The 115,343-nt window shown below is 65.0% G+C and carries 101 protein-coding genes and 4 tRNA genes (2 of these 105 running past the window's edge); 33 read left to right on the top strand and 72 right to left on the bottom strand.

What is annotated here, in order from left to right; translation table 11 throughout:
* From AC51GR_RS03230 to AC51GR_RS03220, 3 genes are all read right to left on the bottom strand, one after another.
* Positions 1-585 carry the 5' portion of an LLM class flavin-dependent oxidoreductase gene (locus AC51GR_RS03230; RefSeq protein ID WP_496323184.1) on the bottom strand. It extends 474 nt beyond the left edge of the window, so only the first 585 of its 1,059 coding nucleotides appear in the window; it begins with the start codon at positions 583-585; its stop codon lies off the left edge, out of view.
* A 94-nt stretch (positions 586-679) separates the two neighbouring features.
* On the bottom strand, positions 680-2,869 hold the full coding sequence (locus AC51GR_RS03225; RefSeq protein ID WP_496323183.1) for a cytochrome P450/oxidoreductase: 2,190 nt from the start codon (positions 2,867-2,869) through the stop codon (positions 680-682).
* Between the two features lie 73 nt (positions 2,870-2,942).
* Positions 2,943-4,394, bottom strand: coding sequence for an aldehyde dehydrogenase family protein (locus tag AC51GR_RS03220; RefSeq protein WP_496323182.1), 1,452 nt, complete (start codon positions 4,392-4,394; stop codon positions 2,943-2,945).
* 59 nt (positions 4,395-4,453) lie between these two features.
* On the opposite strand from AC51GR_RS03220, the gene AC51GR_RS03215 reads away from it, so the two are divergent.
* Complete coding sequence (locus tag AC51GR_RS03215) at positions 4,454-5,569, top strand: NAD(P)-dependent alcohol dehydrogenase (protein WP_496323181.1); 1,116 nt, start codon at positions 4,454-4,456, stop codon at positions 5,567-5,569.
* Positions 5,570-5,646: 77 nt separating this feature from the next.
* Here the strand turns inward: AC51GR_RS03215 and AC51GR_RS03210 are convergent, their stop codons facing one another.
* The 4 genes from AC51GR_RS03210 to AC51GR_RS03195 form a co-directional block, all read right to left on the bottom strand.
* Positions 5,647-6,729, bottom strand: coding sequence for a TauD/TfdA family dioxygenase (locus AC51GR_RS03210; protein WP_496323180.1), 1,083 nt, complete (start codon positions 6,727-6,729; stop codon positions 5,647-5,649).
* Positions 6,730-6,900: 171 nt separating this feature from the next.
* Positions 6,901-7,959 (bottom strand): phosphotransferase, encoded by a 1,059-nt coding sequence (locus AC51GR_RS03205; RefSeq protein WP_496323179.1) that lies wholly within the window; start codon positions 7,957-7,959, stop codon positions 6,901-6,903.
* Positions 7,956-9,050, bottom strand: coding sequence for a TIGR03857 family LLM class F420-dependent oxidoreductase (locus AC51GR_RS03200; RefSeq protein WP_496323178.1), 1,095 nt, complete (start codon positions 9,048-9,050; stop codon positions 7,956-7,958). Before AC51GR_RS03200 ends, AC51GR_RS03205 begins: the two co-directional genes overlap by 4 nt.
* Before the next feature lie 108 nt (positions 9,051-9,158).
* On the bottom strand, positions 9,159-10,025 hold the full coding sequence (locus AC51GR_RS03195; RefSeq protein WP_496323177.1) for an LLM class F420-dependent oxidoreductase: 867 nt from the start codon (positions 10,023-10,025) through the stop codon (positions 9,159-9,161).
* Positions 10,026-10,303: 278 nt separating this feature from the next.
* On the opposite strand from AC51GR_RS03195, the gene AC51GR_RS03190 reads away from it, so the two are divergent.
* On the top strand, positions 10,304-11,569 hold the full coding sequence (locus AC51GR_RS03190) for a lipase family protein (protein ID WP_496323176.1): 1,266 nt from the start codon (positions 10,304-10,306) through the stop codon (positions 11,567-11,569).
* Positions 11,570-11,614: 45 nt separating this feature from the next.
* Here the strand turns inward: AC51GR_RS03190 and AC51GR_RS03185 are convergent, their stop codons facing one another.
* Positions 11,615-12,037 (bottom strand): winged helix-turn-helix transcriptional regulator, encoded by a 423-nt coding sequence (locus AC51GR_RS03185; RefSeq protein ID WP_496323175.1) that lies wholly within the window; start codon positions 12,035-12,037, stop codon positions 11,615-11,617.
* A 134-nt stretch (positions 12,038-12,171) separates the two neighbouring features.
* Between AC51GR_RS03185 and AC51GR_RS03180 the strand changes: the two genes are divergently transcribed.
* Positions 12,172-13,047, top strand: coding sequence for an aldo/keto reductase family oxidoreductase (locus AC51GR_RS03180; protein ID WP_496323174.1), 876 nt, complete (start codon positions 12,172-12,174; stop codon positions 13,045-13,047).
* Positions 13,048-13,078: 31 nt separating this feature from the next.
* Here AC51GR_RS03180 and AC51GR_RS03175 read toward each other — a convergent pair whose 3' ends face one another.
* The 4 genes from AC51GR_RS03175 to AC51GR_RS03160 all read right to left on the bottom strand — a co-directional run bounded on the left by AC51GR_RS03175 (position 13,079) and on the right by AC51GR_RS03160 (position 18,038).
* Positions 13,079-14,209, bottom strand: coding sequence for a prenyltransferase (locus tag AC51GR_RS03175; RefSeq protein WP_496323173.1), 1,131 nt, complete (start codon positions 14,207-14,209; stop codon positions 13,079-13,081).
* A gap of 3 nt (positions 14,210-14,212) precedes the next feature.
* Positions 14,213-14,926 (bottom strand): class I SAM-dependent methyltransferase, encoded by a 714-nt coding sequence (locus AC51GR_RS03170; RefSeq protein WP_496323172.1) that lies wholly within the window; start codon positions 14,924-14,926, stop codon positions 14,213-14,215.
* A gap of 9 nt (positions 14,927-14,935) precedes the next feature.
* A complete protein-coding gene (locus AC51GR_RS03165; RefSeq protein WP_496323171.1) occupies positions 14,936-16,198 on the bottom strand; it encodes a glycosyltransferase family 4 protein in 1,263 nt (420 codons plus the stop codon).
* Between the two features lie 121 nt (positions 16,199-16,319).
* The gene (locus tag AC51GR_RS03160) at positions 16,320-18,038 is read right to left on the bottom strand and encodes an FAD-dependent oxidoreductase (protein WP_496323170.1); all 1,719 of its coding nucleotides are present in this window, start codon (positions 18,036-18,038) and stop codon (positions 16,320-16,322) included.
* Between the two features lie 285 nt (positions 18,039-18,323).
* Here AC51GR_RS03160 and AC51GR_RS03155 point away from each other — a divergent pair, with 285 nt between their 5' ends.
* Positions 18,324-19,133 carry an acyl-[acyl-carrier-protein] thioesterase gene (locus tag AC51GR_RS03155; RefSeq protein ID WP_496323169.1) on the top strand — a complete coding sequence of 270 codons (810 nt, stop codon included), beginning with the start codon at positions 18,324-18,326 and terminating at the stop codon, positions 19,131-19,133.
* A gap of 11 nt (positions 19,134-19,144) precedes the next feature.
* Here AC51GR_RS03155 and AC51GR_RS03150 read toward each other — a convergent pair whose 3' ends face one another.
* The 6 genes from AC51GR_RS03150 to AC51GR_RS03125 all read right to left on the bottom strand — a co-directional run bounded on the left by AC51GR_RS03150 (position 19,145) and on the right by AC51GR_RS03125 (position 22,652).
* Positions 19,145-19,699, bottom strand: a complete 555-nt coding sequence (locus AC51GR_RS03150; RefSeq protein ID WP_496323168.1) for a DUF3558 domain-containing protein — start codon at positions 19,697-19,699, stop codon at positions 19,145-19,147.
* Positions 19,696-20,259 (bottom strand): DUF3558 domain-containing protein, encoded by a 564-nt coding sequence (locus tag AC51GR_RS03145; protein WP_496323348.1) that lies wholly within the window; start codon positions 20,257-20,259, stop codon positions 19,696-19,698. Before AC51GR_RS03145 ends, AC51GR_RS03150 begins: the two co-directional genes overlap by 4 nt.
* Before the next feature lie 42 nt (positions 20,260-20,301).
* The gene (locus tag AC51GR_RS03140; protein ID WP_496323167.1) at positions 20,302-20,688 is read right to left on the bottom strand and encodes an RNA-binding S4 domain-containing protein; all 387 of its coding nucleotides are present in this window, start codon (positions 20,686-20,688) and stop codon (positions 20,302-20,304) included.
* Positions 20,688-20,885, bottom strand: coding sequence for a hypothetical protein (locus AC51GR_RS03135; RefSeq protein WP_496323166.1), 198 nt, complete (start codon positions 20,883-20,885; stop codon positions 20,688-20,690). The genes AC51GR_RS03140 and AC51GR_RS03135 overlap by 1 nt, the downstream gene beginning before the upstream one ends.
* Before the next feature lie 94 nt (positions 20,886-20,979).
* Entirely contained in the window at positions 20,980-21,726 is a 747-nt protein-coding gene (locus AC51GR_RS03130) for a DUF4873 domain-containing protein (RefSeq protein WP_496323165.1), read from the bottom strand.
* Positions 21,723-22,652: an AurF N-oxygenase family protein gene (locus tag AC51GR_RS03125; RefSeq protein ID WP_496323164.1), complete on the bottom strand. Its 930-nt coding sequence runs from the start codon at positions 22,650-22,652 to the stop codon at positions 21,723-21,725. The genes AC51GR_RS03130 and AC51GR_RS03125 overlap by 4 nt, the downstream gene beginning before the upstream one ends.
* 151 nt (positions 22,653-22,803) lie before the next feature.
* On the opposite strand from AC51GR_RS03125, the gene AC51GR_RS03120 reads away from it, so the two are divergent.
* Positions 22,804-23,307: a MarR family transcriptional regulator gene (locus AC51GR_RS03120; protein WP_495514828.1), complete on the top strand. Its 504-nt coding sequence runs from the start codon at positions 22,804-22,806 to the stop codon at positions 23,305-23,307.
* Between the two features lie 164 nt (positions 23,308-23,471).
* Here AC51GR_RS03120 and mmsB read toward each other — a convergent pair whose 3' ends face one another.
* From mmsB to AC51GR_RS03095, 5 genes are all read right to left on the bottom strand, one after another.
* Complete coding sequence (mmsB, locus tag AC51GR_RS03115) at positions 23,472-24,341, bottom strand: 3-hydroxyisobutyrate dehydrogenase (RefSeq protein WP_496323163.1); 870 nt, start codon at positions 24,339-24,341, stop codon at positions 23,472-23,474.
* Complete coding sequence (locus AC51GR_RS03110) at positions 24,338-25,519, bottom strand: acyl-CoA dehydrogenase family protein (RefSeq protein WP_496323162.1); 1,182 nt, start codon at positions 25,517-25,519, stop codon at positions 24,338-24,340. The genes mmsB and AC51GR_RS03110 overlap by 4 nt, the downstream gene beginning before the upstream one ends.
* A gap of 9 nt (positions 25,520-25,528) precedes the next feature.
* Positions 25,529-27,049 carry a CoA-acylating methylmalonate-semialdehyde dehydrogenase gene (locus tag AC51GR_RS03105; RefSeq protein ID WP_496323161.1) on the bottom strand — a complete coding sequence of 507 codons (1,521 nt, stop codon included), beginning with the start codon at positions 27,047-27,049 and terminating at the stop codon, positions 25,529-25,531.
* Between the two features lie 97 nt (positions 27,050-27,146).
* The gene (locus AC51GR_RS03100) at positions 27,147-27,308 is read right to left on the bottom strand and encodes a DUF5302 domain-containing protein (RefSeq protein ID WP_496323160.1); all 162 of its coding nucleotides are present in this window, start codon (positions 27,306-27,308) and stop codon (positions 27,147-27,149) included.
* A gap of 80 nt (positions 27,309-27,388) precedes the next feature.
* The gene (locus tag AC51GR_RS03095) at positions 27,389-27,805 is read right to left on the bottom strand and encodes a toxin-antitoxin system YwqK family antitoxin (protein WP_496323159.1); all 417 of its coding nucleotides are present in this window, start codon (positions 27,803-27,805) and stop codon (positions 27,389-27,391) included.
* Positions 27,806-27,954: 149 nt separating this feature from the next.
* Here AC51GR_RS03095 and AC51GR_RS03090 point away from each other — a divergent pair, with 149 nt between their 5' ends.
* Together AC51GR_RS03090 and AC51GR_RS03085 are read left to right on the top strand one after the other, a co-directional pair.
* Positions 27,955-28,404 carry a flavodoxin domain-containing protein gene (locus AC51GR_RS03090; protein WP_496323158.1) on the top strand — a complete coding sequence of 150 codons (450 nt, stop codon included), beginning with the start codon at positions 27,955-27,957 and terminating at the stop codon, positions 28,402-28,404.
* Positions 28,405-28,485: 81 nt separating this feature from the next.
* On the top strand, positions 28,486-29,856 hold the full coding sequence (locus tag AC51GR_RS03085; RefSeq protein ID WP_496323157.1) for an FAD-binding oxidoreductase: 1,371 nt from the start codon (positions 28,486-28,488) through the stop codon (positions 29,854-29,856).
* A 109-nt stretch (positions 29,857-29,965) separates the two neighbouring features.
* Here AC51GR_RS03085 and AC51GR_RS03080 read toward each other — a convergent pair whose 3' ends face one another.
* Together AC51GR_RS03080 and AC51GR_RS03075 are read right to left on the bottom strand one after the other, a co-directional pair.
* Positions 29,966-31,333: a dihydrolipoyl dehydrogenase family protein gene (locus tag AC51GR_RS03080; protein ID WP_496323156.1), complete on the bottom strand. Its 1,368-nt coding sequence runs from the start codon at positions 31,331-31,333 to the stop codon at positions 29,966-29,968.
* A 49-nt stretch (positions 31,334-31,382) separates the two neighbouring features.
* On the bottom strand, positions 31,383-32,258 hold the full coding sequence (locus AC51GR_RS03075; RefSeq protein WP_496323155.1) for a DMT family transporter: 876 nt from the start codon (positions 32,256-32,258) through the stop codon (positions 31,383-31,385).
* A 173-nt stretch (positions 32,259-32,431) separates the two neighbouring features.
* On the opposite strand from AC51GR_RS03075, the gene AC51GR_RS03070 reads away from it, so the two are divergent.
* From AC51GR_RS03070 to AC51GR_RS03060, 3 genes are all read left to right on the top strand, one after another.
* On the top strand, positions 32,432-34,813 hold the full coding sequence (locus AC51GR_RS03070; protein ID WP_496323154.1) for a phosphoketolase family protein: 2,382 nt from the start codon (positions 32,432-32,434) through the stop codon (positions 34,811-34,813).
* A gap of 164 nt (positions 34,814-34,977) precedes the next feature.
* On the top strand, positions 34,978-35,292 hold the full coding sequence (locus tag AC51GR_RS03065; protein WP_496323153.1) for a hypothetical protein: 315 nt from the start codon (positions 34,978-34,980) through the stop codon (positions 35,290-35,292).
* 63 nt (positions 35,293-35,355) lie between these two features.
* Positions 35,356-35,820 (top strand): SixA phosphatase family protein, encoded by a 465-nt coding sequence (locus tag AC51GR_RS03060; protein ID WP_496323347.1) that lies wholly within the window; start codon positions 35,356-35,358, stop codon positions 35,818-35,820.
* Positions 35,821-35,839: 19 nt separating this feature from the next.
* Here AC51GR_RS03060 and AC51GR_RS03055 read toward each other — a convergent pair whose 3' ends face one another.
* Positions 35,840-37,459 carry an acyl-CoA dehydrogenase family protein gene (locus AC51GR_RS03055; protein WP_496323152.1) on the bottom strand — a complete coding sequence of 540 codons (1,620 nt, stop codon included), beginning with the start codon at positions 37,457-37,459 and terminating at the stop codon, positions 35,840-35,842.
* Positions 37,460-37,607: 148 nt separating this feature from the next.
* On the opposite strand from AC51GR_RS03055, the gene AC51GR_RS03050 reads away from it, so the two are divergent.
* Entirely contained in the window at positions 37,608-38,351 is a 744-nt protein-coding gene (locus AC51GR_RS03050) for a type 1 glutamine amidotransferase (RefSeq protein WP_496323151.1), read from the top strand.
* On the opposite strand, the gene AC51GR_RS03045 is transcribed toward AC51GR_RS03050, so the two are convergent.
* The 4 genes from AC51GR_RS03045 to AC51GR_RS03030 form a co-directional block, all read right to left on the bottom strand.
* The gene (locus AC51GR_RS03045; protein ID WP_496323150.1) at positions 38,336-39,292 is read right to left on the bottom strand and encodes an esterase/lipase family protein; all 957 of its coding nucleotides are present in this window, start codon (positions 39,290-39,292) and stop codon (positions 38,336-38,338) included. The genes AC51GR_RS03050 and AC51GR_RS03045 overlap by 16 nt on opposite strands.
* 45 nt (positions 39,293-39,337) lie before the next feature.
* Positions 39,338-40,414, bottom strand: a complete 1,077-nt coding sequence (locus AC51GR_RS03040) for a DNA polymerase IV (protein ID WP_496323149.1) — start codon at positions 40,412-40,414, stop codon at positions 39,338-39,340.
* 74 nt (positions 40,415-40,488) lie between these two features.
* The gene (locus tag AC51GR_RS03035; RefSeq protein WP_496323148.1) at positions 40,489-40,938 is read right to left on the bottom strand and encodes a nuclear transport factor 2 family protein; all 450 of its coding nucleotides are present in this window, start codon (positions 40,936-40,938) and stop codon (positions 40,489-40,491) included.
* Positions 40,928-42,697 (bottom strand): N-acyl-D-amino-acid deacylase family protein, encoded by a 1,770-nt coding sequence (locus AC51GR_RS03030; RefSeq protein ID WP_496323147.1) that lies wholly within the window; start codon positions 42,695-42,697, stop codon positions 40,928-40,930. The genes AC51GR_RS03035 and AC51GR_RS03030 overlap by 11 nt, the downstream gene beginning before the upstream one ends.
* Positions 42,698-42,839: 142 nt before the next feature.
* On the opposite strand from AC51GR_RS03030, the gene AC51GR_RS03025 reads away from it, so the two are divergent.
* Positions 42,840-43,214 carry a VOC family protein gene (locus AC51GR_RS03025; RefSeq protein ID WP_496323146.1) on the top strand — a complete coding sequence of 125 codons (375 nt, stop codon included), beginning with the start codon at positions 42,840-42,842 and terminating at the stop codon, positions 43,212-43,214.
* 96 nt (positions 43,215-43,310) lie between these two features.
* Here the strand turns inward: AC51GR_RS03025 and AC51GR_RS03020 are convergent, their stop codons facing one another.
* From AC51GR_RS03020 to rplJ, 16 genes are all read right to left on the bottom strand, one after another.
* The gene (locus tag AC51GR_RS03020; protein ID WP_496323145.1) at positions 43,311-44,270 is read right to left on the bottom strand and encodes a hypothetical protein; all 960 of its coding nucleotides are present in this window, start codon (positions 44,268-44,270) and stop codon (positions 43,311-43,313) included.
* A gap of 226 nt (positions 44,271-44,496) precedes the next feature.
* Positions 44,497-48,453 carry a DNA-directed RNA polymerase subunit beta' gene (locus AC51GR_RS03015; RefSeq protein WP_496323144.1) on the bottom strand — a complete coding sequence of 1,319 codons (3,957 nt, stop codon included), beginning with the start codon at positions 48,451-48,453 and terminating at the stop codon, positions 44,497-44,499.
* Between the two features lie 40 nt (positions 48,454-48,493).
* Positions 48,494-52,000, bottom strand: a complete 3,507-nt coding sequence (rpoB, locus tag AC51GR_RS03010) for a DNA-directed RNA polymerase subunit beta (RefSeq protein ID WP_496323143.1) — start codon at positions 51,998-52,000, stop codon at positions 48,494-48,496.
* 236 nt (positions 52,001-52,236) lie between these two features.
* Positions 52,237-52,953 carry a hypothetical protein gene (locus AC51GR_RS03005; protein WP_496323142.1) on the bottom strand — a complete coding sequence of 239 codons (717 nt, stop codon included), beginning with the start codon at positions 52,951-52,953 and terminating at the stop codon, positions 52,237-52,239.
* Complete coding sequence (locus AC51GR_RS03000; RefSeq protein ID WP_496323141.1) at positions 52,953-53,570, bottom strand: hypothetical protein; 618 nt, start codon at positions 53,568-53,570, stop codon at positions 52,953-52,955. Before AC51GR_RS03000 ends, AC51GR_RS03005 begins: the two co-directional genes overlap by 1 nt.
* 46 nt (positions 53,571-53,616) lie before the next feature.
* On the bottom strand, positions 53,617-54,858 hold the full coding sequence (locus tag AC51GR_RS02995; protein ID WP_496323140.1) for an MCE family protein: 1,242 nt from the start codon (positions 54,856-54,858) through the stop codon (positions 53,617-53,619).
* Positions 54,855-56,144, bottom strand: coding sequence for an MCE family protein (locus tag AC51GR_RS02990; protein WP_496323139.1), 1,290 nt, complete (start codon positions 56,142-56,144; stop codon positions 54,855-54,857). Before AC51GR_RS02990 ends, AC51GR_RS02995 begins: the two co-directional genes overlap by 4 nt.
* Positions 56,144-57,403, bottom strand: coding sequence for an MCE family protein (locus tag AC51GR_RS02985; RefSeq protein WP_496323346.1), 1,260 nt, complete (start codon positions 57,401-57,403; stop codon positions 56,144-56,146). Before AC51GR_RS02985 ends, AC51GR_RS02990 begins: the two co-directional genes overlap by 1 nt.
* On the bottom strand, positions 57,403-58,437 hold the full coding sequence (locus AC51GR_RS02980; RefSeq protein WP_496323138.1) for an MCE family protein: 1,035 nt from the start codon (positions 58,435-58,437) through the stop codon (positions 57,403-57,405). The genes AC51GR_RS02985 and AC51GR_RS02980 overlap by 1 nt, the downstream gene beginning before the upstream one ends.
* Before the next feature lie 52 nt (positions 58,438-58,489).
* Positions 58,490-59,560, bottom strand: coding sequence for an MCE family protein (locus tag AC51GR_RS02975; protein ID WP_496323137.1), 1,071 nt, complete (start codon positions 59,558-59,560; stop codon positions 58,490-58,492).
* Positions 59,557-60,924, bottom strand: a complete 1,368-nt coding sequence (locus AC51GR_RS02970) for an MCE family protein (protein WP_496323136.1) — start codon at positions 60,922-60,924, stop codon at positions 59,557-59,559. Before AC51GR_RS02970 ends, AC51GR_RS02975 begins: the two co-directional genes overlap by 4 nt.
* Positions 60,925-60,928: 4 nt before the next feature.
* Positions 60,929-61,798, bottom strand: coding sequence for an MlaE family ABC transporter permease (locus AC51GR_RS02965; RefSeq protein ID WP_496323345.1), 870 nt, complete (start codon positions 61,796-61,798; stop codon positions 60,929-60,931).
* Positions 61,795-62,601, bottom strand: coding sequence for an MlaE family ABC transporter permease (locus AC51GR_RS02960; protein WP_496323135.1), 807 nt, complete (start codon positions 62,599-62,601; stop codon positions 61,795-61,797). Before AC51GR_RS02960 ends, AC51GR_RS02965 begins: the two co-directional genes overlap by 4 nt.
* A complete protein-coding gene (locus AC51GR_RS02955; RefSeq protein WP_496323134.1) occupies positions 62,602-63,768 on the bottom strand; it encodes an ABC transporter ATP-binding protein in 1,167 nt (388 codons plus the stop codon).
* Between the two features lie 321 nt (positions 63,769-64,089).
* Entirely contained in the window at positions 64,090-64,473 is a 384-nt protein-coding gene (gene rplL / locus AC51GR_RS02950) for a 50S ribosomal protein L7/L12 (protein WP_496323344.1), read from the bottom strand.
* A gap of 66 nt (positions 64,474-64,539) precedes the next feature.
* A complete protein-coding gene (gene rplJ, locus AC51GR_RS02945; RefSeq protein WP_496323133.1) occupies positions 64,540-65,079 on the bottom strand; it encodes a 50S ribosomal protein L10 in 540 nt (179 codons plus the stop codon).
* A gap of 536 nt (positions 65,080-65,615) precedes the next feature.
* On the opposite strand from rplJ, the gene AC51GR_RS02940 reads away from it, so the two are divergent.
* On the top strand, positions 65,616-67,544 hold the full coding sequence (locus tag AC51GR_RS02940; protein ID WP_496323132.1) for a CocE/NonD family hydrolase: 1,929 nt from the start codon (positions 65,616-65,618) through the stop codon (positions 67,542-67,544).
* Positions 67,545-67,701: 157 nt separating this feature from the next.
* On the opposite strand, the gene AC51GR_RS02935 is transcribed toward AC51GR_RS02940, so the two are convergent.
* Complete coding sequence (locus AC51GR_RS02935; protein WP_496323131.1) at positions 67,702-68,217, bottom strand: TIGR04338 family metallohydrolase; 516 nt, start codon at positions 68,215-68,217, stop codon at positions 67,702-67,704.
* 10 nt (positions 68,218-68,227) lie between these two features.
* Positions 68,228-69,049, bottom strand: a complete 822-nt coding sequence (locus AC51GR_RS02930; protein ID WP_496323130.1) for a DUF2786 domain-containing protein — start codon at positions 69,047-69,049, stop codon at positions 68,228-68,230.
* Between the two features lie 132 nt (positions 69,050-69,181).
* Between AC51GR_RS02930 and AC51GR_RS02925 the strand changes: the two genes are divergently transcribed.
* From AC51GR_RS02925 to AC51GR_RS02910, 4 genes are all read left to right on the top strand, one after another.
* Positions 69,182-69,757: a TetR/AcrR family transcriptional regulator gene (locus tag AC51GR_RS02925; protein ID WP_496323129.1), complete on the top strand. Its 576-nt coding sequence runs from the start codon at positions 69,182-69,184 to the stop codon at positions 69,755-69,757.
* Positions 69,758-69,769: 12 nt separating this feature from the next.
* Positions 69,770-70,315: a dihydrofolate reductase family protein gene (locus AC51GR_RS02920; protein ID WP_496323128.1), complete on the top strand. Its 546-nt coding sequence runs from the start codon at positions 69,770-69,772 to the stop codon at positions 70,313-70,315.
* On the top strand, positions 70,312-70,926 hold the full coding sequence (locus AC51GR_RS02915) for a flavin reductase family protein (RefSeq protein ID WP_496323127.1): 615 nt from the start codon (positions 70,312-70,314) through the stop codon (positions 70,924-70,926). Before AC51GR_RS02920 ends, AC51GR_RS02915 begins: the two co-directional genes overlap by 4 nt.
* A gap of 105 nt (positions 70,927-71,031) precedes the next feature.
* Positions 71,032-72,030: an LLM class flavin-dependent oxidoreductase gene (locus AC51GR_RS02910; RefSeq protein ID WP_496323126.1), complete on the top strand. Its 999-nt coding sequence runs from the start codon at positions 71,032-71,034 to the stop codon at positions 72,028-72,030.
* Positions 72,031-72,098: 68 nt separating this feature from the next.
* Here the strand turns inward: AC51GR_RS02910 and rplA are convergent, their stop codons facing one another.
* The 10 genes from rplA to AC51GR_RS02860 all read right to left on the bottom strand — a co-directional run bounded on the left by rplA (position 72,099) and on the right by AC51GR_RS02860 (position 77,220).
* Positions 72,099-72,812: a 50S ribosomal protein L1 gene (gene rplA, locus AC51GR_RS02905; protein WP_496323125.1), complete on the bottom strand. Its 714-nt coding sequence runs from the start codon at positions 72,810-72,812 to the stop codon at positions 72,099-72,101.
* Positions 72,813-72,925: 113 nt separating this feature from the next.
* Positions 72,926-73,360 carry a 50S ribosomal protein L11 gene (gene rplK, locus AC51GR_RS02900; protein ID WP_482135627.1) on the bottom strand — a complete coding sequence of 145 codons (435 nt, stop codon included), beginning with the start codon at positions 73,358-73,360 and terminating at the stop codon, positions 72,926-72,928.
* 104 nt (positions 73,361-73,464) lie between these two features.
* On the bottom strand, positions 73,465-74,304 hold the full coding sequence (gene nusG / locus AC51GR_RS02895; protein ID WP_496323124.1) for a transcription termination/antitermination protein NusG: 840 nt from the start codon (positions 74,302-74,304) through the stop codon (positions 73,465-73,467).
* A 43-nt stretch (positions 74,305-74,347) separates the two neighbouring features.
* The gene (gene secE, locus AC51GR_RS02890) at positions 74,348-74,833 is read right to left on the bottom strand and encodes a preprotein translocase subunit SecE (RefSeq protein WP_496323123.1); all 486 of its coding nucleotides are present in this window, start codon (positions 74,831-74,833) and stop codon (positions 74,348-74,350) included.
* Positions 74,834-74,941: 108 nt separating this feature from the next.
* Positions 74,942-75,014: transfer RNA gene (locus tag AC51GR_RS02885), tRNA-Trp, on the bottom strand.
* Positions 75,015-75,228: 214 nt separating this feature from the next.
* Complete coding sequence (locus AC51GR_RS02880; protein WP_496323122.1) at positions 75,229-76,311, bottom strand: fused (3R)-hydroxyacyl-ACP dehydratase subunits HadA/HadB; 1,083 nt, start codon at positions 76,309-76,311, stop codon at positions 75,229-75,231.
* A 158-nt stretch (positions 76,312-76,469) separates the two neighbouring features.
* The gene (gene rpmG / locus AC51GR_RS02875; RefSeq protein WP_028463290.1) at positions 76,470-76,637 is read right to left on the bottom strand and encodes a 50S ribosomal protein L33; all 168 of its coding nucleotides are present in this window, start codon (positions 76,635-76,637) and stop codon (positions 76,470-76,472) included.
* A gap of 127 nt (positions 76,638-76,764) precedes the next feature.
* Positions 76,765-76,841, bottom strand: a tRNA-Met gene (locus AC51GR_RS02870).
* Positions 76,842-76,907: 66 nt separating this feature from the next.
* Positions 76,908-76,980: transfer RNA gene (locus AC51GR_RS02865), tRNA-Thr, on the bottom strand.
* Positions 76,981-77,139: 159 nt separating this feature from the next.
* A tRNA-Tyr gene (locus AC51GR_RS02860) sits at positions 77,140-77,220 on the bottom strand.
* 161 nt (positions 77,221-77,381) lie between these two features.
* On the opposite strand from AC51GR_RS02860, the gene AC51GR_RS02855 reads away from it, so the two are divergent.
* Together AC51GR_RS02855 and AC51GR_RS02850 are read left to right on the top strand one after the other, a co-directional pair.
* A complete protein-coding gene (locus AC51GR_RS02855) occupies positions 77,382-77,873 on the top strand; it encodes a YajQ family cyclic di-GMP-binding protein (RefSeq protein ID WP_496323121.1) in 492 nt (163 codons plus the stop codon).
* Between the two features lie 130 nt (positions 77,874-78,003).
* Positions 78,004-78,903: an LLM class flavin-dependent oxidoreductase gene (locus AC51GR_RS02850; protein WP_496323343.1), complete on the top strand. Its 900-nt coding sequence runs from the start codon at positions 78,004-78,006 to the stop codon at positions 78,901-78,903.
* Between the two features lie 65 nt (positions 78,904-78,968).
* Here AC51GR_RS02850 and htpX read toward each other — a convergent pair whose 3' ends face one another.
* Both htpX and AC51GR_RS02840 read right to left on the bottom strand, forming a co-directional pair.
* Positions 78,969-79,826, bottom strand: a complete 858-nt coding sequence (htpX, locus tag AC51GR_RS02845) for a zinc metalloprotease HtpX (RefSeq protein ID WP_496323120.1) — start codon at positions 79,824-79,826, stop codon at positions 78,969-78,971.
* Between the two features lie 136 nt (positions 79,827-79,962).
* Positions 79,963-80,973, bottom strand: coding sequence for a polyprenyl synthetase family protein (locus AC51GR_RS02840; protein WP_496323119.1), 1,011 nt, complete (start codon positions 80,971-80,973; stop codon positions 79,963-79,965).
* A gap of 53 nt (positions 80,974-81,026) precedes the next feature.
* On the opposite strand from AC51GR_RS02840, the gene AC51GR_RS02835 reads away from it, so the two are divergent.
* Positions 81,027-82,280, top strand: coding sequence for a geranylgeranyl reductase family protein (locus AC51GR_RS02835; protein WP_496323118.1), 1,254 nt, complete (start codon positions 81,027-81,029; stop codon positions 82,278-82,280).
* A gap of 78 nt (positions 82,281-82,358) precedes the next feature.
* On the opposite strand, the gene AC51GR_RS02830 is transcribed toward AC51GR_RS02835, so the two are convergent.
* The 4 genes from AC51GR_RS02830 to menD form a co-directional block, all read right to left on the bottom strand.
* Positions 82,359-85,697, bottom strand: coding sequence for a DEAD/DEAH box helicase (locus AC51GR_RS02830; protein WP_496323117.1), 3,339 nt, complete (start codon positions 85,695-85,697; stop codon positions 82,359-82,361).
* 98 nt (positions 85,698-85,795) lie between these two features.
* Positions 85,796-86,485: a demethylmenaquinone methyltransferase gene (locus AC51GR_RS02825; RefSeq protein WP_496323116.1), complete on the bottom strand. Its 690-nt coding sequence runs from the start codon at positions 86,483-86,485 to the stop codon at positions 85,796-85,798.
* 124 nt (positions 86,486-86,609) lie between these two features.
* Complete coding sequence (locus tag AC51GR_RS02820) at positions 86,610-87,080, bottom strand: hypothetical protein (protein WP_496323115.1); 471 nt, start codon at positions 87,078-87,080, stop codon at positions 86,610-86,612.
* Positions 87,081-87,275: 195 nt separating this feature from the next.
* Positions 87,276-88,913: a 2-succinyl-5-enolpyruvyl-6-hydroxy-3-cyclohexene-1-carboxylic-acid synthase gene (menD, locus tag AC51GR_RS02815; protein WP_496323114.1), complete on the bottom strand. Its 1,638-nt coding sequence runs from the start codon at positions 88,911-88,913 to the stop codon at positions 87,276-87,278.
* A 133-nt stretch (positions 88,914-89,046) separates the two neighbouring features.
* Here menD and AC51GR_RS02810 point away from each other — a divergent pair, with 133 nt between their 5' ends.
* The 3 genes from AC51GR_RS02810 (at position 89,047) to AC51GR_RS02800 (ending at position 93,486) form a co-directional block, all read left to right on the top strand.
* Complete coding sequence (locus tag AC51GR_RS02810) at positions 89,047-89,796, top strand: beta-phosphoglucomutase family hydrolase (RefSeq protein ID WP_496323113.1); 750 nt, start codon at positions 89,047-89,049, stop codon at positions 89,794-89,796.
* Positions 89,793-92,144, top strand: coding sequence for a glycoside hydrolase family 65 protein (locus AC51GR_RS02805; RefSeq protein WP_496323112.1), 2,352 nt, complete (start codon positions 89,793-89,795; stop codon positions 92,142-92,144). Before AC51GR_RS02810 ends, AC51GR_RS02805 begins: the two co-directional genes overlap by 4 nt.
* A 91-nt stretch (positions 92,145-92,235) precedes the next feature.
* A complete protein-coding gene (locus AC51GR_RS02800) occupies positions 92,236-93,486 on the top strand; it encodes a saccharopine dehydrogenase family protein (RefSeq protein ID WP_496323111.1) in 1,251 nt (416 codons plus the stop codon).
* Between the two features lie 7 nt (positions 93,487-93,493).
* On the opposite strand, the gene AC51GR_RS02795 is transcribed toward AC51GR_RS02800, so the two are convergent.
* Positions 93,494-95,605 carry an Rv1355c family protein gene (locus AC51GR_RS02795; protein ID WP_496323110.1) on the bottom strand — a complete coding sequence of 704 codons (2,112 nt, stop codon included), beginning with the start codon at positions 95,603-95,605 and terminating at the stop codon, positions 93,494-93,496.
* 359 nt (positions 95,606-95,964) lie between these two features.
* On the opposite strand from AC51GR_RS02795, the gene AC51GR_RS02790 reads away from it, so the two are divergent.
* Positions 95,965-96,720 (top strand): hypothetical protein, encoded by a 756-nt coding sequence (locus AC51GR_RS02790; protein WP_496323109.1) that lies wholly within the window; start codon positions 95,965-95,967, stop codon positions 96,718-96,720.
* Here AC51GR_RS02790 and AC51GR_RS02785 read toward each other — a convergent pair.
* Positions 96,681-97,742 carry a GGDEF domain-containing protein gene (locus tag AC51GR_RS02785; RefSeq protein ID WP_496323108.1) on the bottom strand — a complete coding sequence of 354 codons (1,062 nt, stop codon included), beginning with the start codon at positions 97,740-97,742 and terminating at the stop codon, positions 96,681-96,683. The two genes, AC51GR_RS02790 and AC51GR_RS02785, sit on opposite strands and share 40 nt — an antisense overlap.
* Positions 97,743-98,144: 402 nt before the next feature.
* On the opposite strand from AC51GR_RS02785, the gene AC51GR_RS02780 reads away from it, so the two are divergent.
* Both AC51GR_RS02780 and AC51GR_RS02775 read left to right on the top strand, forming a co-directional pair.
* Positions 98,145-99,398, top strand: coding sequence for an EAL domain-containing protein (locus AC51GR_RS02780; RefSeq protein ID WP_496323107.1), 1,254 nt, complete (start codon positions 98,145-98,147; stop codon positions 99,396-99,398).
* Between the two features lie 28 nt (positions 99,399-99,426).
* Positions 99,427-101,049 (top strand): NosD domain-containing protein, encoded by a 1,623-nt coding sequence (locus AC51GR_RS02775; protein WP_496323106.1) that lies wholly within the window; start codon positions 99,427-99,429, stop codon positions 101,047-101,049.
* On the opposite strand, the gene AC51GR_RS02770 is transcribed toward AC51GR_RS02775, so the two are convergent.
* Both AC51GR_RS02770 and AC51GR_RS02765 read right to left on the bottom strand, forming a co-directional pair.
* Positions 101,046-102,530: a Wzz/FepE/Etk N-terminal domain-containing protein gene (locus tag AC51GR_RS02770; protein ID WP_496323105.1), complete on the bottom strand. Its 1,485-nt coding sequence runs from the start codon at positions 102,528-102,530 to the stop codon at positions 101,046-101,048. The two genes, AC51GR_RS02775 and AC51GR_RS02770, sit on opposite strands and share 4 nt — an antisense overlap.
* Complete coding sequence (locus AC51GR_RS02765; protein ID WP_496323104.1) at positions 102,527-103,675, bottom strand: hypothetical protein; 1,149 nt, start codon at positions 103,673-103,675, stop codon at positions 102,527-102,529. The genes AC51GR_RS02770 and AC51GR_RS02765 overlap by 4 nt, the downstream gene beginning before the upstream one ends.
* A gap of 74 nt (positions 103,676-103,749) precedes the next feature.
* Between AC51GR_RS02765 and AC51GR_RS02760 the strand changes: the two genes are divergently transcribed.
* The 7 genes from AC51GR_RS02760 (at position 103,750) to AC51GR_RS02730 (ending at position 112,042) form a co-directional block, all read left to right on the top strand.
* Positions 103,750-104,925 (top strand): NAD-dependent epimerase/dehydratase family protein, encoded by a 1,176-nt coding sequence (locus AC51GR_RS02760; protein ID WP_496323103.1) that lies wholly within the window; start codon positions 103,750-103,752, stop codon positions 104,923-104,925.
* Positions 104,926-104,948: 23 nt separating this feature from the next.
* Positions 104,949-106,106 (top strand): DegT/DnrJ/EryC1/StrS family aminotransferase, encoded by a 1,158-nt coding sequence (locus tag AC51GR_RS02755; RefSeq protein ID WP_496323102.1) that lies wholly within the window; start codon positions 104,949-104,951, stop codon positions 106,104-106,106.
* Positions 106,103-106,876, top strand: coding sequence for a glucose-1-phosphate cytidylyltransferase (gene rfbF / locus AC51GR_RS02750; protein WP_496323101.1), 774 nt, complete (start codon positions 106,103-106,105; stop codon positions 106,874-106,876). The genes AC51GR_RS02755 and rfbF overlap by 4 nt, the downstream gene beginning before the upstream one ends.
* Positions 106,876-107,979 carry a glycosyltransferase gene (locus AC51GR_RS02745; RefSeq protein WP_496323100.1) on the top strand — a complete coding sequence of 368 codons (1,104 nt, stop codon included), beginning with the start codon at positions 106,876-106,878 and terminating at the stop codon, positions 107,977-107,979. Before rfbF ends, AC51GR_RS02745 begins: the two co-directional genes overlap by 1 nt.
* A 51-nt stretch (positions 107,980-108,030) precedes the next feature.
* Complete coding sequence (locus AC51GR_RS02740) at positions 108,031-109,134, top strand: glycosyltransferase (protein WP_496323342.1); 1,104 nt, start codon at positions 108,031-108,033, stop codon at positions 109,132-109,134.
* A complete protein-coding gene (locus AC51GR_RS02735) occupies positions 109,131-110,504 on the top strand; it encodes an exopolysaccharide biosynthesis polyprenyl glycosylphosphotransferase (protein WP_496323099.1) in 1,374 nt (457 codons plus the stop codon). The genes AC51GR_RS02740 and AC51GR_RS02735 overlap by 4 nt, the downstream gene beginning before the upstream one ends.
* Before the next feature lie 80 nt (positions 110,505-110,584).
* Positions 110,585-112,042: a hypothetical protein gene (locus tag AC51GR_RS02730; RefSeq protein ID WP_496323098.1), complete on the top strand. Its 1,458-nt coding sequence runs from the start codon at positions 110,585-110,587 to the stop codon at positions 112,040-112,042.
* A gap of 10 nt (positions 112,043-112,052) precedes the next feature.
* On the opposite strand, the gene AC51GR_RS02725 is transcribed toward AC51GR_RS02730, so the two are convergent.
* The 4 genes from AC51GR_RS02725 to AC51GR_RS02710 form a co-directional block, all read right to left on the bottom strand.
* A complete protein-coding gene (locus AC51GR_RS02725) occupies positions 112,053-113,015 on the bottom strand; it encodes a GGDEF domain-containing protein (RefSeq protein WP_496323097.1) in 963 nt (320 codons plus the stop codon).
* Positions 113,016-113,401: 386 nt separating this feature from the next.
* Entirely contained in the window at positions 113,402-114,289 is an 888-nt protein-coding gene (locus AC51GR_RS02720) for an ABC transporter permease (protein ID WP_496323096.1), read from the bottom strand.
* Positions 114,289-115,233, bottom strand: a complete 945-nt coding sequence (locus AC51GR_RS02715) for an ATP-binding cassette domain-containing protein (protein ID WP_496323095.1) — start codon at positions 115,231-115,233, stop codon at positions 114,289-114,291. Before AC51GR_RS02715 ends, AC51GR_RS02720 begins: the two co-directional genes overlap by 1 nt.
* On the bottom strand, positions 115,214-115,343 hold the 3' portion of the coding sequence (locus tag AC51GR_RS02710) for a DUF4012 domain-containing protein (RefSeq protein WP_496323094.1). 1,658 nt of this gene lie beyond the right edge of the window; the window shows 130 of its 1,788 coding nt (coding positions 1,659-1,788); the start codon falls outside the window, past its right edge; its stop codon occupies positions 115,214-115,216. Before AC51GR_RS02710 ends, AC51GR_RS02715 begins: the two co-directional genes overlap by 20 nt.

Here is a 115,343-nt window from a genome sequence, read left to right as displayed (position 1 = left end):
TGATCGCCCAGCCGAGATCAGCGTGGGTGTCGTCGCCGGGTGGGGCCGCGACGAGCAGGCGTTCATGTCGAAGAACTCACCGTGATGGGTGACTTCATCCTGGCTCCACAACGCCAGCAACACCTGCACCCATTCTTCCGAATAGCGGTAGCGCGCCGCGTGATCGAGCTCTTCGGGCCACATACCCATCTGTGCGAACTCCGCCGAGAAGGAGCCGACCACGATGTTCATGCCACAACGGCCACCGCTGATCTGGTCGAGTGTGGTGAACATCTTCGCCACGAGCGCCGGATTGAACAGAATCGTGTGCACCGTCGACCAGATCTTGACCCGCTCGGTGGCCTCGGCCAGACCCGACATCATTGTCATCGACTCGAGGGTCCTGCCCCAATGATCGGTCCGGCCACCGTATCCGCGCCATTTTCCCTGCGACATGATGAAGTCGAAGCCCAGCCGGTCGGCAGCGACGGCGACCTCGCGGTTGTAGTCGTAGGTGGCCTCGATGCGTGGCGCGGTGTCGGAGACGATCCAGCCGCCGTTGCTGATGGGCAGAAATATGCCGTACTCGTGTTGATTCACGTTCATTCAGACTTTCTCTACTGAAGTTTGTGGGGACCTTCGTCTCTGCGGCACCGGACGATGCGTGCCTGCCGGCTATCTCATATCTGTCATGCGGAACTCACACGTCCAGAATCAGACCCTCACCGCACGCGCGTCCGACACAGACGATCATCGACCGGTTTGCGGCTTGTTCTTCTTCCGTCAACACCGAATCCCGGTGCAATGGCTTCCCCGCGAGCACCCGTGTCTCGCAGGCACCGCAGTACCCTTCCTCGCAGTCGCGGGAGATGCCCGGGACCACCTCGGAAATGGCGTCTAGCAGCGTTCGGCCGACGGGTACGGACAAGGTTGTCCCGCTACGCGCCAGCGTCACCGAGAACTCCCGGTCCGGGACACCCGACGCCGCCCCGAGCGAGCTCTCCGGAACCGTGCCGAAGTGTTCTCTCCGGAATCTCTTCGACGAACCCGCGCCGCGACAGGCATCTTCGACTGCGGCGGTCATCGAATACGGCCCACAGCAATAGATCAGCGCATCATCGCCGATCGCGCTCACCCAGGACGCGATGTCCGGGCGGGGACTTTCGGCTGTGTCCACGACCGTCAGTGACCCGCCGAGCAGATTACGCAATTCGTCGCCGTAGGCCATCGAGCTGCGGCCGCGGCCACAGTAGAGCATCGTGACCCGGGCTTGCCGGGCCAACGCATGTTTCACCATCGGCAGCATCGGTGTCACACCGATGCCACCGGCGATGAAGAGATACTCCGGCGCGTCCTGGAGCCGGAACTTGTTGCGCGGCAGTGCAATGGTCAAGGTCGATCCGGCGCCGAGCTGATGGACCTCGGCGGAACCGCCACGCCCCGACTCCTCCAACAGCACCGCGATCCGGTAGCCGGCCCGGTCCTGGGGGTCACCACACAGCGAGTAGTGTCTGCGCGCACCTGAGGGCAGGCTCACCGGCAGATGGGCACCGGGTGTCCACTCCGGTAGTCGCCGCCCTCCGGGATGCCGCAGTGTCAGTTCGAGCACCCGGTCGGCGATGAACCGGACGGACTCCACCCGAACCGGTCCGACCGTGAACGTACCGCCCGGATCGACGTGGCCGGGTGTGAAGGTCGCCGGGACCCGATCCCAGCCCGCCTGATTTCCGAGCGTCGGATACGGCACCACCGCGTCCTCGTCGATCTCGTAGTCGGGCAGCCGGGTCAGTACCTGCGTGATCATCTCGGTGAACATCGCCCGGGCCAAATGCGCTCCGGGACAGCGATGGCTGCCGATCCCGAACGACAGGTGCCTGCGCGCATCGCGATCGAGTCGCACCGACTCGGGTTCGTCGAAGACCTCCGGATCGTGGTTGGCCGCCACCCAGGGCAGCAGCACCCGCTGACCTGCCTGCACCGGACAGCCCCCGACGGTGGTGTCGGTGACCGCGGTCCTGGCCATCGCCTGGGAGGGTGCGAAGACCCGGAGGAACTCCTCCGTCGCGTTCTCCAGCAGCTCCGGCTGCGAGATCAGCCGATCGCGCTCAGCGGGATTCCTGGCGAGCCAGACGAGCGTTGATCCGGTCAACGACGTGGTGGTGTCCACACCACCGGCGACCAGCAGATAGGTCACCGAGACCAGTTCGTCGTCGGTGAACGGCCGCCCCTCCGGATGCACCGCCTGCACCAGCGTGGTCAGGACATCGTCGGCCGGTTGCGCGCGCCGCGCCGCGAGCAGTTCCCGTACCCGGCGCTCGAGGTAACCCAGTCCGGCGACCCCACGCATGCTGCGTTCGCTGCCGGCCGGAGCCGCGAAGATGTCGTGCACCGGACCGGCGAGCAGTTCGAAGTCCGCTTCGGGAAATCCCACCCAGGTCAGGGTGACCGCGGTCGGCAGCGGATTCGTGAGATCGGTGACCAGGTCACATGATCCGGACTCGATGAATCTGTCGATCACCCGCGTCGTCAGCTCGGCGATCATCGGCTCGAGTGCATGCACCGCGTCCGGCGTGAGCAGTGGGTTGATCAGATCTCGGTAAGGCTGGGACGCCGGTGGATCGAGTTCGATGGGGTACTGCACCAGACCGCCGCCGCGGGGGATGACGAAGGAGACCCCGTCACCGGGGTTCTGACGCTGCGACGAGTACTCCTCGTCGTCCCGGGCGATCGCCGCGATGTCGGACCACCGCGTGGTGTACCAGTAACCCTCATGTGCATCCGTCCACCCGACCGGGCAGCGGTCTCGCCGATCCCGGTAGTACGCAACGGGATCGGAGTTGCACTCGTCGGAGTGGTGGTCGAATGACGTGTTGCCAAGCTGTGCGGTCATGATGTGACTTTCAGGCGTAGAAACCTCATGCGCGGTGTTTCCCGGCCGCGCCACCGGGGGGTCAGGACGGGGATCAAGCCGGCAACAACCGGATCGCAACACCCTTCTCCCGGGTGTACTCCCGCATCGCGTGATACCCACCCCCGCTGCTGAAACCGCTGTCCTTGCTCATGTTGAACGGGAATCCGATGACCCCGGAATCGGCGAACTGGTTCACCGACACCTGACCGGACTGCACGGACGCGGCCATCCGCAGCGCACGGGAGACGTCGTTGGTCCAGATCGAGGCCAGCAGACCGAAATTCGTATCATTCGCGATCGACAGCGCCTCGGCGTCAGAAGAGAAGGTCTGCAGCGCCAGGACCGGGCCGAAGACCTCTTCACGAATGATCCGCGACGACGACTCGGCGTTGTCGATGACCGTCGGTTCGATGAACCACCCGGCACTCCCGAGGCCCGCCGGCCGACCGCCGCCGGTGAGGATCTTTCCGCCCTCCGCAGGCGCCCCGTCGAGAAATCCCTGAACACGTTCGTACTGAGCATGATTGACCAACGGACCCATATCGAGATTCGCGTCCCAGGCACCGACCCGCACGCCGCGCATCAACTCCACAACCCTTTCGCGTACCTCGTCGATGATCTCGGTGCTGACCACCAAGCGGGAGCCGGCGTAACAGTTCTGGCCGGCGTTCTCGGTGATCGAGCCGACGATGGCGGGCAGCGCCACATCCAGATCGGCATCGGCGAACACGACGTTGGGTGATTTGCCACCCAGTTCGAGCTTCACCGGCGTCAACGACTCCGCGGCGGCGTGCATCACCGAACGACCCGTCGCGGTCGAGCCGACAAACGAGATGTGGTCGATGCCCCGGTGGGCGGTGAGTGCTGCGCCGGCGTCGGAAAGTCCGGTGACCACATTGAAGACACCGGTGGGCACCCCGGCCCGTTCCGCCAGCGCCGCCATGGCCAGGATGACCCGCGGCGCCTCCTCAGAGGGCTTGAGAACCACGGTGTTACCCGCGGCGAGTGCCGGCGCGACGTTGGCGGCGGCCAACACCGCCGGGACGTTCCACGGAGTGATGACCGCACACACGCCCAGCGGCTGCAGCAAGGTGTACCCGTGGAAGTCGGGTGTGCGAGTCGGCAGCGTTGCCCCGGTGAGTTTGTCTGCCGCACCGGCGAAATAGTCCACGATCGAGGTCGCGATGGAAATGTTCATCCCGCCACCCCACAGCGGCTTGCCGACGTCTCGGGATTCGAGCGCGGCAAGGGCGTCCGCGTTCTCCTCCAGTGCGCGTGCCCATCTCGCCAGAGCGGCACCGCGGTCCGAGGCGGACGTCGCCGCCCAGCCAGGTGCGGCCGCGCGGGCTGCGGCAACCGCCACGTCGACCGTCTCGGCGTCTGCGCGCGCCACGGAGAAGAAGGCCGTCTCCGTCGACGGGTCGATCAGCTCGATTGTGTTGCCGCCGCCCGGGACCCAGCCACCGGCGATGAAATGAGAGGCTTCGGGTACGTCGATTACCATAGGCGAATACTCCGCAGCTTGATCGCGCAAGTCAAGACGGTATCTCTTATTCTAAGACAATGAAACCTGATGTTTACGCCGTTACCGCTGCTGTGGTCCGCCGGCAGGGCGGCCCCTTCGAACTCGAAGAACTCACCATCCGAGGTCCCGCCGAAGGCGAGGTGCTCGTCCGGGTCTCGAGTTCGGGCATCTGCGGCACCGACCTGGAGTTTGCCACGATGATGAGCACTCCGGTGGTCCTGGGTCACGAGGGGGCCGGAACCGTCGAGGCCATCGGCACCGGTGTCACCGATCTCGCCGTGGGCGACAAGGTCACGATGACGTTCGCCCGCTGCGATGGCTGCAGGCCGTGCCGAACCGGCGCTCCGGCCTACTGTGAGCACTTCTGGACCCACAACTTCATCGGCTCACGACCTGACGGCACAACGGCGTTGTCCTACACCGGCAGCGCGTACCCGCACTCACCGGTCGGCGGGCACTTCCTCGGACAGTCCTCCTTCGCCACCCGGGTCATCGCGCGCCGGAGCAGCGTCGTCCGGGTCCCCGACCACACCGATCTGCACACGTCCGGTCCCTTCGGATGCGGATTCCAGACCGGCGCCGGCGCTGTGATGAACGTGCTTCGCCCCCAGCCCGATTCGACCATTGCCGTGTTCGGGGTCGGCGGGGTCGGGGCGGCAGCGGTGATGGCGGCGGCCATCGAGAAGTGCGGAGCGATCGTGGCCGTCGACGTCAGCGACGCGAGACTCGCGCAGGCCACCCGGATCGGCGCCACGCATACCGTCCGCAGCGACGATCCCGATCTGTTGACGGTGCTCGACGAGATCGCCCCTGGCGGTTTCGATTACACGGTTGAGGCCACCGGCCGGGCCGACGTCGTCCGCACCGCGGTATCGGCTCTGGCGCCACTGGGACGTTGCGGTGTTGTCGGCGTCGGCCCGAGCCCCGAGATGTCCTTCGAGTGGCGATCAATTCTCGCCGGGCGTAGCGTCACCGGCATCACGGCGGGCAACAGCGTGCCCGAAACATTCCTGCCGCGACTCCTCGAACTCCACCACGACGGGCTCTTCCCGGTCGACCAACTGATGACCGAGTTCGCGTTCGCCGACATCGACAAAGCGATCGACGCCGTCCGTCAGGGTTCCGTCGGCAAGGCCGTGCTCATCATGGAATGACCCGCGAAACACGAAAGTGCCCATCCGGACATCCGGATGGGCACCCTTCGGTGGCGAGATCACGGTTCTCGACGTGGTCAGGCACCCCGATCAAGGTCGGGGACAACGGCTTCGGCGATGTGCTTCACGCGGCTCGCCACCTCGGTGTCGGCTCCTTCGCGCTGCTCATCACGACCTTGCACAACATTCTTGCCGAATCCCGGGACCAGCGGACGACCGACGTCACGCTTGAGCCATAGCCGCAGCAGATGACGTCGGCGTTCCGGTTCGGGATGGTCCTCGAACGAAGTACGGGAATGCAGCGCAGCGTAATTGAGCAGCCATTGCACGTCGCCGGGCTGAAAGTCCATGTCGATCGCCAGACCCGGTTCCTGCGTGATCTCGTCGTACAGCTTGAGCAGTTCGATCTGGGCCGGGGTCAACCGCGGCACCTCAGGGTAGTCCTGCGCGGTGAAGATGATCGAACTGCCGGCATAAGTGGAGAAGACCCCGTCGACATGGCTCACGATCGGGCTCACGTAGAACTTCGCCGGCGCGTCAGGATCCTGTCGGCGCCAGTCCCAGTACCAGTCCTCGAACAGCAGCGGCGCCAGATCTGGCCTGCGCTCGAGGATCTCGTTGTAGATCGTGGCGCCACTGACCAGGCTGCTCGCGCCACCGGACTTCGAACCGCGCAGACACATCAACGCAACGACGTCCGAACTGTCCGAGTGGAAGGGCAGTCGGTCACGCACCCGCGATGGCAGCGCAGTGGGATCCGACCACGTCTTGTCCGAGGTCGCGATCACATGGTCGATCAGATTGCCGGACTCGTTCTGCTTCATGGGCAACCCAAGGTGCAGGCCCATCACGAAGAAGATCGCCCCGGCGACCGCGTCTCCGTACTCATCGGTACGCAGACCCCGCACCAGAACAAAACCACGACCCGAGTCCATCGCGGTGCCGAAGACCTCGATCGCCCTGGCGCACACCGGTAACGGATACTGCAGCGCCGTCACGGTGCGAAGATCCGGATCGTCGGCGACGAACGCCCGGCCGACCTCTTCGAGCTCGATCCGCTCGGCATCGGAGAGCCGGTAGATCCATTCATCGGTCTTCATGAGCTCGTCGCCGCGCCAGGCACTCGGGCCGGTGATCGGCGCCAGAATTCGAGTTGTCATCTGTGATCCTTCGGATTGATGTCAGCCGGAGCGGCGCCCGCGCGACATTGCGGAACGTCATCTCGCACTATGCGATAGTGCCAAGGTGTCGAAGGGCTGTCAATCGGGCATCGCAGCGTTAACCGCGGCGTTCCTCGGAGGTAACACACCGAGCTCGCCGCCCGCTCGGATTCAGTGGGCCGCGCGCGCGGACGTCAGGGTGTCGAGATCTCGAATCGCCGCACACGACCGCGAGACCATCGCCGCGAACATGGCGTCGCCGCGGTCGGTCCGGGTGCCGTAGGCGCATCCGAACACCGAGATCAGCGGGCCCTGGATCATCGCGAATCGATAGTCATCCCAGCAATCGTCGATGCCGTACTCCGTTACGCCGTGGTCGGTCAGCGCCCGGTGGTAGCTCGCGACGAGGCCGGATTCGTGTTCGCGTCGAAGATCCGGCGTCAGGCTGGTGCCGATGAAATAGGCCAGATCGCGCGCGGGCAGGGCCAGACTCAGGGTCTGCCAATCGATGGCGACCACACCCCGGCCGCCACCGGGAGGGAAGAGCAGGTTGTCGAGCCGGTAGTCGCCATGGACAAGCGCGAACCGCTGCGCCCGGCCGCACGCCCACACCTGCGCCACCTCAACACAATCCCGCAGCGTCGAACGGTCATCGACCGAGATCATCTCGCCCAGTGCGTCGATGAAGATGTCGGTGGCCGGACCGTACAGTTCGGCGAGCAGCTTTGTGTCGTCGGGTCCGTTGACCGAGAGCCCGTCGACGTCGAGCAGCGTGGGATCACACCACCGCGGGCCATGGAGCCCGGCGAGGTTGACCACCGCGTCACGGGCCTGGGCCACCGAACATCCCGCGAGCTGATCACCCTGCTGCGACGGGCTCATGTCCTCGAGCAACAGGGTGAAATCTGCGCCGCTGTCGGAGATCGCCGCGTAGTGACAGTGCGGACTCCTCACAGCGACGGTCGATGCGAGGTCGGTGTAGAAGCGGGCCTCGGACCGGTAGACGCCGGACAGCATCTCCCGGGTCGCCGGATCCGCGGCGGGCAGCTTCGCAAGAAGTCGCTGCGGCACAGCCGTTCCGCTCAGTTCCAGCCGGTAACAGGTCCCGATCTGACCGGTCCCGACAGGCGTGGCCGCGACGGCCTCGACGTTCGCCCCGAGTATGGCCGAGAGCCACTCGGTGGTCAGCTCATCGGGTGAGGTGACGATGGGCGCGGTCACCCCGGTCATGAGGCTGCCCGTCCGGGATTGGCCGGCAGCGCATCAAACCGGCCGGCCGGACGGACCGAGCGCCAGGCGTCGACCACCGGGCCGAGCTCGGTCGGCGTGGCGCCGTGCATGATGACTCCGTCGGCACCGCAATCGAATTGATCCGCGATCCGGGCTGCACACCGGGCGGCACTGCCGGTCGCGGACGCGGCGAGCCAGTGCTCCGGGAGCAGTTCGGCCACCCGATTCAGATCGTCGACGGTCCCGACCGCATCGAAGGCCCCGGCGAAGCTCTGCACGAACTCGTCGCCCCGGAATCGGTCGAGATCGGCTTGATCCCAACCGTTCATCTCGACCAGCACCTGGCCGTAACCCTGCAGGTACGTCGCCATCCGGCCGACGAGTTTGCGTAGTCGCAGTTCCTCCGGGATGGAATCCTCGACCGTCGCCAGCACCGACCAGATCCGCACCGATGCCGGGTCGCGCCCCGATTCGGCAGCCGCCTTCCGGATCGTCTGCACCGCGTTGTGCAACGTCTCGTCGCTGAAAAAGGTATGCAACACAACGCCATCGGCGATTCGGCCGGCCAGCTTGAGGGTTTTCTCCCCGATCGCCACCATCATGATCGGGATGTCCTCGTCGAAGGACGCATCCTGCATGAGGAACGGGTACTTGCCCGCCGGACCGTCGTGACCGGCCACCGCACCACCAGACCAGAGTGTGCGGTAGATCCCGACCACGTCCTCCAACTGCGCCGAGGTCACCCGGGGCAGGCCCATCACGTCGAAGAGCATGTCGAAACCGCGCCCCAGACCCAGCGCATATCGGCCACCGGTCAACCGATGCAGGGTGGTCGCCATCGTCGCGGTGACCAGCGGATGGCGGGTGTTGTGATTGGTTGCCGCCGAGGCGATTCCGATCTTCTCACTGACCGCCCCCGCGGCTCCGGCCATGACGGCGGCGTCCTTGGTGTTGAACCGCTCGGAGAGGAAGATCGACCCGATGCCCAGCCGTTCGGCGAGCTCGACCTCGCCGAGCAGATCACGAGGACTGTTCGCGTGCCCGGCCAGTCCATAACAACCGAGTTCCGGAAGATCGACGTGAGCATCCATCTGCAGCGTCCTTGATGTTGTGTGAATTCCCCTGGGCTACGGCTACTTTGGCACGCTCGACGGTGATATGGGCACGTTCGGCGGTATTTAGGGCACGGTCGGCGGTATTCAGGGCACGGTCGAGGGCTGGACCAGGCCCAGCTTGCCTGCGAGCTTCGCCAAGTAGGCACCCGCCTTCTCCACATTGTCGTCGGGCACGCCGTACAGGACGGTGGTGACGCCGAGTTCGCGCCACTGGTCGAGTTTCTCGGCCACCGGCTTGAAGTCGAGGACCACGATCTGCGGCGCACCCTCGCGACCGGCGTCGGCCCAGATCTGTTGCAGCAGCCTCACCGAACCCTCGATGTCCTGCTCCCCCGGCGTGGTGATCCAGCCGTCCGCAGTGCGGGCGATCCACTTGAAGTTCTTCTCGTTGCCCGAGGCGCCCACGAGCACCGGCGGACCGGGCTGCTGGACGGTCTTGGGCCAGGCCCACGAGGGCCCGAAGTTGACGAACTCCCCGCTGTACTCGGCTTCCTCCTGCGACCAGAGCGCGCGCATCGCCTCGATGTACTCGCGCAGCATCGTCCGCCGACGCTTGGGCGGCACGTGGTGATCACCGAGTTCGTCGAGGTTCCAACCGAAGCCGACGCCGAGGGTCACCCGGCCGCCGGAGAGATGATCGAGGGTGGCGATGCTCTTGGCGAGCGTCAGCGGGTCGGACTGCACGGGCAGGGCCACGGCGGTACCGAGCCGGACCCGCGAGGTCACCGCGGCCGCGCCGCTCAGCGACACCCAGGGGTCGAGCGTGCGCATGTAGCGGTCGTCGGGCAGGGACGAGTCACCGGTCTGCGGATGTGCCGCGTCGCGCCGGGTGGGGATGTGGCTGTGCTCGGGAACGAAGTACGCATCGAACCCCGCCTCCTCGATGAGCGGCGCGAGCACCGATGGCGCAAGGCCTCGATCGCTCGTGAACTGGACGATCCCGAAGTCCATGGTTGCAGCCTTTCCGCGGAGAATCCGACGTACCGAAGCGATGTGGACGAGTGACTGGACACCAGTCCGGCGAACTTCAGAAATATAACACGTTCCAGATTTGCCGGGCGCCGTTCGCGGCGGCCGGCAAACCAACAGTTAGCAAGACTTAGTACATCCGTGTGCCCGCCACCACACCCCACTCTGATAACGTCCCGACTCACAGAAGTTACCGGCGGGTAATGCCGCCGACAGAACGCCGATGGGGGCGATGAATGCGGATATCACGGTTGATATCGATGGTTGCGATTGCAGGATTGGTGCAGGTCGCGGGGGCGACCGCGGTGGCCGAGGCCGAACCTGACATCTTCGGCGGGTTCTACACGCCGCCTGCCGACATCACCGCTGACGCCGGGACCGTGCTCAAGACCCAGTCGATGCCGCTCTACGCCTCGATTCCCGGCCGCAGCGGCTCGTGGCCGGGCGAGGGACAGCGGATCATGTACACCTCCGCGCTGCAGGACGGGACCCCCACCGCGGTCACCGGCAGCTTCGTCGAACCCGCAGCCCCCTGGCGGGGCGAAGGCGACCGGCCGACGATCGTCATCGGTCCGGGCACCGTCGGCCAGGGCGACCAATGCGCACCCTCCCGGAACTTCTCCACCGCCCTGCGCGTGACGGACGATCCTCTCTCCGCGTCGATCAACTACGAGGTGATCGCCGCCGACCGCTGGCTGGCCGAGGGTGCCCGGGTCTTCATGACCGACTACATCGGGCTCGGCACACCCGGGGTGCACACCTATGTCAACCGGGCCGAGGGAGCACACGCGATACTCGACGGCGCCCGGGCCGCGCTCTCACTGGGCGATGACCCGGACGCCCCCGTCGCCTTCTGGGGCTACTCGCAGGGCGGCGGCGCGGCCGCATCGGCTGCCGAACTCCAACCGGTCTACGCGCCGGAGCTGAACGTCAAGGGAACCTTCGCCGGCGCACCGCCCGCGGACCTGCTCGATGTCCTGCCCGCAATCGACGACAACCTCATCGCCGGGGCGATCGGCTACGCGCTGAACGGGTTCGTCGAACGCAACTCGGAGCTTGCCGAGATCGTCGACGGTCGGGTCACCTCGCACGGCCGGGGTGTCCTGAAGCAGATCTCCACCGAGTGCATCGGTGACAGCATCCTGAATCATCCGTTCCTGTCGACCTCGGACCTGACGAAGGACGGCCGGTCGATGCTCGACAACCTGAAGGAGATCCCGGCGGCCCTGGCGATTCTCGAGGACCAGGAGATCGGCAAACTCAAGCCGACCTCCCCGGTGCTGGTGACCAACGGCCTCGACGACGACGTCATCCCCTACGCACAGGCCCGGCGGATGGCCCGGAGCTGGTGCGATCAGGGCGCAACGGTGGAGTTCCGCAGCAACGGGATCCCACCGATCCTGTCCGGCACCGCGGCCAACCACGCACTGCCGATGATCACCGACGGCGTACTGCCCGGCGGCGGCGTCGACTACCTGCTCGACCGGTTTGCCGGAAAGCCCTTGTCTGGCTGCCAGTTCAACTGAGTCCGGCTGCCAGTTCAACTGATCGAGTACGCGCTGGACGGGCCGTCAGGCCGTGCGGGCGTCGTATGCCGCGCGGTTCTCGTCCACCTCGTCCATGTGCGTCTCGGCCCAGTTCTTCAGGCCGCGCATCAGGTGACGCAGTGACAGACCGAGATCGGTGAGTTCGTAGGAGACCGTGACGGGGACGGTGGCGGTGACGGTCCGCGTGATGAAGCCGTCGCGCTCCAGCGAACGCAGTGTCTGCGTGAGCATCTTCTGACTGACGCCGGCCAGCGCCCGGGACAGTTCCGAGAAACGCATCGGACGGGGGTCGTCGGAACCGTTGCCGCCGCCGAGGGCACACAGGATCAGGGTGACCCATTTGTCGGAGAGCCGATCGAGCAGTTTGCGGCTGGGACACACATCCAGGAATGCGTCGTATTCGAGCTTGGCCTGTGCTCGTTGCTGTGCCGCCGTCGTCGTGGTCATCGTCTCCTCCATCTCACCCCCAGGTAACCAAGGCACTTGAAAGTGCCCACTTCCCAAGGGGAAGCTACCGGACGATCGTGAAGTAGGGGCGCCGGCCGGCGCCAACGCGCGATCGACCCGAAAGATGCAGACATATGAGCACGCTGTCCCCAACACTGCCCGGTGGCACCTGGACGCTCGGCGATCTGACCGTCACCCGCTTCGGCTACGGCGCAATGCAACTCGCCGGCCCGTGGGTCATGGGCCCGCCCGCCGATCCCGACGGCGCGATCGCCGTCCTGCGCGAGGTCGTCGGTCTGGGGATCACCCATATCGACACCAGTGACGCCTACGGTCCGCGGATCACCAACCAACTGATCCGCGAAGCACTGCACCCCTACCCGGACTCGCTGCACGTCGTGACGAAAGTCGGTGCGCAGCGCGACGATCAGGGTGGCTGGCCGACGGCACGAGAGCCGGAGCAGCTGCGTCGTCAGGTCGAGGAGAACCTCGAATCGCTCGGCCTGCAGACCCTGGATCTGGTGAACCTCCGACTCGGCACCGCCGAGGGGCCGGCGGCGGGCCCGGTCGGTGAAGCGTTCACGACGCTCGTCGACCTGCAGCGCGACGGCCTCATCCGTCACCTCGGTTTGAGCAACGTCACCGCCGAGCAGGTTGCCGAAGCACAGGGCATCGGACCGATCGTCTGCGTACAGAACATGTACAACCTCGCCCACCGCCGGGACGACGAGCTGATCGACCGGCTCGCCGCGCAGCGCATCGCCTACGTACCGTTCTTCCCGCTCGGTGGGTTCAGCCCGCTCCAGTCATCCGCGCTCTCCGCCGTGGCCACCCGGCTCGAAGCGAGTCCGATGTCGGTTGCCCTGGCCTGGCTGCTGGACAGATCACCGAACATCCTGCTGATCCCCGGCACGTCGTCGATCGCGCACCTACGCGAGAACATCGTCGGTGCCGGGCTCACACTGTCCGATGACGACCTCGCCGAGCTGGACACCATCGGATGCCGATGACCGCACCGCGCCGCGGACAGCCGAACCCGCATCATGCAGTGGCGCAACCACACCCGCCCGAACCGGTCACACCGATGCGGGCCGCCACCTGATCGGCGTCGCGGAAGATCCCGTTGCCGGGGGTGGTCCGGCTCAGTGCATCGGCCGCGAGCACCACCGCAGCCGAGGTCCAGCAGCTCTTCTCCACCGGCCAGCGTTTGCCGTCGGCGAACACCAGCCCGGTCCAGTACGAGCCGTCGGGATCACGCAGATGTTGCATGTCACCCAACAGCAGGGTGGCATCGGCGGTGTCGCCCAACGCATCCAGCGCGAGTACCAGTTCACAGGTCTCGGCACCGGTCACCCACGGCCGATGATCGACACAGCGGATACCCAGGTCGGTGACCACGAAGTCGTGCCACCGCGCCGCGATCAGTTCCTGTCCGGCGCGACCACGGATCGCACCACCGAGCACCGGGTAATACCAGTCCATCGAGTATTCGGGCTTGGGCTCGAACAGTTCCGGATGGCTCCGCAGCGCATGGCCCAGGGCCAGCAGTGCGGTCTCCCAGTCATCGACCGGCCGGCACAGTTCGTTGCCGATCATGATCGCGCAACCGAGTGACTGATGGATACTGGCGTTGCCGGTGATCAGCGCGCTGTGGTACATCCCCTCGTGGGCACCGGTCTGCGTCGGTAACGGATGGGTTGCACCCCAATAGAATTCGCCGCCGGGTGCCTGGAAGGCGGCCACCAGGTCGATGGCCGCCGACACCGTCGGCCACATCCGCTCCAGGAAGCGGACGTCCCCGGTGATCAGGTAGTGATGCCAGACGCCGACGGCTATGTACGCGCAGAAATTGCTGTCGGTGTTGGCGTCGGTCACCTCCCCCGCCACCAGCCGGATCGGCCAGGAACCGTCTTCCCGCTGCAACCGCCGGGACCACTCGTAGGCCGCCTCCGCCTCGGGGATCAATCCGGTGGCGGACAGCGCCATCGCCGACTCGATGTGGTCCCACGGGTCTGTCTGTCCACCGGGGAACCACGGCAGCGCACCCGTCGGTTCCTGCATCGCGGCGATGGCCCGGCCCGTCGCCAGCCATTCGTCGACGGTCAGGATTCCGGCGAGGTTCGGCAGGTGGTCGAGGTCCGGCGCGTCCGTCAGGTTCGGCAGGTCGGCCATGGATCAGGCCGGCTTCTGTAGGTACAGGATCACGCTCTTGCCGATCACCGGGTTCAGGATCTGCTCCCCCACCCGGGTCAGCTTCGGCGCGCTCATCATGTCCCACACCAGGAGCTTGTGGTAGGCCTTCACCAGCGGGTTGTCGTTCTTCTCCACGCCCACTGCACATTTGAGCCACCAGTACGGCGCGTGCAGTGCGTGGGCATGGCCTGTTCCGGTCACCTCGAGTCCGGCATCACGCAGTTTGCCGGCGAGTTCGGATGCCTTGTAGATCCGGATGTGCCCGCCCTCGTTGGCGTGGTATTCGTCGGAGAACGCCCAGCAGACCTTCTCCGGCCAGTACCGCGGGACCGTCACCGCGGCCAGACCACCGGGCTTGAGGATGCGCGCCATCTCTGCGATGGCGTCCGTGTCGTCCGGGATGTGTTCGAGGATCTCCGACATCAGGACCACATCGAACTCGCCGTCGGCGTACGGAAGCCGCAGTGCGTCACCGACTTCGGCGCGCGCCTTGGACGAGGCCGGAACCTGGCCCTCGGCGATCATGGCGTCGAACATCTCCGCGACCGCGGCCATGTCGCTCTCCGACTGATCGAAGGCGATCACGTCGGCACCACGCCGGAACATCTCGAACGAGTGCCGTCCCTGCCCGGCCCCGATGTCGATCGCCTTGCAACCCGCTCCGACCCCGAGTCGATCAAAATCAACGGTTAACATCGCTGCCCCCTAGTGCCCGAACGTTTCTGACTGGTTGAACTCATCGATCGCCTGCTGATAATTCTGAGCGGTCTTGGCGGCAACGGCCGACCAACTGTACCGGTCCTCGACCCGGGCGCGACCACCGGCGCCGAGACGATCCCGTAGTTCCTTGTTGCCGAGCAGCGACCCCAAAGCGGTTGCCAAAGCGCCCGAATCCATCGGCGGCACCAAGATCGCCGCCTCTTCCGCCTCCCCGACCACCTCGGGGATCGCACCGGCGCGGGTGGCCACCAACGGGGTCCCGCAGCTCATCGCCTCGACCGCGGGCAACGAGAATCCCTCGTACAGGGACGGCACGCAGGCGACTTCGGCCGAGGCGAGCAACGCCGCGAGCTCGTCGTCGTCCAGGCCCGAGACGACCTCGACCGAATCACGGATCGCGAGCTCGTCGATCCGGGTGTCCGACGGTCCACCGGGGACCAGCTTGGAGACCAGCTTGAGCTCGACGTGTCGTTCGGCGCGCAGCTTCGCGACCGCTTCGAGCAGGTAGGACACGCCCTTGAGCGGGGCGTCGGCACTGGCGACACACACGATGCGGCCGGGCACGCGCTGCGCCCCGGGCCGGAATTGCTCGGTGTCGACCCCGAGCGGGATCGTCGTCAGCCGGCCTTCGGGGATGCCGAAGGCCTTGCGGATGTCGACCTCGCTGCTGCGGGACACCGTGAGCAGGCGCGGAATCCGGCGGGCCACGCGGCCCTGCATCGCCAGGAAGCCGTGCCAGCGTCGCGCGGTGATCTTGCGCCACCCCTTCGCCGCCTTCACCGCGAGCTCCCGGTCCCGGGTGATCGGGTGGTGAATGGTCGCCAGGACCGGCAATCCGTCGCGCTCGATCTGCAACAGCCCGTAGCCCAGACACTGGTTGTCGTGGACGACGTCGAAATCGTCGGTCCGACGTCGCAGGAGCCGGGCGGCACGCAAACTGAAGGTCAGTGGCTCGGGGAATCCCGCGGTCCACATCGTCAGCACCTCGAGGGCGTCGATCCAGCTCTTGATCTCCCACGGCCACGGTGTCCGGAACGGATTGACGTCGTTGTAGAGATCCAGGCTGGGCACCTTCGTGAGCGTGACGCCCGCGGCGATCGCCTTGTCGTCCAGGTCGGGGTACGGCTGGCCCGAGAAGACCTCGACCTGATGTCCGAGCAGGGCGAGTTCCCGTGACAGATGACGCACGTACACGCCCTGTCCACCACAATGAGGCTTACTTCGGTAAGACAGCAGTGCTACGCGCATTGTGACCTTTCGTGCCGGGCCTGGTGGCCGTAACCGTATCCGTCGGAGAACGTGCCCTGCTGGTTCGACAGAACACTGCCGGGGCCGGCCGGATTCATCCGGCCGGCCCCGCATCGGTTGCCTAGGCCTTGGCGGCAGCCTCCATGGCCTCGATGCTGACGAGCTTGATCCGTCGTCGTCCTGCTTCTTTGCCCGCGGTGCGTTCGGCGAGATCGATCTTCTTCCAGCCGGCGCCATCGATCCGGTCGGCACCCCGCTCCGCGATCAGTGCGGGGATCTCCTCCCGCGATTTCACCGGGTCGGACAGTTTGCCCTCGGTGAAGTCGGCGATGACGGCCAGCGCGGTCTCCTGACCACACAGCCGGTTCATGCCGATCCCGCCCGTGGCCCCGCGCTTGATCCAGCCGGTGACGTACACGCCCTCGACCCGATCACCGCCGGGCGATTCGAGCACCCGGCCGCCGGTGTTGGGCACCACGCCCTGACCGCCGTCGAACGGCACCCCCTGCAGCGGCAGACCGGTGTAACCGATCGCCCGCATCACCACACCGGCAGGCAGATCGAACTCTTCACCCGTGGGCCTGATCGCCACCCGGCTCGATGCCGGCCGTGGCGCGTCGCCGGAGTTGTCCGCCGACTCGTCCGGGGCGTTCACGAACTCGTTGCGGGCGCAACGGACCGTCTCGACCCCCTCACTCGAGCCCTTGATGGCCAGCGGCGACACCAGATATCGGAACACCACCCGCTTGTTTCCCTCGGTCGGTACGCGCGCCGCGAACTCCTCGGCGATCCGCACCTTGGTGGCGATCGTCGAGTCGAGGGTTCCGGCGTCGCGGGCAGCCTGGTTGGCCGCATCGAGCACGAGCTCGTCGGGATCGATGATCACGTCGACCCCGTCCATGTCGCCCATCGCGAGGAACTCCGAGTTGGTGTACGCGCCCTGTGCCACACCGCGACGGCCCAGGATCACGACCTCGGAGACATTACTGCTGCGCAGCTTCTCCAGGGCGTGGTCGGCGATATCGGTCTTGGCGAGCTTGTCGGGGCTGTCCAGCAGGATCCGGGCCACGTCGAGGGCGACGTTGCCGTTGCCCACCACGACCACCCGCTCCGCGGAGAGGTCGAAGTCGCGATCGGCGTAGTCGGGGTGGCCGTTGTACCAGGCCACGAAATCGGTCGCGGCAATGCTGCCGGGCAGATCCTCGCCGTCGATGCCCAGATGCTTGTCCGTCGAGGCACCGTGTGCGTAGATGACGGCGCCGTAGTGGTCGGTCAGGTCGTTGTGATCGAGATGCTTACCGACCTCGACATTGAGGTAGTACTCGAAGGTCCGCTTGGCCGCGGTGGACGCGAAGGTCTTCTCGACACCCTTGGTGGACGGATGGTCCGGGGCGACACCGGCGCGCACCAGGCCGTACGGGGTCGGAAGGCGATCGAACATGTCGACCCGGATCGAGCTGTGCCGAACCAGTTCCTCGGCCGCATAGAAGGCGGCAGGCCCGGCCCCGATGATCGCGACGTGGAGCTCTTTGTCGGCCGGTAGCGGCGGCTTCTTACGCGGGGCCACCAGGCCACCCGACACATCGTGGTCGGTGTAGTAATCCGCGTTGATCTGGAGGTAGCGCTCCTGGCCCTCATCGAGCGCATCGTCCGGGAAGATCGCCTCCACCGGGCACTCGTCGATGCATGCACCACAGTCGATGCATGTGTCCGGATCGATGTACAACATCTCCGCAGTGGCGAACTCCGGCTCATCCGGCGTCGGGTGAATGCAGTTCACCGGACAGACGCTGATGCAACTGGCATCGTTGCAACAAGGCTGCGTGATCACGTGTGCCATACGGCCCCTACCTCGACTACTCTCGTCGTTCCAAAAAAATGGAACCTGTTCCAATTTTTACCCTGTATTCGCCCGGCGGCCAACTACCGGGCCGCGACGAGGAGTTTCTCTTCAGTCCCCGCGACCGAGTAGACGTGTCAGAGGTCATCTTGCGACAGCTTCTGTTACGCCGGTCCCACAAAGGTAATGCCACCCGCCCGATTACGAGAAGCCCATATGCTGCGATCCTGGTGTCGAGCTTCGCAGGCGCCCCGGTTGCCGCGACGGAAAACGAAAGGACCCGAAATGCCGGATTCGCCGATCGACGCTGCACTGAACCCCATCGAGCTGCCGGATATCAAGGCTGGCGCCCGTCATTTCGAATCGAATTACCGGGTCCGGACGGGTGATGTCGACCAGTCGATGCGATTGCGGTTCGACGGTTTGACCCGTTATCTCCAGGACGTGGCCAACGACAACCTCGAGGCGACCGACTTCCACGTGTCCGATCCGTTCTGGATCGTCCGGCGCACGGTGATCGACGTGATCCGGCCCATCTCCTGGCCGGCGAACGTGAAACTGGAGCGCTGGTGCGGCGCGTTGTCGACCCGCTGGACCAACATGCGGGTGCGGGTCACCTCGACCCACGAGACCAATCGGTTCAACCCGGAACCTCGCGAAGACGGCCTCATCGAGACCGAGGCGTTCTGGATCAACGTCAACGACCAGGGAATGCCCTCACGGCTGACCGACGAGGCGTTCGAACTGCTGAGCCGCTCGACCGACGAGCATCGACTGCGGTGGAAGTCGATGAACACCGCCACCGCGCCCGAGCCGTCGGCGACCGACCGGCCACATACGCTCCGGGCGACCGACTTCGATCCGTTCAAGCATCTGAACAACGCCGCGTACTTCGCCGTGGTCGAAGACGAACTGCTCGACCACGAGGACCTTCTCAAGGGCCCGCATCGCGTCGTCATCGAATATCTGCGTGCCATCCAGCCCGGAGCGACGGTGACGATCCGGCGCCGCCGCGAAGATGATCAGCTCCGGCTGTGGCTGATCGACGGCGACCAGGTGGCCGCGACCGTCACCATCACCAAGCGTCCCGCCTGATCACTGCCGCATCACTGGCCGCCGCCGAGCAGTATTTCCATCAACTTGGTCGGCGCCGCACAGGGATCGCCAATCGGAGTGGTGCTGCGTGGCTCGACGAACCAGGTGTAGATCCCGCCGCCGGGCGCCCGGGCGGTGATCCCGCATGATGCCGGACGGGCCGGGTTCACCTGCGTGAACGCGGTGACGCTGGCGACCTTCACGTTCTCGGTGGTGTAGCCGAGTTCTTTGGCCGTCGACTTCTCGACCTCGATGTCGCCCCATTCGAACCAGTTGAACGTGACCTCGGTGACGACCGGGCCGTTGACCGTCCACCGGCAGATCGCACCGAAGAAACTCGGTTCGGCGAGCGTGCCGCCGACGGCGTTCGCGATGGATTCCGGCGCGATGATCTCGCACTCGTAGAGCAGCCGTTTGTAGTCGTCGGTGTCGACGTTCCCGTCGGCGGTGCCACCACCGCCGCCGATTGCGGTGGCGTCCCCGTCCACTGCCCGGGTACAGCCCGCGAGCAGCGCGACCGCAGCCAGCACGGCCATCACGAGCGGTGCGACCCCGCGGCGGGTCATGTGGCGTTCTCGATCGATCGGGTGGCCAGCGTCTTGGCCACCTCACAGATCTCGGCCCGGCTCGGATACGCCTGCCCCGGCGACTGGAGGCCGTAGGTGACGGACCACTCGAAGAAGTCGGCGCCGAAGTCGATACCGATCTCGCAGATACCCTCACTCGATCCGATGAACCCGCTGTGCCCGTCGATGGTGATGTCCTCGATCACGTCGCGGGAGAGCTGGATGGTGGCACGTTCGCGGCCGATCGGGCTGCCGCGATACCAGTTGAACGACAGCTGCGGCCCGAGTTGCTCTTGGGCAGTGACCCATTCGCACACCGATGGGTTGTTGATCGTGTTCGTCAGACCGGCGATCTTGGAGACCGCGGCGACGTCTTCGGTGGTGACACCGCCACACTCACCGAAGAACGGGCCCTGGCCGGCCTTACCGGTGGGTGCGTCCGCCCTGGTTGTCCGGTCGGTGTCGGCGGAGCTGTCATCGGAGCAACCCACCATCATGAGCATCGCCGCGAACGCCGCCACCGTCACCGCCCCGATCCGATTCCTGCGCGCCGAGGTCATCACAGATTGCAGTGTAGAGAAGTGTTCGTGCCGTCGGCCTGATCAGCTGACATCTTCTCGACCGAGCAGCCGGTCCGTCTCGCGCCGTTCGCGTTTGGTGGGACGGCCGGTCCCCCGATCCCGCCGGGGCAGCGAGGCGAGCAGTTCCTTGGGTGGTGGAGGTGGGCTGTGGTCGATGAAGCACTCCGCCGCAACCGGTGGACCGACCCGTTTGGACACGACCCGGGCGACCTCCACGATCCGATCGCGACCGGCGACCCGGATCCGGACCTCGTCGCCGACCGCCACGTGTTGTGCCGGCTTGGCCGGGGTTCCGTTGACCTTGACGTGGCCACCGCGACAGGCGGAGGCGGCGGCCGACCGGGTCTTGGTCAGCCGGACCGACCAGATCCAGCTGTCGACCCTGGTGCTCGGTTGCGCGCCGGGCATCAGTTACTGAGCAGTTTCCAGAGGGTGGCGCCGCCGGCGATGACCCCGACGATCAGGGCTATCCAAAAGTTGGTGATGATCCACAGGACCCCGAAGACGATCACCGCGGGGGCCAGGGCGAACAACACCATCCCCGGATGCGCGGCGACGGTCTGTTTCATCGCCCGGGTGCGGGCTCTGTCGATTTCTTTGGCCATGGCTCCTCCTCGACCGGGCGCGACCTCGGCAGTCGCACGCGCCCAGTCTACGGAGGATCACCCGGTGCGAGGAACATCCGACCGAGGGAGGCGTTCAGCCTCGGACGAGGAGTTCGGCGTCATCGAGCCGATACGGCGGTGCTCCGACGCCGGTGATCCGCACGGTGCCCCACGGCGTGACCTCCGCGAGGCGCGCCGGTACCGGTTCGGCGGAATCGACCGCGACCTCCACCGCGCTGACCCGGGCGTCCTTGAGCGCGCGGGCCTGTTCACCGAAGACGATTCCGGCCCAGTGGTATTGGCCGTCGAGCGGGTCGAGGTAGCCCTGGACCCGGATCCGGGCGACGAGCTGCTCGTCCTCGTGGCCGATCTGCGCCGGCCCGTCGTAGACGCCCTCATCCCGGATGTCGGCGGAGCTGAAGTCGTAGTCGAAGGGATCGAAACGCCGGAGTTCACGGGATCGTTTGCGCTCACCACCGTTCGCCCGGACGTACCCGAGCCAGGACCGTTCGATCGGCACCCGCACCTGCACCCGGCTCGAACCGGATCTTGCCAGTTCGTCGATGGCCGCCCCGATGTAGTCGACGGAGGAAGCATCGACGTGGAAGAGGTTGGCCTGCCGGCTGCTGACCACGCCGAGGTAGTTGTCGTCGGGCGCGACATTCGAGGTGATCAGGATCCGGCTGTGGTTCTCGTCGTCCCAGAGGTCGCTCGTGGCGCCGAACTCCCCGACCGCCGCCACGTCCGTGACCGCGATGTCGAGCTGCGATCGGCGCAGACGCTCCGCCATCGCCGACATCACCGGTCCCGCGCCGATCAGGCCCACGCGTGGCCCGCTCATCCGAGGAACCCGGCCTTGCGCCACGCGCCTCGGGAGAACCGGGTCATCAGACCGTTGTCCTCGAGGAACTGCGCGAGGTCGGCGAACCCGAGCCGCTGCATCTGGTGAAAGTTCGGATTGCTGCGGGCAGCCCGGGTGGCCTCGCGTTTGTCCAGACCCGCCCGTGCGTACATGGCCGGGTTGGTGAAGAGGTACTTGAACCGCATCGCGGCCAGCCCGTGCAGGTTCGCGGCCACGAACCGCTCCCAGCGTCCGCGGGTGCTGCGGCGGCGGACAATGCCGTCCCTGGCGAAGCCGATGTGCCGCGACTCTTCGGTGACGTGGATACGCATCAGCCGCGAGACCAGCGGTTGCAGCTCGGGGTCGTCCAGCATCTCCCGCTGTAGGGCGTCGAAGATCTCCTCGCCGACCAGCGCGGCGACCCACATCAGCGAACCCCGCAATCCGAAGGGAAGCACCAGCATGATCATTCGTTCCCACCCGGCCATGCCGTAGGAGCGGGCGCCGCTGCGTTCGATGGCGCGCCCGAACATCACCATGTGGCGGCATTCGTCACCCATCTCGGTCAGTGCGTAGTGACTGACCGACGACGCCGGATCCTGTTTCAGAAGTCGTTGCAGCAGAGACCGATTGAGCAGGTTCTCGAACCAGATGCCGATCGAGAGGATGTTTGCGAGCTCCTGCCGGGACACCTCGATCCGCTGCTCGGTGGTGAGGTTGTTCCACAGGTCGGTGCCGTACAGGCTGCAGATCCGCGGCGGCAGAAAATACTTGTCCGGGTCGAGGGGCGCATCCCAGTCGAGGTCGACTACCGGTGAGTACGACCGCTTGACCGAACCGCTGAGCAATCTCGCGGCGATCGCTTCACGACCACCGGACGCCTCGGATTTCTGGGCTGCGGAACGGGATCGGGCTGGCGCTGACATCGGGCCTCCTGATGGCGGGGTAGCGGTTCGCTGAACCCGACGCTATTCGCCACCTCACAATGTGTCAATGGTCACTGTCACATAAACCAGTGGCGACGTTGGGGGACGGCACCTACCGGGCCGCGCGTGGGCCCTGCTGTTGAATAGGGGGATGCCCAGCGACTTCCCAGACGACGACCCCATCGCCGAGGCTCGACGGAACTGGGAGGCGGCCGGATGGGGTGACGTGGCCGTCGGCATGCAGGCCGTGACATCGGTGATGCGGGTCCATCAGATCCTGCTCGCCCGGGTCGAGTCCGTTCTCAAGCCGTGGGGACTGAGCTTCTCGCGGTTCGAACTGCTGCGTCTGCTCGCGTTCAGCCGGCGAGGCGCACTACCGATCACCAAGGCCAGCGACCGTCTCCAGGTGCACGTGACGTCGGTGACCCATGCGATCCGCCGCCTCGAGGAGGCCGGCATGGTCCGCCGCGTACCGCACCCGACGGACCGCCGCACCACACTCGTCGAGATCACCGATTCCGGGCGCGAGACGGTCGAAGAAGCAACCCTGGCGCTCAACCGCGAGGTCTTCGGCGACGTCGGGATGACCGAGTCCCAGGCCAATTCACTGGTCAAATCCATCAACGCGGTACGCAAGCACTCCGGCGACATCTGACGATGGATGCCGAGCTCTCCTCGAACCCATACTCGTGAGGGCTCCGAGAGTGGTGGCCGAGGCCCGAGGGTGAGGGCACAACTTCGCTCACCGTTCTCACGCCCGCGCGGTCTGCAGACGGCGCGGGTGTGAGTTCGGTGAGCGAAGTGGTGGTGCGAGATCGATCAGCGCAGGGTTTCGATGATGGCGCTGAAGTCCTTGGCGCCATGCTCGGTTGCGTAATCGGCATACAGCGTCGCGGCATGCTCACCCAGCGGGGCGATCGCACCGGTCGACTCGACCGCGGCCATGGCCAGGCCGAGGTCCTTGTTCATCAGAGCGGTGGCGAACCCGGGCTTGAAGTCGTTGTTCGCCGGTGATGTCGGAACCGGTCCGGGCACTGGACAATTGGTGTGGACCGCCCAGCAGTTCCCGGTGGCGCCGGTGATCACGTCGAAGAGCGCCTGAGCTTCCAGGCCCAGCTTCTCGGCGAGTACGAACGCCTCACCGATCGCGATCTGCTGCACGGCGAGCACCATGTTGTTGCAGACCTTCGCAGCCTGCCCCGCGCCCGACCCACCGCAGTGGATCACCTTGCCCGCCATCGGATCCAGGATGCTCTGTGCGGCCACGAAGGCTTCGTCGCTGCCACCGACCATGAAGGCCAATGTGCCGGCATCGGCACCCTTGACACCACCGGAGACCGGCGCGTCGAGCTGCGCGAATCCGTGGTCGGCCGCCTGCTGATGCACCGCGCGGGCCTCCTCGACCGAGATCGTCGAGGAATCGATGAGCAGCGCACCGGTTTTGGTACCGGGCAGGATCTGCGAGTAGCAGTCGACGACGGCCTTGCCGTGCGGCAGCATCGTGATCACGACGTCGGCGTCGGCCACCGCCTCGATCCCGCCGGCGAACACCTCGATGCCGTTGGCGGTGGCGGCCGCGGACGCCTCCGGCGACGGATCGAAACCGTGCACGGTGTGTCCGGCCTCGACCAGGTTCTTGGCCATGGGTCCGCCCATGTGGCCCAGACCCAGAAACGCGATGGTGCTCATAGGTATTGCCCCTTTGTCGACTTGTCGGCCTCTGCCCGGCCGATCACAACCCGCATGATCTCGTTGGTGCCTTCCAGTATTCGGTTCACCCGGAGGTCACGGACGATTTTCTCCAGACCGTATTCCTTCAGGTACCCGTATCCACCGTGCAACTGCAGCGCCTGGTCGGCGACCTCGAAGCACGTGTCGGTGACGTAGCGCTTGGCCATCGCACACAGCTCGACCTTGTCCGGATGGTCGGCGTCGAGCGCGCCGGCGGCCCTCCAGAGGATGAGCCGCGACGTCTCGAGTGAGGTGGCCATGTCGGCGAGCGTGAACCGGATGGTCGGTTCGTTGATCAGCTTGCCGCCGAAGGCTTCCCGGTCCGAGACGTAGGTGATCGCCTTGTTGTAGGCCGCCTGCGCCCCACCGAGCGAACAGGCCGCGATGTTGATCCGGCCCCCGTTCAGACCGTTCATCGCGATGCCGAATCCCTTGCCTTCTTCTCCACCGAGAAGATTGGCGGCCGGCACCCGGGCACCCTCCATGATCACCTGCGCGGTGGGCTGAGCGTTCCAGCCCATCTTCTGCTCGTTCACACCGAAGGACAGGCCCGGGGTGTCCGACGGCACGATGAACGTCGAGATGCCGCGTGGCCCTTCGGCACCCGTGCGGGCCATGATGATGTACACGTCGGAGACGCCACCGCCGGAGATGAACTGCTTCACCCCGTCGAGGATGTAGTGATCGCCGTCCCGAACGGCCTTGGTACGCAACGCCGCAGCGTCACTTCCCGCGGCCGGCTCGGTGAGGCAATAGCTCGCGATGGCCTCCATCGAAGCCATCTTCGACGCCCAGTTCTGGCGCTGCTCGTCGGTTCCGTAGGAATCGACCATCCACGTGCACATGTTGTGGATCGACAGGAACGCGGCAGTGGTCGGATCGGCCTTGGCCAATTCTTCGAAGATCCGGACACCGTCGATCCGACGGAGTCCACTGCCACCCACGTCCTCGCTCGTGTAGATCCCGGCCATGCCGAGTTCGGCGGCCTCGCGCAGTTCCTGCGCCGGGAAGTGCTTGCGCTCATCCCAGTCGAGGGCGCTGGGCTCCAGACGCTTGCGCGCGAAGGCCGCCGCGGTATCGACGATGACCTTGTCGTCCGCGCTCAGATCGAACGGCGAAAAGGTCTCAGCAGACATCGACCGGCCTCAGTCCATCGTCGGGATGACGAACTCGGCGCCATCCTTGATGCCCGAGGGCCAGCGGGTCGTGATCGTCTTGACCTTGGTGTAGAAGTTGATCGAGGCGGTTCCGTGCTGATTGAGATCGCCGAATCCGGAACGCTTCCAGCCACCGAAGGTGTGGTAGGCCACCGGCACCGGGATCGGCACGTTGACGCCGACCATGCCGACCTGCACCCGCGAGGTGAAGTCACGTGCGGCGTCGCCGTCCTGGGTGAAGATCGCAACACCGTTGCCGTACTCGTGGTCGGTCGGAAGGGCCAGTGCCTCTTCGTAATCGGCCGCGCGGACGATGCAGACGACGGGTCCGAAGATCTCGTCGGTGTAGATCGTCTGATCCTTCTTCACGTGATCGAAGAGGGTGGGTCCGATGAAGTAGCCCTCTTCCAGGCTCTCACCGTCGAAGGTCAGGTCGGTGGCAGCGCGCTCGCGGCCGTCGATGACCAGTTCGGCGCCGGCGTCCACACCCTGCTGGATGTAGTCCTTCACCCGCTCGAGGGCAGCCTTGGTGACCAATGGGCCGTAGTCGGCCTTGATGTCGTGGCTGTGGCCGACGCGCAGAGCGTTGACCTTGTCGATCAGCTTCTCGCGCAGGCGATTTGCGGTGGCCTCCCCGACCGGAACGGCAACCGAGATGGCCATGCAACGCTCGCCGGCGCTGCCGTAACCGGCACCGATCAGCGCGTCGACAACCTGATCGAGGTCGGCGTCGGGAAGGATGATCATGTGGTTCTTGGCGCCACCGAAGCATTGCGCGCGCTTACCGTTTGCCGCAGCGGTGGAGTAGATGTACTGCGCGATGTCAGAGCTGCCGACGAAGCCGAAGGCCTGGACGTCCTGGTGGTTCAACAGGCCGTCGACGGCCTCCTTGTCACCGTGGATGACCTGGAAGACACCGGCGGGCAGACCGGCCTCGAGGAACAATTCGGCCAGGCGGACCGGCACCGAGGGGTCACGCTCGGAGGGCTTGAGGATGAACGCGTTGCCGCAGGCGAGCGCGGGGCCGGCCTTCCACAGGGGGATCATCGCCGGGAAGTTGAACGGTGTGATGCCGGCGACCACGCCGAGCGGCTGACGGACCGAGTGCACGTCGATGCCGGTGCCGGCGCCTTCGGTGAACTCACCCTTGATCAGGTGAGGGATGCCGATGGCGAACTCGATGACCTCGACGCCGCGCTGGATGTCGCCCTTGGCGTCGGGGATGGTCTTGCCGTGCTCGATGGACAGCAGCTCGGCGAGCTCGTCCATGTTCTGGTTGACGAGGTCGACGAAGCGCATCATCACGCGAGCGCGACGCTGCGGGTTCCACGCCGCCCACACCTTCTGCGCCTGCACCGCACTGGCGACGGCGGCGTCGATGTCCGCCTGGTTGGCCATGGGAACGGTGGCCTGCACCTTGCCGGTGCTGGGATTCATCACATCAGCCGTGCGGCCGCTGGTTCCGGCGGTGCGGGCGCCGTCCACGAAGTGCTCGATCTGCCTGGTCATGGGGTCCTCACAAGTCATCTACGAACGTGTTGTCTCGATCACTATATACTAGGACTTCCTAGTAATGCGAGGGTTCGTAGATGACCTGCGGGAAGGACTACCCGGTCTTGCGGCGGAACTGGTGCGGGCCACCCTCCGGACCGTGCTGACCACCGGCTTTGGAGCCGGCGTCCTTGTGGTCTTCCGCCAGTTTGCCCTTCTGGTTCTTGCGCTCGAGGGCTTCGCGGAACTTGCGTTTGGTTTCTGAATCGGCAGTCATGCCATATCCCTTCATTGGGGTCCTCTTGCGAGCCTATCCACCGCAGAATGCGATGTCAGGCGATTTTCCTGCGGTCCGGCTCAGCCCGAGTGGGGCCGGTGAACCGTGGTGCGCTCCACCGATCCGTCCGCGGCGAAGTACTGCCACTCCCCCGTCTTCTTGCCATCTACCCGATGTCCGCGATCGATGAGGTTCCCTTCGGGACTCCATCGCTCCCAGAGACCGGTTTTCTCACCGTCGACGAAGGTCCCCTTTTGCAGCAGACCTCCGTTTTCCCGATACCAGATGCTCTCGCCGTGGAGGATGCCGAAACGATAGTTCGCCTCCCAACGGACTGTGCCGTCACGGAAGTAGTACCGCCACAGTCCTTCTCGACGACCGTTGTGGTAACTGCCGACGGAATCGCCCTTTCGCGCGTCGACTTCGCGCCACAGTCCGGTTTTGTGGCCCTTCGGGTCACGGGCATTCTCGGGCTGCTGGCCGGCGTCGGGTTTCATCCACCCAGGTTACCGAGCGTTACGGGTCGTCCATGACCACCGGACCAAATTTCGCTAGCATCACGGACTGGGTACGACCTGCCCGACGGCTGAACTGTCGCCATCAGGGGTACCCTCAGTCGGCACTGATCCACGTAGAAAGAGATGAAATGTCTGTTGTGATCCTGTACGGCAGCGAGACCGGCACGGCGGAACTCGTGTCCGATGCGATCTCCGACGTCCTGGCCGGACAGCACGATGTCTCGATGTACGACATGTCCGACTTCGCGGTCGAGGACCTCACGTCCGACGACTTCCTCGTGGTGGTCTGCTCCACCTACGGCGAAGGTGAACTGCCCACCGGCGCGGAGCCGTTCGCCGAGGCCCTCGACGACGAGAAGCCCGATCTGACCGGGCTGCGTTTCGCAGTCTTCGGACTCGGCGACAGCGTCTACGACGACACCTTCAACCGCGGCGGCGAGATCATGGCCGAGAAACTGACCGAACTCGGCGCGAGCCAGGTCGGCGAGCACGGACGCCACGACATGTCGTCGAAGGTTGCCGCAAAGGTGCAGGCCAAAGAATGGGCCGAGGGCATCACGAAGGTCATCGGTTCCTAAAGGTCGAGCTCCGCTGCGCTTCGTCTCCTCCTGAACTCCGTCTCGCCGCCCCCGTCCGGCATCGCGGATTACGCTGCGAACATGTCGACAACAACAGTGGTGGCAGACCTGGTGGCGGCGTTGCCGGACGGCGTGGTCGTCACCGATCCCGACATCGTGGCGGCCTACCGGCAGGACCGGGCCGCTGATCCCGACGCCGGGACCGCGCTCGCCGTGGTCCGGGCGACCAGCACCGCCGACGTCCAGGCCACTGTCCGGTGGTGCGCGGAACATCAGATCCCGGTGATCCCGCGGGGCGCCGGAACAGGGCTGTCCGGCGGCGCCACGGCATTGTCCGGTGGCATCGTGCTGACCACCGAGAAGATGCGCGACATCACCGTCGACCCGGTGACCCGGACCGCGATCTGCCAGCCCGGTCTGCTCAACGCCGAGGTGAAGGCCGCGGTCAGGGAGCACGGACTCTGGTATCCGCCGGACCCCTCGTCCTTCGAGACCTGCTCCATCGGCGGCAACGCCGCCACCAACGCCGGCGGCCTGTGCTGTGTCAAGTACGGCGTCACCGGCGACTACGTCCTCGGCCTCGAAGTGGTCCTCGCCGACAGTCGCGCCGTCCGGCTCGGCGGACCTCGACTCAAAGACACCGCCGGGCTGTCACTGACCAAACTGTTCGTCGGCAGCGAGGGCACCCTGGGCATCATCACCGAGGTCACCCTGCGCCTGTTGCCGCCACAACCGCCCGCCTCCACGGTGGTGGCGTCGTTCACATCGGTCCATGCCGCATCGAAGGCGGTACTGGCCATCACCTCCACCATCCGCCCGGCAATGCTCGAGTTCATGGACAAGGTGGCGATCAACGCCGTCGAAGATCACCTCAGGATGGGCCTGGACCGCAGCGCCGGAGCATTGCTGGTCGCCCAATCCGACGCACCGGGTACGGCTGCGGCCGCCGAGGTCGCCGTCATGGAACAGGCGTTCACCGACTGCGGGGCCACCGAGGTGTTCTCCACCACCGACCCCGACGAGGGTGAGGCATTCACCGCCGCCCGCCGCTTTGCGATCCCCGCCATCGAGAAGATCGGCCCACTGCTCCTCGAAGATGTGGGCGTACCGCTGCACAGGCTGCCCGATCTGATCGACGGCATCGAGGCGATCGCCGCCAACCGCCGGGTGCTCATCTCGGTGATCGCACACGCCGGCGACGGCAACACCCATCCGCTGATCGTGCACGACCCCACCGACGCCGACGAGACGGCCCGGGCCAATGCCGCGTTCGGAGAGGTGATGGACCTGGCAATTGCGTTGGGCGGCACCATCACCGGCGAGCACGGCGTCGGCAGGCTCAAGAAGGGCTGGCTGCCGAATCAGCTCGGCGACGACGTCATCGAACTGACCCGGCGCATCAAGGACACCCTCGATCCACTCGGCATCCTCAATCCCGGAACCATGCTGTAAAGCTCGACCCCCCGCTCGAATTCGCGCCACTTACCTGCGTTCGCGCCGGTTGCAACCGGCGCGAACGCAGGTAAGTGGCGCGAACTTTGGGGGTTGGGGCCGCCCGGCGTCAGGTGTCGGACGACGACTCCAGCAGCCGCAGCCACACCTCACTCACCGACGGATACGACGGGACCGCATGCCACAGGGTGGCGATCGGTACCCGCCCGACGATCGCGATGGTCGCGGCGTGGAGCAGTTCGTCGACCTCGGGTCCGGCAAACGTGGCACCGACGATGACGTCGGCCCGTCGGTCGATCACCAGCCGGGCCCGCCCGGAGGCGTCGTCACGCAGCAACCCGAATCCGGCGACCGACGACATGTCGACGTCGGCGAGCTTCACGTCGATTCCCTTGGCGTTCGCCTCCCGTTCGGTCAGCCCGACGCTCGCCACCTGCGGGTCGGTGAACACCACCTGCGGGACCGGCACGTCGACGGGCACCGGAGGCGGGATCCGGTTCTCGGCGTGGGCGGCGATGGCGTGACCGACATTGCGGGCCTGGTACTTACCCCAATGTGTCAGCGCCGGACCGCCACTGGCATCGCCCACCCAATAGAGCCACGACGCATCCTCGTTGACCGAATCAAGGCCGATACCCTTACGCGCCGGCGCTCTGCCGGTGGCCACCAAGATCTCGTCGGCCGTGATCGACTCGCCGTCGACCACAACGGTCACCGCGTCGCCATGGATCCGGCCGACCCCGGTATCGGCCGCGACGGGCCGGGCCACCTCGGTCACCTCCACGTTGCGACGAACATCCACGCCGCTGTTGATCAAGCCCTGCGCGACGAGTTCACCGGCAAACGGCTCGGACTTTCCGAGCAGCGGACCCCGGGCCAGCAGCGTGACCTCGGTGCCGAGCGCGGCCATCCACGTCGCGGCTTCACAGGCGACGACACCGCCACCGACGACGATCAGCGACGCCGGGATCTCCCGGACACCGGTGGCATCGCGGGATGTCCAGGGGTACGCCGAGGCGTAGATGCTCGGGATGACGGGGGTGCTCCCGGTGGCGACGACAACGGCCTCCCGCGCCTTGATGGTCTTGCTGCGCCCGCCGTTGTCGACCTCGACCGTGCGCTTGCCCCGCAGGATCCCGTGACCCCGGACGACGTCGATGCCCAGGCCCTGGGCCCACTCCACCTGGCCCTCGTCCTCGTAGTCTTTCACCCACTCGTCACGGCGGCGCATCAGTTCTTCGGGAAGGATCTTCTTCCCGACCTTGATGCCGGCGAGGTGACGGGCAGCGGCGTGGACGGCGACCGGCCGAAGCATCGCTTTGCTGGGCATACAGGCCCAGTAGGAACATTCACCGCCGAGGAGTTCGTGCTCGATGATCACCGCGGTGCGGGACGATCCGGCGACCGCATATTGCGCCGCGACCTCCCCGGCCGGGCCGCCACCGATCACCACGACGTCGTACTCGGTCTCTGCCATCACCCCACCTTGCCACTGTGGGCGAACGTGTTCCAGACCTGCGGATCACTCAGTCGGGTGCGCTGCCCCCGGAGGCGGGCGCAGGTCTCTTCACCAGGTCGACTTCGAACTCGGTCTCGCGTTCGGCGGCGTGCCGCGCCAACACGAACACCGCGCGGAGCATCGTCACCAGTGCGACCCCGGCGACAACACCCTCGATCCAGTTGACATCGATCCGCTCGCCGAGGATCAGCACGCCCATCGCCATGGCGACCGCGGGCTCCCACACCGTCATCGCCGGGAACGACGTCTGCAGGTCGTGGGCCGCGAACGCCAGCTGCTGGGTGACCACCGACCCGGAGGCGACGAGCAGGATCAGATAGAGCTCCGGATGGATCAGGATCTCGACGAAACCGTCCTCGAGCTGAGTCATCACACCTTTGAGCAGGAATGCCTGCACGCCGGTGAGCAGGCCAGAGGCGGAGCCCAACAGCAGCGCCCGATGGTGGGAAGAGACGAACTTCGAAGCCACGACCAATGCGGCCAGGACGGCGATCACCACCACGATCGTGCCGGCGAGTGTCCCCGCCGAGACGTGGCCCAGGCCCGCTTCCGGCTGCGCGATCACCACGAAGGCGGCAATGCAAACCGTCAGGATGATGCCCCATTTCCACTCGTGGAAATTGAGGCGCCGATGGTCGAGGTAGGCCTCCATGGGCAATGCGAACAGGACCGACAGGACGATCAGCGGCTGCACCAACAGCAGCGATCCCATCCCGAGCGCCGCGGCCTGCAGGGCGAACCCGCCGGCCGCGATCACCACCCCCAGCCACCACCGTTTGGTGATGCCACCCGATGGGGTGGACGAGCGCTGGCGCACGAGAGTCCCGCTGGCGACGAGCAAGGCCGAGAGCGTCGCCAACAGCGCCGGGAGGAACAAATGCACGGTCCCGACATTACTTGCCGACAGTGGGAGAAAGCTGAGAGCGACGGCCCCTTGTGAGCCAATCGGCAACAACGTCAGGATGAACTCCGTGCATCTGGGTACTCGTCACCCTGCGACCGTCGCCGTGGCGGCTGATAATCGAGTAGCCCTGTCCGTATCAGAGAGGTGCCACCATGTCCTTGGCCGACTACACCGAATCCGAACTCGACCTCGACCTGCGCTGGTGGGACGCCGCCAACTATCTGACCGTCGCGCAAATCTACTTGCAGGACAACGTCTTGTTGCGGGAGCCGCTCAAGACCGATCACATCAAGCCGCGTCTTTTGGGACACTGGGGCACCAGCCCCGGACTCTCGGCGATCTACACACTGCTCAATCGCCGGATCCGGGACACCGGATCGAAGTGGCTGTACATCACCGGGCCCGGCCACGGTGGCCCGGCATTGGTGGCGTCGACGTACCTCGAAGGCACGTACAGCGAGATCTATCCGCACATCTCCCGCGACTCGGACGGCGTGCAGGCCCTGTGCCGGCAGTTCTCGACACCGGGCGGCGTCCCGAGTCACGTCAGCGTCCAGACGCCCGGCTCGATCCATGAAGGCGGCGAACTCGGATACGCGTTGATCCACGCCGCGGGCGCGGCGTTCGACAACCCCGAACTGGTCGTCGCCTGTGTGGTCGGTGACGGCGAGGCCGAGACGGGTCCGTTGTCGGGGTCGTGGAAGATCCCGGCCTTCCTGAATCCGGTGCGCGACGGCGCGGTGCTCCCGATCCTGCATCTCAACGGCGCCAAGATCGCCGCGCCCACCGTGCTCGGCCGGACCAGCGATCGCGACATCGAGGCCTATCTGTCCGGGCAGGGCTGGGCGCCGGTGTTCGTCGAGGGCCACGATCCGCGCCAGGTGTTCACCGACCTCGCCCGGGCACTGACCGACGCCCACGACGAGATCGCGAACATCCAGGCCGACGCGCGCACCGGGGTGCCCAGCGGCAACAAGTGGCCGGCCATCGTGCTTCGGACACCCAAGGGATGGACCGGTCCGCACACGGTCGACGGCAAACTGATCGAGGGCACCCATTGGAGCCATCAGGTTCCGCTCTCCGGTGTGCGCGAGAATCCCGAACACCTTGCGCTCCTTGAGGAGTGGCTTCGTAAATACCGTCCGGACGAACTGTTCGACGCAGACGGGACACTCGTTCGCGAGCTCGCCGAACTGGCCCCGACGGGCGACCTGCGGATGGGTGCGACCCCGTACGCCAATGGTGGCCGCAATCTCGTCCCGCTGAGGATTCCCCCGCTCGAGTCGTATGCGTTGCAGATCGATGCCCCCGGCGCCACGTCGTACGAGACCACCAAGGTTCTCGGTGAGCTGATGCGCGACATCTATCGCGACAACTCCACCGCCGACCACGGCGGCAACTTCCGGCTGTTCAGTCCGGACGAGACCGCGTCGAACCGTCTGCAGGCCGTCTTCGAGGAGACCGACCGGTGCTGGCAACTACCGCGCACCGAATACGACGATGGGCTCTCACCCGAAGGCCGGGTCATGGAGGTGCTCAGCGAGCATCTCTGTCAGGGCTGGCTGGAGGGCTACCTGCTGACCGGCCGCCACGGTCTGTTCGCCACCTATGAGGCGTTCGCGATGGTCAGTGTGTCGATGCTGGTCCAGCACGCCAAGTGGCTGCAGCATGCGGCGGCGCTGCCATGGCGCGAACCGGTGGCGTCGTTGAACGTCCTGCTCACCAGCACCTGCTGGCGCAATGACCACAACGGCTTCAGCCATCAGGGCCCCGGCATGATCGACGCCGTCATCCCGCTCTCGCCCGAGGTGGTCCGGGTCTGGTTGCCGCCGGACTCCAACACGTTGCTGTCGGTGGCCGATCACTGCTTCCGCAGCAAGGACCACGTGAATGTGCTGGTCGTCGACAAGCAGTCCCATCCGCAGTACCTGACCCTCGAGCAGGCCAATGAGCACTGCGCCGCCGGGGCCTCGATCTGGGAATGGGCCGGCACCGAGACCTCCACGGTGGGCGTCGACGGCGAACCCGACATCGTGCTGGCCTCCGCCGGCGACGTACCGACCCAGGAGATCCTCGCCGCGGCCCACCTGCTGCGGGAATGGGTGCCGTGGCTGCGCGTCCGGATGGTGAACGTCATCGACCTGATGGTGCTCCTGCCCCAGAACGATCACCCGCACGGCCTGCCCGAACAGGCCTTCATCGACCTGTTCACCGCCGACACCCACGTCGTCTTCGCGTTCCACGGATACCCGCGCGCAATTCACCAACAACTCCACGGACGCACCAACGCCGAGCGTTTCCACGTCCGCGGGTTCAACGAACAGGGCACCACCACAACGCCTTTCGACATGGTGGTGCTCAACAAGATGAGCCGTTACCACCTGGTGCTCGAAGCGCTGCGGCGCACCAGGCGGGTGCCGGAGAAGACTGCCGAGCTCGCCGAGTTCTGCCAGGCCCAACTGCAGCGACACCACGACTACGTCCGCGAACACTTCGAGGACATGCCGGAGATCCGCGAGTGGCAGTGGTCCTGAGTCGCTCGACGGAGCGGCCTCGGCGACGAGGGCGCCGGATCTGCGGCCCCGCGCCATCGCCCGAACCTACCTCGCGGTCCGACCGCCACGATCATTCCATCCGGAAACATGCTGGTCGGCGCGCCGACTGGCCGTTGTCCGAAAAGTAGGGCACCCTGGATCAGGTGAGTGGCCTTTCCGCATCGACGCGAGCGATGCTTCGTGATGACCTGGAGCGGCTGATGACGCTGAGCCGAGACCAGATCGAATGGGCGTGCTCCGACACCACCGCACTGGCCGAGCTCATCGGATTCGGATTCGACGAGGTTGTCGAGCTGCGGGAGAACGCCGAACTCGAATGGCTTCGCGGCCACCCCGAGTGCGCACAACACCTCGAACAAGAAGCCTCCGCCTGGAACGCCACGGTGCGACTTCTCCGTACCGCGCTGGCGCAGTCCCGCAGTGCGGCGGGCACCGGTCGGCATCGCCGCACGGCCTGATCGTCTCCGGATTTCCTTGACCGGCGGGCTACCGTCGAACCTGTGAGTCGAACACTGATCCTGATGCGGCACGGCAAATCGGACTATCCCGACGGCGTGATGGACCATGAACGCCCCCTGGCCGAACGTGGCCGTCGAGAGGCTGCACTGGCCGGCCGGTGGATGGTCGACTCCGGGCTTCGCGTCGACCACGTGCTGTGCTCCACCGCCACCAGGACCCGGCAGACACTGGAACGTACCGGCATCAGCGCCCCGACCACTTACGTCGAAGAGATCTACGGCGGCGATTCCGACGACGTCTGCGAGGCCATCCGGATCTACGTCCCGGCCGGTGCCGAGACGGTCCTGGTGGTCGGGCACGAGCCGGGTATGCCGGCGACCGCGGTCGCACTCGACCCCGACGCACCCATCCCGCGGTTTCCGACCTCGGCGTACGCGGTGCTCAGCATCGAGACCCCCTGGGGCGAGATCGGATTGACGCCGAATCCCGGCAATCGCATGGTCAAGATGGTGATTCCGCGGGATTGACCGGCGCTCGGGTCGGGCCCTACCCGACCTGGGCGCGTTCCAGGATCGGCGCGAGGTCCAGTCCTTCCGGCAGGGTTCCGTACGCCCCGGCCCAGTCACCACCGAGTCGCGTGGCGGCGAAGGCTTCCGCCACGGTCGGGTGTCCGTGCCGCAGCAGCAGGGATCCCTGCAGCGCAATGCATATCGACTCCGCGATACGGCGCGCGGTGGGTTCTGCGGCGGTGACCAGCTGCTTCTTCAACGCGGCCAGGTACGTGTCGTACCTGTCGTCGAGTCCGGTCGCGCGGTCCAATTCGTCGAACAGAGCGTCCACCGACTTCGGAGCGGTGGCCATGGCGCGCAACGTGTCGAGTGCACTGACGTTGCCGCTGCCCTCCCAGATCCCGTACAGCGGGGCCTCCCGATACAGCCGCGGCATCCCCGAGTCCTCGACATAGCCATTGCCACCAAGGCATTCCATCGACTCGGCCACGTGGGCGGTGGCCCGTTTGCACAGCCAGTACTTGGTGGCCGGGAGTCCGATCCGCCGCAGCAACGTCTCGGTGTCGTCACCGCGTTCGGCGGCATCGGTGGCACCGGCCATCCGCATCGACACCATCGTCGCGGCCTCGGACTCGATGGCCAGGTCGGCGAGCACGTTGCGCATCAGGGGCTGGTCGATCAGATACTCACCGAACACCTTCCGGTGCCGGGCGTGATGGATCGCCTGCGTGAGACCCTGCCGCATGTTGCCTGCACTGGCCAGCGCACAGTCGAGTCTGGTCAGGTTCACCATCTCGATGATGGTCCGTACGCCGCGGCCCTCGTCCCCGACCAGCCACGCGATGGCACCGTCGTACTCCACCTCCGACGACGCGTTCGCGTGGTTGCCCAGCTTGGTCTTGAGCCGCTGCAGCCGCATTCGGTTGCGCGTGCCGTCCGGCAGCACCCGCGGCAGGAAAAAGCACGACAGCCCGCCCGGCGCCTGGGCGAGTACCAGGAACACATCGGACATCGGCGCCGAGGTGAACCACTTGTGCCCGGTCAAGGTGTAGCTGCCATCCGAATTGGGCTGCGCGCTGGTCTGATTGGCCCGCACGTCGGAGCCGCCCTGCTTTTCCGTCATCGACATCCCGGCGATCAGACCCGCCTTGCCCGACGGAACCGACAGCGTCGGGTCATAGCTGCGCGAGCTCAGCAGCGGCTCGTAGATCGCGGCGAGCTCAGGATTGTGACGGAGCGCCGGAACCACCGCATAGGTCATCGAAATCGGGCAGACGTGGCCGGCTTCGACATTCCAGACACCGAGTTTGGCGGCGCGCACCACATGGGCACCGGCCCGGGCGTCGGCCCACGGCGCACCGTGCAACCCGTGCCCGACCGCCACCTCCATCAACTGGTGGTAGGCGGGATCGTATTCGACCTCGTCGATGCGATATCCGTACCGGTCGTGGGTCCGCAGCACCGGTTCATTGCGATCCGCGAGTTCACCCCATCTCTGCGCCTGCGCCGTTGCGGCGATGGCACCGAGGGCCGTGACCTCGTCGGCACCCCACGCGCCACCTTCTCGAACCAGCGACTCCGACAGCGCGGGGCTGGTCGCCGGGTTGTATCCGACCAGCGGCGGAACCTGATTGAACACTTCATGTGTATCGACCATCACACCATCGTCCCACTCACCGAATGGTGCGTTCTCCGAACCCTTCGACGTCGCTATTGTCTGATTGGCACGGGTTTACGTCCGGGCGCGGCAGGCCGACGTTGCCGCCATACTGGACGTACGCAACCAGCGACCAGGAGTACAGCAGGTGAAGCTTTCAGCATCCACGGCGACAGTCGACGCAGACACCGGTCCGGCTCGAGCATTGTTCCTGGTCCATGACAACGACACCGACCGCGGGATCGCCGACACCGGAACGCTCCGCGAGCATGTCGCCGAGCGCGGATATGAATACGACATCGTTCACCCGGCGGATGAGTTCCCCGATGTGACCGAATACGAGTTCGTGATCATCATGGGTTCGGCGGAGTCGGCATACGACGATTCGGTTCCGTGGCTCGCCGCCGAGATCGCCTACCTGCGTTCGGCTCTGGCCGCCAACATACCGATCTTCGGGGTCTGCTTCGGTGGACAGCTACTGGCCCGGGTCCTCGGCGGCAAGGTCAAACGTTCCGAGATGCCCGAACACGGATACGTCATGATGGACACCGTCGCACCGGATCTGGTGTCCCGCGGCCCGTGGATGCAGATGCACTTCGACCGATTCACGCTGCCACCCGGAGCCCGCGAAATCGCCCGCAACGGCGCCGCACTGCAAGCCTTCACATTCGGCAGAAACCTGGGCGTTCAGTTCCATCCGGAGATCTCACCGGCGGTCTGGGCGACCTGGCAGGCCGGCTGGGCCGCCGCCCGCGAGGGACAGCTGGTGGTCGAACGAGGGATCGACCTGCAAAGGATCACGGCCGAGATCTCCGCGCGCGCCGACGAGTCCCGGCGAAACTGCGGGATCCTCCTCGACGCGTTCCTGTCCCTCGCTCACGCGCCCGTGTAGGGCGGCACCGCCAAACAGGGCACCGCGCGGGAGTTGGCCGGGTCCAGTGCATTGAGGACCATGGCCGCCGAACGCTGGTTGGAGACGATCGAGAGATGATCGGACCGGTCAGCCGAACAGGTGTCCTGGACAACGATATTCGTCACGTCGATACCGTCCGGGCCGTCGAGGATCCCGCTCGTGTACGGCGTCACCAGCTGGTCGTACCGGGTGACGATGTTGGTGTAGGTGATGCCCTCGACATACGGTCCCCCACCGGCAATGATGGCCGCTTCGAAGGACTCATCCCCCGGTGCGGCAATGCAGTCGGGGCAGTCGGTGTCCGGGATTGCGATCGGCGGCAGGCCCAGACCCTCGACGAACACGGAAGTGATGTCCGACCAACCCGATCCGTCGTCGGACCCCTGCCAGTACGGCGCCAACGACACATACCTGTCGATCTTGGGCGCACCGCCGTAGTACTTCGCCCAGTACGTCGGGATCTGGGTACCCTGCGAATGACCCACGATGTCAACCTTTTTCGCACCGGTTTTCGCGAGCACGTTGTCGACGAACACCTTGAGCTGCCAGGCACTGACATCCTTCGGGCCGAGTCCACCGACCCGGGACGCCGGCCACACCGACGACAACTCCCCATAGGTCGGCGCGAAGACGCAATAGCCCTCGTTCTTCAGTACTGGGACCATCGATATCCAGTTGGTCTGCTGACTGCCGGCGGTTCCGTGCACGAGCACCACCGGATTCGGATGCTCGGCCGAAGGCTTACAGCTGTAGTCGTTCGATCCGGGCAACGATCCACCCGGGTTCGCGAGTTCGGCAGGAATGCCGGCCAGGAAGTTGTAGGTCACCGGCAAGGGGGCGGCCTGCGCGGCCGGCGCCACACCGAGCCCGATCACCAGCAGGATTGTTGTGACCAGCACCGATCGAAACGTCCACCGCATTGCTTTGTCCCTTCGCGTTCTGGCCTTGAAGCTAGCACTGAACGCTCAGTTCTCGGCAGGCATCAGCAGATCAAAGCGCACCCCGAGCAAGCGGATGGGACGATCGAGTTCGAACTTGTGCAGGACGTCGAGCATCTCGGCTTCCAGAACCGCCGGATCGGTGGTGGGCGCCGGCAACTTGTGCGACTTCGTGCGGGTGTAGAAGGTCTTGGTGCGCACCGTCACCGCCACCCGAAACGGTATGCGCTGCTCGACGATCACCTGGTCCAGCAGTTCCCGGGTGAGACGCCGGACGGCGTCGTCGATCTCTGCGGGATCGGTGAGGTCGGCCGGAAATGTCTCGACCTTGCTGTGCGAGCGGGCGATGAACGGTTCGGTGCTGACGTTGATGTCACCACCCCCACGCGAGAGCAGGTTCAGCCAGTTGCCCAGATGCGGGCCGAATTCTGCGATCAGGTGGCCGCGGTCCTCGGCCGCCAACTGCGCCACCGTCATGATGCCCAGCTTCTCGAGCTTGGCTGTCGTCTTCGGCCCCACGCTCCACAGATCACCGACACCCCGCTCCCCCATGATCGGCATCCAGTTCTGGCTGTCCAGCGAAAAGACATGCTCCGGCTCACGTTTGGCAAACCCGGTGGCCATCTTGGCCCGCTGCTTGTTGTCGCTGATGCCCACGGCCGACGACAGCTGGTTGTCGTCGAGGATGCGCCGGCGGATCGACCCGGCGAGCTCGCGGAGGTCGACGTCGGTGTCGTCGACCGGAACCCCGAGGAATGCCTCATCCCAGCCGATCACCTCGACGGGATACCCGAAACTTCGCAGCGTCGACATCACCTCATCGGAGGCCACGTCGTACGACGGGTGATCCAGCGGGAGGTAGATGGCCTCCGGCATCTTGCGGAACGCTGATCGCAGCGGCATCCCGGCCCGAACCCCGAGGTCACGGGCTTCGTAGGACGCACAGGTGACGACCTTGCGCGGCTCCATCGGATCGCCGGTGCCCCCGACGATCACCGGAACACCGACCAGATCAGGGTTCCGGCGGCGCTCCACCGAGACCTGGAACTGATCCAGGTCGACGTGCATGATCGCTCGGAAACGGCGAACCGGAGGCGTTGTCATCCCTGCCGACAATATGACAGAACGAGGTCAGGCGCCCGGAAAGGCCAGCCCGTGTTACTGAGGCCCGGTCGCCATCAGATCTGTCCGGTGGCGTCGTACATCCAGGACATGTCGGAGGCGGCCAGCTTTTCCATCCAGTCCGGCGGAGCCGTCGATGCCAACCCGCCGAAGTCCCAGTAGTCCTTCCATCGGGTGATCTTGCCGCCCGACACCTTGTGAACGGTCACAAATGCCAGCGTCGCGGACTCGCCGGTGGGCCAGGTCCAGGTCTCGCTGTGCTCGTACATCACGTCGGGGCCGCTGGAGATCAGGAGACCGTCGTGGTTGATGTAGTCGGACAGCGGTTCCAAGCCCACCTTGAGCCGCTTGACGATGTCGTCGGGCCCACGCGCCGCAGCGGCGGGCCCCAGCGGCATGTCGACGTAGATGCAGTCGTCGGACACAAACCCCTTGACCCCCTCCCAGTCCCGCTTGCTCAATGCTGCCCAGAGACCCAGGACCGCGGACTTGTTGTCATCTGACACGCTCGTACCTCTTTTCAGTAGTTCTCGCGGGTAGGAAACGGCCGAACCTCTTGTGCCCGAGTGCATCTGCCGGTCGGTCACCGGTGAACACCGTCTCCCCATTGACCATGACGGTGCGGACGGTGCGCTCGTTGCGGTTGACCATCCGCGAGAGCCCTCCGAACTGTTCGACCTCGGCCTCCCGATAGTCCTCGAGCGATGCGTCGAGATACTCGGGGTCGAGTAGGAACAGATCGGCCCGATCACCGACGCGCAGGTGCCCGGCGTCGATCCCGTACCAGTCGGCGAGCTCGCCGGTCAGCCGGTGAACCGCGTGCTCGACGGTCATGAACGGCGCACCGGCCTCGGCGGCGGTGTGTACGTGCCGAAGCAGTCGCAGTCCGAAGTTGTAGAACGCCATGCTCCGCAGGTGCGCCCCTGCGTCGGAGAACCCGATCTGGATCCCGGGTTCCTTCGCGAGCTTTTTGAGGAGCTCGGGCCGATGGTTGGAAATGGTGGTGCGCCAACGGACTTTCGTCCCGTGCTCGAGAAGGAGGTCGAGGTAGGCGTCGACCGGGTGCAGCCCGCCGCGGTCGAGTCCGACCTGGCCGAAGGTCTTTCCGACCACGACGCTGTCCGGGCACTCGACGATTTCGGCGTCGAAGAAATCCCGATGCCAGACCCGTGGTCCGTACTTCTTGTCGTAGTCCTTACGGAACGCGCGGCGGTAATTCTCATCGCGCATCAGCTCATTGCGATCGATCTCGCCCTGCAGGTGCAGCGCCGCCGCTCCGGACCCGAATTCCTCGAACACGGCGAGTTCCATACCGTCGGCGTACACCTCGAACGGGACGGGCAGATGCTGCCACCGGAAATCGCCGCCGAGCCGGTTGACGCCCCTCGCGATGGGACCCATTGCGTGGATCACCTCTGGACGTGCCTTGATGTCGGCCGCAGACAGCAGGCTCGTCTTCAGTCTTGGGCGCCCCCAACCCAGGGACGTCAGCACCTGCGACAGCACGTTGAGCGGCCGGGAGATGTCCGGGCCGGACTGCAGCACTCTCGCCCTTTTCCGCAGGATCGCGTTGAGCCTCCGCAATTCCCGCCGCTTCGCGTACGTGGACGGGAGCGTGCGGGACCGGCAGAGCACGCCGTCGAGTTTGTCGAAGAGGAGCTGCTGCGAGGACAACCCCAAAAAGCCCGCATCCAACGCCTCGGTGAGCATGGTTTCCATTCGGAGTTGCTCGGCAGGCGTGGGCGTGACATCGCCTCGGGTGGCGCGGTCGAGGCCCATGGTCGCGGCGCGGATATCGGAGTGCCCGATGAACGCCGCGACGTTGGGGCCCAGGGCGAGAGACTCGAGCGCCTCGACATACTCGCCCGCGGTCCGCCAGGTTCGGTGTTGCTCGATGTTCGAGATGACGTGCTGCCGCGGGATCGCCTCGACCCGCCCGAACAGGTCACCGGCAACCTCGGCGTCCACGTGGATCGTCGACAGCGAGCAGGAACCCAGCAGCACCGTGGTGACGCCGTGGCGCAACGATTCGCTCAACGCCGGACCGCCGAGTACCTCCACGTCATAGTGCGTGTGGATGTCGACCATCCCGGGCAGGACCCACAAACCCGTTGCGTCGATGACGTCGGAGCAACCGTCGGCCTCCAGAGATTCAGCGGAGATCTCGACGATGCGGCCATCACGGATCCCGATGTCACGGATCTCTGACGCGCGGCCGGTGCCGTCGAACCACCGCCCGCGACGGATCACGATGTCGTAGGTCATGGACGGATTACAACCCAGGCCGGCGAGTCACGTCAGCCGATTCACCAAGCTGGTAACCGTCAACCTCAACGGACCAAATCTGTCCTGGATTGCTGGGACACTGAGGTCAGCCCACAGTGAACCCACAACCAGAGGAACCGTCATGAACTGGACACTCGAAGTGATCACGCTGCCGGTCACCGACGTCGACCGCGCCCGGGACTTCTACAAGAAGATCGGATTCAAACTCGACCACGACCAGACGGTGTCCGACGACATCCGTTTTGTGCAGATGACCCCACCGGGATCGGACTGCTCCATCGCCTTCGGCAAAGGTCTCATCGATTCCGAACCCGGATCGGTGAAAGGCCTGCAGGTCTGCGTCACCGACATCAACGAGGCGAGGGACCATCTGCTATCGGTGGGCGTCGATCCCGGCGAAGTGGACATCCAGACCTGGGGCCACTTCGTCTACTTCGCCGATCCCGACGGTAACTCCTGGAATGTCCAGTACCTGCCCTCTCGCGACGACACCTGACCCTGACCCCCTCCCCCACCCCAAATTCGCGCCACTTGCCTGCGTTCGCGCCAGTTGCAACAGGCGCGGACGCGGGTAAGTGGCGCGAATTCGGGATCAGGCAGCAGCCATCAGGCCATGCGCGGTCAGCGCCTCCACCAAGATCCGGTGCAGGCGTCCCGGCTTCTCCAGATCGCTCCAGTTCCAGCGCACGACGACGACCCCTAAGCGACGCAGCCTCTGCTCACGCCACTTCTCCCGCTCGTACGCCTGCTCGGTCGTTTCACCGGGACGCAGGTAGCGGATGTACTTTGCGTAGCCGTCGAACTCACCGGCCACCAGAGAACCCCAATCGAAATCGGTGCGGGCCACGAACGTTCCATCCGGGGTCGAGAACCTGTGCTGCAGACGTGGAACCGGTATGTCGCCGAAGCTCAACATCAAAGCGCGAGAGAGGGATTCACCGACGCTCTCGGACTTCCCGTCGGCCACCGCGAGCGCTGCGCGAGCAATCGAGACGCCGGTCCTGCCTGCGCTGCGTCGTAAAACGGTCTCGAGTTCGGATCGCGACACCCCCGCGTACATCGCGCCGTCGAGCACACACACCGCCTGGAAGAACGTCCCGGAGCGCGCGACATCGATTGCCGTCCTCGCCGGCGAGGTCATCAGGAACTCACCAACCGTGACCACCTCGTCTGGCTCCCACTTCGCCCCGTGCACGACACATGCCCGGCCCTTCCGGTGGCCTCCTCCGATTCGGTTTGCCGTGAAGTGGACCCGGGATCGGTCACCGTTGAGCGCCGGGAGTCCATGCAGGACTGCGGCAGACCAGTGACTGATCGCCTTGCCCGGCTCACCGTTGTCGGCAGCCGCAAGGACCTGCCGCCGGTAGATCTCCGTTTCGCGGGCAAACTGATCGAGCGCAGCCAGGTCTGAGGTGAAAGTGTAGAAACCGCGGTACAAACGACGCATCTCACCTGTCTTGACGCGGGTGGCCAGCTGCCGATCGAGTTCGCCGATCTGGACTGCATCACGGCGACGGACGAGGTTGGGGTCTTCGATGTTGGGTTCGCTCATGCACCGACATTCAGCGGCGGCACCGACCGAACTCACGCTCCCATGACGCTCGGACGCCCGGCCTGTGGATCAGCGCCGCTGCTGTGCACATCCAAATTCGCGCCACTTGCCGACGTTCGCGCCGGTTGCAACCGGCGCGCACGCAGGTAAGTGGCGCGAATCTGTCAGTGGGCAACAAAAAGCGGGCGCCCCCTCGAAAGGGAGCGCCCGCCTTTGTAGCGTTTACCTAGCGGTAGTCGCTGCTGAATCCGTAATCGTCCAGCGGGACAGCCGCACCCGAGGGGGCACCGAAGGTGCCGTCCGGGCTGTAGTAGGTGTCGTCGTAAGACGGCACCGCGTACGCAGCTGCACGTGCTTCTTCGGTCGGCTGCACCTGGATGTTCCGGTACCGGTTGATACCGGTTCCGGCCGGGATGAGCTTACCGATGATCACGTTCTCCTTGAGGCCGACGAGCTTGTCGCTACGGCTGTTGATGGCCGCATCGGTGAGCACGCGAGTGGTCTCCTGGAACGACGCCGCCGACAACCAGGACTCGGTTGCAAGCGATGCCTTGGTGATACCCATGAGCACCGGACGTCCGGCAGCGGGCTCGCCACCCTCGGCCACGACGCGACGGTTGGCCGCCTCGAACTCGGCCCGCTCGGTGAGCGAACCGGGCAGGAACTCGGTCGCACCGGAATCGATGATCGTCACGCGACGCAGCATCTGACGAACAATCGTCTCGATGTGCTTGTCGTGGATCGACACACCCTGGCTCCGGTAGACCTCCTGGACCTCGTTGACCAAGTGGATCTGCACCTGACGGGGACCCATGACACGCAGGACCTCGTGCGGATCGGCAGCACCTTCCATGAGCTGCTGACCGACCTCGACGTGATCGCCATCGGCGAGCAGACGCTCGGTGCCGTCGTCGTGCTTGAAGACACGCAGACGCTGACGCTTCGAGATCTTGTCGTAGACAACCTCTTCCGAACCGTCGTCGGGGATGATCGTCATCTTGTAGAAGCGATCGTCGTCCTCGAGACGGATCCGGCCGGAGACCTCGGCGATCGGGGCCTTGCCCTTGGGGACACGGGCCTCGAACAGCTCCTGGACACGCGGCAGACCGCCGGTGATGTCGTCACCGACACCACCCTGGTGGAACGTACGCATGGTCAGCTGGGTACCGGGCTCACCGATCGACTGGGCCGCGACGATACCGACGGCCTCGCCGATGTCGACGAGCTTGCCGGTGGCCATCGACCGTCCGTAGCAGGTGGCGCAGACGCCGGTGCCGGTGCCACAGGTCAGGACCGAACGGACCTTGACCTGCGAGATGCCGGCCTCGAGCAGAGCCTCGATCGCGGGATCACCGAGATCGAATCCGCGCTCGATGATGACCTTGCCGTTGGCGTCGATCGCGTCCGCGGCCAACGTCCGTGCGAACGTCGACGTTTCGACGTGGGCATCGCGGATGAGCGAGCCATCGGCCTGACGCTCGGCGATGACCGTGTTGATGCCACGCTCGGTGCCACAGTCGGTCTCACGCACGATGACGTCCTGCGAGACGTCCACCAGACGACGGGTCAGGTAACCCGAGTCGGCGGTACGAAGCGCGGTGTCGGCCAGACCCTTACGGGCGCCGTGCGTGTTGATGAAGTACTCGGCGACGGTCAGACCCTCGCGGAACGAGGACTTGATCGGACGCGGGATGAACTCACCCTTCGGGTTCGTCACCAGACCCTTCATACCCGCCAGCGAGCGGATCTGGGTCATGTTGCCCGCGGCACCGGACTGCACGATCATCGGGATCGGGTTGTCGTCGGGGTAGTGCCGCTCCATGTCGGTACCGACCTCTTCGGTGGCCTGTTTCCAGATCTCCACCAGTGCGTCACGACGCTCGGCAGCGGTCAGGGCACCACGCTGGAACTTGCGCTCCAGACCATCGGCCCGGTCCTCGTACCGTTCGAGGATTTCACCCTTGTTCGGCGACACGAGCACGTCGGACATCGCGATGGTGACACCCGAACGGGTGGCCCAGTAGAAGCCGGCGTCCTTGAGCTTGTCGACGGTCTGCGCGACGACGATCATCGGGTAGCGCTCGGCCATGTCGTTGATGATCGTGGCCTGACGCTTCTTCGGCATCTGCTCGTTGACGAACGGGTAGTCGTTCGGCAGGAGCTCGTTGAACAGCACGCGTCCCAGAGTGGTCTCGACAGTCCACGGGGTGCCGAACTTCCAGCCCTCGGGGAACTGCTCGCGCTCGATCGCCCGGGTCGGACGCTGATGCGTCAGCCGGACCTTGATCGGAGCCTGAACACTGAGCACGCCACGGTCCACGGCCATCTGAGCCTCGGACGGTGTCGAGTAGACACCGCGCTCGACGTCGTCGCCGGTCGATGCGGTGTACGCGCCGACCGCCTCGGGCTTGAGCGTGGTCAGGTGGAACAGACCGGTCACCATGTCCAGACGCGGCATGGCGAGCGGACGGCCCGATGCCGGCGACAGGATGTTGTTCGACGACAGCATCAGGATGCGGGCCTCGGCCTGCGCCTCGGCGGACAGCGGCAGGTGCACTGCCATCTGGTCACCGTCGAAGTCGGCGTTGAAGGCCTCACACACGAGCGGGTGCAGCTGGATGGCCTTGCCTTCGACCAGCTGGGGCTCGAATGCCTGGATGCCCAGACGGTGCAGCGTCGGCGCACGGTTCAGCAGAACCGGGTGCTCGGCGATGACCTCTTCGAGGACGTCCCACACGGCCGGGCGCTGACGCTCGACCATCCGCTTGGCGGACTTGATGTTCTGCGCCTGGTTCAGGTCGACGAGACGCTTCATCACGAACGGCTTGAACAGCTCGAGCGCCATCAGCTTGGGCAGACCACACTGATGCAGCTTGAGCTGCGGGCCGACGACGATGACCGAACGGCCCGAGTAGTCGACGCGCTTGCCGAGAAGGTTCTGACGGAAACGACCCTGCTTGCCCTTGAGCAGATCGCTCAACGACTTCAGCGGGCGGTTACCCGGTCCGGTGACCGGACGGCCACGACGGCCGTTGTCGAACAGTGCGTCGACGGACTCCTGCAACATCCGCTTCTCGTTGTTGACGATGATCTCGGGGGCACCGAGATCGATCAGTCGCTTGAGGCGGTTGTTGCGGTTGATCACGCGGCGGTACAGGTCGTTCAGGTCGGACGTGGCGAAACGGCCACCGTCGAGCTGGACCATCGGACGCAGCTCCGGCGGGATCACCGGCACGGCGTCGAGGACCATGCCCAGCGGCGAGTTGCCCGACCGGTGGAACGCTGCGACGACCTTGAGGCGCTTGAGGGCGCGGAGCTTCTTCTGCCCCTTGCCGTTGCGGATCGTGTCGCGCAGGATCTCGACCTCGGCGGCGATGTCGAAGTCCTCGAGCAGACGCTTGATGGCCTCGGCACCCATGGCTCCGGTGAAGTACTCGCCGTAGCGGTCCTGGATCTCGCGGTACAGCTTCTCGTCGATGATCATCTGCTTGGGAGCAAGCTTGACGAACTTGTCCCAGATCTCGTCGAGATCGTCGAGGGCGCGCTGCGCGGTGTCACGGATACGGCGCATCTCGCGCTCGCCGGCATCCTTCACCTTGCGGCGGGCATCGGCCTTGGCGCCTTCGCGCTCCAGCTCTGCCAGGTCCTCTTCGAGCTTCTTGGCACGCTCTTCGAGATCGGCGTCGCGCTGATCGGCAACGCCTTTCTTCTCGACCTCCATCTCGGCCTCGAGCGTGGACTTCTCGTTGTGGCGCAGTTCGTCGTCCACAGCGGTGATCACGTAGGCGGCGAAGTAGATGATCTTCTCGAGATCCTTCGGCGCCAGGTCGAGCAGGTAACCCAACCGGCTCGGCACACCCTTGAAGTACCAGATGTGGGTGACCGGTGCGGCCAGCTCGATGTGACCCATCCGCTCACGACGCACCTTGGCGCGAGTGACCTCGACGCCGCAACGCTCACAGATGATGCCCTTGAAGCGCACGCGCTTGTACTTGCCGCAGTAGCACTCCCAGTCCCGGGTGGGACCGAAGATTTTCTCGCAGAACAAGCCGTCCTTCTCGGGCTTGAGCGTGCGGTAGTTGATCGTCTCCGGCTTCTTCACCTCGCCGAACGACCAGTTGTGGATGTCGTCGGCCGTGGCCAGGCCAATCTTCAGTTCATCGAAAAAGTTGACGTCGAGCACTATTTACCTTTCAGTAGCTCAGTCAGAAAAAGCGGAGTGATCAGTTGGCCAGGTCATCGACGGTGGCGGCTTCGTTGCGCGAGAGGTTGATACCCAGGTTGGCCGCAGCCCGCTCCAGGTCCTCGTCGTCGCCGTCACGCATCTCGATGGCAGCACCGTCGGAGCTGAGCACCTCGACGTTCAGGCAGAGCGACTGAAGTTCCTTCAGCAGCACCTTGAACGATTCGGGGATACCCGGTTCCGGGATGTTCTCGCCCTTGACGATCGCCTCGTAGACCTTCACGCGGCCGACAACGTCGTCCGACTTGATGGTCAGAAGCTCCTGCAGCGTGTACGCCGCACCGTAGGCCTGCATGGCCCAGCACTCCATCTCACCGAAACGCTGACCACCGAACTGCGCCTTACCACCGAGCGGCTGCTGGGTGATCATCGAGTACGGACCGGTCGAACGCGCGTGGATCTTGTCGTCGACCAAGTGATGCAGCTTGATGATGTACATGTAACCGACCGAGACCGGGTACGGGAACGGCTCGCCACTACGACCGTCGAACAAGGTTGCCTTGCCGTCGGCGTTGACCATCACATCGCCGTCGCGGTTCGGAAGCGTCGAGGCCAGCAGGCCCGTCAGTTCCTCTTCGCGAGCGCCGTCGAACACCGGGGTGGCGGTGTTCGTGTTGGGCTCCACCGAGAGCATGTCCTCGGGCAGCTTCGACGCCCACTCCGGCACACCTTCGGCGACGTTGATGTTCCAACCGGTCTTGGCGATCCACCCGAGGTGGGTCTCCAGGATCTGACCGATGTTCATACGACGCGGCACACCGTGGGTGTTCAGGATGATGTCGACCGGGGTGCCGTCGGGCAGGAAGGGCATGTCCTCGGCGGGCAGGATCTTGCCGATGACGCCCTTGTTGCCGTGGCGGCCGGCGAGCTTGTCGCCGTCCTGGATCTTGCGCTTCTGGGCCACGTACACCCGGACCAGCTCGTTGACACCGGGAGGCAGATCGTCGTCGTCATCACGCGAGAAGACGCGGATGCCGATGACCTTGCCGGTCTCACCGTGCGGAACCTTGAGCGAGGTGTCGCGAACTTCGCGAGCCTTCTCACCGAAGATGGCGCGCAGCAGGCGTTCTTCCGGGGTCAGCTCGGTCTCGCCCTTCGGCGTGACCTTTCCGACCAGGATGTCGCCGTCGCGGACCTCGGCACCGATGCGGATGATGCCGCGCTCGTCGAGATCGGCGAGCACCTCATCGGAGACGTTCGGGATGTCCCGGGTGATCTCCTCGGCACCGAGCTTGGTGTCGCGGGCGTCGATTTCGTGCTCTTCGATGTGAATCGAGGTGAGCACGTCCTCTTCGACGAGACGCTGGCTCAGGATGATCGCGTCCTCGTAGTTGTGGCCTTCCCACGGCATGATCGCCACGAGAAGGTTCTTTCCGAGGGCCATCTCACCGTTCTGGGTACACGGACCGTCCGCGAGGACCTGTCCGACCTCCACGCGCTGACCCTCGTCCACGATCGGACGCTGGTTGGCACAGGTGCCCTGGTTCGAGCGCGCGAACTTGCGCATCTGGAAGGTGTCGCGGGTGCCGTCGTCTGCCATCACGGTGATGTAGTCGGCGGAGACCTCTTCGACCACACCGGCCTTGCCGTTGATGATCACGTCACCGGCATCGACAGCAGCACGGAGCTCCATGCCGGTACCGACCAGCGGCGACTCGCTGCGAACCAGCGGCACCGCCTGACGCTGCATGTTGGCACCCATCAGGGCGCGGTTGGCGTCGTCGTGCTCGAGGAACGGGATCATGGCCGTGGCCACGGACACCATCTGCCGCGGGCTGACGTCGAGGTACTCGACCTGCGACGAGGTCACGAACTCGACCTCGGCACCCTTCTTACGGACCAGAACACGCTCATCTGTGATGACGCCATCGGCACTGAAGTTGGTGTTGGCCTGTCCGATGAGGAAGCGATCTTCTTCATCAGCCGTCATGTACTGGATCTCGTCGGTGACAACACCGTCGACGACCTTGCGGTACGGGGTCTCGATGAAACCGAACGGGTTGACCCGTGCGTACACCGACAGCGAACCGATCAGGCCGATGTTCGGGCCTTCCGGGGTCTCGATCGGGCACATCCGGCCGTAGTGCGACGGGTGGACGTCTCGGACCTCGAGGCCGGCACGCTCACGGGACAGACCACCGGGGCCCAGCGCCGACAGGCGGCGCTTGTGGGTCAGACCCGACAGCGGGTTGTTCTGGTCCATGAACTGCGAGAGCTGCGAGGTTCCGAAGAACTCCTTGATCGCGGCGACCACGGGACGGATGTTGATCAGGGTCTGCGGCGTGATGGCCTCGACGTCCTGGGTCGTCATCCGCTCGCGAACGACACGCTCCATGCGGGACAGGCCCACGCGGATCTGGTTCTGGATGAGCTCGCCGACGGTACGCAGGCGACGGTTGCCGAAGTGGTCGATGTCGTCGACCTCGACGGGGACCTCTACACCACCGGGCACGGTCATGGTGCTGGTCACGTTGGGGTCGGCCTCGTGCAGACGCACCAGGTACTCGACGGTGGCAACGATGTCTTCTTCGGTCAGCACCGGGGCGCCGGCCATCGGGTTCTCGACCAGACCGAGCTTCTTGTTGACCTTGTAACGGCCGACCTTGGCCAGGTCGTAACGCTTCTCCTTGAAGAACAAGTTCTCCAGCAGGGTCTGCGCCGACTCCTTGGTCGGGGGCTCGCCCGGGCGCAGCTTGCGGTAGACCTCGAGCAGTGCCTCGTCGGTGCCGGCGGTGTTGTCCTTCTCCAGCGTCGACATCATGATCTCGGAGAAGCCGAAGCGCTCCTCGATCTGCTCCTTGGTCCAGCCGAGCGCCTTGAGCAGCACGGTGACCGACTGGCGGCGCTTGCGGTCGATACGAACACCGACGGTGTCACGCTTGTCGATGTCGAACTCGAGCCAGGCGCCACGACCCGGGATGACCTTGACGCTGTGCAGGGTCTTCTCGGTGGCCTTGTCGATGTTCGCATCGAAGTAGACACCGGGGCTACGGACCAGCTGGCTCACGACGACACGCTCGGTGCCGTTGATGACGAAGCTGCCCCGGTCGGTCATGATCGGGAAGTCGCCCATGAACACGGTCTGGGACTTGATTTCGCCGGTGTTGTTGTTGATGAATTCGGCGGTGACGAACAGCGGAGCCGCGTAGGTCATGTCTTTGTCTTTGCACTCCGCGACAGAGGCCTTGACCTCGTCGAAACGCGGGTCGGAGAAAGACAGCGACATGGAACCGGAGAAGTCTTCGATCGGGGACAGTTCGGCGAGGATGTCCTCCAGACCGCCGGTGGGGTTCTCAACGCCGCGAGATGCAGCGCGCTCACGCCATTCCGCGGAACCAACCAGCCACTCAAAGGACTCGAGCTGCACATCAAGCAGTCCGGGTACTTCCAGTGGCTCGCTGATCTTTGCGAATGAGGCGCGCCGAGGCGCACCTGGAATGGTTGAGGTGGACTGGCGGGTGACTGCCAAGATATGTCCTTCCAACACGAATAACTCGTAGTGCCCTAGTGGTGTTTCGCTGCTGTACAACCTGGTCAACGGCGATCACCGGAACACCACAGGCTCTGTGGTCGGAAGGTGAAATCGTGAGGTGGACAGGACGCAGCCAGCGCAACGTCCAACTGTACCAGAAAATGGGCGCACGTAAACAACCCCACGGAGTTACTGCGAACAGACTGCAACCAAGAAGGCCCCGCGTCAAGAGGAACGCGCGGTTTTAGAGGTTAAAAATCAGAGATGCGGCTGATCAACCACTGGCCGTCAATCTTCTGTAGTCCGAGTTCGGTCCGGGCCTGACCCGGTCCACCCATCACCGCGACACCCTGCTGGGTGGTGCTGATGATCATGGTGGTGATGACGGTCGCATTCGAGTCGTCCATATGGCTTACCGCAACCATGTCGACCTGGCATTCGGCGCCCTGTCCGCTCTGCGCCGCAAGGTCTTTGGTCGTGGTTTGATAGTCGTTGAACTGCGTCAACGCCTCACCGGTCAGACCTGTCTTCGCGTTGTTGGCCCAGTCGTCGAACTTCGTGGGATCCACCGACAGCACTGCACAGATCCGGTCACCGGCCTGGGCCTTGAGTGCACTCGTCTCCGAGGCGTTGGTGAATGCGAGGTTCGATCCGGTCTCCGAGACGCCGGGCTTGAACGCCGCGATGATCGCGAACACCCCGACCACGAGCGCGATGCCCGCGACCACGGCCACCTTGCGCCACGTCAGGAAGCCCGATTCGGGGGTCGGGGCCGACGGCGCGGCCGGGCGGGCCTTCGGCGATGCCGCGGTGGAGCCCTTCGCCGCGCCCTTGGTCAGCGAGACTGACTTGTCGTCGCCGACGTCCGGCGATTTGGCGGCCGCATTGCCGGTGGACGGTCCGCTACCGGCAACCCGCACCTTGCCGCGGGGCGCACTCGGACGGGCCGGCTTACGTGGTCCGGTCATCAGTTACCCCCTGTTGTCGGGGCGGTGGTGGTCCCGGCCGGGTCCTGCAGCCCGATCGCATCGATCGACTGGATGTCCGAGGCCTTCCACCCGCCGTCGACATCCATCACATCAACGGAGAAACCCATGTTCGACGTGGTCGGCTGGGCACCCGGAACGGCACTGGTGACATCCACATAGACGAGAACCTTGGCGGTCTTGTCCTCTTTGTTGAACTCCACCACACCACTGCGCTTGATCACGGACGTCAGAGTGGCGGTGTTGTCGCCGTTCTCGTCGACCTGCTTGGTGAGTGTCTCGAAGTCTTCGGCGGTGATCTGCGTGCGGGCCTTGCCCGTCAACGACGAATCCACCTGCTCGCGAAATGCCGTCAAATTGTTCGGATCGATGTTGGTGACGTTGAGGATCACCTGCTCGGCGCCGTCCTGTGCGTCGTCCCGGACCTCCTGGGCGTTCTGGACACCGAAGAAGGCGGAATCGATCCACCGGTAACCGAAGTAGCCGGCGCACACCACCGCGGCCACGAGCGCGACCGCCGCGAGGGCAGCACAAACTCGTAGCCACAGTTGCTGCGAACCGAGATGTCGCTTGCCGCCGGGCTCAGAAATCGTAGTCATCGCCCGCCAAAGGTACACACGTTTGCTGAAAGCCTTTGTACTGCCATCACTTCTCGCGCACACCGAGCAGGGCGGCGATCTGCTCTGCGATCGGATTCAGGTTGAGGCTGTCGGGCATCTTCTTCGGGTTGTTGTCCCACGGCTGCGGCGTGTTCGGGTCGGCGAACTGGGCTCGATCGGCACTTCGCACACCGGTCGGATTGCCCTGCGCCACAGCACAACTGGCCTCGGTGTTGAACGGGAAATCGTCGTAGTTGGGATCGAAGTCGGGGTTCTTGGCCTTCTCCGCCGCGATGATCGCCTCGGTGCTCTCGTATCCGACCGTACAAGCCGGCGGGTTGTTCACCTCGAGCACGATTCCGAAGTGGATGGTGCCGTCACCGGGGGTCGGGCCGTAGCTGCCGCTCGACAGCGCGGAGAGCAGCGCGAGCGCCGGACTGATGCCGTAGAACGTGGGAGCAACCGTGCGGACGTCCTCGGCGAGATTACGGACCACCGTCGTGATGTCACCACCGCTGTCCTGCAACAACTGCGAGATCTCGGTGGCACTGGCGGTACCGGTGGTCAGCAGTCGGCGGATCGCCGGATCCGAGGCCTGCAGCGTCTGTGTCACCAACTCGAGATTGCGCGACCACGCCAGGATCTCGTCCGACTGGTCGGCTTGCGTGCCGAGCACGGTGTCACTGTTTTGGATCAGCGAGATCGTCTGCGGCAGATTGTCCAACCCCGCCTCCGACAGGCCGGCCAGTGAATCGACCAGCGACTCCAGATTGTCGGCATTGCCGTTGAACGCCTTGCCGAGTTCTGTCACCACGGTTTGCAGATCGTCCACCGGGACCGTGCCGGTGAAGTCGACCGCGGACTTCAGCACATCCTGCAGCGGAGTGGGGATCTGTGTGTCCGTGATGACCGATCCGGCCTCGAGATACGGCCCGGAGTTGTTCTTGGGCCGCAGATCCACATACTGCTCGCCGATGGCCGACCGGTTCGCGACAACCGCAATCGCCGAGTCGGGGATCTTCGGGCCGTCGGAATCGAGGATCAACTCCACCTGCACACCGTCCGGCTGCAACGACAAGGGCCCGACGCGACCGACCGGCACACCGCGGTAGGTGACCTCACCGTTGGTGAAGATGCCGCCGGAATCGGGGAATTCGGCCTTGACCGTGTACGAACCCACACCCACCAAGCGGTCGAGGCGGGCGTAGGTGGCACCGACGTAGATCAGCGCGATCAGCCCGACGACCACGAAGACGATGAGCTGCCATTTCGCGACCTTGGAGATCATCCGATCCCTCCGTTCGCATTGGTCAACAGATTCAACGGCCCCTCGATGAAGCTCTGGCTACCACGCTCTTCGGGCATCAGCGCGTACTGCCCACCCGATGGCGGGGTGTTCGGTCCCGGCCGCGCATTGGGCAGCGGCAGCAACGTGATGGTCGGCCATCCCAGGCGCGGTCCATTGCCGTTGTAATACGGATTCTTCGGATCGACCCTGGGTGTCGGCCCGGTCTTCGGGGGGCTGTACACCGGTTCGCCCTGACCGACCCCGAGTGCCTCGAGCTGATTGAGCAGTCGGAGGTCGAGGTTGGCGAACAGGTTGGTCGAATCACCGATCACGGCGGGCAACAGGTTGTCCGGGAACGGATAGGTGAACAGCAGCGGTGCTGCGGTGATGATGTCCGGCGCGGCCTGCGCCAGTGCCTGGAGCGTGGGACGCAGTGCCCGCAGATCGGTGATGATCTCGTCCCGGGCGGTCCCCAGGACCGCGACACCGGCCTCACCGAGGCTGTCGAGCTGTTGGAGCATCGTGACGAACTGTGGCCTCTGCTCCTCGAGAACCTGGACGCCCTTGGGCAATTCATCGAGCACCCGGTTGATCTGGTCGGTCTGGGCGCGGGCCCGGTTCGAGAGCGCGTCCAGTCCGTCGAGCGCGGTGACGATGTTGTTCTTCTGCTCGTCGAGGCCGTTGATCAGGCGTGCGGTCTCGTCGAGCAGTCCCCTGACCTCGGTCTGACGGCCGTCGAGCGCGGTGTTCAGCTCGTCGACGATCGGCTTGAGCTGCGCGACACCGCCACCGTTCAGCAGCAGCGACAGCGCACCGAGGACTTGCTCGATGTCGGTCGCGGTGCGGGTGCGGCAATCTGCGTCGCCGACACCCGGACACCCGATGACCTCGGAAGGATTCTGCCGGGGCAGATCTGCGTTCTCCTGCGGATCTTCCAGTGCCACATACTTCTCACCCAGCAAGTTCGTCTGCTGGATCTCGACGCGGGCCTGATCGGAGAGATCGACGCGGTTCTGCACCTCGATGGTGACCTCGGCCGTCCATTTGTCAGGCGCGACCTTGATCTCCTGGACCCGGCCCACCTGCACGCCGTTGAACTTGACGGTCGACTGGGGCACCAGGTCGAGCACGTCGAGGAACTGGAGTTTGTACGTCCGCGGGTTGTCGCCCAGCGCCGCACCACCGGGCAGTGGAACCGACTGAAGTCCCTGGGTACCGCAACCACCCACCGCGATCACTGCAGCACCGACCAGCGCTGCCGTGCCCGCTTTCAACCACCGGTTCATCAGTTGCCACCCAATCCCGGCGCCGGGGTACCGGGCACCGTTCCCGGGACCGGACCACGATTCTGCTGGTTCTCGTTGCTCATGATGCCGAACGGCAGATTCAGCGTCGGCGTCGTGATGCCGTCGTTGATCTGGTCGGCGACGTCGCGGCACTGGTCGATGATCGGGCGCAGGGTCGAGCTGAACTGCTCGAACGCCGGGTCACCGGGCTTGAGCTTGCCCAGGTCGAGCAGGCCACACTGCGCACCGAGCAGGTTCTGCAATTCGGGCAGCGTCAGATGCAGGTCGAGTGTTCCGGACTCCGCGTTGTAGGCGTTGACCAGGTTCGACAGGGTCACCGGCAGCACTTCGAGAATTTCCTTCTGGTATTCCTTGGTGTCCACCAGCATCTGGGTCGTCGGGATCAGACCTTCGACCGCGTCGCCGAGCGCCTCGCGGTTGTCCTGCACGAAGCCGGCGACATCACCGAGCGCCACCGACAACTTGTCCAGAGCGGTCCCGAGTTGTTCACGTTCTCCGGCCAGGAAAGTGTTGAACGAGGCCATCTGAGTGTTGAAGCGGCGCACCTGCTGATCGTTCTCGGCCAGCATCCCGACGAAACTGTCGAGATTCTTGATGGTGTCGACGATGTTGCCGCGCGAGTCGTTCAGCGTGTCCGCGGCTTGCGAGAGGCCGCGGATCGTCTGACCGAGCGCCTCGCCGTTCTCGCCCAGGTTCTCCGCACCGGTGGCCACCAGGTCGGTGAGTGCACCGTTCTTGTTGGCCCCTTCCGGACCGAGCGCGGTCGACAGTTTCTCGACACTGGCGTAGAGCTCGTCGACCTCCACCGGAACCATCGTCTTCTCGACGGGCAGGCTGAAGTTCTTCGGCGCCTTGGGGCCCTCGGTGTACACCGGGGTCAGCTGTACGTAGCGGTCGGCGACGACCGACGGGGTGATCTGCGCGGCGCCGACATCGGCCGGCAGGTCCACGTTGCCGTCCACCCGCATCTTCACCCGGACCTGGTCGCCCTGCGGCGTCACGTCGGTCACCCGACCCACGGCCACCCCGAGCACCCGGACGTCGCTGCCCTCGTAGATGCCGACGCTGCTGCGGAAATCCGCGGTCACGGTCGTACTGGTGACGCGTTTGAAGACCCACCACAACGAGCCGGCGATCAGCAGCGCCAGGATCAGCGCGATGACGATGAACACGATGTGTTTGGGGGTGAACCAGCGCCCGGGTCCCCGGGTGCCCTGGAGATCGCGTGCCGTGCTCATCATCGGCCGGCCTCCGTTCCGCCGCTGGTGAGCGTTGTCGTGTTCAAGACCGGGAGCCGCGTGGTGTTCTGCTGCGGCAGGGCCGGCGGCAGGATGTTGGTCACCACGGAGTCGAACCAGCGGCCGTTGCCGAGCACGTTGGTGTAGAGCCGGTAGAACGGGGCCATGTAGGTCAAGGACTGTCGCAGGTTCTCGTTCTGGTCCTGCAGGATCACGATCACCTGCTTGAGGGTTTCGAGCGTCGGGCCGATCTGTTCCTGGTTGTCTTTGACGATGCCCGACAACGCATCCGACAAGGTGATCGTGCTCGACAACAGGGTCGAGATCGACTGCTGCCGGTTGTTGAGTTCGGTCAGCAACTCCCCTGCACCGGAGATCAGTCGTTCGAACTCGTTGTTCCGGTCGGCCAGGAGTTTCGACGTGTCCTTGGTGGCCGCCAGCAATTCCTGCACCTTCTCGTCACGGCTTGCAATGGTCTCCGAGAGCCGGGTCAGACCGTCGAGCGACGACCGCAGGTCGGCAGGCGTTCCCGAGAATGCGTCCGAGAGCGTGCGCATGCTCTTGGCGAGCTGGTCGGTGTCGAGTTCGTCGACCTGTTCGGCGGCGTCGGAAAACGCTTCGATCACGTCGTAGGGCGACGTGGTGCGACTGAGCGGGATGACGTCGTCGGGGTCGGCGATCTTGCTGCCCTGCGGATCGAGTGCGATGTACTTCTGTCCCAGGACGGTTTTGATCTGGATGGACGCCTTGGTCTGATCACCGATCCAGGCGTTGTTCACCTGCATGTCGACCCGGACCTTGTCTCCGTCGAGCTCGACGGCACGCACCTCACCGACCTTGACGCCGGCGACCCGCACCTCGGCGCCGGGTTTGAGACCGGCCGCCTCGGAGAAGTTGGCACCGTAGGTGACACCGGCCCCCAGGAGTGGCAACGAGTTGAGGAAGAAGGCGGACGAAGCCACCATCAACAGGATCAGGATGCCGAGAAATCCCACGGTGACCGGGCTTCTGCCCTCACCTGGTCGTGCACTCATTGCCTCACCTCCCTACCGTGCGCCGTCCTGCGTGTTGTCATGTTCCCGATCGTCATCCCGGTGGATCCTGGTTCGCCCAGCAGCGCGTCGCCGCACTGGTGTAGAGCACATGGTTGATGTCCGGCAGCGGGATCAGGGGCTGGGTCAGCAGCACGCTCTGACCATTGCCCGCCGTCACGTCCAGGCCGCAGAGGTAGAACTGGAACCACGAGCCGAAGGTCGCGGCCCGGCCGATCTTCTGGAGCTTGGTGGGCAGGTTGGTCAGCGTCTGTTTGATCGCGTCCTGCTGCTCGACCACTGTGGTCCCGAGGTCGTTGAGCGCAGCGATCGAACCCTGGATGGCCGGCCGCGTGGGCTGCAGGATCGACGACGTCACCGCGGTCAGGTTGGACAGCGACGTGATCGCGGATCCGACCGAACCCTTCTGCGCGGCAAGTCCGGTCACGAACTTCTCGGTGTTGGTCAGCAGCGAGGTGAACTGGTCGTCATGCGCGTTGAGGTTCCCCAGGACCGCATTGAGGTTGTCGATCAGACTGCCGATCACCGCGTCCCGGTCGGCGATCGTGTTCGTCAGGCTGGCGGTGTCGCGGACCAGCTCCGAGATCGTGCCGCTCTCCCCCTGGAAAACCTGGATGATCGACGCCGACAGCTTGTTCACGTCATCGGCCGTCAGCTGCTGGAACAACGGTCGGAACCCGTTGAAGAGCTCGGTGAGGTTGATCGCCTCGACCGTGTTGGGCAACCCGATGGTGCTGCCGCCGCCGATGGTCCGACTCTGATCGCCCGGACCCTTCTCGAGGGACAGGTAGCGCTGGCCGGTCAGGTTCCGGAGCTTGATCACGACCTTGACCCCCGCCGGGAGCCGGTCGCGGTCGACCGAGAAACTGACTTTGGCCTGACTGCGATCGTGGATCTCGACGCCGCTCACCTGGCCGACGCGGACACCCGCGATCCGGACGTCGTCACCGGGCGCGACCTGGGTCGCGTCCTCGAAGATCGCCTTGAAGTCGGTGCCACCCCCGGCGCCGCCGTTGGCCACGGCGAACGCGAGCACCGAGGTCGCGAACACGGTGACCACCGCGAACACGATCAGCTTGATCAGCGGCCCCACTAAGCCCTTCATTTGATGCTCACCTGCGCTCCCTGCACGGTGGGCGCGGCGAGCAGGGTGATCCAGCCCGGGACCTCAGCAGGATCCTGGCCCGCCGAGGCCGCCACGATCGCCTGCATCTGCAGCTTGTTCCGCGGGTCGTTGTAGTTCGTGACCGGCTTTTCATCGGACGCAGCCTGCTCGGTCGCCGAGCCCTCCGGCATCGTCGAGTACTGCGCAGCCGGCATCTGCGGGATGTTGCGCGGCCCGGCATTGCGGGACGGCGGCTGGTACGAGCCGTCGTTCACCGACCCCGCCGGGTACTGCGGGAACGGCCTGCCGTTTGTCGCCGGCGGGTAGCAGATCGGACCACGCTCATCGAGCAGACGCGGCTCGTCCTGGTTCGGCAGATACCGGCCCCGCGGGTTCACGAACTGCAGGTTCACCCGGACCCCGGGGTTCTCGGTGCCCAGGCCGGTGATCACATCGGCCTCCGGCACGAGACCGGCGAAGTTCGCGAAGGTGCAACCGAACGCCGGCGACTGATCGGCCAGAGCCGTCAGCAGCGGTTCGGATTCGATCGCCAGGTCGACGAGGTCCTGACGGTTGGTCACCAGGAAGCCGGTGCCGTCGATGGCGACCCGGGTGACCGCGGCGATGGTGGTCCGCAGGTCAGCTTGCCTCTCGAACAGCGTGTTGGTTGTCGTACGCAGGTTGTCCAACGAATCCACCAGGTCGGGCAGAGCCTCTGAATAGGTCTGGGAGAAGCTCGCCAGACCACGCAGAGTGCCCTGCAGTTCGGGCATGTTCTGGTTGATCTCGGAGAAGATCGTGTTGAGTTCGGTCAGGCTCGTGCCCAACTTCTCGCCGTTGCCGGCCAAAGCCTTCGACAAGGTCGACAACGTCACGTTCAGGTCAGCGGGTGGGATCGCCTCGAGGACCGGCAGCAGTTCGTCGAACAGTTCTTGCAGTTCGACGGCGTTACCCGATTGGTCCTGTTCGATCGTCGACCCCTTGGACAGATGGTCGGCCTCCGAACCCTCCTGGCCCGGCGGGATCTGCAACGCCACGTACCGCTCGCCGAACAGCGTCTTGGGCAGGATGCGGGCGGTGGTGTCGGTCGGCAGCAGATCGACCTTGTCGGGTTGCAGCGCCAGTGTCACGACGACCGAACCGTCTTCGATGTCGGGTGCGACCTCACTGACCACACCGACGGTGAGACCGCGGACCTTCACATCGGCATTGGTCGGTAGCGCGTTGCCCGCCGAGGTGGTGCGGAGCTTCACCTCGACCGTGCTGGTGAACGACGTGTTGTATTGCATGATCGTCAGCGTCAAGAACAACGCGACAACCAGGAAGAACACCAGACCCAGGGCCCGGCGGCGTAGTGCCTGCATCTGGTCAGCCCCCCACTCGTACGGACGTAGTGGTGCCCCAGATGGCCAGGCCCAGGAAGAAGTCGAGGATCGCGATGATCACCAGGGCCGCACGCACCGCGTGCCCGACCGCCACGCCGACACCGGCGGGACCACCGGTGGCGTAGTAGCCGTAGTAGCAGTGCACGAGGATGATCACGAAGGCGAAGATCAGCACCTTGCCGAACGACCAGAGCACGTCTTCCGGCGGCAAGAACAGGTTGAAGTAGTGGTCGTAGGAACCGGACGACTGGCCGGTGAACTGCGTGGCTATCAGCCTCGATGCGAAGTAGGCCGAGAGCAGTCCGAGCACGTACAACGGGATGACGGCGACGAAGCCGGCCAGTACCCGCGTGGTCACGAGGAACGGGATCGACGGCACGGCCATCGTCTCGAGTGCGTCGATCTCCTCCGAGATCCGCATGGCACCGAGCTGCGCGGTGAAACCACAACCGACGGTCGCCGACAACGCCAGGCCCGCCACGAGCGGGGCGACCTCACGGGTGTTGGCATATGCGGCAAGGAATCCGGTCAGGGCCTGCGAACCGAGCTGGTCGAGAGCGTTGGCCCCCTGCAGTCCGACGACCACACCGGTGAAGCCGGACATCAGCACCATCACACCGATGGTGCCGCCGATGACGGCGAGTCCGCCCGATCCGAAAGCGACCTCGGCCAGCAGCCTCAGCAATTCCTTGGGGTAGCGGCGGATGGTGCGCGGCGACCACCCGATGGCGCGTCCGTAGAACGACATCTGGTCGCCCGCACCGTCGAGGACGCGCAACGGAATACGCGCGATCTTGCCCGCGCGATATCCGAGGTCTCCTCTGCCTTTGGCGATCGTCACCTGTTCTCCTATGAACCCTTGGCCGGAACGATCTGCAGGTAGACCGCAGTGATGATCAAGTTCGCGAAAAACAACAACAAGAAGGTGATGACGACACCCTGATTGACCGCATCACCCACACCCTTGGGACCGCCCTTGGGGTTCAGGCCCTTGTACGCCGCAACCACACCGGCGATCACACCGAACACCGCGGCCTTGATCTCGGCGACATAGATGTCCGGCAATTGAGCGAGCGCGCTGAACGATGCCAGGTAGGCACCAGGTGTTCCGTCCTGAACGATCACGTTGAAGAAATATCCGCCGCCGATACCGACCACCGAGACCAGGCCACAGAGCAGCACGGCCACCAGGATCATGGCCAGCACACGCGGGACGACAAGACGCTGGATCGGGTTGATACCGAGCACCTTCATCGCGTCGATCTCCTCCCGGATCGTCCGGGAACCGAGATCAGCGGTCACCGCCGATCCGGCGGCGCCTGCCACCAGCAGCGACGTCACCAGGGGTGCGCCCTGCTGGATCACCACCAGCACGCTGGCGGCACCGGTGAACGATTCGGCACCGAGCTGCCGGATCAGCGAACCGGTCTGCAACGACACGATCGCGCCGAACGGGATGGCGACAAGCGCGGTCGGCAGGATGGTCACACTTGCGATGAACCAGGCCTGCTGGATGAACTCGCGCCACTGAAATGGGCGCACGAATGTCTGGCGTGCGACATCGACGAACAGCTGAACAATGTTGCCGGTTTGGGCGAGCGCGCCCGTACCGGCCTTTGCAACCCGATCGACACCACGCGTGGTGGCACTTGTCATCTACAGAGCCTTGTCCCCTGGTCGGTATGGCGGGAACTGTTCGGTCTGAGCCTCGGAGTCGGCATATTGGGGCTGTGTCTGGTCATATCCCTGCGTCTGCTCGTAACCCTGGGTTTGTTCATAAGCGGGAGCGCCTGCCGGTGCCATCCGGTGCGCCGCCTGCCGCTGGTTTTCCTGGGCAGCATCTTCCTGCACAAAGCTCTCCTCGATCGCCTTCTGCGCCGCCGGCGGCAGGGTGTGCAGGATCTCGCGCACCCGGGCCTGACGTCGTCCGACGGCCTTGCGCTCAGGCAACCCGGGAGTGGCCTGTAGCTGCGGGACGATGCCGCGGACATCCTCGGCGGTACCACCGTCGGAGTGGCCGGCATCGACCATCTCCTGCTCGCGCTTCTGCTGCGCGTCGTCTTTCTCCTCGGACATCCCGATGGGTCCGATCCGACGTCCGTTGAGGAACTGGTCGACCACCGGCTCGTCCGAGGTCAGGAGCACCTCACGGGGGCCGAACATCACCAGTTCCTTGCGGAAGAGCATGCCGATGTTGTCGGGGACGGTCCGGGCGACCTGGATGTTGTGGGTCACGATCAGGATCGTGGCGTCGATCTGGGCGTTGATGTCGATGAGCAACTGCGAGAGGTAGGCCGTGCGGACCGGGTCCAGACCGGAGTCGGGCTCGTCGCACAGGATGATCTGGGGGTCCAGGACCAGGGCGCGGGCCAGGCCGGCGCGCTTGCGCATACCGCCGGAGATCTCACCGGGCAGCTTGTTCTCGGCACCGGTCAGACCGACCAACTCGATCTTGTCCATCACGTTCTGACGGATCTCGTCTTCCTTCCTCTTCGTGTGCTCACGAAGAGGGAATGCGATGTTGTCGAACAGGCTCATCGAACCGAACAGGGCACCGTCCTGGAACAGGACTCCGAACAGCTTGCGGATCTCGTAGAGCTCACGCGAGGAACATTTGGTGATGTCGGTGCCATCGACGATCACCGAGCCCTGCTCGGGATGCAGCAGGCCGATCAACGACTTGAGGAACACCGACTTGCCCGTACCCGACGGACCCAGCAGGACACTCACCTCGCCCTGAGGCAAGGTCAGCGAGACATCACGCCAAATATTCTGCGACCCGAAGGACTTCGTTAGCCCCTCGACACTGACCTCAACGCCCACTGAAATTCCCTCCAAATGAAGTCCGCCCCCGCTGCGGAACCTGTGGTTCGGCTCACTCTAACCCACCGGACGTCATGAATAAACGAGCTGTCCACGGTTTCGCGGACTCGGGCATACCGGAGTGCAGCCAGGGGCGACACCGCTGATCCAGAGTTGCTGCAGGTAGAAGAAAAATTCAGTTACCGACGGGTAACTTTCGCTCCCCGCGACCGGCCTCAAAAAAATTACTGAAGCGAAAGACAAAACGACCCGCAGCCGAAGCTGCGGGTCGTTGTGCGCTCTGAGTGGGCCCCGGTGAACCGGAGTCCTGTCAGATCAGAATTACTTGACGGACACCTTGGCGCCGGCCTCTTCGAGCTTGGCCTTGGCTGCCTCGGCAGCGTCCTTGTCGACCTTCTCGAGCAGTGCCTTGGGAGCAGACTCGACGAGATCCTTGGCTTCCTTCAGGCCCAGTCCGGAAACGATCTCGCGGACGACCTTGATGACCTGGATCTTCTTGTCGCCGGCCGACTCGAGCACGACGTCGAACTCGTCCTGCTCAGCAGCGGCTTCAGCGGCAGCCGGAGCGCCGGCAGCAGCAACGGCGACCGGAGCAGCAGCGGTGACCTCGAAGACCTCTTCGAACTTCTTCACGAAGTCGCTCAGTTCCAGCAGGGTCAGCTCTTTGAACTGCTCGATGAGTTCGTCAGCGGTGAGTTTTGCCATGGTGGCAATCCTTTCGATCTTTCCCATGGGCGCACGGTGATGCGACCCGGGGATGGTGGTGGGGTTTTATTCGGCCGCTTCTGCGGGTGCGCCCGCGGCTTGCTTTTCCTGCAGTGCGGCCGCAAGACGTGCGACCTGGGATGCGGGCTGAGTGAACAGACCCGCGGCCTTTGCCAAGTTGCCCTTCATGGCACCGGCGAGCTGTGCAAGGAGCACCTCACGGGTTTCGAGGTCGGCGATCTTGTTGACCTCTTCCACGGACAGCGCGCGGCCATCCATGAATCCACCCTTGATGATGAGAGCCTTGTTGTCCTTGGCGAAGTTCTTGATCGCCTTGGCCGCCACGACCGGCTCACCCTCGATGAAGGCGATAGCGGTGGGGCCAGTGAACAGCTCGTCCAGACCGGTCACGCCCGCATCAGCTGCGGCGCGCTTGACCAGGGTGTTCTTGGCGACGGAGTAGACGGCGCCTTCGCCGAGCGAACGACGCAGGTCAGAGATCTGCTTGACCGACAGGCCACGGTATTCCGTGACAACTGCTGCGGTGGCTCCCTTGAACTGCTCGGTGATCTCCGCAACTGCGGCGACCTTTTCGGTGTTTGCCATACTTCGCCTCCTCTCATGACGTGTCGGTTGGTACGTAGGAGCGCGATCCTCCCGAACGGGCCAAGTGCCCCACCAACGACAAACGCCCCGGCACAGGGCACGGGGCGTACACAAGCGAAGTGGCATGATGCCACTCGACGGCGATACCTCGTTCTCCCTGCGTGGGCCGCCGACGAAAGTCGGGCCTTAGGCCGATTCGCGACGAATCGCGTACCGGTGACCAACGGTCTCTGGTTGAACTGACGTCCGCAGGCATATGACCCACGAACACCAAGGGGCAACACTACCGGTAACCCCCACCCGGTCACAAATCGGCCACATCCGGATCAATATGTGAAGCCGGATTAACCCAGATGTCGCGACCGAACGTCCGCTCGGCTACATTGATGCAACCAGTCCAGTGTGAGCCCGGTCACGAATACTCCGGTAGCACTGGCCAGCAGCACGATGGAGTGTTGTCGCGACCCGAAACCCCCGGTCAGCACCAGGGTTTTCGGATTTCGCCGCATCCCTCCCGGCAGTGGAGAGGGAGCGCCATGGTCTACCAGTTGAGCCCGTACGAGTCCGCAGTGAGCCGCGGGGTCAGTCGGACAGCACCGACCCTTCCTCTCGGCGATCCGACCGGCGGCGCGAACGCTCGCTGGTGGCGCGAGCTGGTCGACGGCAAGCCCGAGTTCGCATCCCTGACCATCGACCGGTCCGTCGAGCTGGAGATGAGCGACGGGGTTCGGCTGCGGGCCACCCTGATCCGGCCGGTCGACGACGCCGGTGACGTCGTCACCACCGCGCTCCCCACGGTCGTCAGCATCAATCCGTACAACCGCGCGATCCTGGACTTCATCGACCAGGCCACCCATCGGCTGCCGTTACCACCGCTGTCCGGCGGGATCCTCGATGTCTTCGGCATCAACCGCAAGCTGGTGCAGAGCGGATATGTGCAGCTGGTGGTCGATGTCCGCGGCACCGGTTCGTCACATGGCCGTTGGCAGATCCTCGGCGAACGCGAACAGCAGGACTCGATCGAGGTCATCGATTGGGCCGCGGGCCAACAGTGGTGCGCCGGCAATGTCGGAATGGCCGGCTGGTCGTATTCGGCCATCAACTCCCTGCAGGCCGCGGGCAACGGATCGCCCCATCTCAAGGCCGTCTTCGCGGTGGAGGGTTGCGAAGACATCGTTCGCGACATCTACATCACCGGCGGTGCGCCATCTGCATTCATCCCGATCTGGCTCGCCGGGGTGAACCTGCTCAAGTGGCTCCCCAACCCGTCGACCGCACTCGGCGATGTGCTGGGCACCAATGGGCTCAGCTGGCTCAAGGACCGCCTCGCCTCCCCCGCCACCGAGATCGGCTCTCTGGCACGAGGGTTCCTCACCGGCACCGATCCCCGGATCTACGACGACCCCTATTTCGACGAACGCGATCCCAACATCGACCAGATCACCGCACCGACGTTCGTCTTCGGCGGTTGGCACGACTTGTTCGGGCGTAGCGCGACCAGGATCTACAACCAGCTCAACCTGCCTCCCGGCCAGAAACAGCTGGTCATGGCCGACGGCTATCACATCGATGCCGGCCTCGGATTCGGTGGACGGGTCTCACCGCCGCGGGTCGACGTCCTCGAGCGGGCCTGGTTCGACCGCTGGCTCAAGGGCATCGACAACGGCGTCGACGAGTACGGGCCGGTGACGCTGCAACAGCAGGGCGGTTCATGGACGTCAGGAAAGTCGTTCCCGCGCACCGACTCCCGCGTGCAGCGCCTCTACCTGTCGGCAGCCCCCTCCGATACCGCGAAGCACAGCGTCCACGATGGCACCCTGGGCACCACTGTCAACACGGAGTCGGCGGCACTGGGCATCCGCCCCGATGTCCGTGGGTTGGTGTCGCGGGACATGACCCAGGTGACCGCGGGCGCGACGCGGGTGCTGGGCAAATGGTTCACCACCGACGCCCGGTTCCAGGAACGTGGCGCGCTGTCGTTCACCACGGCCCCGGTATCGGACTCCGTTCAGATCTCCGGCTCGGTGAACCTGCACCTGCGGACCACCTGCGCCGGAACCGATGCGTTGTGGGCGGTCACTCTCAATGACGTTGCCCCGGACGGCACTTCGACGGTTCTGTCCAACGGCTCGCTGACCTCGTCGAATCGTTCGCTCGATCCGGAGTTGTGTGAGTACGCCGAGGACGGGTCACTGCTACTGGCCCACCATCCGCTGACCTTCAAGCGCAAGCTCAAGGTGCAGCCGCACCTGCCGATGGACCTCGACATAGACCTGGTCGCAACCGATGCCATCCTCGAGCCCGGACACCGGCTGCGGGTCGACGTGTACGCCGCCAGCCTGCCCCGGTTCCTGGCGGTCCTGCCCGACCTGCTCAAAGCCGGTTTCCGGACCCAGAAGATCGTCCTCGACCCGTTCCATCAGAGCTACCTCACCTTCCAGGCGGTCGGCTCCCCCGCCTGGTGATCCCCCCGCTGAGCGTGCCGAAATCCCCGCCGAGCGTGCCGAAATCACCGCCGAGCGTGCCGAAGTTGCTCGGGCACAAGCAGTTTAGGCACGGTCAATGGCGGTTTCGGCACGGTCGACGGCTGGTTGGGCACGATCAACGCGGCGTGATGATCCCTCAGCCCACGCGGATCCCGCTGTCGCCGAATGTGACCCGGTAGACCAGTGCCGCCTCCGGTCCCAACACCAGACCGACGAGGTCGATCAGGGTTTCGGCAAAACGCGGGCCGTGCTTGTCGATTGCCGACCCCGGACTCAGATGGTGGGCCAGCTCGTGCAGCACCACCAACTCCCGCATCGCCCAACGGCCTTGCGTCGCCACCGGAACCGCGATCACGCCGGCGCCACCACCGGGGTCGTATTCGTAGTGCGCCTGATGCTGCCCACGACGGGTCCGCACGCTGACCGGGATCCGCGCCCGCGCGAATCGGGCGACAACGCTGTCCATCGTCAACACCCGCTCGGCATAGTCGCGGACCGAGTCCACCGAACCGAACTTCGCCTCCGGAGGCAGGGTGACCGTGGTCCCGGCGATGGTCAGAACGTTGCCGCCACCCGCCGCCCGTTCGAAGACGTTGTGAACCAGCCGTTCCGCCGCGTACAGCGCCGACCGCTGGCTGTCGCGTTCGGTCAACGGGGCACGCTCATGCCTCGAGTGCCCCGCGAGTGCCACCGAGCGCGATGCCGTCACCCAGCCGGGCGCGGCGCCCGGCCCGGTCGCCGGCCCGACGCGCGCCCTCCGAATATCCGGCCGACGCACTGTGTGACTGCCAGGTTCCCCGGGCCGTCGAGACCTCCCGATGGAAGTCCCGGACCTCGATCTCCTTGTTGCGCAGCACCAGTGCGGTTCCGGTGTCGGTGTTGCCCCCGTCGGCGGCAACCGCCTGCTCCCTGGCCTCGTCGCGAGCCGCAGCGAGCCGCTTGCCGATCCGTTCGGCGAACGCCGACTGAAAGTTCAGTCGGGCCGTGATCGGTGACAGTGGTTTTTCCTCGACAACCCGCCGCGCGTACCTCCCCCGGCGCTCGGTGACCACCCGGGCGAATGTCTCCCCCTTGTAGTCCCCCGACTTCAGATACCCGTCGCTGGCTGCGACCATCTGCACCACGAGCGAGCTGTACAGCGCCTCACACGAGTCGATGTCGCCAGGAAATCCGTAGGCGTAGACAAAGGTCGAGTTACTCGCGACGTCACACGTGATGTCGTTGGCCCGGGCGATCGCGACGAACAGCTGCACGTAGGTGCGCAGACCGCGTTTGCCGGCTTCGCCGATCGCGATGTTCCGTTGCTCGGGAGCCACCCGCCGGTTTCCGTTGCCATGCGCTCGGGCCACGGCGAGATCGATGGATGCCGCGGTGGCCAGCCGCTGGGCGGCCTGCATGAAGGCCTGCGCCTCGTGTTCGTTGTCCGTGCCCTCGGCTTGACGCAGCAGACCGGCGATCTTGGTCAGAAGTTTTTTGTCCTGCACCCGTCCAACCATAGGTGCCGGACCCGACTGCTCGGCCCCGGCGGCGCCCGACTGTGGACCAAACCTCGGGGTGGGGACAACGGTCGCGGCATACCCTGGTCCGAATTAGGAAATGGTGATTTACTAATCCTTGTGGCCCGGCCTCGCGTGAACTCCGACTCCGCTCTTCTCGACGCCGCCGCGGTGGTGCTCGCCCGGACCGGTTCAGCCGGTTTCACCCTCGAACTCGCCGGTCAGGAGGCCGGCGTCTCGGCAGCGACCCTGGTCAAGCGGTTCGGCTCGAAACGTGGATTGTTGATCGCCTCATCCCAGCGCTGGATCGATTCCATCGACATCGAGCCGGCTACGCTACCCGGCGAAACGCCACTGGCAACGCTCTACCGACTGTCGGTGCGGCCCTATATCGACCACTCCCGCCCGGACGACGCCGCGAATCATGTGTCGTCACTGGCCGCCGACCTCGGCGATCCGGAACTGACCCGACTGCTCGCGCTCGGCTGGCAGCGCAAACGCTCACAGCTCGGACTCCTGATCAGCAGGGCCGTCGACGCGGGCGACCTCCCCGGCGCGCCCGCTCCCGCCGTCGCCGCTCGGACACTGTTCGCACTTCTGGAAGGCAGCTTTCTGGCCTGGACAGTCGACCCGAGCGGATCACTCCGGTCGATCCTCGATACCGAGTTCGGCAACTTGACGTCCACCTGGACATGAAAGGGACCCCACATGAGAGACATCACCGGTGCAGTGTTCATCGCCACCAGCGTCGACGGCTACATCGCCCGTCAGGACGGTGGCATCGACTGGCTGACCAGACGCGACGACGACATGAGTGAGACCGGCTACGCCGAGTTCGCCGCATCCGTCGACGCAATCGCCATGGGCCGCAACACGTACGAGGTCGGCCTGACGTTCGAACAGTGGCCCTACGAGGGCATGCGTGTCCTGGTCGTCAGCTCACAACTCGACCCCGGCGCCGACCACCGCGTCACCGTGCACCGCAGCATCGACGAGCTACTGGAGACGGCACAGGACGAGGCCCTACGGCACCTGTATGTCGACGGCGGCCGCCTGATCACCGGATTTCTGAGCCGCAACCTCATCACCGAACTCACCATCACAACGGTGCCCGTCATCCTCGGCTCGGGACTTCCCCTGTTCGGTTACATCGGCGAGGACATCCTCCTCGAACACATGCGCACCGCCACGCTGAGCAAAGGTCTGGTGCAGTCCGTCTACCGGGTGATCCCGGATGACATGCTGGAGCGGTGAACCAAGACGTCGAGCCGAACTCCGAGCGAACACTCTTCGACCAGACCAACACCTCGGCCGGCGGGTTCTACCGACTGCTCACCTCGTCGATCGTGCCGCGTCCGATCGCCTGGGTGTCCTCGTGTAGCGCCGCCGGCGTACACAATCTGGCGCCGTTCAGCTTCTTCACGGTCAGTTCGACGGATCCGCCGATCGTGCAGTTCACCACGGTCGGTGGTTTCAAACACAGTTCCGACAACGTCAGGGCGACCGGCGAGTTCGTGATCAACGTCGCGACCGAACCGATGCTCGACCACGTCAACGCCACCTCGGCCGGTTTCGCCGAGGACGTCAACGAGTTCGAGGCCGTCGGTGTGGCGTCCGAACCCGCCGCGGTGGTCGACTGCCTGCGGGTCAGGGACAGCCCGGTGTCCATCGAATGTGTTCTGCATCAGATCATCGAGGTGGGCAACTCGCAGGTCGTGATGGGACGGGTGGTCGCGGTCAGTGTCGCCGCCGACGTAGCAGCCGCGGACGGACATCCCGACTTCACCAAACTCGCCCCGGTGGCCCGTCTCGGACGCACCGAATGGGCGTTGCCCGGTGAAGTGGTGGTCCGCGATCGGCCGTGAGTACGCGAGGCGGGAAGGGACCAGGTCCCATATGCGTTGACATACATATAACTCATGGCGCTGTGCCGCGCCGTGAGAAGTACCCGACGTGAAGAAGGCCCCCGTATGTCAGTGACGTTGTCCGTGCTCGATCTCGCCCCCATCGCCCCGGGTCAGAGTGCTCGCGAAACCTTCGCAGGCAGTGTGCAACTCGCCCGCGCCGCGGAGCAGCACGGTTACAAGCGTGTTTGGTATGCCGAGCACCACAACATGGCGACGATTGCGTCGTCGGCAACCAGTGTTCTGATCGCCCATATCGCCGCTCACACCGAGACCATCCGCCTCGGCGCCGGCGGCATCATGCTGCCGAATCACGCCCCCCTGACCATCGCCGAACAGTTCGGGACGTTGGAGACGCTTCATCCCGGCCGGATCGATCTGGGCCTGGGCCGGGCGCCCGGCAGCGATCAGGCCACCATGCGTGCCCTGCGCCGTGACAACAGCTCCGCCGACCGCTTCCCCCAGGATGTGCTCGAGCTGCAGGGCTTCCTGGGTGACGAGTCGCGTATTCCCGGGATCACCGCGGTCCCCGGTGCCGGAACCCACGTGCCGCTGTACATCCTCGGGTCATCGCTGTTCGGTGCCCAGCTCGCGGCGCATCTCGGTCTGCCGTACGCGTTCGCCTCGCACTTCTCCCCCGATGCCCTGCACCAGGCGGTGACCCTGTACCGCCGCGACTTCAAGCCGTCGGAACAGCTGTCCGAGCCCTACGTCATCGCCGGGGTGAACATCGTCGCCGCCGACGATCCCGACGTCGCGGCGGCGGACTTCGAGGCGTTGCGACGCATCCGGGTTCGTGGCCTGATCTCCCGGGGACCATCGACCCCGCAGTACAGCGACGAAGAGATCGACGCCTTCCTGACCACCCGCGAAGGCCACGGAATCGCCTCGATGATGAAGTACACCGGGGTCGGCACCGGCGACGACGCTCGTCGCTACCTCGAGAACTTCGCCGAGACCGCACAGGCCGACGAACTGATGGTCTGCCATCAGTCGGTCAGCATCGAAGGACGGTTGCGCTCACTCGAACTGACTGCCGACGCGATGAAGGCCGCGCAGGTCTGACCCGCCGGACATGACAAAGGCCGGGACCCCCGTTGGGGAGTCCCGGCCTCATGTCAGTTCAGACGTGCTCAGACGTCTTCGTTGTTGTAATTACGGTTCACCGACGGGTCCACCTGGATGCCCGGTCCGGAGGTGGTCGAGACGGTGACCTTCTTCAGGTACCGGCCCTTTGCCGCCGACGGCTTCGCGCGCAGGATCTCGTCCAGCGCAGCGCCGTAGTTCTCGGCCAGCTTCTTCTCGTCGAACGAAGCCTTGCCGATGACGAAGTGCAGGTTCGCAGCCTTGTCGACACGGAAGTTGATCTTTCCGCCCTTGATCTCGTTGACGGCCTTGGCCACGTCAGTGGTGACGGTGCCCGTCTTCGGGTTCGGCATCAGGCCACGCGGTCCGAGGATGCGGGCGATGCGGCCGACCTTGGCCATCTGATCCGGGGTGGCGATCGCGGCGTCGAACTCGAGCCAGCCTCCCTGGATCTTCTCGATCAGGTCCTCGGCGCCGACCTCGTCGGCTCCGGCAGCGACGGCCTCATTGGCCTTGTCGCCGGCGGCGAAAACGATCACACGGGCGGTCTTACCGGTGCCGTGCGGAAGGTTGACGGTGCCGCGCACCATCTGATCGGCCTTACGGGGATCAACACCGAGACGGACTGCAACCTCGACGGTCGCGTCGGTCTTGGTCGAAGAGGTCTCCTTGGCCAGCTTTGCAGCCTCCAGCGGACTGTAGAGCTTGGACTTGTCGACCTTTTCAGCTGCGGCCTTGTATGCCTTGCTGTTCCTGCTCATATTCGCTCTGTCTTTCTCCGCAACTCATGCGGTTTGGTGGTACGGACCGAGCCGGCCCTGCCACGATTACTTGGTATTGAGTTCGGCCACTCAGAGCTTGCGAGTTCGCAAGCTCACTCGACGGTGATGCCCATGGAGCGGGCGGTTCCGGCGATGATCTTGGCGGCCTGCTCAACGTCGTTGGCGTTGAGGTCTTCCTGCTTGGTCTTTGCGATCTCACGGACCTGATCCATGGTGACCTTGCCGACCTTGGTCTTGTGCGGCTCTCCCGAGCCCTTCTGCAGACCGGCGGCCTTGAGCAGCAATTTCGCGGCCGGCGGCGTCTTCAACTTGAAGTCGAAGGAACGGTCTTCGTAGACGAAGATCTCCACAGGCACGACATTGCCGCGCTGGCTTTCTGTCGCGGCGTTGTACGCCTTGCAGAACTCCATGATGTTCACGCCGTGCTGACCAAGTGCCGGACCCACGGGCGGTGCCGGGTTGGCGGCGCCTGCGTTGATCTGGAGCTTGATGATCCCGGTGATCTTCTTCTTCTTCTTGGGGGGCATCCTTTTCCCTGTTTCTGATTGATGTCGCTTGGGCTGATGACTTGCTTCAGCCCGGTTTCACGCCCGCTGGAGACGTGAAAGTCTGTTGGGCCGGAAAAGACCTGCTAGATCTTTTCGACCTGGTTGAAGGCGAGCTCGACCGGGGTCTCACGACCGAAGATCGAAACCAGCACCTTCACCTTGCGCTGCTCTGCGTTGACCTCGCTGATCGACGCGGGCAACGTTGCAAACGGTCCATCCATGACGGTGACCGATTCGCCGACCGTGAAGTCGACCTCGACGACCGGCGCGCTTGCGGCGGCCAGGTCTGCTCCACCCTCGGAGCCCGATTTGGCCGAGGCCTTCTTGGGCTCGGTGCGCGGCATCAGGAACTTGAGAACGTCGTCCATCGACAACGGGGACGGACGCGAGGTCAGTCCCACGAAGCCGGTGACACCGGGCGTGTTGCGCACTGCGCCCCACGACTCGTCGTTGAGTTCCATGCGGACGAGGATGTAGCCGGGCAGCACCTTGCGGTTGACCTTCTTGGGCTGGCCGTTCTTGATCTCGGTGACCTCTTCGGTCGGAACCTCGACCTGGAAGATGTAGTCGCCGACATCGAGGTTCTGCACGCGGGTCTCGAGGTTGGCTTTCACCTTGTTCTCGTACCCGGCGTAAGAGTGGATCACGTACCAGTCGCCGGCAGCCCTCTTGAGGGACTTCCGCAGCGCCTCGACCGGATCTTCTTCTTCCTCGGGCTCGACGGCTTCCGGGGTCTCGACGACCTCAGCGGCGTCGGCAGCCTCGTCGAGGGTCTCCTCGGGGGCGTCGTCGCCCTCGATGGCCTCGTCGGTCGGTTCGGAGTCGGAGACGCCACTGTCGACAGCGCCCGAATCACCGACCGCCTGATCGATGGTGTCGGTTTCGGTCTCGCTGATATCAGCGTCGTTCTCGGGGGTGCTCACTGCAGCCCACGCTCCCTTTCTTCGAAGCAGTCGTTCGGGTTGGTTACCCGAACAACCACAAAACTCCCTTGGCAAAAGCAAGGTCCAGTGCAGAGATGAACGCAACCATCACAATCACGAAGATCAGCACGATGATCGTGTACTGGATCAGCTGCTTCTGCGTCGGCCAGATGACCTTCTTGAGCTCACTGACAACCTGCGTCAGGAACACGTAGATCCGAATGAACGGATTACGGCTGTCTTCCGGCTTGACCCGCTTGCGCGCACCGGCGGATTTCTTGTCTTTGCCGGCGTCTTTGGTGGTGACGGCAGACGAGGTGGAATCGTCATCGCCACTGTCAGTGTTCGCGACGGTTGTTCGCTTGCCACGCGGTGATCGCTTGCCCGAAGGACGCGCCTGCGTTGCGGTGTCCCCGGCGGCGTTGTCGTCCACCGAATCCGTTGCGGAGTCCACAGAGGCGTCGAGCTCGACCTCGTCGGTCGGCTCGGCCGCGTTCTTGGCGCGTTCGGCACGGTCGCGCTTGCTCAACTTGATCCTCTCGTGGCTGAAGTCCGCTGCTCTGCGCCGGGCCTGGGCCCTGCTGCACAACAACTGACATCGGTTGCCCTCCCGGTGTGCGAAACACACCGCCAAGGGCAGGGGCGACAGGACTTGAACCTGCAACCTGCGGTTTTGGAGACCGCTGCTCTGCCAGTTGAGCTACGCCCCTTTGGGTCGTCTCGGCTTCGCTGACCACGTGATGGCCCTCGAGTCCTCGTCGACCCGGCGTCTGGACTACACAAAACCAACGCGCCACCCTCAGGGCAGCGCGCATGTCTAGTAAATCTCAGACTTTAGAAGTGTACGTCACCAGGTGGGTCGAACTCCAACCAGCTCTGTGAGCTGGGCTTTGTCCGTCGATTACCCGGGTCGGTACGAGAGATTCAGTTGAACTGCACGGTGGCGAGTGCGCGTCCGAAGATCTTGCGCTCGCCTTGTTTTGCCACCATCGAGATCTGCCCGCGCCGGGTTTCCGGATCGAGCGACTTCACCTTGCCGGTGAAATCGACGGATGCGTAGTCATCTGCGGGTACGTACACGGGGCTGGTGAAGCGCACGTTGTACTCGCAGATCGCAGCCGGGTCGCCGATGAACTCTCCGAGGAAGCTTGCTCCCAGGCCCATCGATTGCATGCCGTGGGCGACCACGTCGTCCAGGCCGGCGACCTTGATGACCTCATCACTGTAGTGGATGGGGTTGGGGTCGCCCGCAACCCCCGCATAGTTGATCAGGTTGCCGCGGGTCAGCTTGAAGGTGCGCGGCGGCAACTCCTGGCCGACGGTGAGCGAATCGAAGTTGATGGCGGCGTACGCCTGCGGCGACATGGTGGGATCGGGCTCGTCGTAGCGGTCGAACGGTCCCACGACTGTCTTGCCCGGGTTGATGCCCTCGGGTTCCCGCATCATCACGTGCTCGAGCTTGTCGACCAGCGCGGGGTCGGCTTCGACGGCCGCTCGCGCGGCCAGGCTGGTGAAGGTGGTCATCACCGGTTCGTTGCGCTGGTTCCAGATGACGTTCTTGGTGACCATCAGGTCGGTGCCGGACATCTGACGGAAGGATTCGAGTGAGACATCGCACACCAGGCGGTCGCCGACCTTGATCGGCTGGTGGAAGACGAGTCGCTGATCGCTCTGCATGATCTGCCACAGGTCGTAGCCGGTGACGACGTCCTCGAAGAGGCGCCGCTGCGCGATGATGCCGAGGACCGAGACGAACGTCGGAGCGGCCACGAGGGTGTCGTGACCCATCTCCCTGGCCTTCTCCTCGTTCCAGTGCACCGGATTGGTGTCCTGGACGGCGCGGGCGTGTTCGCGTACCTTCTCGCGTCCGACCTCGTAGTAGTCGTCGACGGTGTACTTGAACCCGACCATCTTCTGCGTGTGGTCGGCGATCTGCTCGGGGGTCTGCTTCTCGCCGTCCCCGGGAGCATCGAGCTGCTCGACCTTGGCTTCGCCCGCATTCGTCACTCGACCGACCTCATCTTTCAACTATCTGTTGGACGACGGCGGTGCGATCATCGATCAGGGCTGGGGCCACCGCACCGTTGTGCCAGAACACCAAAGACCGGGAACACTTGCGCGTCCCCGGTCGAATAGGCAGTCAGCGACTGACCACCAGCTGGTGGCTAGCGCGATTCCTTGTGGTTCTGGTGCGTTCCGCAGTTGGGGCAGAACTTCTTGATCTCAAGACGATCGGGGTCGTTACGCCGATTCTTCTTGGTGATGTAGTTGCGGTGTTTGCAAACCTCGCAGGCCAAGGTGATCTTGGGGCGCACGTCTGTTGAGGAGGCCACGGGATTGCCTTTCAGGTGGATCGTGTGGTGTGTCTCCTTGAGGGGAGACACTCGGTGGTCATCGCCGGAGCGATACTGCTGGCGCGTTGCCGCGAGCGGCACTGCTAGCGCTTTGCCGGAGGCGACCTGGTAGCGATGGCCGGACTCGAACCGGCGACCTAACGATTATGAGTCGTTCGCTCTAACCAACTGAGCTACACCGCCATGGCCCGGAATCGACTACGGCGGGGCGGCGTAAAGCAGTCCCACCGCTCGATCCTGAGTCCAGCGAGCCCCCTGACGGAATCGAACCGTCGACCTTTTCCTTACCATGGAAACGCTCTACCGACTGAGCTAAGGGGGCGTGGCTCTTGGCTCCGGCACCTTGCGGTGCCCTTGCTTCAGGGCCTCATCGAGATTACACAGCGCGCCGGGCTGGTGCCAAATCCGCTGTTCATCTCCTCTTTCGCACCAAACGGCCTCTCACTGAGAAATCCAGCTCGAGGCCGCTTCCGTGGCGCTGTGGCAGGTATAGGATTCGAACCTATGTAGCTTGCGCGGCGGATTTACAATCCGCTCCCTTTGGCCGCTCGGGCAACCTGCCTTGCCACTTTCCGGTGTCTTTTGGACCGTCGGAAAGCAACGCGGGAAACATTACATCGGGTACCCCCCATATTCACAAATGCGCTGTTCAGAGCCCTCGAATCCAGAGCTTTTGACTGTGGTGCAACGTTTCGGCCGGGCGCCCGACTACCCTTGTCGGTTATGGCAGATTCAAGTTTTGACGTGGTCAGCAAGCTCGACCGCCAGGAAGTCGACAACGCGCTCAATCAGGCCGCCAAAGAGCTGTCGCAGCGTTACGACTTCCGCGGCACCAACACCACGATCGAGTGGTCCGGCGAAGAGAACATCGTGATCACCTCGGACGCCGAAGAGCGGGCCCAGGCCGGCCTCGAGGTGTTCAAGGAGAAGCTCATCCGACGGGACATCTCCCTCAAGGCGTTCGACGCCGGCGACGTGGTGGGTTCGGGCAAGACCTACAAGATCACCGGGTCACTGGTCCAGGGCATCGACTCCGAGAAGGCGAAAAAGATCAGCAAGGCCATCCGCGACGAGGGCCCCAAGGGTGTCAAGGCTCAGATCCAGGGCGACGAACTCCGGGTTTCGAGCAAAAAGCGGGACGATCTCCAGGAAGTGATCAACCTCCTGAAGAACAAAGACTTCGAGATCGCCCTGCAGTTCGTGAACTACCGGTAGGTCCGACACTCCCCCGTTTCGTCCCCCTGGATGCCTGTCGAGGGCACATTGCCCTCGACGACCGACCAGGGGGACGAATTCGGCCTCACCCGGCCGGTTGATGCCGCAGAATCAGCCCGTGCAGGTCGGAATGACGATGCCGGTCATGGAACCGGACCTTGATGCGGCAATACTGCGAGCCTGGGCGAGGGCAATCGACGAAGGCCCGTTTTCGTCGCTCTGCTGGGGTGAACGGATCGCCTTCGACAATCCCGACAGCCTGACGCTGCTGGGCGCGATGGCGGCGTGGACCGAGCGGGTACGTCTGGTGACCACCGTGATCGTGCCGCAACTGCACGATCCGGTGATGCTGGCGAAGGCACTCGCCACCGGGGACGTCATCAGCGGCGGCAGGCTCACCGTCGGGATCGGTGTGGGTGGTCGACACGAGGACTACCGGTCGGTGGGTGCCGATCCGAAAACCCAGACGATGCGGCAGATGGCCGACCGCGTCGACGTCATGAAACGCGTGTGGGCCGGGCAGCGCCAGACCGATTCAGTGCGCCCGGTCGGGCCCGTCCCGATCCAACCGGGCGGTCCCCCGCTGCTCGTCGGGACGATCGGACCCAGGACACTGCGCAGCGCGGCCGCCTGGGCCGACGGATTGGCCGGCGTCACGCTGGACCTCGAGCTCGGCAAGCAGCGCGAGCTGTTCGCGACCGCCTCCACCGCATGGTCAGCGGCCGGCGCGAAACCACCGCACCTCGCTACGTCGTTCTGGTTCGCACTCGGCGACCCCGAACCCGCCCGCGCCCAGATACATCAGCACCTGCGCCACTACATGAACTGGATTCCGGCCGAGTTCGTCGATGCGATCGCACCCACGACGGGCTGGTCCGGCTCCGACGCCGAACTCGCCGTAATACTCGAGGAGTTCGCCGCGATCGGCACCGACGAAATCCACCTCATCCCAACCAGTTCCGACATCGGTCAGCTCGATCGGGTCGCGGAGATCGTCAAAGATCTTCGGCTGCAGCCGCGTCCGGCCTGATCAGTCCGAAATCGCCTGCGAGACCGGCCTGTCGCAATCGCAGAATCCTGTCGATCAACGAGCCGTCAGCTGCGTCCGCGCGACATTTCTTCGAGCCGACGGATGCGATCCTCCATGGGCGGATGTGTGGCGAAGATCTTGCTCATGCGCTCACCGGCCCGGAAGGGGTTGGCGATCATCAGGTGTGACTGCGCGGCGATATCCGGGTTCGGCGGCAGCGGTGCCCGCTGGACCCCGCCGGAGATCTTGCGCAGCGCCGAAGCCAATGCCAGTGGGTCGCCGGTCAATTCGGCACCGGAGGCATCCGCCTGATACTCGCGAGAGCGCGACACCGCGAGTTTGACCACCGTCGCCGCGATCGGGCCGAGGATGGTGATCAGCAGCAGCACAATGGGATTCGCACCGCCATTACGGTTGCCGCCGAGGAAGAACGCGAAGTTGGCGATACCACTGATCACCGCCGCCATCGCACCGGCGATGGACGAGATCAGGATGTCGCGATTGTAGACATGTGAGAGTTCGTGCCCGAGTACAGCTCTGAGCTCACGTTCGTTGAGGATCTGCAAGATCCCGGACGTGCAGCACACTGCCGCGTTCTTCGGGTTACGGCCGGTGGCGAAGGCGTTGGGCGCCTCGGTGGGACTGATGTACAGCGCCGGCATCGGCTGGCGGGCAACGGTCGCGAGTTCCCGGACGATGCGATAGAGCACCGGCGCCTGGACCTCGGTGACCGGTTGCGCATGCATGGACTTCAGGGCCATCTTGGCGCTGTTGAAGTACACGTACCCGTTGACGCCGACGGCCAGGATGATCGCCAGCACCAGGATCGCCGGACTCTGGAATGCCGCACCGATTCCCACGATGATGGCCGACATGAGCCCTAACAGCAGGGCCGTCTTCAGTCCGTTGGCATGGCTGCCCATTGATCACTCCTGTTCTCTCGCACTGGAGGTTCAACGAACGAACGCCGCCTTCCGTTCCCGATGATGTGGCCTTTTGGCGAACAAAAGCCCAGGTGGGCCCCGCCAAAACGGCACATCATCGGGCTTGGGCGAGGGGTCAGCCGATGCGGTCGACGGTGTAGCGAACCAGTGAGCTCATCGCGTCGTGCGCGGAACCCGCTGGCAGCTCGGCCAGCTCGGTGTACGCGGCGTCCGCGTACCCCTTCAGGGTTGCCCGGGCCTTGACGAGGCCTTCGGACTTGTTGAGTAGTTCAAGGGCCTCTGCGACCTCATCGTCGGTGGTGAGGGCGCGGTTGCTGCCGTCGGCGGCCACGACGAGTTCCCGCAGTCGGGTCTCGGCCGGGTCCGCGAGTGCATAGAGCACCGGGAGGGTGTGCACGCCCTCGCGCAGGTCGGTGCCCGGGTTCTTGCCCGAGTCGCCGGCCGCCGAACTGATGTCGATGATGTCGTCGGAGACCTGGAAGGCCACCCCGACCGCGTCCCCGAGCCGCGAGAGCCGCTCGATCTGTTCGGTGTCCGCACCCGATGCCATGGCTCCGAAGCGGCCACTGGCCGCGATCAGCGAGCCGGTCTTCTCCCACACCACCCGTAGGTAGTGCTCCACCGGGTCGGACTTGCCGCGGGCGCCGACGGTCTCGCGCATCTGACCGGTGACCAGTTCGGCGAACGTGTCCGCGATGATCAGCACCGCATGCGGGCCCAGGGTCGAGACCAGGCGCGATGCCCGGGCGAAGAGGAAGTCGCCGGCCAGGATGGCCACGCTGTTGCTCCACCGGCTGTTGGCGCTGAGCGCACCGCGGCGCAGGTCGGCCTCATCCATCACGTCGTCGTGGTACAGCGTCGCGAGGTGGATCATCTCGACGACGGTCGCCGACGTGATCACCTCATCGGCGTGCGGCTGCGGACCGAAATGGGCCGACAAGATCGCGAAGATGGGGCGGAACCGCTTGCCACCGGCCTTCGCGAGATGTGTGGCCGCCTCGGTCAGGAAGTCCTCGCCGGAGGACAGCTCCTTGAGCAACAACTCCTCAACACGCTCGAGCGACTGCTCGACGTCCTTGGCGAAAGCCTCGGATCCCATTTCAAGACCTGCGAACGTTGTCTTCACGCCTGACCTGCTCCCGTCATAGGACGAGCCTAGTGGTGCGGGATACTTGCCGGGTGAGTGCACCCATCCGCGTTCCCGCGCGCACCGAGATTCTGGTCGTCGGTGCAGGTCCTGGCGGGTCGGCGGCGGCCGCAGCCGCAGCAGCCGCCGGTCACGAGGTCACATTGCTCGATTCTGCGGTGTTTCCGCGCGACAAGACCTGCGGTGACGGGCTGACGCCACGAGCGATCGCAGAGCTCGATCTCCTCGGTCTCGCCGATGCGTTCAGCGGCCCCCGCATCGAGGGACTCGACCTGCAGGGGTGGGGTGGACGCCAGCAGGTGCGGTGGCCGCAGAAGTCGGCGCACTTCCCTGCCTACGGCAGCGCGGTGGCCCGCACCGAACTCGATGACCGCATCCGGCACCACGCACTGGACGCGGGTGCGACGATGGTGTCCGGGGTCAAGGCGGTCGGCGCCACCATCATCGGCGGCAAAGTGACTGCGGTGCAATGTAATACGCCCGACGGCCCGGCCCAGATCGAGGTCGGCAAAGTGATTGTCGCCGATGGCGTCCGCTCCGCACTGGGCACGTCGCTGGGTCGTAGCTGGCATCGGAACACCGCCTACGGCGTGGCGGCGCGGGCGTACGTGGAGTCCGGACGTTGCGACGACACCTGGATGGGCTCACACCTCGAATTACGTGATGGCGCCGGTGAATTGTTGCCCGGCTACGGCTGGGTCTTCCCGCTCGGTGCGGAGTCCGGGCTGGTGAACATCGGGGTCGGCGCGCTGGCCACCGAGAAGCGTCCGGCCCACATGGCGCTGCGGCCGATCATCGAGCACTACACCAACTCTCAGCGCAACGACTGGCAGCTGCGCGGCAAGCCCCTGCGCATCGCCTCTGCCCTGCTGCCCATGGGCGGAGCCGTCTCGGGTGTGGCAGGCGCGAACTGGATGTTGATCGGTGATGCCGCGGCATGCGTCAATCCACTCAACGGCGAGGGCATCGACTACGCCCTCGAAACCGCCCGCCTGGCCGTCGAAGTCCTTGGCGAGAACGATTATTCGACGTTGTGGCCGGATCTGTTGCGGTCCCGCTATGCGCTTGCCTTCTCTGCGGCCCGCCGTCTGGCCGCAGTGTTGACGGTCCCGCGAGTGGTCCCGATCCTGGGACGTCCGGGTATCCGCTCGGCCGCCCTGATGTCGATGGTGGTGCGCGTGATGGGCAACCTGATCACCGAGGACGACTCCGATCTGATCGCCCGTGCCTGGCACCTCGCCGGCCTGACGAGCAACAAACTCGACGCCCGCCCGCCCTTCACCTGACCCCCACCCCCCGATAATGTGCCCTTTTGGCGACCAAAAGCCCAGGTGGGCACCGCCAAAAGGGCACATCATCGGGGGTTACTCCAGCATTTTGCGAATGTCGTCGGCGTCGACGGCGGTGGAGAACATCTCGCCGTCGTCGACCACGGCGTTGAACAGTTCACGTTTGCGGTCCTGCAGCGCAACCACCTTCGCCTCGATGGTTCCGGCGGACACCAGTCGGTAGACGGTCACCGGCCGGGTTTGGCCGATCCGGTGCGTGCGGTCGATGGCCTGGGCCTCTGCGGCCGGATTCCACCACGGGTCACAGACGAAGCAGTAGTCGGCCTCGGTCAGATTGAGCCCGAAGCCGCCGGCCTTGAGACTGATCAGGAAGACCTGAGTCTTGCCGGAGGTGAAGTTCTCGATGGCCGCGGTCCGCTCCTTCGCCGACAACGATCCATCGAGGTAGCTGTACCGGATGTCGTCCGCTTCCAGCGCCTTTCGCAGCACGCCGAGGAATCCGGTGAACTGGCTGAAGACGAGCGCACTGTGCCCCTCCGCGATCAGTTCCGGAAGTTGCTCGCGGATGAAGTCGACCTTCGCGGACGCAACGTCGCTGTCCGCCGGGTCGACCAGGCCGGCATGCAGGCTCAATTGGCGCAGCATCGTCAACGACCGGAAGATCTGGAAACGGTTCTTCTCCCAATCCCCGAGCAGGCCGAGCACCACCTCGCGCTCCCGGACCAGTCGGGTGTCATAGATCTTGCGGTGCTTCGGCGACAACTCGACCTGCAACACCTGCTCCTGCTTGGCCGGCAGATCCCGCGCTACCTGGTCTTTGGTGCGGCGCAACATCACCGGCTTGATGCGCTTACGCAGGACCGGCAACCGCTCCGGATCCTCGCCCTTCTCGATGGGCTTACGGAAGAACTCACCGAACGACTTCGGACTCGGGAACAACCCGGGCACGGTGATCGACAGCAGCGACCACAACTCCATCAGGTTGTTCTCCATCGGAGTCCCGGTGACGGCGAGCTTGAACGGCACCGACAACCGCCGCGCACACTGATGGGCTTTCGAATTGTGGTTCTTGACGAACTGGGCCTCGTCGAGAAGCATGCCCGCCCACTCCTGCTCGTCGTACGAATCGAAATCGATCCGCAGCAACGCATAGGTGGTGATCACCAGGTCGGCGTCGGCGATGAACTCTGCCAACGGTTTGCGGCTCCGCGCCGCGGTCGCGGTGACGGCCACCGCCTTCAGGTCGGTGAAGCGGTGACACTCCGACACCCAGTTCCCGACGACGCTCGTGGGCGCGACCACCAGGAACCGCCCGGCTTCCCCGTTCTCGCGGGCTCGGGCGAACAACGCCAGGGTCTGCAGGGTCTTGCCGAGTCCCATGTCGTCGGCCAGCACGCCACCGATCCCGTTGTCCCAGAGAAACGCGAGCCAGTCCAAGCCGTCGCGCTGGTAGTCGCGCAGGGTGGCATGGAGCATCAGCGGCGGTTCGACGCGCTGCGGCGGTCGCGCCGCGCTGAGCCTTTCGACCCGTTCGCGCCACTGCCCGAGTTGTTCGTCGACCACACCGAGTTGCAGCAACTCTTCCCACAGCGTGGCGTTCGCCGGGAGCGCCGGGACGCGTCCGGCGTCCAGCTCCCCCAACGTCTCGGCCTCGGTCATCAGCGCTTTGAGCTTGGTCAGCTCGGGTGTGTCCAGCTGGAAGTAGACCCCGGACGGAAGCAGCATATGCGTTGCACCCGTCGATAATTCCGCGAGGACGTCGGCGACCGGCACCTGCTCACCGTCGACGTCCATGGTGATCGCGAGGTCGAGCCAGTCGGACTCCCCCGAGTCCGACCCGGCGAACCGTACGCGCGCCCGCTCGGTGACCTTCCGGTACCGGGTGGTGACCTCGGCGACGTCGAGTACCAGGTCGTCGCGGTCGGTGAGCGTCGGCAGGATCTCGGCGAACAGGCGCGCGGTCTCGACGGGCGTGAGTTGCAGATCGCCACGCAGCGTTCGGGTCGTCGCAGCCGCTATCGCATGCTCGTGATCGGCCGACTGCAGTTCGCGGATCGGCGGGAAGCTGCCGGTTCCGGGAGCTCCCCCGGGGTGCGTGGCCAGGAGGCGAAAGGCCGCCACCTGCGACAGGACGGTGACCGCCGCCAGGACGTCACGAAGCTTCTCCCACAGTTCCTGCTCGGCGGCCACGTCGCGCCAACGCGGCTCCGCCGGCGGGTCGTCACGGAAGTCGCGCGGCTTGTCGTTGACCAGATAGCGCATGGCCCAACGGATGTGGGCGGTGTCGTGGACGAGCTGGACGGTGAGGACAGCGACGGGCCCGGTGATGACCGGTGGCTCGAATACCGATTCGTCCACCCGCACCGCCACCGATTCGCGCAAGCGCGGCAACATGTCCGCAGCGAACGCGGCGGCATCTCCGGCCGGGATGACAATCGGCGGACCGTCCAACAGTTGAGCGACCGCACCGTTGTCCGGTTCGAAGGGTGCGAGCGTGAGCACACCGTCGTCGTCGATATACGAAACACCGTGCGGTTCCTTGTTTCCCAGGATTTCGACGCCATCCGACGGCAGCGTGACGCCATCGACGTCGATCTCGATCACGACGCGGGTGTCACCGCCGAGCTCCCCACCGATGTCGAGGGTGAGCCCGGCCCGCTTGCCGATGTGTACGTCCTCGATTCCGGTGGACGGGTCACCGAGGATCGGGATCCCGGCTGCGAGCGCGGCATCGAGCTGTTGCCAGATGGTGGCCGGTGCCGTCGTGAGGATCAATCCGTAGTGGAGTCCGTATCCGGTGGTCCGCATGGACCCCGAGGCCATCGACTGCAGCACCGAGACCTGCGCCATGTCGAAGTGTCCCGGTCCGAGCCCGACGATCATCGGCCAGTCGATACCTGACCTGATCCACTTCGAGCGTGTGCCCGGACGTAACAGTCGCAGCGCCAACTGAGCCGGTTTGGGCCGGCGCCCGGGGGTGACGCCCTCGCTGTAGAACACCTGTAAGGCCAATGGTTCGGCCGGAGTGGGCCGATTCTGTTCGAGCAACGGCCGCAACCGGCGTTCCCACTGCGGGACCTGCTGGGCGGGCAAGCGCGAGACGTCGGTGTCGATGCCTTCGGCAAAGGTGAGCAGCAACGCCACGGCGTGTTTACAGAAGTAGCCGACCGGGCAGGTGCACGACGCATCCGCGATCTTCCAGTCCGGACCGAGGCCGCTGAAGACCACGCGCATGCCGTAGGTGGAGACACCCGAGCCCGTGCATCGTCCGGTCAATCGGTGCTTCGGTTCGTCCCACTTCACCGCACTGACGCGGCGCTGTTTGGCGTACGCCGCGCCACGACTGAGCGACCCCGGATCGAAGTCGCCCATCAGCGACGCCGCGGTGATCAGTTGCGCCCAGTCGGTAGTCATTGATTGCAGGTTAGCGAGGGATCCAGACAGCACCGAAAGTGTGGGGTTTTGGCGAACAAAACCCCAGGTGGGCGTCGCCAAAACACCACATCATCGGGTTAGGCAGGCTTGACGCCCCGATGCAGCGCGGTGATCCCGAAGGTGAGGTTGCGCCAGCGGACGTCGTGGAACCCGGCATCACGCATCTGCTGCGCCAACTCCGGCTGATTCGGCCACTCGCGGATCGACTCCGCGAGATACACATATGCCTCGGGGTTGCTCGAGACCTTGGTCGCGACCGCCGGCAACGCCTTCATCAGGTACTCCATGTAGACCACCCGCATCGGTTCGAAAACCGGCGTGGAGAACTCACAGATGACCACGCGACCACCCGGTTTGAGAACCCGGAACAGCTCGGCGAAGGCGACATCGACATCGTTGACGTTGCGGAGACCGAACGAGATGGTCGCGGCGTCGAAGGTGTTGTCGCCGAACGGCAGGTGCAACGCATCGGCGGCCACCTTCGGCACCGGCCGCTTGGCCCCGGCCTTGAGCATGCCGAGCGAGAAGTCCGCCGCGACGCAGAACGCACCGGACCGCGCGAGCTCGACGGTTGACACCGCCGTGCCGGCCGCGAGATCGAGTACGACATCATCGGGCCCGAGGGCCAACGCCTTGCGGGTGGCGACACGCCAGCCGCGGTCCTGACCGAACGACAGGACGGTGTTGGTGAGGTCGTAGCGTCCGGCGACACCGTCGAACATCGCCGCTACGTCTTTGGGATTCTTGGCCAGCGATGCACGAGACATGACCGCAACCGTACCGGCTGGCACCTGATGCCCCCGGCGCCGACCTGACCACACGTACTGACGGGCTCCGTCTCAGGGCCAACTCTCGAGGTCGAGCAGCAAGCCGGTGTCGGAGGCGAAGTTGTCAGACTGCCTTCGACGCCGTGACGGGGGCCGGGACCGCAGATGAATGTCCGTCGGACCGCCGCCGGTTGATCTCGGCGAGGAGCACCATGATGCCGCCGATGACCAACCACGAGTACACCAGCACCGACAGCGCGGGCAGGATCGCCAGGCTCGCGTCGCGGCCGGTGACGCGGACGAGTTCGGGGTCCGACTTGGAGTAGTCGATGCTGATGCGCTGCCCCTTGGTCAGGCCTCCGGGATAGAAGACGCCCAGGCGGGGACTGTGGAACATGCCGTCGGGTGTGGAGAACGCGACCGACGCCTTGGTGGGGCCGGCGCTGGTCACCTCGGCCACGGTGGTGGCCTTGTCGGAGTTGATGAGGGTGTCATTGCGATAGGCGCCGGCGACCATGGTCGCCATCATGATCGTGATGATGACCCCGACGGTGAGCAGCCCGATCTGAACACGGCGCAGCACGGTCGGAGACATGCCGCCACCATAGTCACTCGGTCCCGACGACCCAATTCCGTCGCCACGCACCCGACCGGACCCACCGCCCAACGTGCCCATAACGCCGTTGAGCGTGCCTAAATCACCGTCGAGCGTGCTCAAGTTGCACGCGACGCCATCTCGGACGACAACTTCGGCACGGTCGACGGTGATATCGGCACGGTCGGCGGGTGGTCAGAGGCGGGTTTTGATGGCCGCGTGCAGCGACCGCAACGTCGACCGGTCCGTCCGGACCTCGATCACCTCGATGCCCTCCCCGGACGCGTTCAGTGCACCGGGCAACTCGTCGAGCGTCACCAGTCGGTGCGGGGTGCCGAAGCCGGCGCAGACCGACGCCAGGTCGGTGCGGTGCGGGGTGCCGAACACCCGCTCGTAAGCGCCGAGGTAGTCGTCACCGGAGAAGCGGGGGTCGCCCTGTTCGAGCAGACCGAAGATGCCGCCGCCGTCGTCGTTCGCGACGACGATCGTCAGCCGCTTCGGCCGTGGTTCGGCCGGACCGATCAACAGACCGGTGGCATCGTGCACGAAGGTCAGGTCGCCCATCAGCGCGACCGTCCGGGCGCCGGTCGCGAGTGCCGCGCCGATGGCGGTGGAGACATTTCCGTCGATCCCCGCGACTCCTCGGTTCGACAGGACCCGCACATCGGGACCGACACGTCCGGCCAATGCGACGTCGCGGATGGGGTTGGACGCACCGACCACCAGTTGCTCACCGGGCGCCATCGCCGCGCTGACGATCTTCGCCACGTGCAGTCCGGTGACGGTGTCGGTGGCGTCGAGTTGCATGTCGACGGCATTGACCGCTCGTTGATGCGCCGCCGCGCAGGCCTTGAGCCAGTCCTCGTCGGGTTCCCCGGACACCTCGGCGCGCGAACCGGTGGCGAGCACGTTGCCGGAGACGTCGGGCCAGCGCGGACCGGTGGTCAGGGCATACACGCGGACGTTCGGGTCGGCGAGCAGCGTCGAGACCTCGCGGTGCAGCGTCGGGCGACCACAGATGATCGCCTGGGTGGGACGCAGCGCCGACAACGCGAGCGGATGCAGCGGGTTCTCGGGAGCCGGGGCGGTCGGCTCGGCCACGGTCGGCAGGACGGCCAGTTCGGGCCGATACCCGGCGCCGTGCCCGGACACCACCACGGTCGGTTCGCTGATGTCGATGCCGACGGGCACGTCCAGCTTCCCGACGGCCGTCACCGTCCAGGGCGCACCGTCGGGCCGGCCGGCGAAAACGCCGAGGTCATCGCCGGGCGCCACGCCCGGATCGGGAACCAGCGGCTCGCGCAACGGGATGTCGAACTGCACCGGTCCGGCATTGCCGGTGCGGGCGCCCCGGGCCGCGGCGAGTACCCGCCCGACGGCCGAACGCCACTGGCTGTTGGTGTCTAGGTCCTGTTCGGCCAGCCCCAGGCTGATGGCCGCCCGCACCTGGGTGCCGAAGATCCCGAACTGTTCGATGGTCTGGTTTGCACCCGATCCGAGCAGTTCGTAGGGCCGGTTCGCACTGATCACCACCAATGGCAGCCGCGCGTAGTTGGCCTCGAAGACCGCCGGGCTCATGTTCGCCACCGCGGTACCGCTGGTCATCACGATGGGCACGGGCTGCCCGGAGGCCGCGGCCAGACCCAGCGCCAGATAGCCGGCGGTCCGTTCGTCGACCCGCACGTGCAGTCGCAGGAGCCCGGCCGCGTCGGCGGCATGCAACGCGAACGCGAACGGCGCATTGCGAGAACCGGGGCACAACACGGCTTCGGCCACGCCTCCGCGGATCATCTCGTCGACGATCACGCGCGCCTGCAGGGTCGAAGGGTTCATGACTTCAGGCTAGCGGCGCGGCCCGCCTGTCTCTCGCGTCGACCGGTGTGACGACGCGGACATCCGCCCGCGCCGACCCGTCATGGCCGCGACTTCGGACGCGAACCCGGCCCTACCGGGTACGGTTCCAAGGGTGATCGGCTTACCGACATCGGTGACGGCATTGCTGTTTGATCTCGACGGGGTTCTGACCAACACGGCAACAGTTCACCGTCGAGCGTGGAAGCAGGCTTTCGACACCTTCCTCGCGTCCTACTCTGCGGCAGACCCCGACCAGCGTCGACCCTTCAGCGACGATGACTATCTCCAGTACGTCGATGGCCGGTCGCGCGACGACGGGATCACGACATTCCTGGCGTCCCGCCGCATCACGCTTCCGCCGGGCCGCGCCGGCGACACCATCGACGACGCCACGGTCAGCGGCATCGGCGACACCAAAAACGGCCTGTTTCTCGAAACACTGAAAACAGAAGGCGCGCAACCCTATCCCGACGCTGTGACGTATCTGAAGGCAGCGCAGCACTCGCAATTGGCGATCGCCGTGGTGACCAGCTCCAAGAACGGCGGCCCGATCCTGGAGGCAACGGGGCTGGCCGCCTACGTCTCCGCCCGCGTCGACGGACTCACGATCGCCCAGCGCGGTCTCGCCGGAAAGCCCGCTCCGGACGCATTTCTCGCCGGTGCCGAGGCTCTCGGCGTGCCACCCGAGCAGGCCGCGGTGTTCGAAGACGCCGTCGCGGGCGTGGCAGCCGGGCATGCCGGCCACTTCGGTTACGTCGTGGGCGTCGACCGGACCGGCGGCGACACCCACGGCGACGACCTGAACCGAGCCGGTGCTGACCGCGTGGTCACCACCTTGACCGACCTGTTGGAGGCGCGATGACCCAGGATCCCCGGATGGAGGTGGCGCCCTGGCATCTGAGCTGGCGCGGCACCGACCAAGAATCTCTTGGTCACATCGAGTCGATCTTCGCCCTGTCCAACGGCCACATCGGGTTGCGTGCCAACGTCGAGGAGGCCGAGCCGGTCTTCAACCCCGGGACCTATCTCAACGGCTTCTACGAACGTCGCGAGTTGCCGTACGCGGAAGGTGGTTACGGGTATCCCGAGGACGGGCAGACGGTTGTCAACGTCACCAACGGCAAGATCATCAGGCTGCTCGTCGAGGACGAACCGATGGATCTGCGCTACGGGACCACCCAGCATCACGAGTGGAAGCTCGACTTTCGTTCGGGAACGCTGTTGCGCACCACCGAGTGGACCTCACCGGTCGGCCGACGGATCCGGATCACCTCCGAACGGCTGGTGTCGTTCACCGAACGGGCGATGGCCCTGATCCGCTACGAGGTCGAACCACTGGACGAGGACACCGAGATCGTCCTCCAATCCGACTTGCTGGCCAACGAATCGACGGCCGGACCCGCAGGCAAAGATCCGCGGTTGGCCGCTGCACTCGACCGGCCGTTGGTGGGCGATTTCGCCGAGGCCCACGGCCACCGGGCCGTTCTGGGCCACCACACCAGGGAGTCCGGTCTGCGGATGGCCGCGGGGATGGACCATGAGCTCGATGCCCCGAACTCGGTGTCGTGCGAGATCCTGAGCGATGATCTGGCACGGTTGACCGTGACCGCCAATGTCCCTGCCGGACAACGAATCACGATCACAAAATTCCTGGCGTACGGGTGGTCGAGCCAGCGGTCGCCCTCGGCGCTGCAGGCCCAGGTCGACGCCGCCCTGGCGATAGCCCGCGACAACGGCTGGGACGAGCTGAAGGCCCGCCAGCGCCAATATCTCGACGCCTTCTGGGATACCGCCGACGTCGTCATCGACGGCGATCCGGAACTGCAGCAGGCGGTCCGCTTCGCACTGTTCCAGGTCTTGCAGGCAGGTGCCCGCGGCGAGAACCGGGCGCTGGCGGCAAAGGGCCTGACCGGGCCCGGATACGACGGCCACGCCTTCTGGGACACCGAGACCTTCGTGTTGCCGGTCCTGACCTACACCGTCCCCGATGCGACCGCCAACGCGCTGGGCTGGCGGCACGCAACGCTCGGGATGGCCAAGAGCCGGGCCGTCGAGCTGGGCCAGGCGGGGGCGATGTTCCCGTGGCGCTCGATCAACGGTGAGGAATGTTCGAGCTACTGGCCCGCCGGCAGTGCCGCGGTCCACATCAATGCCGACATCGCCGCAGCGGTCTCGCAATACGTCGCGGCCACCGGCGACCTTCAGTTCGAGATCGATCGGGGTCTCGAACTGCTGATCGAGACCGCCCGATCCTGGGCGTCCCTGGGCCACCACGACCTGCGCGGGGACTTTCGCATCGACGGGGTCACCGGACCGGACGAGTACTCCTCGGTCGCCAACAACAACGTCTACACGAACCTGATGGCGCAGAAGAACTTCCGCGATGCCGTCGCCGCGTGCAAGCGGCATCCGCCGGTGGCCGCCCGATTCGGTGTCGACGACGAGGAGACGGCGTACTGGAAAGACTGCGCCGACCGGATGACGCTGCCGTATGACCCGGAACTGCATGTCCATCAACAGGCCGAGTCGTTCACCCGCCAGGCCAAATGGGATTTCGCTGACACACCACCCGAGAACTATCCCCTGCTCCTGCACTACCCGTATCAGGATCTCTACCGCAAACAGGTGGTCAAACAGGCCGATCTGGTACTCGCGATGTGGCTGCGCGGTGATGCCTTCACCGCGGATGAGAAGCGGCGCAACTTCGACTACTACGAACCCATGACGGTGCGGGATTCGTCCCTGTCGGCCTGTGCGCAGTCGATCGTGGCCGCGGAGGTCGGACATCTGGATCTGGCGTACGACTACTTCATCGAGACCGCGCTCACCGATCTGCACGACCTGCACCACAATTCGTCCGGCGGTCTGCACATCGCGGCGCTCGCCGGGACCTGGTTGTGCTGTGTCGCCGGCTTCGGCGGGATGCGGGATCACGGTGGTGTTGTCACCTTCGCGCCGAGGATTCCCCACCGGCTGGACCGCATGGTCTTCCGGATGACATTGCAGCGCACCTACATCGAGGTCGAGGTACATCATCAGGAGGCGACCTACCGGCTGATCGGCGGCGACCACCGGCAGCTGTGGCACCACGGTCAGTCGTTCCTTCTCGGCGACGATCCGGTGACACTGCCGATCGAGGAACTGCGTCCGGACTCGACGCCTGAGCAGCCGCCGGGCCGACAGCCCTATCGCCGCATCAAGTCGTATTGACCGGCCCGAACCCGATCGATTGCCGGCTGCTCAGGCCACCCGGCCGGGGTAACCGGAAGCCGGGCCCCACAGTTTTCAGTAGGGTCGGGTCATGAGTGATCGCGAGTTCGACATTGTTGTCTTCGGAGCCACCAGTTTCGTCGGAGCGCTGACGGCCGAATACCTGGCCGAACATGCCCCCGCCGGAACCAAGATCGCGCTGGCCGGCCGCAGCGAGCACAAACTCTCGCAGATGCGGTTCGACCTGCCCGCGCCCGCCAACGCGTGGCCGCTGATCGTTGCGGACGTCGATTCACCGGCCACGCTCGACGCGATGACCGCCCGCACCCGGGTGTTGTGCACCACCGTCGGTCCCTACCTGAAGTACGGCGAGGCGGTCCTGGCCTCGGCCGTCAACAACGGCACCGACTACGTCGACCTCACCGGCGAGGTGCCCTTTGTCCGGATGTCGATCGACAAGTTCGGCGACCAGGCGAAGTCCAACGGCGCACGCATCCTGCATTCCTGCGGGTTCGATTCCGTCCCTTCCGATCTCGGCGTCTACCTGCTGCACAAGAAGATCAGCGCCGATGGCGAGGGCACGATGGGTGATACGACGATGGTGCTCCGCAGGTTCCGCGGTGGGATCAGCGGCGGGACGATCGATTCGATGCGAGTCATCGCCAAGGAGGCCGCCAACGCCGACACCCGTCGCACCCTGCTCGATCCCCACGCCCTGTCCACCGGACCGGGCGAACACGCGGGCATCAAACGCAGCGCCGAACCCAGTGACATGGCGCTGGTCGACGCCTCGAAGGTCGATCCGAGCCTCAAGGGGACGCTGGCTCCGTTCTTCATGGCCAGCCACAACACCCGGATCGTGCGCCGGTCGAATGCCCTGCTCGACGGCGCTTACGGCGAGAACTTCCGATACGGCGAAACCATGTACGTCGGAGACACGCCGTACCTCTCGACCGCCATCGCTGCCGTGGTCGCCGCCGGCACCGGGGCATTCCTCGGCGCGATGTCGATCGGCCCGGTCCGCAAGGTGCTCGATCGTGTCCTGCCCAAGCCCGGGGAGGGACCCAGCGAAAAGGCGCGGGAGGCCGGGTATTTCACCACCGAGACCTACACGACGACCAGCACGGGTAAGCGTTATCGGTCCCGGATCGTCGCCAAGGGCGACCCCGGGTACAAGGCCACGGCGGTGATGTTGTCGGAGTGCGCGTTGTCGCTGGCGCTGAACCGGGACGAACTGCCACCCCGGTCGGGCATCCTGACCCCGGCGGCCGCAATCGGCGACGTCCTCATCGAACGCCTCCGCGCCGCGGGCTTCACGCTCGAAGCCGAGCAGCTCCCCTAGGCCCGGGTCAGCTCACCGGACGACGCCGGCTCACCGAGGGAACAAAGGCCGACCGCGACAGTCGCAGTACCGCGGCGACCGCCCCACCGTCCTTCACATCGAACAGTTCGTGGAACTGCGTCGCCAGGGCGAACAACTCGTCACTCTTCTTCGGCGAGATCGCATCACACTCCTGCGGCCCATCGGCATACAGGAACGCCGGCGTGATCGGCTGAACGGCCAGGCCCAGTGCCTGCGCGCGGATCCACAGATCCTGCATCGCAACTCCACCGTGGACGTAGGCATCGGCGTTTCGTCCGCCTACCGTCACCACCGCCAGCGCCGACGCGGTCATGATCCGGCCCTGCGCATCTGCGCCCAGCGCCGACCCCGCACCCCAGGCGTCGAGGTGCGCCATCACATCGGGGCGACGCAGCAACGCCAGCAACGGGGCCTGCTGCGGCATCAGTGCCATGTCCCCGACCTCGATGCCGGTGTCCGAGGCCATCTCTGAGGCGGCCACGATCTCCGCCATCATCTCGGCCTGCAGATCCGGATCCAGGTATCGCAGCCGTTCGGCCGCCCCCGCGATCACGCCGAATGCGGCGAGTGTCTCCGGATCGGTGACCAGTCGGACCTGCGCGCCGGTGGGCACGTCCTTCGACAGCTCGCTCACCACGTCGTCGCCGAGCTCACTGCGATCGCCGAAACCCCGATTGGTCCGGCGATCGAGCACCGCCCGAATCGGTACGGTGCCATCGGCTTCCACGATTCCGCCGAAGTCGAACCGAACCTGCAGTTCGCTGCCCGACCCGGTGATCGCGGTCTTGCCTGCCACTCCGACGGCGGACGCGGCAACCGTCATGTTGTGCAAGACCGCACCCAGTGCCACCGCCGACGCCCGCCGGGCCACATCCATCCGCGACGACGGCGAAGTGGAGGCTCGCACCGTCACACCGGCATCGTCGGCATCAAAGCTCCACGGCTGTGCGTTGCCGAGCGAAGGGGCCCGAGACCCTGCGTACACCACCGCATCTCGGGGCTCGAGGGCCGCGAACTCGGCGGCCACATCGACGTCGGTCCGCGGTGCGGGCTCGGCAGCGGCGGCCGGTTCGGTCAGACCTTCGAGGATGGAATCCAGATCGACCCGGACTCGGCCCGACGGGAGTGATTCAGCCCGGACGATCCGCCGGACGGCTGCGGCGACGGTCGCGCCGCCGAGAGCGACGTCGCCACCGAGTTGTGGCCAGGCAGAAAGGGTTCGGCCCATTTCGAATACTGAAGCAGCCATTCGTGATGTCAATCGGTCGCCGTCGAGGATCTGTAGCGCAAAGGGCACCTTCTCGGCGGCCGACAATCCCGACAATGAGGCCGCATTGAAATCGCCCAGCAGACCGTGGAACAACGGCCGATCGGGCTCGAGATCAAATCGCTCGACGTCGAGAACACCGCCGTCGCTGGTTTCCATGATCACCGGAATCCCCAGTGCCCGCGCCCTATCCCGGACCAATACTTTCGCGTCGAATGAATCACATTCTTCTATGACGATATCCAGGCCCGCCAAGAACTCATCAATTGTGGATTCCTGTACACCTTCTCGGTGCACCCGGACATCGAGATAGGGATCGATCTCCGCAATTCGCCGGGCCGCGACAACCGCTTTGTTGACGCCGATGTCAAAGACCGAACCGGGAACTCGATTCAGGTTCGACAATTCGATGTCGTCGAAATCGGTCAGTCGCAACTCGCCACAGAGACCTTCGAGTGCCAACGTATGTGCAACTGCGTGTCCGACGCTCAGGCCGACGACCCCGATTCGCAGCCCAGCGGCCCGATCCTGCTCGTCGACGGTCAACTTGTTGCGGTTCCGGTCGAGCCGCAGTCGCCGATATCCGGCGGGTCCGAGCAGTCGAATTGCCGTCTTTCGCCAGGGATAGTAGATCCAGCGGGCCGGCTCATCGAGAAACTCACTCCCCAACGGCGGGATCAATTCGCCTGCCGCCGACAGCTGGGAGGCCACCGAATCCAGGAGGTCTATTCCCGATGTGGCGCGGAGTTCCTCGAGACGGCTGCGCCCCTCCGGATTCCGTTCGTCGATAACCTCAACGGTCGCCTGGGATTCATTGGCCTGATCGCTCACTACACCATCCTGTTTTTGTTTTCAATGCTTCCCCGGGATTGAAACCTGTTCCCCCGGGGCACATACGGACTGCTGTACATCCCACATCCGCTGAGCCCTAGCGACATTCGACCGAGGGAATTGGACGTTCGCTCAGAACACTGTCCAAAGCCGGGCATGCAACTAACCGGATGGGGCGTTTTCGGCGAGGGAGATTGACACACAGTGACATAACGACCAGAAACAAGCAACAATACGCATGGGACAACAAAACCCCGCGCGATGTTTGCTACCTGCAAGACCATCCATGAAACCCACACCAGCTATCCACAATAGTGAGATAGCAATAGCGCGCACACATGTGCAGGCCAGGAGACCCAATGACCACCGCATTCGCCCCCCATCGTCGAACCGCACAGATCGGCTCAGCAGCGCGTGACTTCACCGCTCGGGTCATCGACGAGCAGACCGGGACGACTCTGATCGTCGGCACTCCGCAATCGGTTCCGGATGTGTGGGTCGAGTATCTCGACGGCGCTCGCGAAAGCTACGCCAAGTACGGCGCGGAAATGGCCCTCGAGTACGACGACGTCGTCCGCGGCCACTGCACCACGTTGTTCTACGCCGCCCTCGACCGATCGGGAACGGTCATCGGCGGCGTCCGCGCCAAGGGACCCTACCGCAACGCCCACCAGTCCCACGCATTGCTCGAATGGGCTGGTCAGCCGGGCCTGGAGATGGTCATCGACGCGATCGATTCGCGTCTGGCCGATGGCGTCGTGGAGATGAAGACGGCGTGGGCCGCCGAGGGGCCGGCCGCCCCGACGGTTGCCGGGATGCTCGCCCGCGTGGCCCTGCCGACCATGACGCTGACCGGTGCCCGCTACATCATGGCCACCGCCGCGGACCACGTCCTGCGTCGCTGGGAGTCCTCCGGCGGCCGGGTCGCCGAAGACATCCCGGCCTCGCCGTACCCCGATGCGCGCTACCAGACCAGCCTGATGTGGTGGGACCGCGACCGGATCGCACTCGATGCCAAGCCGAAGGTGCTCGCCCACATGATGCAGGACACACAGATCCTCGCGGCCGGCGCCGATCAGAACGGCTGGTCATCGACAAGTGGCGTCGCCGCCTGAGAGCGGACGCCGGCGGCCCGCCGTCTGCGGACCAGATCGAGATTGCCCACGCGGCGTTCGTCCGCGACAAACTCGACCTGAGGCTCACTCGGAGGGCCAGGAACCCACACGATCGGTGCACATGTGCGCGAGATCACTTTATTTCGCCCGGCATCCTTGGCGGCATACATGCACCGGTCGGCTTGCCTGGTGAGGAAGTCGATCACGTCGTCGATGTTGGGGCGACCGGTCGTCGACCGGATCAGCGGCGCATAGATGGCGCCGATACTGATCGTCACACCGCATTCGGCCTGGATCCGATCGCGGATCTGCTCTGCGAGGTCGACGAGTTCTGCGGGGTTGGCCGACTCTGTCATCACCACGAACTCCTCACCACCGAACCGGCTGACGATCGAACGGCTCGGAACCGTCTTCTCGATGAGGGCGGCCGCAGTCACGAGCACGGCGTCCCCGGCCGCGTGCCCGTGGTTGTCGTTGACGGACTTGAAGTTGTCGAAGTCCATCATCATGAACCCGATCGACTGACGGGTCCGGACGATGCGCTCGAGCAGATCACTGTTTCGGTTCAGCAGCCCGCGACGATTGAGCACGCCCGTCAGGGGGTCGGTATCACCTAGCTTGGCCACCTTCAGGAGCACCGAACCGAGCGACTTCCGGAGCGCTGCGACCATGAACACCGGCACGAACACAGTGGTGACCGCGGCGCCGGTCGCCACGATGAGCGCCACCCCCGAGGTGGCGTTGAAGGACGACAGTGCCACCGCGAGCATCATCGCGAGCACGGTGAACGAGACGGTCACCCGCCGCGACGAGCCCATGGCAGCGATCGCCGGGATGGCGGCCAGCAGCGCCACGATCGCCCGGGCCGCGGCCGGATCCGACACCAGATAGGCCGACCATGCGACACCCAACATTCCGCCGAATCCCAGCATTGCGAATTGCGTATCGGACAATCTGCCGACATATAGCGTGACCGCGAAAGAAAATGTACTGAAAAGCCAGATGACGACCAGGTATTTCATACCGCCGTCGATAATGAATTCCGGCTGTATGAACGCGAACAATGGCAACGCGAAAGCGCCCGCCGTACTTATCAGTACCGCAGTTGATCGTGCGTCGAAGCGGTCCGAGAACTTGTACTCCACAGCGATCAGCTATCCGAATCCCCAACACGTGGCGACGCCACCGGTCAGACGCGCCAGACCTGACCGGACATGCGACGATGAACCCTTGAGGCGCGAATTACCACTCAACGCCGGTTCCCGATTGGGAACAACCATAGCCAGTCTAGTCACGTGTTCGACTTGCGGGCCATCTTAGGTGGAAATTCGCCGGAGCGCGGTAGTCTCAACGATTGAACGAGCGGGGCGAGTGCATTCGTGGGAATGCCGTCGCGCTGGACTGGACATCATCGGGAGTTGTGCATGCCGGCGTCAACCCCGCCACTGGAGCCCAAGGTGGCAAACCGCGATGCTATTCGCGGCCACCTCACAGGCATCGATTACCCCTCCCTCGGAGTGGTCCTGGTTTCCATGGACCCGACCTGCCTGATCACCGCCGCGCTGGGATTTCACTTGGCGAGCAAACTCCGCCCGGCCGTCGCTGCTGCACTGAGCGAGATGTTCGGTGACCATCCGGGTGTGTGGGAGGGACCGTACGACCACCTGATCCTGGTGTATTTCGATACCACCGCGGTCGATGTGAGGACGGTCGAACGCCGCCTTGCCGAGCGCATGTCCCGTCAGGTGATGGTCGAGGGACAGGCGGTCTTCGTACCGAGCTGCCTCGGGATCGCGCTCGCCTCCGAGGTGTCCACCGCCCACGACGTCCGGGAGCTCGTCCAGGCCGCCACAGCTGCGGTCCACCACGCGATCCGCACGACGTCGACGTCGATCCGCGCGACGTCACAGTCGCTGGAGCTGCTCAAGCACGAGGTGGCCGGGACCACCGAGTTGGCGAAGGCGATCGGCAGCGACTTCGCCCTGCATTACCAGCCGATCGTCGATCTGTCGTCGAGGAAGCGGGTCGGGTTCGAGTCGCTGCTCAGATGGCGGGTGGGTGATGAGCTCCGGCTCCCCGCCGATTTCCTCGACGCGGCCGAGGCGACATCGCTGATAGTCCCGATCGGCCGCTGGGGTGTGACGACCGCGCTCGAGCAGCTCGCGCAGTGGCAACGGGAGTCAGGCGACATGTCGATGTTCATGTCGGTCAATTTCTCGGCCCGCCAGCTCATCGACCGTGGGCTGGTGCAGCACGTCGCCGATGCCATCGCGGCGACGGGCGTGCCTGCCAAGGCGGTGTGGGTCGAGGTGACCGAACGCAACCTGATCGAGGTCGGATCTCCGGCGGCGCAAACACTTCTGGAACTCGACGAACTCGGGTGCACGGTCTGCGTCGACGACCTCGGGACCGGATTCGCCGCGCTGCGTTACATGGTCGAGCAGCCGGTACAGGTGGTGAAGATCGATCGCTCCCTCGTCTCCAAGGTGGGTACCGTCGAGCCATTGCGCAGCCTGGTGGGCGCGGTGTGCACGTTGTCGGCGTCCCTCGGCATCCTGACCGTGGCCGAAGGTGTCGAGAGTGAGGACGAACTGCGCAAGCTCCGCGACCTCGGATTCACCCATGCGCAGGGATTCCTGTTCGGCAAACCCGAAGCCGCAGGCGACATCCGCTTGTAACCGGCCGGGCCGTACGATCGGCGTAGACATGAGCGCCCACGAATCCGGCCCGGTGCCGATCCCCCGCCCGACCGCCCTGACCCGGCGTCGTTTCCTGATGGCGAGTCCGGCCGCTGCCGCCCTGCTGATCGCCGCATGTTCATCGTCGGATCCGGCCACACCGACCCTCACCGTCGACGAACCCGGTATCCCGTCGACCTATGTCCTCTCCGACGCCGACGCCGACCTGACCGGCACCGACGACGCGACCGCGGCTCTGCAGTCGATTCTCGACACCCGACCGGACGGCTGCGAGATCGTGATCCCGGACGGAGCTGTGCTCCGGTGTACCGCCGGCCTCGAACTCCCTGGTGGAAAACATCTTTCCGGTCCGGGCGAGCTGAAGTTCACCGACGGGATCGCGCAGGCGTCGGCACTGACCGTGACCGGATCGGGGTCCCGGGTCCATCGACTGCGGATGACCAATCCAGATCTGCTCGGGGCGCGGTCACAGACCGGAGAGAACCCGTTTGCCATCACGATCAAGGCCAACAACGTCGAGATCTCCGAGTGCTTCATCGATTCGTTCCAGAGCGGGATCGGGGTGGATCCCTACGGCGAGTGGTACTACACCCGAATCCTGAACAACCGCATCAAAGATGTCCTCGGCGCCGGTGACGGCCCTGACGACCTCGTGTCGACGCTGGGCGAAGACCGGGGCGACGGGATCGTCACCTGGGGCGCGGCCGCAACCATCATCGGCAACGAGGTCGACTGCCGGGCCGGATCCGACGCACGCATCGGAATCCATTGTGAGGCACTGAAAGACCGCGAACAAGAGTCCGGACCGATGCCGAACTCCACCTACACGGTCGCCAACAACACCGTTCGGGGTCAGTTTCGCCGCGGCATCGTCGTCGAGGACATCACCCAGGCGACGATCATCAACAACACCGTCTCCGACAGCACCTGGTGGGGTGTGGCGGTGATCCGCAGCAGCCAGGTGTCCGTCGCCGACAACACCATCGAGTTCACGCGCGCCGACACCGACCGGCAAGGCCAGTCCTACGCACCCCACCGGGCCGCGGTGATGCTGTACGGATCAACCACCATGACCACCGTGGAACGCAACTCGATCACCGTCTCCGGCCATGCCGACTCCTACATCGCGATGTTCGGCGTCGACGACGCCGATGATCAGCCACGAGATTGCCTTGCCGTCAACAACACCGGCGAGTCGACGGCCGAGGGCGTGACCACCGTCGGTGGCAGTATCACCCTGGGGGTGGCCTGCCGGTACGAGCGCAACACATTCTCCGGATTCCGAGGTGACGGAATCGCCTTCTGGCACACCGAGATCCCGGCAGCACGCCAGAACACGCTCTCCCGCACCGGCAATCGCGCCCATGCCGGGATCCAATTCGAGAACAGCAACGACGGCCCGACCGACACCACCACCTCAGAGAACACCATCTCGGGATTTGCCGACGGCATCCTCGATACGAACGCCACGGCCGGGCACATCGAGCATCGCCGCAACCGCATCGTCGAATGCACCAACGGGATCAACCTGTTCGACCGCGCCGGGTCGACCGGTTCGCTCGACGCCAACGAGTTCGTCGATGTGCCGGCCGAGACCGTCAATGTCCCGGAAGGCATCTCGATCTCCTAGTCGTCGACGGCCTTGACCGTCGCCAACGCCTCGGCCGACTCCACGGGTTCAACCGATTCGACAGGTTCGACCGGCTCGACTGATTCGCCGGGTTCGATCCAGCCGGGTTGTTCCGTCATCACGTCATCGGACGGTGACCGGCTGTCGCTCTTGGCTTTTCGACGCCGCCTGCCGACCTCCGGGATCAGCACCGAGCCGATCACCCGGGCCCGGACCTTGGCCAACTGATCGAGCGCATCGGAGTACTCCCCCGCCCGGGTCCGGCCACCCACACAGACGATGAGGGTGCCTTCGGCACCGACCGCCAGAACCGAGGCGATATCCCCATCGAGCACCGGCGGGCCCTCGATGACGACGTGTTCGAACGACTTCTCGAGTTCATCGAACATCTCGGTGGCGCGCGGGGTCTTCAGCAACTCCAGCCCCGCACCGCTGCGGGGGCCGGTGCCCAGCACCAGAGGTCCGGGCACCAACTTCCCGAAGATCGCCTCGTCGAGCGGATGACCATCGGCCAGGACGGAACTGACGCCGGGCTCGGACACCTCCGGACCGACATCGGACAGATCAGCCCTGACCAGGACCACCGAACGTCCTGTCTTCGCCAGGGCCGCAGCAAGATTCGAGGCCGCCACCGAGCGTTCGACCGAATCGGTCGGACTCGTCACCAGGATGCTGGAGATGGGGCTGCCGCCGGCCGCATAGGTGACGTTGGTCGACAACAGGTCGAACGACTGCGCCGCGGCCGTGCCCCGAACCGGCAGGTACGGGAACTCGTCGAGCCACTCCAAACCACCCGGGGCGATCTCACCGAGCACCGGCGGCGCTCCCGGCACCGTCGCCGCATCCACCGCGCTGCGCAGACGACTATCGAGTACGGCGCGCGCGATCACCACTGCCGTCGCCACCACGAGTCCGAAGATCAAGGCCCAGAGCAGGTTGATGATCAGGTTCGGCGATACCGCCTTGCCGGTCTCGGCCGGGGTGACGATCCGCATCTGTGCCGGCTCCGACTTACCCTGCTTGTCCGCGGTGGACATGAAACCGGCCAGCGCGACCGCGACACCATTGGCCAGCCGCGAGGCCTGGCCGGCATCGGTGTCCCGCACCGCGACCTCGAGCAGTGTAGTCTCCGGCACCGCCAGCGTCGTGATCTTCTTGATCGCGTCGGCGACCGGCATCACGATCTGCGCGTCGCGCAGCGCCGCGGTGACGATCTCGGTGGATGTGGCCAGCGCCGAATAGGTCGCGACGAGTCCTTGTAGTCCCTCCGGCGTTTCTCGTTCACCGCTCTGGTTCGCCACCGAACTGACGTACAGGGTCGCGGTGGACTCGTACTCGGACTTCTGCGTCAGCGTGTAGCCCAACCCCGCCAGCACCACCACGACGGTGATCGCCACGATCAGAATCCAACCATTGCGAAGTGCATTGGCACAGAGCCTGAGCCAGTTGGCATCTCGTCGATCCGATGTTCGGGATGTCATGTCTTCTGCTCCATGGTGGATTCCTGGTATGGGATGTTCGAGCTGTCAGCAGGCCCCGGCGAGCCGCGTGCGACCAGGCACACCAGCAATACCAAAGGCAATATCGGAACCTGATGACGCAGCGCCGAACCGAAGTCGGGTTCGAATATCGACTGCACCGTGACAAAGGCGAGCACAAATGCGGTCGACCTTCTGACCAACACATTGATTTCGGTCGAGGCGCCCGGCAATACCCGTCCGACCCGGCACAGCGACACGAAGAAGTATGCCCAGATGCCGGCGATCAGTACCGCCAGACCGGCGTAGTAGGCGCCACCGAGCAGAACCATCGGGATGGGTACGAACAAGAACGCAAAGCTGGCAATCGCATTCACGATGCCGCCGAGGGGATCGGCGATATCGGTGAACGAACCGATGGCCGTCATCGAATCCGGTCCCGCACCCCGAGCGCTGTTCACCATCTCGCGATAGTGATCGACGGGCAATCCGAGCAGCACGGCAAACGCCACGGCCAGTCCAACCAGCGAGGCCACCCCCATCGCCACACTCGAGATCACCCGAATGCGACGCCAATTCACGATCCTTAGCGCCACGTACACGACCGCGATGATGACCCAGTACTGGCGGAAGACCTGCGCGTAGACGAGCATCGCGGCCACCAGAACCGCATCGAAGGCGACCCCACTGGGCACCAGGAGTACCAGGGCCGTGAACGGCAGAACCGTCAGCTCCTTGGAGTAGTACCCGATGTACACCGCGGCCAGGACGATTATCAGACCGGCCAGGGCCGCTTCCGGCAGTCCGCCGTGAAATCCCTTCGTGCGCACCAGACACAGGAGCACCACCGCCGTCGCCGCCGCGAGTCCCAGGACGGAGGCGCTCGTCGCGTGCGAACCCAGGCCCAAGATGTCGTACACCCGAGCGGTATTCGTGTACGAGGAGTCTTCCCTGATGACGATCCGGCCCGCGGCCAGCTGCCCGATCACGTCGCCGTCAGAGGAGAACTTGGCCGGAAGAATGATCGTCCGGTGCATAACCACGAACAGTCCGAACACAAAGGCGTACACAGTTGCCAGCGCCATGAACACCCGGCGGTACCGCTGGTACCTGTAGCCGATACCGGCCAGACCTGTTGAGGTAAACATGTTTTCGCGGACGAATCCTAGTCTTGGTAACCACCCCAGAGGGGTCGATCTCGCACTCTCCCCCCGGACATGCGATGCGGGCACGCGCCGACTCGCGGCGCTTCTTTTCACACAATAGCTCAGATGTGCCCTTCTTGGGCACAGTGATTTATCACATTTATCGTCAGCTCAATTACGTAGTATCGTCACTCCAAAATCTTCCCGCACCGATTGAAGCGAATATGAAACTACTGATCACCGGCCACTTGGGATATCTCGGAACCGAGATGTCTTCAATGCTGACCCAGCTCGGCCACGAGGTCTTCGGCCTGGACAACAACTACTTCGCGACCGGGGATTTCCTTGGGGCGCCGGACATTATGCCGGTGGTGGCGAAGGACTTACGGGACGTCACCCCGGAGGACCTCGAAGGGTTTGACGCGGTAATTCATTTAGCAGCGCTATCTAATGACCCTCTATCGGATCTCAATCCAATTCTGACATACACGATCAATTTAGATTCTTCCGTGCATTTAGCAGAGACCGCTAAAGCGGCCGGAGTGTCCCGATTTCTTTTTTCCTCGTCCTGCAGCCTCTACGGCAAGGGCGGCGACCAAGAGGTCGACGAGAACGCGGAGTTCAATCCCGTCACGCCCTACGGCGAGTCCAAGATCCGCGTCGAACAGGCCTTGTCGGAGCTCGCGGACGAGAACTTCTCGCCGGTCTATCTGCGTAACGCGACGGCGTACGGCCTGTCTCGGCGACTGCGCTGCGACATCGTGGTCAACAACCTGGTCGCGCACGCGGTGACCAGCGGCAAGGTGGTGATGGAGAGCGACGGCACACCGCATCGCCCGCTCGTCCACGTACTCGACATCGCCCACGCCTTCGCCTGCGTCCTCGACGCACCCCGCGAGGCCATCCACAACGAGGCCTTCAATGTCGGTCGCGTCGGCGAGAACTACCAGGTCAGGGATATCGCGAATCTGGTTGCCGGCGTGGTGCCCGACTGTGTCGTGAGCCTCGGCGACGGTGCCGCACCGGACATCCGCGACTACAAGGTCGACTTCTCGAAGATCGAACGGAGCCTGCCCGGGTACCGCCCGCAGTGGACCGTTCCCCTCGGTATCGAAGAGTTGTACAACGCCTACTCGGGGACCATGACCGAAGAACTCTTCAACGGACCCAAGTACTTCCGGCTGCGAACCATCAAGCAGCTCCTCGACGCCGGCACCCTCGACATCGATCTACGCAGCGTTGTAACGATATGAACGAACCAGACCATGGAGTAGGCATGGCAGTGCACGACTTCTCCAAACGCATTCCTGTCGCCGGGCCCTGGGTCACCGAACTCGAGGCCAAGTTCGTCGCGGACGCGGCGCTGCACGACTGGTACGGAAACGCCGGCCAGTCCACCGGGCTGTTCGAGCAGGAGTTCGCCTCCCACCTCGGAGCCCGCCACGCACTGGCCGTCCCCCATGCGACCTCGGCGTTGCACCTGGCCATGGCCGCCCTCGATCTCGGCCCCGGCGACGAGGTGATCGTCCCGGAGACCACCTTCGTGGCCACCGCTGCCCCGATCACCTACACCGGTGCGACCCCGGTGTTCGCCGACATCGACCCCGACACCTGGTGCCTGTCAGCCGATTCGGTGGCACAACGGCTGAGCCCCCGGACCAAGGCGATCGTCACCGTCGACCTCTACGGCGATGTCCCCGACATGGACGCGATCCGCGAACTCGCCGGCGACATCCCCATCATCGAGGACGCCGCCCAGGCGATCGGCGCGGTCCGGCACGGCATTCCGGCCGGGGTGCTCGGCGATGTGGGTGTCTTCAGTTTCCACGGCACCAAGACGCTGACCTCGGGCGAGGGCGGGATGGTGGTCACCGACCGCACCGACCTGTTCGAGAAGATGGCTCAACTCCGCAATCTCGGACGTCGACCGGGCGCACACGCACAATTGGTCTCTGATATTCCAGGATTCAAATATCAGATGAGTAGTTTGCAAGCAGCTTTCGGTCGCGCCCAATTGCAGCGCGTTGACGAATTGGTCGCGAAGAAACGGCAGTTGTTCGGCTGGTATCGAGACCGGCTCTCCGGCCTCGACGGCGTGCAACTCAATTCCCAGGGCGACGACTGCGTCAACACCTACTGGATGACGAACATCGTCGTGGACAAACGGTTCGGTACCTCGACCCGCGAGATGATGGCGTACTTCGACGACAACGGTGTCGATACGCGCCCCTTCTTCCCACCACTGAGTTCCCTGCAGGCGTTCTCCGCCTATCCGGACCAGGTCGCCGCAGCACGTGCCACCAATTCGGTGGCCTATGACATCGCCCAGCGATCGATCAACCTGCCGTCCGCGCTGATGCTCGAAGAACAGCACGTCGACCGGGTCGTGAGCTTGCTGCGCACTTTCTTACACACAGAAAAGGACAACCCATGAAGGCTGTCATCTTTGCGGGTGGTCGCGGCACCCGCATCAGCGAGGAATCGCAAACCCGTCCCAAACCCATGGTCGAGATCGCCGGTCAGCCGATCTTGTGGCACATCATGAAAATCTATGGTGCAGCCGACATCACCGAGTTCGTCGTGCTGCTCGGTTACAAGGGCTACATGATCAAGGAGTACTTCGCGAACTACTTCTTGCACACCTCCGATGTGACCATCGACCTGGCGACCGACACCATCACCACCCTGCAGTCGAAGGCCGAGCCGTGGAAGGTGACCTTGCTCGACACCGGCCTCGACACCCAGACCGGCGGCCGACTGCTGCGGGCGCGGGAGCACATCGGCGACGAGACGTTCTCCTTCACCTATGGCGATGGGGTCGCCGATCTCGATGTCCGCAAGGTCGTCGACTTCCACAAGAACAACAACACGATCGCCACGGTCACCGCGGTGCAGCCTCCCGGCCGCTACGGAACCCTGGAGATCGGTGACCGCGGCGCAACCACATTCAGTGAGAAACCACTGGGCAGCAGCGGCTGGGTCAACGGCGGGTTCTTCGTGGCCGAGCCGGAGATCCTCGACTACATCGAGGACGGCGACCCGACCATCTTTGAACGCCGCCCGATGGAACGTCTGTCCGCCGACGGCCAGTTGTCGTCGTACCGGCACGACGGTTTCTGGCTGGGGATGGACACCATGTGGGACAAGATCAACCTCAATCAGATGTGGGACGCCGGCCAGGCCCCGTGGAAGATCTGGTCCTGATGAGCACCGGGGGCACTGCGACGAGTTCGCTACGGGTGCTGCACGTGATCAGCGAGATGGGTGTGGGCGGGGCCGAATCGGTGGTCGCCGAACTGGTCGGCGGTGGCGAGCAGATGGGATGGAGATCCGCCGTGGCCTCCGGTGGTGGCCAACGGGCCGACATGTTGGCCCAAGCGGGCGTACCGCAGTTCTTCGTCGAGCCGCCCCGACGATCGCTCGGCGGTCTGATGAGGGCCAGAATCCAAGCAGCCAAGGCGATTTCCGAATACCGACCCAATGCGATCATCGCCCACAACGTGTCGGCCAGCGCACTCACCCGGCTGGCGCAACGCGAGGTCCCGGTGCTCTCGATCTTTCACGGTGTGGCCGACGACGACTACCGCCATTCCGCCCGGATCCTGGCCGCGACCGCGGACCACATCGTCACCGTGTCCGAAGCCATCGCCGGCCGGCTGCGGTCCGTCGCCGGCCGCCGGCCCCTGCAGCTCAGTGTGATCCGCAACGCGATCACCGACATGCCCCGCCCGGACCGCCAGGCCTGCCGCCGCGAATACGGGATACCCGCCGATCAACCGGTCGCGTTGTGTCTGGCGCGGATGGAACCCCAGAAGCGGCACGACGTGCTCCTCGACGCCTGGGCCCAGCTGCCGGGCGACGAGTTGCTGATACTCGCCTCGGACGGGTCGTTGCGGCCCGAGCTCGAGGCCCAGGCCCGGCGTCTGGATCTGGGTGACCGGGTGCGGTTCTTCGGTAGCGGTGTGCGCTCGGATGTCCCCAAGCTTCTTGCCGCATGCGATATCTCGGTACTGACCAGCGACTGGGAGGGATTGCCGATCTCCATCCTGGAATCGCTGTCGGCCGGGCGGCCGGTGGTGGCCACCGATGTCGACGGACTCCGCGAGATCCTGGGCACCGGTGGTGGGCGCCTGGTCTCCGCACAGGATGTCGATGCGATCGCCGCGGCGTTTCGGGAAATGTTGCACGACGGTTCGGCCCGTGCGCGTGAAGCCGACCTCGGCATGGAGACCATCCGGACCAGATACAACCCGAAGCTGATGATGGAGAGCTACGATGCGCTGTTGCGACATCTCGTTCTCCAGTGATTCTCCTCCGGTCCACTCGAATCCGTCGGCAGGACAACGCCCGTGAAGATCATGCATGTGTCACAGCCGGTGGACGCCGGTGTGGCGGAGGTCGTCGCGACCCTGCTCGCCGACCAGATATCGCGCGGCTGGTCGCCGATGCTGGCCTGCCCGCCCGTCGGCGCACTTCCCGAACGCGCCGCCGCGTTGGGGGTACCCGTGCATCCGTGGCCGGCGACCCGTACCCCCGGGCCGGCGACCCTGACCGAGACCACGCGCCTGCGCGCGATACTTCGGGCCACCGCCCCCGACGTGGTCCACCTGCACAGTTCCAAGGCGGGCCTGGCCGGCCGGCTCGCCCTGCGGGGTGAGGTGCCGACGATCTTCCAGCCCCACCTGTGGTCCTTCCAGGCCGCGGACTCCCCACTGACCCGGTTGGCCCGTACCTGGGAACGTCTCGGTGCGCGGTGGGCCCATCACCTGGTCTGTGTCAGCGACGAAGAACGTCGTGTCGGCATCTCGGCGGGAATCGAGGGGAACTACTCGGTGATCGCCAATGGTGTTGACTCCGAGCGGATTCGGCCGTCCACCGATGTCGCGACGCTTCGTGCGAGTCTGGATCTGCCCGACGGTCCGCTGGCGGTCTGTGTGGGCCGGCTGGCCCGGCAGAAGGGTCAGGACATGCTGTTGCAGGCGTGGCAGGACGTGATATCGACCCACCCGAGGGCCCAGCTGGTGATGGTCGGTGACGGTCCACTGGCGCGGCAACTGCAAGAGAGCACCCACGGTCGCCATTCGTCGGTGCGATGGGTGGGCAACCGCGGCAACGCAACCGCGTACATGGCGGCCGCCGACGTCGTGGTGGTCCCGTCCCGGGCCGAGGGTATGGCGCTGGTCCCGATGGAGGCGATGGCCAGCGGTACCTGCGTCGTCGCCTTCGACTGTGGCGGGATGAAGCAGTCGGTGGGCACGGCCGGAGCGGTGCTTCCGGTCGGTGACCTCGACGGTCTCGGAGCGGAGATCGGCAAACGTTTCGACGATCCCGAACTGGCCGGATCAGAAGGTCTGGCCGGACGAGCCCGTGTCGAGATGTTCTTCGATCACCGGTCGTCATCGCGTGCGACGGCACAGCTGACCCGATCGCTCACGTCCGGACAGAAAGCCGAACGCCGATGAGCACCACCGAAACCTCAGCGAGCCGCGCCGCGGTCCAACTAGGCTCGAGAACCCTGCGGCGTACCGATACGACCCTGGTCATGCTGGACTTTGCCGCGGTCACCGCCGTCATCACGCTCGGGGCGAGTTCCTTCGAGGTCGCCCTCCTCGCCGCACTCGTCGTCACCCTGTTCCTCGAGTTCTCCGGCGGCTACGCCCGCGCGATCACGCTCTCTGCGCTCGACAACCTGCCGAAACTGGCGGGCACGGTCGCCATCGCGGTCCTGGCGATTTTTGTCGTCTTCGCGCACGAGTCCTCCACGCTGCGCGCCCTGTTCACCGTCGGTGCCCTGACCGCCGTGTTGTTCTCCATCCGCCTCGTCTATTACTGGATGCGTCGCCGACGTCGGCGCAGTCGTCTCGGCGCACGAAGTCGCACCGCCATCGTGGGCGGCGGGACGGTGGCCGCGACACTCGTGGAGAGCACGGTCCGGCAGCCACAGCTCGGACTCGAGCCGGTGGTGGTCATCGACGACGACCCCATGTTCGACACCGAGAAGTTCCGGATCCCGGTCGTCTCGGGTATCCCGCTCGCGGAGATCGTCCGGCGCGAACAGATCGGCACGATCATCGTCACGTTCCGGAACCGCCCCGACTCCTCACTCGTGGCAGACCTCCGAGCCTGCGGTGAGATGAACTGCGAAATCTACATCGTTCCGCGGCTTTTCGAGTTCCTGCATCTGACCCCCGGCATGGACCGGATTCACACGATCCCGATCATCAAGGTCAGGCGCAACGCCCAGCGCACGTTCTACTGGTACTGCAAGCGATTGCTCGATCTCTGTCTGACGGTGCCCGCGCTCATCCTCCTGTCACCGCTGTTGGCCGCCGCTGCGGCAGCGGTGTATCTCAACGACCGGTCCGCACCGGTCATCTTCCGCCAGGATCGCGTCGGCCGGCACGGGAAGACGTTCACCCTCTACAAGTTCCGGTCGATGCGCCCGGTCGCCACCCGCACCTCGGATACCGATTGGCAGCCCGACCAGACCGCGCGCACCGGCAGGTTGGGCCGGTTTCTCCGGCAGACGTCTCTCGATGAGCTACCCCAGTTGTGGAATGTGGCCCGGGGTGACATGTCGCTCGTCGGACCCCGACCGGAGCGCCCGCATTTCGTCGCGCAGTTCAGCGACTCGGTGTACTCCTACACCGACCGGCACCGGGTCACCGTCGGGCTCACGGGTTGGGCGGCGATCAACGGACTCCGCGGCGACACCGACATCAATGACCGGGCGCTCTACGACAACTTCTACATCGAGAACTGGTCGGTCTGGCTCGACATCAAGATCATCATCCTGACTGCTCGTTCCGTGTTGAATCGGACGGGTTCGTAGCGCCCGGAATGCAGATTCTCTCGCGCATCAACAACCTCCGCTCCGTAGGGGTGGGATTTGTGGCGCAAGGAATGACGTTGGTGTCCGGCGTTCTTCCGGCGTTCTTCGGTCTCGACGACGTTCTGGTGTTCATCCTCGTGGTGGTGGCGTTCTCGACGATCACCGCCGGTGTATCCACCCTGGCCATCGGCTACCGCCTGCCCACCGCGCATCTCGGGGAACGTCGATCACAGAGCCTGGTTCGCTCGGCACTGCTCTGCACCGGCTCCCTCGGCCTGACCGCGCTGCTGGCCGGCGTGGTCGTCTATACCGCCGGCGAACACTCCACCGGCTCCCTCATCGCCAGTGTCGCCATCGTCTTGGTGGCGCAGGCGTCCTACCTGATCGCGCAGGCGGTGTTGGTGGCCGCCGACTGCTACCCCGAGTTCATGACGATGCGCTTCACCTATGCCTGCATCCTGCTGGCCGGCAACGTCGTGCTGTGCCTGGCCGCCGGCAACAAGTTGAGCTTCATCGCCTGCATCGCGGCGGCGTACGGACTCTCGGCAGCAACAGCGTTGTTGCGCACAAAGATCCGGCGGCTGACCTTCTCGCGGATACCCTACGGACTCCGCTCGATCGGCCACGACATCCGCAGCGGCAGCGCGTTGATCACCGGACAGTTCTTCAACGGGCTCTCGATGCAGGCCGGCGCCCTGGCCTCCGGGACGATGGGCAGCTTCGCACCCGCCTGGGCGTTGGCGACCCGGGTCACCAACGGTTTTCAGACCATCGCCGGGCAGATCCTGACCCCGGCCATCGACACCACCGTCGCCCGAGGGATACGCGAAGAGTCACGGATGACGGTCCGATCGGGGACCAGAAACGGATTGTTGTTCGGTTCCGCGCTCGGCCTCGGGTGCCTCGTCGCAAGTGTTGTGGCAGTGCTGATCACGGGCATACTCCCCGACTCCGCCACCTCGGGCGACCTGTGGTCCTTCTTCGCCGCGACCGCCGTCTACAACTGCCTCAACATCGTCATCATCCCGATCGACCGGATCCTGCCGTTCCTGGGGCGCACCCGTTTCCGGATGATGTGGGACATCTTCCGCGCGGCGACGATGGTGCCGTCGATCATCTTCCTGCACGGCGACGCGATGCTGGTCGCACTGACGGTCATCTCCGGCATCGCGTTCACCATCTATGTCGGCGAGACCTGGAGCATGGTGTGGCGTTACCGATCGCACAAGATACCCCGCAGCCCGCTGCCGATCCCCGGGATGGGCAACAAACGCCGCGATGGCAGACGGACGGCGAAGGCCAAGACCGTCGAGCAGATGGCCGCGGAGGCGATCACGATCGAACTCGACATGTCGGTGGCCACGCTGTTCCACACCCGCCGCCAGTACGGGGACATCGAGATGAGCAGCGGCACAACAACCGAACTCAGGGCGCTGCGAGAACAGAACGCCGAACTCCGACGACGCCTGGCCGAGGCAGAACTGCGCGCCGACGGGGCCGGCTACAACTCCGGGTCGTTGATCAAACGGGTTCGGTGATCACACACCGTCACTGATCGGCGGGGTTCAGGGCGTCGAAGTCGACGGTGTGACCGCCACCCTTGGTCCGGGCGTGATACATCGCGGTGTCGGCCGCGCTGATGATGTCCTCGGCGCTGCGCCGATCGCCCGGCCGGATACGTGCCATCCCCACACTTGCCCGGAGCCGGACCTGGGTGCCGTCGATCTCGGACGGCTCGGTCAACAGGACGTGCACGAAGTCGGAGACGTCTTCGACGTCTTCCTCGTCGACGTCGCGCAGGACCGCGATGAACTCGGCCCCGACGACCCGGCCGATCAGATGCGGCTCGGGCAACTCGTCGCGCAACCGTTCGGCCGTCATCGCCAGTGCCCGGTCGCCGCCGAGGTGTCCGAGGGAGTCGTTGAGTTGCCGGAGCTTGTCGAAGTTGATCACCATGACCACATCGACCTTGGGACGATCGAGTGAACGGACGGTCCCCAGGAGTTCGTTGATGTACCGGATCACGTACTTGAGGTTGGGCAGGCCCGTCAGTGCGTCGCGTTCGCCGTCGATCGCGAGGCGCTCGCGCATGGTCCGCAATTCGGTGACGTCGTTGAACGAGACGATCACCAGGGATTCCGGGTCGTCAGGGTGGAGCAGGGTGGCACTGCAGTCGAGCCAGACGCGTTTGCCGTCGATCCGGTCGACGCCGAGGACGATGTCCGAGACCGGACCGCCGGTGGCGATGGCGCGCTGGTTGGGGAAATCGCCGGCAACCAGGCGTGCGCCGGAATCGCTGCGGAACGTCACGGGGCCCGACTCGTTGAACTCGAGTTTCGATCGCCGGTCGGAGAGTTCCAGAATCCGGTCGGCGGCTTCGTTCGCAGCCTCGACCTTGCCCTCGGGGGTCACCACAACCAGTCCACCGACGAGTGAATCCATCACGGTCGCCAGCGACCGGGCATCCCAGCCCGACCAGTCCTGCCGCACTCCGGCCCTCGTTTCGATCACCCGCATCTTGCTACCCCTGACTTCCCAACCCCACAACTTTGATCCTTACGATCACACAATTCTCCAGTGTTCGCGCTGCAATTGGGGTATGCGCAGCAGATCGGGCACGAATTCGTGCATTTTAACGACAATCAAGACGCCCTGGGCTGAGATTCGCCATCACCGGTGCGGCCGCCGGAACTTTCAGCGACGTCGCGCAGACGAACTGCGCGACCGACAGCGATTGCTACCACAACCGACGTAACAAGCCAGGCGATCACCGCAACAGTGACCCAGAACACGATCATGGCCACCATTCTGCCAAGTGAACCTGAGAAAACCCTCTATTCGGATGATTCAGTCATGCCCTGCGTCACGAGCCCCGATCTTCCTGCTCACCCGGGTGTTCAGAGGCGTTTGAGCGCCAGCGACGCGAGGGGTACCGCGATCAGAAGCAGGGCACAGATGGAGATCAGGGAGTAGGCCTGAGGATTTTCGGACGCCCACGTCACCGGGTTGGGCAACAGCGGATTCACCGTCGTCGGGTTACCGAAGCATTCACGCAGGCTCTGCGCCACCGCGGTGACCGGATTCCAGTTGGCGATCTCCCGCAATGGTGCCGGAAGAGTCGACGCCGGAACGAAGGCCGATGAGACGAACGTCAACGGGAACAGGACGGTCAGCAACAGACTCTGCGCGGCCTCCGCCGAGCCGGCCACCAAACCCACCACCGCACCGACCCACGACAGCGCAAAGCCGAAGAACAGGGCAATGGCATAGCCCGTGAGCGCCTCCCAGAAGCTGGTGTCGATCCGCCAGCCGATCGCCAGACCGGCCAGCGACATCACCACCAATCCGACGATGTTGACCGACACATCGGAGATCGTCCGGCCGACCACAACCGACAGGCGTGACATCGGCAACGCCCGGAATCGGTCGATCATGCCGTCCTTGATGTCGGTCGCCAGTCCCAGCGCCGTGAATCCGGCGTTGAAGGCGACCGTCTGCGTCATGATCCCGCCGATCAGGAACTCGCGGTAGCGGTCACCGCCGAGCGCCTCCCCGAGCACGTACGAGAACAGCAGCACGAACATCAGCGGCTGCAGGACGACTCCGAGGATCATCTGCCAGTTGCGCAGGATGGTTCGGATGTTCCGGACCGCGACGACCTCACAGTCGATCAGGAACGTCATCACAGTGCGTGGTCGTGGGCCCACCATGGATCCGGAGAACAGCTGGGATTCGGACAAGGGCATTGCCGGCTTCGTTTCGGTCGCGGGCTTCAGTTCGGTCATCAGCGTCCTGCCAGGGATACGAACACGTCGTCCAGGGTGGGTTCGGAGGTCACGGCGTCGTCGACGCCGATGCCTCCGGTGGCCAGCATCGAGATGGCGCGGGCCAGGTGGGGCCCGGCGTCGGCGGCCGAGAACGTCAGGGTGGTTCCCTCGACGTCGACCCCGGATGCGCCGTCGAGCCGCGAGACGATGTCCCGGGCGGACTCGGCATCGGTGGCGGACGACAACTGCAGGCGGACCTGCGCCGTCCGCAGGGTCGCCTTGAGTTCGGCCGGGGTACCGCGGGCCACGACTTCACCCCCGACGATCACGGTCACCGCATCGGCCAGCTGATCGGCCTCTTCCAGGTACTGCGTGGTCAGCAGGACACTTGTGCCCGACCCGACCAAAGCCCTTACCTCCGACCACAATTCGGTCCGGCTGATGGGGTCGAGACTGGCTGTGGGTTCATCGAGCAGCAGTACCGGTGGGCGGATGATGATGGCACCGGCGAGATCGATCCGGCGACGCATACCGCCGGAATAGGTGCCCACCCGACGCGAACCCGCTTTGACGATGTTGAACTGCTCCAACAGCTCTCGCGCCCGGACCACGGCTCGGCGTCGGCCCAGACCGGACAACCTGCCGATCATCACCAGGTTCTCCAGTCCGGTCAGATTGTCGTCGACCGCGGCGTTCTGCCCGGACAATCCCATGAGGCTGCGTGCCCGATGGGCGTGTGCCAGGCCGTCGACGCCGTTGATCCGCACGGAGCCGCCGGTCGGCTTGAGCAGGGTGCCGATGATCCGGACCGTGGTGGTCTTGCCTGCACCATTCGGACCGAGCAGACCCATCACGGTGCCCGTCGGAACCACCAGATCGATTCCCTTGAGCGCGTCCACACCCCGGTAGTTCATCCGGAGGTCGCAGACCTCGATCGCGTTCTCACTCACAGGTGGGGACATCGATCTTCACCTCCGGGTCGTCGACGAGCGGCTGCACGGGTACGACGGCCGCGCCTGCGGAGACCGGCTCGGTGACCTGGTAGGCGACGGTCACCGTTTTGCCTGCGGGG

Source organism: Williamsia sp. z71 (assembly GCF_059553375.1).
Note: the sequence above shows the minus strand (reverse complement) of the source record. Positions and strands in the feature narration are given on the sequence as shown.

Coding starts and splice junctions, on each gene's coding strand:
- AC51GR_RS03155 (WP_496323169.1), top strand. CDS start 18,324: ATGCCGGATTCGCCGATCGACGCTGCACTGAACCCCATCGAGCTGCCG.
- AC51GR_RS02735 (WP_496323099.1), top strand. CDS start 109,131: ATGAGCACCACCGAAACCTCAGCGAGCCGCGCCGCGGTCCAACTAGGC.
- AC51GR_RS03185 (WP_496323175.1), bottom strand. CDS start 12,037: ATGACCACGACGACGGCGGCACAGCAACGAGCACAGGCCAAGCTCGAA.
- AC51GR_RS02830 (WP_496323117.1), bottom strand. CDS start 85,697: ATGACTACCGACTGGGCGCAACTGATCACCGCGGCGTCGCTGATGGGC.
- AC51GR_RS03190 (WP_496323176.1), top strand. CDS start 10,304: ATGGTTGCGATTGCAGGATTGGTGCAGGTCGCGGGGGCGACCGCGGTG.
- AC51GR_RS03100 (WP_496323160.1), bottom strand. CDS start 27,308: ATGACTGCCGATTCAGAAACCAAACGCAAGTTCCGCGAAGCCCTCGAG.
- AC51GR_RS03145 (WP_496323348.1), bottom strand. CDS start 20,259: ATGACCTCGGCGCGCAGGAATCGGATCGGGGCGGTGACGGTGGCGGCG.
- AC51GR_RS02745 (WP_496323100.1), top strand. CDS start 106,876: ATGAGCACCGGGGGCACTGCGACGAGTTCGCTACGGGTGCTGCACGTG.
- AC51GR_RS02975 (WP_496323137.1), bottom strand. CDS start 59,560: ATGAAGGGCTTAGTGGGGCCGCTGATCAAGCTGATCGTGTTCGCGGTG.
- rplL (WP_496323344.1), bottom strand. CDS start 64,473: ATGGCAAAACTCACCGCTGACGAACTCATCGAGCAGTTCAAAGAGCTG.
- AC51GR_RS02970 (WP_496323136.1), bottom strand. CDS start 60,924: ATGCAGGCACTACGCCGCCGGGCCCTGGGTCTGGTGTTCTTCCTGGTT.
- AC51GR_RS02715 (WP_496323095.1), bottom strand. CDS start 115,233: ATGTCCCCACCTGTGAGTGAGAACGCGATCGAGGTCTGCGACCTCCGG.
- AC51GR_RS03105 (WP_496323161.1), bottom strand. CDS start 27,049: ATGACCAGGCAGATCGAGCACTTCGTGGACGGCGCCCGCACCGCCGGA.
- AC51GR_RS03205 (WP_496323179.1), bottom strand. CDS start 7,959: ATGACCGGGGTGACCGCGCCCATCGTCACCTCACCCGATGAGCTGACC.
- AC51GR_RS03135 (WP_496323166.1), bottom strand. CDS start 20,885: ATGGCCAAAGAAATCGACAGAGCCCGCACCCGGGCGATGAAACAGACC.
- AC51GR_RS02920 (WP_496323128.1), top strand. CDS start 69,770: ATGAGAGACATCACCGGTGCAGTGTTCATCGCCACCAGCGTCGACGGC.
- rplK (WP_482135627.1), bottom strand. CDS start 73,360: ATGCCCCCCAAGAAGAAGAAGAAGATCACCGGGATCATCAAGCTCCAG.
- AC51GR_RS03215 (WP_496323181.1), top strand. CDS start 4,454: ATGAAACCTGATGTTTACGCCGTTACCGCTGCTGTGGTCCGCCGGCAG.
- rplJ (WP_496323133.1), bottom strand. CDS start 65,079: ATGGCAAACACCGAAAAGGTCGCCGCAGTTGCGGAGATCACCGAGCAG.
- AC51GR_RS02990 (WP_496323139.1), bottom strand. CDS start 56,144: ATGAACCGGTGGTTGAAAGCGGGCACGGCAGCGCTGGTCGGTGCTGCA.
- AC51GR_RS02820 (WP_496323115.1), bottom strand. CDS start 87,080: ATGTCTCCGACCGTGCTGCGCCGTGTTCAGATCGGGCTGCTCACCGTC.
- AC51GR_RS03060 (WP_496323347.1), top strand. CDS start 35,356: ATGCGGCACGGCAAATCGGACTATCCCGACGGCGTGATGGACCATGAA.
- AC51GR_RS03030 (WP_496323147.1), bottom strand. CDS start 42,697: ATGACCTACGACATCGTGATCCGTCGCGGGCGGTGGTTCGACGGCACC.
- AC51GR_RS03125 (WP_496323164.1), bottom strand. CDS start 22,652: ATGTCAGCGCCAGCCCGATCCCGTTCCGCAGCCCAGAAATCCGAGGCG.
- mmsB (WP_496323163.1), bottom strand. CDS start 24,341: ATGAGCACCATCGCGTTTCTGGGTCTGGGCCACATGGGCGGACCCATG.
- AC51GR_RS02805 (WP_496323112.1), top strand. CDS start 89,793: ATGACCCAGGATCCCCGGATGGAGGTGGCGCCCTGGCATCTGAGCTGG.
- AC51GR_RS03095 (WP_496323159.1), bottom strand. CDS start 27,805: ATGAAACCCGACGCCGGCCAGCAGCCCGAGAATGCCCGTGACCCGAAG.
- AC51GR_RS03150 (WP_496323168.1), bottom strand. CDS start 19,699: ATGACCCGCCGCGGGGTCGCACCGCTCGTGATGGCCGTGCTGGCTGCG.
- AC51GR_RS02800 (WP_496323111.1), top strand. CDS start 92,236: ATGAGTGATCGCGAGTTCGACATTGTTGTCTTCGGAGCCACCAGTTTC.
- AC51GR_RS03020 (WP_496323145.1), bottom strand. CDS start 44,270: ATGAGCGAACCCAACATCGAAGACCCCAACCTCGTCCGTCGCCGTGAT.
- AC51GR_RS02910 (WP_496323126.1), top strand. CDS start 71,032: ATGTCAGTGACGTTGTCCGTGCTCGATCTCGCCCCCATCGCCCCGGGT.
- AC51GR_RS02960 (WP_496323135.1), bottom strand. CDS start 62,601: ATGACAAGTGCCACCACGCGTGGTGTCGATCGGGTTGCAAAGGCCGGT.
- AC51GR_RS02765 (WP_496323104.1), bottom strand. CDS start 103,675: ATGTTTACCTCAACAGGTCTGGCCGGTATCGGCTACAGGTACCAGCGG.
- AC51GR_RS03000 (WP_496323141.1), bottom strand. CDS start 53,570: ATGACTACGATTTCTGAGCCCGGCGGCAAGCGACATCTCGGTTCGCAG.
- AC51GR_RS02770 (WP_496323105.1), bottom strand. CDS start 102,530: ATGACATCCCGAACATCGGATCGACGAGATGCCAACTGGCTCAGGCTC.
- AC51GR_RS02855 (WP_496323121.1), top strand. CDS start 77,382: ATGGCAGATTCAAGTTTTGACGTGGTCAGCAAGCTCGACCGCCAGGAA.
- AC51GR_RS03110 (WP_496323162.1), bottom strand. CDS start 25,519: ATGTCTGCTGAGACCTTTTCGCCGTTCGATCTGAGCGCGGACGACAAG.
- htpX (WP_496323120.1), bottom strand. CDS start 79,826: ATGGGCAGCCATGCCAACGGACTGAAGACGGCCCTGCTGTTAGGGCTC.
- AC51GR_RS03090 (WP_496323158.1), top strand. CDS start 27,955: ATGTCTGTTGTGATCCTGTACGGCAGCGAGACCGGCACGGCGGAACTC.
- AC51GR_RS03220 (WP_496323182.1), bottom strand. CDS start 4,394: ATGGTAATCGACGTACCCGAAGCCTCTCATTTCATCGCCGGTGGCTGG.
- AC51GR_RS02755 (WP_496323102.1), top strand. CDS start 104,949: ATGGCAGTGCACGACTTCTCCAAACGCATTCCTGTCGCCGGGCCCTGG.
- AC51GR_RS03225 (WP_496323183.1), bottom strand. CDS start 2,869: ATGACCGCACAGCTTGGCAACACGTCATTCGACCACCACTCCGACGAG.
- AC51GR_RS03055 (WP_496323152.1), bottom strand. CDS start 37,459: ATGGTCGATACACATGAAGTGTTCAATCAGGTTCCGCCGCTGGTCGGA.
- rfbF (WP_496323101.1), top strand. CDS start 106,103: ATGAAGGCTGTCATCTTTGCGGGTGGTCGCGGCACCCGCATCAGCGAG.
- AC51GR_RS02785 (WP_496323108.1), bottom strand. CDS start 97,742: ATGAAATACCTGGTCGTCATCTGGCTTTTCAGTACATTTTCTTTCGCG.
- AC51GR_RS02995 (WP_496323140.1), bottom strand. CDS start 54,858: ATGATCTCCAAGGTCGCGAAATGGCAGCTCATCGTCTTCGTGGTCGTC.
- AC51GR_RS03085 (WP_496323157.1), top strand. CDS start 28,486: ATGTCGACAACAACAGTGGTGGCAGACCTGGTGGCGGCGTTGCCGGAC.
- AC51GR_RS03005 (WP_496323142.1), bottom strand. CDS start 52,953: ATGACCGGACCACGTAAGCCGGCCCGTCCGAGTGCGCCCCGCGGCAAG.
- AC51GR_RS03195 (WP_496323177.1), bottom strand. CDS start 10,025: ATGGACTTCGGGATCGTCCAGTTCACGAGCGATCGAGGCCTTGCGCCA.
- AC51GR_RS02850 (WP_496323343.1), top strand. CDS start 78,004: ATGACGATGCCGGTCATGGAACCGGACCTTGATGCGGCAATACTGCGA.
- AC51GR_RS03210 (WP_496323180.1), bottom strand. CDS start 6,729: ATGACAACTCGAATTCTGGCGCCGATCACCGGCCCGAGTGCCTGGCGC.
- AC51GR_RS03025 (WP_496323146.1), top strand. CDS start 42,840: ATGAACTGGACACTCGAAGTGATCACGCTGCCGGTCACCGACGTCGAC.
- AC51GR_RS03040 (WP_496323149.1), bottom strand. CDS start 40,414: ATGACAACGCCTCCGGTTCGCCGTTTCCGAGCGATCATGCACGTCGAC.
- AC51GR_RS03165 (WP_496323171.1), bottom strand. CDS start 16,198: ATGCGCGTAGCACTGCTGTCTTACCGAAGTAAGCCTCATTGTGGTGGA.
- AC51GR_RS02775 (WP_496323106.1), top strand. CDS start 99,427: ATGAGCGCCCACGAATCCGGCCCGGTGCCGATCCCCCGCCCGACCGCC.
- AC51GR_RS02720 (WP_496323096.1), bottom strand. CDS start 114,289: ATGACCGAACTGAAGCCCGCGACCGAAACGAAGCCGGCAATGCCCTTG.
- AC51GR_RS03130 (WP_496323165.1), bottom strand. CDS start 21,726: ATGAGCGGGCCACGCGTGGGCCTGATCGGCGCGGGACCGGTGATGTCG.
- AC51GR_RS02980 (WP_496323138.1), bottom strand. CDS start 58,437: ATGAGTGCACGACCAGGTGAGGGCAGAAGCCCGGTCACCGTGGGATTT.
- AC51GR_RS02985 (WP_496323346.1), bottom strand. CDS start 57,403: ATGAGCACGGCACGCGATCTCCAGGGCACCCGGGGACCCGGGCGCTGG.
- AC51GR_RS02825 (WP_496323116.1), bottom strand. CDS start 86,485: ATGTCTCGTGCATCGCTGGCCAAGAATCCCAAAGACGTAGCGGCGATG.
- AC51GR_RS03080 (WP_496323156.1), bottom strand. CDS start 31,333: ATGGCAGAGACCGAGTACGACGTCGTGGTGATCGGTGGCGGCCCGGCC.
- AC51GR_RS03200 (WP_496323178.1), bottom strand. CDS start 9,050: ATGGATGCTCACGTCGATCTTCCGGAACTCGGTTGTTATGGACTGGCC.
- AC51GR_RS03170 (WP_496323172.1), bottom strand. CDS start 14,926: ATGTTAACCGTTGATTTTGATCGACTCGGGGTCGGAGCGGGTTGCAAG.
- AC51GR_RS03070 (WP_496323154.1), top strand. CDS start 32,432: ATGTCCTTGGCCGACTACACCGAATCCGAACTCGACCTCGACCTGCGC.
- AC51GR_RS02780 (WP_496323107.1), top strand. CDS start 98,145: ATGCCGGCGTCAACCCCGCCACTGGAGCCCAAGGTGGCAAACCGCGAT.
- AC51GR_RS03140 (WP_496323167.1), bottom strand. CDS start 20,688: ATGCCCGGCGCGCAACCGAGCACCAGGGTCGACAGCTGGATCTGGTCG.
- AC51GR_RS02760 (WP_496323103.1), top strand. CDS start 103,750: ATGCGGGCACGCGCCGACTCGCGGCGCTTCTTTTCACACAATAGCTCA.
- AC51GR_RS03160 (WP_496323170.1), bottom strand. CDS start 18,038: ATGGCACACGTGATCACGCAGCCTTGTTGCAACGATGCCAGTTGCATC.
- menD (WP_496323114.1), bottom strand. CDS start 88,913: ATGAACCCTTCGACCCTGCAGGCGCGCGTGATCGTCGACGAGATGATC.
- AC51GR_RS02740 (WP_496323342.1), top strand. CDS start 108,031: ATGCATGTGTCACAGCCGGTGGACGCCGGTGTGGCGGAGGTCGTCGCG.
- AC51GR_RS03045 (WP_496323150.1), bottom strand. CDS start 39,292: ATGCGGTGGACGTTTCGATCGGTGCTGGTCACAACAATCCTGCTGGTG.
- rplA (WP_496323125.1), bottom strand. CDS start 72,812: ATGAGCAGGAACAGCAAGGCATACAAGGCCGCAGCTGAAAAGGTCGAC.
- AC51GR_RS02790 (WP_496323109.1), top strand. CDS start 95,965: ATGACCACCGCATTCGCCCCCCATCGTCGAACCGCACAGATCGGCTCA.
- AC51GR_RS02940 (WP_496323132.1), top strand. CDS start 65,616: ATGGTCTACCAGTTGAGCCCGTACGAGTCCGCAGTGAGCCGCGGGGTC.
- AC51GR_RS03175 (WP_496323173.1), bottom strand. CDS start 14,209: ATGGCCGACCTGCCGAACCTGACGGACGCGCCGGACCTCGACCACCTG.
- AC51GR_RS03120 (WP_495514828.1), top strand. CDS start 22,804: ATGCCCAGCGACTTCCCAGACGACGACCCCATCGCCGAGGCTCGACGG.
- AC51GR_RS03180 (WP_496323174.1), top strand. CDS start 12,172: ATGAGCACGCTGTCCCCAACACTGCCCGGTGGCACCTGGACGCTCGGC.